This window comes from Bacillus sp. GW823-FHT06A10, assembly GCF_058795375.1.
Genome location: NZ_JBXAHT010000003.1, coordinates 402,579 through 517,921 on the forward strand (window position 1 = coordinate 402,579; position 115,343 = coordinate 517,921).

The following is a 115,343-nucleotide window of genomic DNA, read 5'->3' on the forward strand; positions in this document are numbered from 1 at the left end:
GAAATACGGGCGTACCATAAAAACAGAGATATTTACTACTTGCACGTTACCGCCGTACCGATCTTTTTAAAAGAGAAAATTTCTGGGGTTTATTTAATGATTAAAGATATTACGGAAAGCAAACAACAACAAGAACAAATTAATTTCCTAGCATACCATGATACTTTAACAGAGCTTGCAAATCGTCGTGCATTTCATCAACATTTAGAACAGGCAATTGCACGAGCAAAAGTATCGAAAAAGTCTTTTGCTGTTATGTTTCTCGACCTAGACCGTTTTAAAGTTATTAATGATACCCTCGGTCATCGAGTAGGAGACCTATTGCTTATCGCAGTAGCAAAAAGACTCGAAAGAATATCAACATCAAATATGAAACTCGCACGGCTAGCTGGGGATGAGTTCACGATCCTTATCGAAAATTACAAAAAAAAGCCAGATGTCCAAAAAATGGCTGATATGATTGTAGCGGCCATGAATGAGCCATTTGAAATCGAAAATCAACATTTACAAATCTCACCAAGTATCGGAATTGCAATATATCCTGAAGCAGGTGAAGATCCGCTATCCATTTTGCAGCATGCTGATATGGCCATGTACGAAGCAAAGAATAAAGGAAAAAACGGTAGCTCTCTTTACACGAAAGAACTATATAAAAAAATGGAACGAAAAGCTCGAATCGAAAAAGATTTGCCAATCGCTTTAGTAAACAAAGAATTTTATCTCGTTTATCAACCACAAATCGATACGACAACAAATAAAATTATCGGTGCTGAAGCTTTAATACGGTGGAAACACCCGCTATTAGGTGACATTTCACCATGTGAGTTTATTCCAATTGTAGAAGAGACGCCACAAGTAGTCCCACTTGGACATTGGGTATTACAAGAAGCTTGTCTCCAATTAAAAATATGGCATACCTTTGGCTACCAAAATTTAAAAATAAGTGTTAATTTATCTGCAAAAGAGTTCCGGCAAGATCAATTAATCGAAAACATTTCACAAATATTAAACGACGTGCAAGTCGATCCAAAATATGTAACCCTCGAGTTAACAGAAAGAATTGCAATGATTGACGAGAAAGAAACGTTATTGAGACTGAAGCAATTAAAAGAATACGGTATCCAAACTTCCATTGATGACTTCGGTACTGGGTATTCTTCTCTTGCTTATTTATCAATTTTTCCAATCGACACATTAAAAGTACCGAGAGAATTTACACAATTAGCTGATCATCGTCCTGAAGAACGAGCCATCGTTTCTACAATCCTTTCCCTCGCAAATACTTTAAATCTTTCAGTCGTTGCCGAAGGAATTGAAACCGAAAAACAGCTTAAGTTTCTGCAAAAACATAAATGTAAATATATGCAAGGTTACTATTTCAGTAAACCACTTACTAGCAATCAATTTATAAAGTTTCTACAAAAAACCCCCAGTATGAACAAATAATTCATAATGGGGGTTTTATAGTGCTAAATATTTTTCTCATAATATTCTTCTGCGATCTCTTCGTAAAAAGCCGCAGATGTTGTGTAGAAATATGGAATTAACCATAAGAATCCAATCCCTAACGTTATACAACTTAATATAAACCAACCGATAAAACTTAAACATAAAATGAAATACTCCATCTTATGTCCATCCATCATACGACGACTTTCTGTAATAGCTTGGTTCAGTGAATACTCAGGATGATCATTTATAATAAAGTATGTCATCGCATAAGAAAATGATTTAATAATACCTGGAATAACGAACAATAACGTCCATAAGAAAAGATAAAGATTTACTAATAAATATAATAAAAATGATTTTAGAAATCTCTTTCCCTCTGAAAACCAAATGAATACATTACCGATACTAGCTTGATTTTCACGAAGGATATTTAAACCAAGGTAATATCCACCTAAAGTTAACGGTCCAGTAACAAAAAATGTCAGAATATTCGTTGAAATTGAACCATTTGTTTTTTGCCAACCGAAAATTAAAGAAAATCCCCAATCAACACTAAAACTAAAAGCTGTGATAAGAATTGAAATGAGCAGTGTAGCCCCAACAGCTAATCCCCATTTCCCTTCTAATGAATCTAGTGCTTCTCCTTTTAGATCACTAATCATGCGTAGCCTCGCCTCCTATACACAATAATTCTATTAGTATAGCATGTTCCTATTGAAATTCACCTTTTGAAATGTAGCGATAAAAGTGTGCTGTCGTTGTACTCATATACGGACTAAGCCAAAGAAATCCTATTCCAAAAGTAAGAAGCGCTAAAACAACCCAGCCTATGAAGCTCAGCCATAAAAGAAACAAATCTAACTTATGACCCCTCATAAGATTCTTACTTTCCTTCATCGCCTGCGAAACACTATATTCTGGATTTTCAATCATCACATAGTACGTCAGTGCATAAGAAAAATACATCACAATCATACCAACAATTGAAATTGCTAATAGTACGAAGAAAGCTATTGTAAACGACAGATTTCCTTCTTCACCTAAGAATATGAATAAACCTGTTAACAACATCGGAATCCATGTACCTGTATATAACAAAATCGCAAGCATTGCCCACATTGTTTTCATCATTCTTTTAAAGCCACGAAATCCTTCGAATAAGTAATCTACTTTAGCATCTTCTCGTTTACTAATCTGTAAAAATACATTTGTATAACCATATGACGTAATCCCATACGATGCGTTACTCAAAATTATCATAATGCAATAAAAAATTCCAAAGGTAATACCCGCTCCAATTGACATCGTTTCCGCTTCAAATGATCCAGTCACACTTACAACTAAAAGAAATATAATAATTCCTGGAATTAATAATATAAGCATTGCAGCCATCGAAACGACATAACTTAAAATAAAATATAAAATCGTTGATCCAACACCTAGTCCCCATTTCCCCTTTAAAGAGTACAATGCTTCTCGTTTCATTTCACCGATCATTGATTCATCCCCTTCATAAAATATAAATTGCTGTACACCTCTACTTATACAAGCATCAATATAATTATACCAGTTTTGTAAAATTATCCATAAAACAAATAAAAAATCCGTAAAGGCAAGGCCCTTACGGATTTTTTTACTTCATATCAGAAACATTTAAACGGTTCACAGCACGTTGTAATGCCATTTCTGCACGTCTAAAGTCAACATGTGCTTGTTTGTCTTGCATACGTTGCTCAGCGCGACGCTTCGCTTCATTTGCACGATGGATATCGATATGGTTTGCTTCTTCAGCAGATGATGATAATACAGTTACTTTATCTGGACGAACTTCGATAAAGCCACCGCTTACTGCTACATAATCAGTGTGTCCACCATTTTTCAGACGAACTGCACTAATTTTTAATGGTGCAACAGTTGGAATGTGACCTGGTAAGATCCCCATTTCCCCACTCTCTGCTTTTACACTTACCATTTCTACTTCTTTTTCGTAAACCGGTCCATCAGGAGTTACAATACTGACTGGAAATGTCTTCATACTTCGTCCCTCCTAAGGCCTTACGCCATCATTTTCTTCGCGTTCTCAATAACTTCTTCAATACTACCAACAAGGCGGAATGCATCTTCTGGAAGGTCATCATATTTTCCTTCTAGAATTTCTTTGAAGCCACTAACTGTATTTTTTACAGGTACGTAAGAACCTTTTTGACCTGTAAACTGCTCAGCTACGTGGAAGTTTTGAGATAAGAAGAATTGAATACGACGAGCACGATGTACAACTAACTTATCTTCTTCAGATAACTCATCCATACCTAAGATAGCGATGATATCTTGAAGTTCTTTGTAACGTTGTAAAGTTTGCTGCACTTGACGTGCTACTTCATAATGCTCTTCTCCTACGATTTCTGGAGAAAGTGCACGAGATGTAGATGCTAATGGATCTACGGCTGGGTAAATACCCATTTGTGTTAAACGACGCTCTAAGTTTGTTGTTGCATCTAAGTGAGCGAATGTTGTAGCTGGTGCTGGGTCAGTATAGTCATCGGCTGGTACATATACCGCTTGGATAGACGTGATAGACCCTTTATTTGTAGATGTAATACGCTCTTGTAATTGACCCATTTCTGTTGCAAGTGTTGGTTGGTAACCTACCGCAGATGGCATACGACCAAGAAGGGCAGATACTTCAGAACCAGCTTGCGTGAAACGGAAGATGTTATCGATGAACAGAAGTACGTCTTGTCCTTGCTCATCACGGAAATGCTCAGCCATTGTTAAACCTGTTAATGCAACACGTTGACGTGCTCCAGGTGGCTCATTCATTTGTCCGAATACCATCGCAGTTTTCTTGATTACGCCAGAATCGCTCATTTCATGGTATAAGTCATTACCCTCACGAGTACGCTCACCTACACCAGCGAATACAGAGATACCACCGTGCTCTTGTGCGATGTTGTTAATTAATTCCTGAATTAATACTGTTTTACCTACGCCGGCACCACCGAATAGGCCGATCTTACCACCCTTAATGTAAGGAGCAAGTAAGTCTACTACTTTAATACCAGTTTCAAGAATTTCTACTTTAGTAGATAATTCTTCGAATGCAGGTGCTTGACGGTGAATTGGATCACGGTGTACATCCGCAGGAAGTTCACCATCTAAGTCAATTGCATCACCTAATACGTTGAATACACGACCAAGTGTTGCATCACCAACTGGTACAGAGATTGCTTTACCAGTATCTTCTACTTCTGTGCCACGAACAAGTCCATCTGTGGAAGACATCGCAACTGTACGAACTGTATCATCACCTAAATGAAGTGCAACTTCAAATGTTAAGTTCATGCTTCCGTTTTCGTTGCTTTGTTTTACCGTAAGGGCGTTGTAGATTTCTGGTAGCTTTCCGCCATCAAACTTAACGTCTACAACCGGACCCATGATTTGCGTAACGCGCCCTTTATTCATCGGGTTCCCTCCTAGCTTTCTTTTAATTAGCCAGCTTTCTAAGCGAAGTCGGCTTTTAATTTTTTATTAGTTTAGCTTACGCGACTCTTTTGAAAGAGCCGCTTCCACTTTTTATTGAATCTAGTTCTAGCGGCTAGAACAGTCGGTCATTTCGCGCCTTCCTGTGAGGCAAACTACGCCTCTTCGTCAGGAGCTCCAATGCCCTCCTGTTCTGGACGAGCCGCTTCCACTTTTTATTACTATTCTAACGCTGCTGCTCCACCAACGATTTCCGTAATTTCTTGCGTAATCGCTGCCTGACGCGCACGGTTGAATGAAAGTGTAAGTGAATCGATAACTTCCATTGCGTTGTCTGTAGCACTCTTCATTGCTGTCATACGCGCTGCGTGCTCACTTGCTTTACCATCTAGTAATGCACCGTACACTAAGCTTTCTGCGTATTGTGGCAATAATACTTTTAAAATTTCTTCTTCAGAAGGTTCAAATTCATAAGCTGTCGTCGGTTTGTCAGACGCCACATCAGTAAGCGGTAAAATTTTATTTTCCGTTACTTCTTGTGAAATTTTACTTACGTAATGGTTGTAGTAAATATACAGCTCATCATAAGCACCATCTGCGAACATCGCAATTGCTCGAGAAGCAAGATCTTTAATATCAGTAAATGATGGGTGGTCAGATAATCCAACTACTTCATCAATGATGTTAAAGCCGCGACGTTTTAAATAATCACGTCCTAGTCGTCCAAGTACAATAATTGAATATTGATTTGAATCCATATTATGACGTTCACGAATTACGTTACTTACTGTACGTAATACGTTACTGTTATAACCACCTGCTAGTCCGCGATCAGATGTAATAACGATGTATCCTGTACGCTTTACAGGACGCGCATTTAGCATTGGATGATTAATTCCTTTACTTCCTTGCGCAATGCTCGCTACTACTTCTTGAATCTTTTCCATATACGGAACGAAAGATTTAGCATTTTGCTCTGCACGGTTTAACTTAGATGCAGATACCATCTCCATCGCCTTCGTAATTTGACTCGTTTTCTTTGTCGAGGTAATCTTCGCTTTTATATCGCGTAAAGATGCCACAGGTTTTCACCACCTTTTTTCCGGAAGTTGGCACGATTAGTAAGAATCCTCTTCCTAATCTACGTTGCAAGATATTCTTGCTCATGATTGAAGGAAAAGAATAGGTGCACCTACTCTTTTCCTTTACATAACCGTCAGCAATCTCAGAGTCTGAGATGCCTTATATATTATCTAGCGTCGGCGGCTTGTACGAGCCGCTTCCGCTTTTATTAATCTAGTTCCGCCTCTTAGCCGATGAGGCTGAACAGTCGGCTTCACTTTTATTATTATTCAGAAGCTACGAATACTTTTTTAAATCCGTTAATTGCTGCTGCAAATTTGTCGTCATCCGCAAGTTTCTTAGTTGTGCGGATTTCTTCTAATAAGTCAGTCGCATTAGAATCTAACCAAGCATGGAATTCTTCTTCGAAACGAGTGATATCTACTACTGGGATATCATCTAGGAATCCACGTGTTAAAGCGTAAAGAATGATAACTTGTTTCTCTACACGTAACGGTTTGTGTAATCCTTGTTTTAATACCTCAACAGTACGAGCACCACGGTTTAATTTCGCTTGAGTTGCTTTATCAAGGTCAGAACCGAACTGAGCGAACGCTTCTAACTCACGGTAAGATGCAAGGTCAAGACGAAGTGTACCTGATACTTTACTCATTGCTTTAATCTGAGCAGATCCACCTACACGAGATACAGAAGTACCCGCATCGATCGCTGGACGTACGCCAGAGAAGAATAGGTCAGATTGTAAGAAGATTTGTCCATCCGTAATAGAAATTACGTTTGTTGGGATGTATGCTGATACGTCCCCTGCTTGTGTTTCGATGAAAGGTAGTGCAGTTAAAGAACCGCCGCCTCTTGCATCACTTAATTTTGCTGCACGCTCTAATAAGCGAGAATGTAAGTAGAATACATCCCCTGGATAAGCTTCACGACCTGGAGGACGACGTAATAGTAATGACAGCTCACGGTAAGCCGCTGCTTGTTTTGATAAGTCATCATATACTACTAATACGTGTTTACCATTGTACATGAACTCTTCACCCATTGTTACACCAGCATAAGGAGCTAAGTATAATAATGGAGCTGGTTGAGAAGCAGATGCAGTTACAACGATTGTGTACTCTAATGCACCGTGCTTACGTAGTGTTTCTACTACGTTACGTACAGTTGATTCTTTTTGTCCGATAGCTACATAGATACAAATCATATCTTCATCTTTTTGGTTAATGATTGTATCAAGTGCAACTGCCGTTTTACCAGTTTGACGGTCACCGATGATTAACTCACGTTGACCACGGCCAATTGGTACAAGAGCGTCGATCGCTTTAATACCTGTTTGAAGTGGCTCATGAACAGATTTACGATCCATTACACCTGGTGCTGGACTTTCGATTGGACGAGTGTTTGTTGTATTGATTGGGCCTAAACCATCAACTGGTTGACCTAATGGGTTTACAACACGACCAATTAGTTCTTTTCCTACTGGTACTTGCATGATGCGACCAGTACGACGAACTTCGTCACCTTCACGGATTTCTGTGTAAGGTCCTAAAATGATAATACCTACGTTGTTTTCCTCTAAGTTTTGTGCTAGTCCCATAACGCCGTTAGAGAACTCTACAAGTTCACCAGCCATAACGTTATCAAGACCATGAGCACGCGCGATACCGTCACCAACTTGGATAACTGTACCAACATCACTAACTTCGATTTCAGACTGATAGTTCTCGATTTGTTGCTTTATCAGTGCGCTAATTTCTTCAGCTCTGATGCTCATGTGCTTCACCCCTATCTATTCTTCATTAATTCACGCTGAATACGTGCTAATTTTCCTTGTAAACTTCCGTCATAAATGCGATTTCCAATGCGTACTTTAATTCCGCCTAGTAAATCTTCATCTACAACATTTTTCACGCGAATTGCATCTTTTCCCGTTCTCTTTGCAAATGCTTCTGCAATGTTAAGCTTCTCTTCTTCAGATAGAAGACGAATAGAATATACAGTTGCATCCGCTACGTTACGTTCTTCATTAGCAAGAACAACATATTCATCTGCAATTTCAGGTAAGATATCAATACGCTTGTTATCAATTAAAATATATAACGTATTTAAAATTGATTCAGAAACAGATCCGAATACGTTTGCAAGAAACGTTTTCTTCTGCTCTTTTGAAATGTTCGGTTGCGTTAAAAAGCTATGTAGTTCTCCGTTCTTTACATAAACGTTTTGTACAAGGCGTAATTCTTCTTCAAACATTTCTAATACGTGTTTTTCTTTTGCAATTTTAAAAAGAGCGACAGCATAACGTTTTGCTACAATCCCATTGCTCATCGCGCTTCTCCTACTTCTTTAATATAATCGCGAATTAACTTAACTTGATCTTCTTCTTTTAATTCTTTTTCAATTACTTTAGAAGCAATTTGAACAGATAAAGAAGCGACTTGTTCTTGTAAAGCAGCAATCGCTTGCTCTTTTTCGCGTTGAATTTCTTGTACAGCAGATGCTTTAATTGATTCTGCTTCTTCTTTCGCAGCAGCAACAATAACATCCTTTTGATCTACAGCTTGTTTTTTCGCTCTTTCGATTAACTCTTGTGCTTCAACACGTGATTGTTTTAACATTTCACGTTGTTCTTCTACTAACTTCTTCGCTTCAGCGTTACTTCTTTCTGCAGCGTCGATTTCATTAGTAACATGCTCTTCACGTTCTTTCATAATTCCCATTAAAGGACCCCACGCAAATTTGCGTAGCATTACTAATAGAATTAAGAAAATGAACAATGTATAAGCAATCGTTCCAAATGGAATGGCAGCTCCTAATAATAAAGTTGGCACAAGGATTCACTCCCTTCAAAATATCTAAATTGATCATATGAAAAAAAAAGACATACGTTTCGTTCATAAAGCAATGGCGAAGAAAGTTCGGAAAAACACTCTTCGCCATCTATGTAAGGGGAGTCTCCCTTATTTGTTCATTACGATGAATGCAATAACTACACCGATGATTGGAAGTGCCTCAACTAAAGCAACCCCGATGAACATAATTGTTTGAAGTGCGCCTTTTAATTCTGGTTGACGAGCAACACCTTCGATTGTACGTGATACGATAAGACCGTTACCAATACCTGCACCTAATGCTGATAAACCAATTGCAATTGCAGCTGCGATTACACCTAAACTCATTTAATTTGTCCTCCTTTGTATTATAAAAAAATAAATTTTTTCTTACTTAAATTATATTAATGGTCATGACTTACTTTATGAGCCATATAAACCATCGTTAACATAACGAAAATAAATGCTTGGATTGATCCAACGAATACACTGAATCCCATCCATGCTAACATTGGTACAAGCGCACCTAATGCTCCAAGGAATGATGCCCCGCCTAACTTAGCAAGTAATCCTAATAAGATCTCACCTGCATAAATGTTACCGAATAAACGAAGACCTAACGTTAATGTGTTAGCAAACTCCTCAATAACCTTTAATGGGAATAAGAATTTCATAGGTTGGAAATAACCTTTAACATACTCTTTCGTACCCTTCATCTTAATTCCATAATAATGGGTGAGGGTAACTACCATCACGGCTAATGTTAATGTAACTGCTGGATCAGACGTTGGTGACCTCCACCATGCAATATGTTCGCCAGCTTCAGTTGCTGAATACATGAATGGTAAACCAAGGAAGTTCGATACGATGATAAACATGATAAGCGTAACGCCAAGCGTTAAGAAACGTCCACCTGTTTTCCAGTCCATCGTACTATTGATAATCCCTTTCACGAAGTCAAACACCCATTCCATGAAGTTTTGCATCCCGGTTGGGCGAAGGGCTAAGCTGCGAGTTCCGATAACAGCGATTAAGAAAACAATAACTGCTGCTACAGTAACCATCATAACTGATGACAAATCGAACGTTAAACCTAGAAATTCAACTAATTTACCGTGTTCCACTAGTAATTCACCTCTCTTCCCTGCTCTTATACTCTAAATAAAGAAAATCTATGATCATGACAAGGTATCCTGTCAGCAATCCTACACCTAAGCCCCACATCGCAATTAACTCTTGATATTTGGCTGCAAATAAAATTAATAACCCAATCGTGGCGAATCTTGAATATGTACTTACAGCTGTCGCCTTAAACTTCACGTTTTCTCCATTTGTTACGCGATCTAACAGCTTGTCTGTTCTACGTGCAATGATGCGCAAACTAAGAAAACTGAAAATCGTTCCGATAATCAGCCCAAGAAATACATCCTTGTAAGAGGTAAATCCCCATCCTAGCACTAGAAGCGCAAGCAAGTAGTACATATATTTCTTTTGTCTTTGGACAAGTCCATGTACGTCTATCATCATTGCTCTCCCGAATAGTAATGTCGAATGAGTCGAATCATTGCGTATACCCCTGTTCCTAACCCGAGTAATAACCCTATAATAAGAAACAATGGAAACGTTCCAACCTTATTATCAATCCACTGCCCACCAAAGATTCCAACAAGTATAGAACCGACTAACTGAGCAAGAATTCCTGACATTAAAGCATATGCTTTTATATGGCTGCGATCGTTTTTTTGCAAGGATTCATCCCTCCAATATGTAACCCTCATTCACGATGTGTTAATAATAACTCATTTTTTTGCATAAATCCTATACAAAACAAAAAGTTTACATTTTCGTCACGGAATAGATGTAATTTTGTCACTGAAAGCCCTACCATCTATCCCCGTTGTTAGCATACAATAGGGTATTAACAGTGTCAACGAGAAATCGTAAAAAATCTAAAAATTTGAGTATTAGGCATTTCCTCCCAAAAATGAAAACGTTCCCCTTCTAAATACTGGTTACATATATGCAATTTCTAACAGTTTTCTCTTTATAATAGAAGGAAATGTTCACAAGTTTGTCACTATTATATTTTCGAGATATAACGCTTTTCTTCCATAATATAGTGTTCCTCAGACGTAAGACTTCTATATTATATGTGATGTGTATGCAACTTATGTTGTATATACGATGTATATTTATCCTCCCCCTCCCCTACTTGTTTGCAGCAAAAAAAAACGAGCAGGGGAATCTCCCCTGCTCGTCAGTTGTCTTACTTCGTTCCGAATAAACGGTCACCAGCATCACCAAGACCTGGTACTACATATCCGTGGTCATTTAATTTCTCATCTAATGCTGCTACATAAATATCAACATCAGGATGTTCTTCTTGTACTACTTTTACCCCTTCTGGAGCTGCAACGATACACATTAATTTAATTTGTTTCGCACCGCGCTTTTTCAGAGAGTTAATTGCTTCAGCCGCAGAACCACCTGTTGCTAGCATCGGATCTAGTACGATAAAGTCGCGCTCTTCTACATCCGTTGGAAGTTTCACATAGTATTCTACCGGTTGCAATGTTTTAGGGTCACGGTATAAACCAACGTGTCCTACTTTTGCTGCTGGAATTAATTTCAGAATTCCATCAACCATTCCTAAACCTGCACGTAAAATCGGAATTAAACCAAGTTTTTTACCAGCGATCACTTTTGTTGTCGCTTTGCTTACAGGCGTTTCAATTTCGATGTCCTTAAGCGGAAGGTCGCGAGTAATTTCGAAAGCCATTAAGCTTGCTACTTCGTCCACTAATTCACGAAAATCTTTCGTACCTGTATTCTTATCGCGAATATATGTAATCTTATGTTGAATTAACGGGTGATCAAATACATACAGTTTTCCCATGTGAATCTCTCCTTTAGATGATATTCATGCGTTTGCACGCTTTTTTACACTATTTACGATTGTAAAGAAAACGCTACTAATATTCAAGGGCAAATTTGGCAAAATCATGATTTTACGATGAATCTATCTAGTATCTTTACCAATTATGGGAGCTGTATCCTTCATTATATCGCCAAAATTTATTCATCATTTGTATACATACTTTAAAAATAATATATGTCCACAAAAAAGACCGCCAAAACAATTAAGTCTCGGCAGTCTTCTTCAATCTATTATAGATTTGGATACATTGGGAATTTGCTAGTTAACGCTTCTACACGCTTACGTACTTCTTCTAATGCAGCTTCATTTTCATGATTTTTTAATGTATAAGCAATAAGTGACGCAATTTCATCCATTTCTTCTAAACCGAAACCACGAGATGTTACAGCTGCTGTACCGATACGTACACCACTTGTTACAAATGGGCTTGCTGTTTCAAATGGAATTGTATTTTTGTTCACTGTAATACCAACTTCATCTAATACGTGCTCTGCTACTTTACCTGTGATTTCTAAGTTACGAACATCAATCAAGATTAAGTGATTGTCTGTTCCGCCAGAAACAAGTGTAAGTCCTTCTTTTTGAAGACCTTCAGCTAAGCGGTTCGCATTGTTAATGATATTTTGTGCATATGTTTTGAAATCATCTTGAAGTGCTTCACCAAACGCAACAGCTTTTGCAGCGATTACGTGCATAAGTGGACCACCTTGAATACCAGGGAAGATTGATTTATCAATTTGTTTTGCAAATTGCTCTTCACATAAAATCATACCACCACGCGGGCCACGTAACGTTTTATGTGTTGTCGTTGTAACGAAATGTGCATGTGGTACTGGATTTGGATGTAAACCAGCAGCTACTAAACCAGCGATATGTGCCATATCAACCATTAAATAAGCGCCCACTTCATCTGCAATCTCACGGAATCGCTTGAAATCGATAACACGAGGGTATGCACTTGCACCTGCAACGATTAATTTTGGTTTATGTTCTTTCGCTTTTGCTAATACATCATCGTAATTAATACGGTGAGAGTCAGCATCCACGCCATATTCTACGAAATTATATTGTACTCCACTGAAGTTAACAGGGCTTCCGTGTGTTAAGTGACCACCATGAGATAAATTCATACCAAGTACTGTATCGCCTTGCTCTAAAATCGTGAAGTATACTGCCATGTTCGCTTGTGCACCAGAGTGTGGTTGAACATTTACGTGCTCTGCGCCGAAAATTTCTTTCACGCGATCACGTGCGATATCTTCTACTACGTCTACGTGTTCACAGCCACCATAATAACGTTTTCCAGGATATCCTTCAGCATACTTATTCGTTAAAACAGAACCTTGCGCCTCCATTACTGCTTCACTTACGAAGTTTTCCGAAGCAATTAACTCAATCTTCGAACGCTGTCTTCCTAGTTCTGCCTCAATTGCAGCAAATACCTTTTCATCTTGACGTTTTAAATGATCCACCAAAATCCCCCTTTTCTGAACGAATTACATCAATTCCCAACAGTTTTTTCTTATTTATTCAGAAAAAACGAAAATTCAGGTTGTAATTCTTTCGAACCTTCATGTTTTCAACTACATTCTAACATGACTTTCTATATCATAAAAGAAAAAAAAGACCGAAAATCGGTCTTTTCTTTCTTCTACTATAAAGTCAGACAACATACCTTTTATCTTATGATAAACAGCTACTATATGACTTCCTAATTTCTCATATTTAACTGCAAGTGGTAGTCTCTTCCGCCACCGCGTAAACAGCACGTGCTCCACCTATTAGTTTTCCACGTGTTTTGGCCATCGTTACATGTGCACTTCCAATTGCCTTCACACTTGTACGAACCGGAACAGCTACATGTTTTAAATGCATACCAATAAACGTATCACCAATATCCATTCCTGCATCTGCTTTAATAAACTCAACTACTACCGGATCTTTCAAATTGTGATACGCATATGTCCCCAATGCACCACCTGCTGATCTAACAGGCGTAACTGTTACAATTTCAAATTGATATTTTATCGCTACTTCTCTCTCAACCACTAAAGCACGGTTTAAATGCTCACAACATTGAAACGCTAATTCAATACCTGTTTGCTCTTGAAATTGTTTTAACTCAGAAAAAATCGCCTCTGCTACTTCCATCGTTCCTGATGTTCCAATTCTTTCGCCTAGCACTTCACTCGTGCTACAACCCACTACAAAAATTTGACCGCTTTGTAATGAAGCTTGTTCTTGGAAATCAGAAAGCGACATTTGTAGCTGTTCTCTTACCTTTACGATTTCTGTCATTACGCCTCTTCCTTTCACAGGTTGGTTCACCAAATTATATTTCACACTACTGATAGTTAGAATGTATTACTTTGTTTCGTATGTTTTAATTTTTCCTACGCGGTTTTCGTGACGACCACCTTCATAGTCAGTTGTTAACCAGATTTTTGCGATATCACGCGCTAGACCAGCACCAATTACACGCTCGCCCATTGCTAGCATGTTAGTGTCATTATGCTCTCTCGTTGCTTTCGCGCTGAAAGTATCATGAACTAACGCACAACGGATACCATTTACTTTGTTTGCTGCGATTGACATACCAATGCCTGTCCCACAAACTAAAATACCACGATCCACTTCACCATTCGCTACCATTTCAGCTGCTGGAAACGCAAAGTCAGGGTAATCAACAGAACCAGCTTCACATTCACAACCTAAATCAACATATTCAATATTTAACTCTTCTAATAAATTTACAAGTTCTTTGCGGATATTCATACCGCCGTGATCAGATGCTATTACTACTTTCATTTTTACCCCTCCAAAGTTTCAATCAATTATCTTCATTTCACACTCGCTACCTCAATAGGACGAAGTGATCTCCAATATCGTATTATACACGAAACATCAACCTACCGAATGTTTTTTCAGTAAAGTTTGTACAAGTTTTTCCATCTCATCTAACGTTTCTTTATAAATAGAAAGCGAGCCTCCAAATGGATCTGAAATGTCCTTGCCTATACCTTCAGTTAATCCATATAACGTATTCAATCTCTTTTCAACACTCGGATAATGCCCAAGTACAATTTGTTTATGATTTTCTGTCATCGTTACGACAATATCAGCCCAATCAAGCAAAGTTTCGTTTACTTGCTGCGCGGTATGGTCAATTGAAATCCCTTTTTCAGCTAAAGCTTCCTTCGCATGTACCGATGCATCGCTCCCAGGATAGGCGAAAACACCGGCAGATTGTACTTCAAACCTATCTCCTCCGTGATGACGAAGCAACGCCTCAGCCATTGGACTACGACATGTATTGCCAGTACAAACAAATAATACTCGTTTCATCCAAACCCACCCCTATATTCGATTTCTTACCACTCATCATAACTTACATTAGAATAGAACAAAAGAAATGTGAATATACAAAAGGCGCATTTCTCTTATATTTTTTCTAAGAAAAATGCGCCTTATCCACATATATGTGAAACCCTATTTCCAAGTGCCCAGAGTATTTTAACATACCTACTGAATATGCAACAAAAATAAGGAATCCATTTCATACGAAACGGATTCCTCTTATACAGCAATTATTTCATTGTAACTTTCATTACTTCTGTTGAACCTTTTGTAGCTGTTACGCCTACAGTTGTCTTAATAGACTCAGCTGCATCTGTGTTTGTAATAACGATTGGAGTAATTGTGCTTTTCGCTTTTTCACGGATTAATTCTAAGTCGAATGAGATTAATTTATCTCCAGCTTTTACAGCTTGGCCTTCAGAAACGTGAGCTTCGAAACCTTCGCCTTCCATTTTTACAGTTTCTAATCCAACGTGGATTAAAATTTCTGTGCCATTTTTCGCTTTAATTCCGATAGCATGTTTTGTGTGGAATAATTGTACGATTTCACCATCAACTGGAGATACAACTACACCTTCAGTAGGATCGATTGCAACACCGTCACCCATCATACGACCAGCGAATACTGGATCTGGTACTTCTTCAATATTTTTCACTGCTCCAGTTAATGGAGCTACGATTGTTTCTTCATTTGTTTTTGAACCAAGACCGAATAATTTTTTAAACATAGGATAGTCCTCCTTATAATTTACCTAAAAGTTTATAGGGCAATCCCTAGTAAAGCTCGGGATACATGTAAGACTTCATACTTCGAATATTATACTGTAAAAACGCTTTCGAAATAAATTACGTCATTACTAATAGACTCTTATTGTAGCGCTTCACAAAATTCCAGTCAATTCTGATTGTCTGAATAACAATAAGAAGTTAACTTCTATTTATATTTTCTCTTTTTTTGCCCAACTTGTCTAGAGGTCTTTACTACATTTTATTTTTTGTTGTTAATTTGTAAAATTTAATTCAAACTTTTTTCAAAATCCACTTGACTAAAGTAAGTAACTATTTTATTATTACTTACGTAAGGTAAGTTAATAACTTTTAGGAGGTTTTTAAAAATGATGGATTTCGGTCTACTTATTATTCGTCTTATTATAGGAATTACATTCATGGGTCATGGCGCTCAAAAATTATTTGGTTGGTTCGGCGGTTACGGTTTAAAAGGAACAGGTGGCTGGATGGAGTCAATCGGTTTACGCCCTGGTGTATTTATGGCATTTATGGCTGGCGCAACTGAATTACTAGGTGGTTTCTTATTCGCATCAGGTATTTTCATTGTAGTTGGTTCATTATTTATCGTTGGAACAATGTTAATGGCTATCTTCACTGTTCACGGAAAAAATGGTTACTGGGTAACACAAAATGGATATGAATATAACTTAATGTTAATCGCTGTTGCTGTTGGTGTAGCTTTAATCGGACCTGGCGCATACGTTTTACTTTAATTTTTATCTCAGATTTGAGATTCTTGAAAAAGAACTTACTTCATTACAATTGAAGTAAGTTCTTTTTATGAAACAAAATATTATTTCCAGCAGGATTTTCTCATCGTTATCTTGTAAACAAACAATAAGTATTCATATTTAGAAAGGGGATTACAAGCATGTTATCCATTAATCCAAATGAACAAACTGAAAAAGATAATTACAAATTACTTACTGGAAGTATCATCCCTCGCCCTGTCGCATTCGTTACTTCTTTAACAAAAGACGGTGTATTAAACGGCGCACCATATAGTTATTTTAATATTGTCGCTGCTAATCCACCACTTATCTCAGTATCTGTACAACGAAAAGCCGGAGAAAGAAAGGACACTTCCCGAAACGCAATTGAAAAAGGTGAATTTGTCGTACATATTTCTGACGAATCATATGTAGCAGCAATTAATGAAACAGCAGCTAATCTCCCGCCAAATGAAAGTGAAATTGAACTAGCAAAACTAACACCAATTGAAAGTGAAGTCATCTCCGTTCCAGGTGTAAAAGAAGCAAATATTCGAATGGAATGCGTATTAGAACGTGCAATTCCACTTGGTGGAACAGAAGACTCACCAGCTTGTGATCTACTAATTGGACGCGTCGTTCGTTTCCACGTTGCCGAACATCTATATGAAAAAGGGCGCATTCACGCAGAAGGACTCAAACCAATAAGCCGCCTAGCAGGACACAACTATGCAAAATTAGGAGAACAATTTGAATTAGTTAGGCCCATCTAAAAGTGGAAGCGGCTCGCTCAGAATCGATTCCTGCCATCACTCAAACATAAAAATCCCCTGCTTTTTAGCAGGGGATTTTTATCATTGTAATTCTTCCTTCTTTTCCTCTAAAGTAGGCAGTTTTTCTTTTTTCGGTTTCCCTAGCTTCATTACGAAGAAGTATAGGGAAAGCAGTGTAATAAGAAAAACAATTAAAAACGGGTACGGAGAGTAAAAGGCACGCGCCGCCTCAGTCTTTCCTGCAACAAATTTCAATGACTCAATATCTAAAAACTCAGCAAACATTTGTACACCGAGCATACTAAACCAAAAAACAAAAAAACTAATAATAATACCGAAAACTTGCTTCAATCTCGTCATTCATCTCATCCTTTCTATATCTGTAATTTTTAGTGCAATAAATATAGTACAAACAAAATATTCACAGAAAGGAACTATCTCACCATTCACGAATTAACTTAATCCAACCTAACATCGAAATTTGCAAAATAATACCCCAAATTATAAGTCTTCTTAGCCATCGAGGAAAGAAGGTTAAAAACTTAACATACCATTCCAATAGCTTGTTCATAATTCCCTCCTACATAAAATTATATAGGAAAAAGGATATATAATCCAAATCCAACCAAAATGATGCCACCTACTATCTCGCCATATGTACCGAGCATATCTTTCGCATGTCTACCAATTAATAGACCAATCCATGCTAATAACATGCTAACAAATCCAAAAAGTAATATCGTAATGATTGTTTGTGCCCCATAAATACCAAGACTAAGCCCTACTGAGAAACTATCTATACTAACGCCAAATGCAAATACGAATAAGCTAATTCCAATAGGGGCAGTTCTAGTCTCTTCATTTTGTAAAATGGTCGAATATACGATATAAAAACCTAGTCCGATTAATAAAATAGCACCCGCAAAATGTGCAATCTCTCCATACTTCTCTGATAAAAAACGACCTAGTACCATCCCTATAAACGGCATAATAATATGAAATATCCCTATCGTCATACCAATATACAGGATTTGTCTTAACTTTAGGGGCATCATCCCCATACCAAGACTCACCGAGAACGCATCCATCCCTAAGGCGAATGCCATAATTATTAAAGGTATTAGCTGTTCAAACGTCATTCATGCCCCTCCTTGGACGTGCTACTTCACAATATGCTTATCCAAGGAGAAATATTCTGTTTGCTAATCGTACCTTATCATTCAATAATAATATGATGTCCTGCCGCTTTTGTTAAACGATTCATAATAGCATTTCCTATTCCTTCATTAGGGAACGACTCACTAAAAATAACATCCACTTCACTTGCATCAAATGTTCTAAGTACATCATATAGTTTAGTCGCAACGCTAGCTAAGTCACTTCGAACACCACAAGACAATATAACATCTGCGTTATATACATGCTGATACTCTTCCGTCGTTAATACACCTACTTTAAATCCTTCTTCCTTTTTCTCATCCACAAGATGCTGAATAAACTCACGTGAGCCCTCAACAATACTAAGTGGTGCTTTCGGCGCATAATGTGTATATTTCATTCCAGGTGATTTCGGTTTTTCCTTCTCATCCTTTAAAGCTGGATCTAAAGAAACGGTACCTATCACCGCTTCTAATTGTTCTTTCGTAATCCCACCTGGACGTAATATTGTTGGAACCGTGCTTGTACAATCAATTACTGTTGATTCAACACCTACTCCAGTTGCACCACCATCAACAATACCTGCAATCTTCCCATTCAAATCTTCATATACGTGAGAAGCTAGTGTTGGACTTGGACGCCCTGAACGATTCGCACTTGGTGCCGCAACAGGTACATTCGCCTCTTCAATAAGAGCAAGTGCAATTGGATGATCAGGCATTCTTACTCCAACCGTATTAAGTCCTGCGGTCACCTTCTCTGAAATCCCTTCTTTTCTCGGCAAAATAATTGTTAATGGCCCTGGCCAAAAATGCGCCATTAACTTCTCTGCAACTGGTGGAATTTCTTTCACAATGCCATCTAACTGAGATTTTGTACCTATGTGGACAATAAGTGGATTATCACTCGGTCTTCCTTTCGCTTCGAAAATTTTTGCGATTGCTTCATCATCCATCGCGTTTGCACCTAACCCATAGACTGTTTCCGTAGGGAAAGCAACCGCCTCATTTTCTCTTAATAATTTTGCTGCTTCTTGTAACTGTGGATAATATTTTTTTCTTTCCACAACATTATCCACAACCCACATATTTGTATGCATTTTTTTCCACGTCCTTTTCTACCCTTAAATACTTGTCTATTTTTAGTTTACTATGAGATTTATCCAAAAGACAAACAAGGTTTATCCACAAAATGTGGATAAACCTAATTAATCCGTGGATAACTTTGTGAATAGCTGACAATTTAGTATTATTGCATTCTGCTCTTTTATATTTTTACAAAAATGTTCTAACTGTTGAATTCCCTCTGGAACCTCATCCTTTTCTATAGTAAAAAAGTCAAAGAACTGAAAGATTGGTACAGATTGTGGATGGTTTGTTAGTAAGTACAATTGTTGAACACTTTTTTCTTTCATATACTGCAAAAACGTTTCAAAAAAATATAAGAAAGTCTGTTTATCCACATGAGGTGTGAATAAACAAGAACGAATAAGTACATCTTCCCCACTTTGTTCATAACCAATTACAGCTCTTATTTCTTCCGCCTCTTCCAAAATCATAAATTGTGCGTACAACTCATTTATTTTATCATCTTTTTTATTAGCTTGTCCGAAAAAAGAATGTAATCTTTCCACATCTGCTTTCGTAGCAAAATACACTTTCTTCATAATAAATCCCTCCTCATTTTTATATATGAGGAGGGATTTATCAATAGTACTATTTAGAGAATAAAGATGTAAAAGCTTCTACAATAAACAATTTAACTTCTGGTTTTTCTTCTTCCTCTTCTACTTTTACATACTCATTTTGCTTTTCTTGTTTTTTCTCCACAGGTTTCTCCACTTTTTCCACAGTTTTTGTTTCTTCTTTACTTACAGGCTGCTCTTCAACTTTTGTTTCATTTTTTACTACTTTCTTTTCAGAAGATGTTACTTTTTTTACCACTTCCTGTTTTATAACTTTCGTTTCTTTTACCTTATCCACTTTCTTCTCTTCTGTATTTACTACTTCCTCATCTAGTTGTTTCACCTGCTCCTCTTCAGGAGATTCCGCCTTCACAACGTGCTCTTCTTTTCTTACAGCTGTCCCACTCGAAAAATCTAAGAAACACATTGGTGGAAATAATACACACCACCAGTTCGCCCCTTCACCTTCTCCAATTGTGATCAATACTGCTTCATATTCTCCTGCTGGATAAATAAAATTCCCATATACCTTTGTAGGAAACTTTACATTCTTACTAAATTTCACTTGAAATGATTCTTTACTTCCTTCTCTTTTTAACGTATTTTCCACCGTTTTCTCGATTTCTGGAATATGACTTTGAATTACTTTGCGTGCCTCTTCAAATGAAGTTAAATCCGCTACCCATCCATCAATTTGTGCTTTTACTTCATCACGCACTTTACGCTTTAATGCCTGGTCTTTATCTGAATCACTATTTGCTAAAATTCGCAATCGAACGGCCTCTTTCGGAATAACTGAAGGCCCTTTCGCATCAGCTTTCATATATCCAAACTGCACAAGTAACTGTGCACCAATTAATAATATAAGAAGATAAGCAATAACTTGTTTTTTCATTTCCTCCACCGTCCCTTCTACAAACAGTGTGGACAGACTTTCATATTTCTAAACTATTAAATTCAAAATCTATATGAATTTTCCCATAAAAAAATAGAGTAAGGTGTGAACCTTACTCCATCTCTGCAAATACCATACGGTCTTTTCCGTTAATATCAAAAACAACCTCGACATGGGCATGTGGAAAAGCTTGTTGTAACAATCTTTTTACATCCTCACCTTGTCCTACTCCAATTTCAAACGCTACAATTGCTTTCTCCTGCAACACATTCGGCAATTCTTTCATAAAACGGCGATAAAAATCTAATCCGTCTTCTCCACCAACAAGTGCTCTCTTCGGCTCATGCTCTTTCACAACAGGAGAAAGACCACGCCAATCCTCTTCCGGTATATATGGAGGATTTGAAACAACAACATCTAGCTTTTGACCCGTTTTATCAAATGGTGACAATAAATCACCGTGATAGAACGTTACTTCTGCACCTAAAGCTTTTGCATTTTCTTTTGCAACTTCAATCGACTCTTGTGCAATATCTACTGTATATACGTAGAGATTTTTATTTTCTAAAGCAAGCGTAATAGAAATCGCTCCACTACCTGTGCCTATATCTGCTACATGTAGTTCCTTGTCGCCAAAATGGCGCTCAATTCTTTCTAATACTCCTACTATAAGCTCTTCTGTTTCCGGTCTTGGTATTAATACTTCTTCATTCACAAAGAACGACCGGCCATAAAACATTTCATAACCAATCATATATTGAATAGGAATACCTTCTACATGCTTGTGGATAAACTCCGTAAAGCTTTCCTCTTGTTCCTCATTTATTTCTTCACGCATATTCATAAGTAATCCTGTTCTGTTCATCTTTAATACATGACAAAGGACAATTTCTCCCGCATTTTCATCTCGTCCATTTTCCTGTAAAAAAGAAGAAGCCCATTTCAGGGCTTCATAGACACGCATTACTCAGCTGCCTCCATCCTTTGAGCCTGATCTTCCATCACTAAGGCATTGATGAAATCATCTAACTTACCTTGTAAGATTTGATCTAGCTTTTGAATCGTTAAACCGATTCGATGGTCTGTAACACGGTTTTGCGGGAAGTTATACGTACGAATACGCTCTGAACGATCACCCGTACCAACAGCTTGTTTACGGTTTTGATCATATTCAGCTTGTGCTTCTTGTCTAAACTTATCATAAACACGTGCGCGTAATACTTTCATCGCTTTTTCTTTATTCTTAATTTGTGATTTCTCATCCTGACAAGATACAACTACACCAGTCGGTAAATGCGTTAAACGTACCGCTGACATCGTTGTATTAACACTTTGTCCACCAGGACCACTAGAAGCGAATGTATCAACACGAACATCTTTCTCGTGAATGTCGATTTCTACTTCCTCTGCCTCTGGTAATACAGCTACAGTTGCTGTAGATGTATGAATACGTCCACCAGATTCCGTTTCAGGAACACGTTGTACACGGTGAGCACCATTCTCGAATTTCAGCTTCGCGAAAGCACCTTTACCGTTAATCATAAAGATAATCTCTTTATATCCACCTAACTCTGTATAGCTAGCCTCGATAATCTCCGTTTTCCAGCCCTGTACCTCAGCGTAACGGCTATACATACGGTATAAGTCACCAGCAAATAAAGCGGCCTCGTCGCCACCAGCAGCCCCACGAACCTCAACGATAACGTTCTTATCATCATTAGGGTCCTTTGGAACTAGTAAAATTTTCAGACGTTCTGATAACGTTTTTTCTTGTGATTCTAACTCAGAAACCTCTTCTTTTACCATGTCACGCATTTCTGCGTCTAACTTCTCTTCTAACATTGCTTTCGCATCTTTTAATTGCTCACGAACATCCTTATACTCACGATACACCTCTACCGTTTCCTGTATATCAGACTGTTCCTTTGAATATTCACGAAGTTTATTTGTATCGCTAATAACCTCTGGGTCACTTAACAATTCATTTAACTTCTCATAACGATTTTCTACAGCTTGCAAACGATCTAACACATCATTCACCTCTACATCCTAGTATCTAATACAAATAGTATATGGTACTTACTCAAAAAAACGCAAATTATATTTAAAAGTGGCGGTGGCTCTTTCAGCTCTGACCAGCTAAGGTTCTTTCGACCTAAAGGTGCTTTTTACCTTTTGGGCGGAAGGTTCTTAGATGCGAAGAGCTAGCCACCAGAACTAGATATATTTAAAAGCGTAAGCGGCTCACACCAACCACACTCTCTATTCTGAAAAAAACCCGCCTTGCGCAGCGAGTTTTACTTATCTTTGTTTGTAGGAACTGCATGACAATGACGACAGCGTGGCTCATACGATTCTGAAGCCCCAACTAAAATAATCGGATCATCAAATGCCGCTGGTTCTCCATCAATTAATCGTTGTGTACGACTTGCCGGAGATCCACATGCAGAACATACTGCTTGTAGCTTTGTTACATGTTCAGCAATCGCCATCAGCTGAGGAACTTGTCCAAATGGTAGACCACGGAAATCTTGGTCTAAACCAGCTACAATGACACGATAGCCACGATTTGCCAATACTTGCACCACTTCCACAATGTCCCCATCAAAGAATTGTACCTCATCGATTGCAATTACATCCATATCTTCAGTGATATGTTCAAATATATCTTTTGAAGCTGAAACAGGAACTGCTTTTACCTTTAATCCGTTATGTGATACAACGTCTTCTTCACTATAGCGATTATCAATACATGGTTTAAATACAATTGCATGTTGTTTCGCAAATTGCGTACGGCGCACACGGCGGATTAACTCTTCTGATTTACCAGAAAACATACTACCGCAAATCACTTCAATCCAGCCATTTTGATTTATTAAGTACATGAAGCTCTCCTTTCATCTACTTTTTAGTTAAAAGTAGGGTAAAGGTATAATATTTTCACAAAAAAAACAGACAAGCGAATACATACACTTGCCTGTTTTATGTTTTTATTACTTGATACCGTATTTCTTATTGAAGCGATCAACGCGTCCGTCTGCAGTAGCAAACTTCTGACGTCCAGTGTAGAATGGGTGAGAATCAGAACTGATCTCAACTTTTAGTAATGGATAAGTGTTACCATCTTCCCACTCAACAGTTTCGCTAGAGCCTTTAGTAGACCCGCTTAAGAATTTGAAGCCTGTGTTTGTGTCCATGAATACAACTTTCTTGTAATCTGGGTGAATTCCTGCTTTCATTCTTTTCATCTCCTTCCGCCCTGAATCATTTTCGAAACAGAGTTTTTCATCTTCAGCTGCATACACAACTATATTGATGAAACACATATGATGAAATTATAACAAGGCTAACTTCATTTTGCAACTACCTGTTTTTGTCTTTTGAAATTTAAAGTGTAGACGGCTCGTTTAGCTCTGACTGGCTAAGGTTCTCTCGCACAAAAGGTGCTTTTTACCTTTCGGGCGGAAGGTTCTTAGATGTGAAGAGCTAGCCACCGGAACTGGATATCACTTAAAAATCCAGGACACTTCACACCCTCTCACTTGAGGCGCTTTTTGCCTCATGGAAAGACGCGAAGCCACCTACCATTCTAGCCGCTGGAGCTAGATATCACCTTAAAGTGGAGGCGGTTCGTTCTGCTCTGACCAGCTAAGGTTCTCCCACTTATTTCTCTCTTTAATATCACCTAAAAGGCATAAAAAACTCGCTTACTATAAAATAAGCGAGTCCCAATCTTTTCCCTTTACTTAGTTGTTACATATCTTTTCGAGTCTGCAACAATGTTTTGTAAAAATTCTTCGTTTGTCTTCGTTTGACGAAGCTTACGTAAGAAACTTTCAACAAAGTCTGGTGTATCACGCATTGTTTTACGAATGCCCCATAACTTGTCTAAATGCTCTTTTGGAATTAATAGATCTTCTTTACGTGTACCAGAACGACGAATATCAATCGCTGGGAAGATACGACGTTCAGCTAACGAACGATCTAAGTGAAGTTCCATATTTCCAGTTCCTTTAAATTCCTCGTAAATAACATCGTCCATACGAGAACCTGTATCAACAAGGGCTGTTGCTAAAATCGTTAAGCTACCGCCTTCTTCAATATTACGTGCAGCTCCAAAGAAACGCTTCGGTCTATGGAAAGCCGCTGGGTCGATACCACCCGATAATGTTCTACCACTTGGCGGAATAACGAGGTTGTAAGCTCGCGCTAAACGGGTAATACTATCCATTAAAATGATAACATCTTTTTTGTGCTCTACAAGACGCATTGCACGTTCTAACACAAGTTCAGCTACTTTAATATGATTTTCTGGTACTTCATCAAAAGTAGAACTTACAACGTCGCCCTTAACAGAACGTTCAATGTCTGTTACTTCCTCTGGACGCTCATCAATTAAAAGCACAATTAATTCTGCTTCTGGATGATTTGTTGTAACACTGTGTGCAATTTCTTTTAATAGACTTGTTTTACCAGCCTTTGGAGGCGCAACAATTAAACCACGTTGTCCAAATCCAACTGGTGCGATTAAATCCATGATACGTGTCGGTAACTTTTTCGGTTCCGTTTCCAATTTCATTTGGCGATCTGGGTATAATGGTGTTAATGCAGGGAAATGCACACGCTCTTTTGCTGAATCTGGATCATCTCCGTTTACAGCTTCAACTTGTAATAACCCAAAATAGCGTTCATTTTCTTTCGGAGGTCGTACTTTACCAGAAACTTTGTCTCCATTACGTAAATCGAAACGACGAATTTGCGAAGCTGAGATATAAATATCTTCTGAGCTTGGAGAATAGTTGATAGGACGTAGGAATCCAAATCCTTCTGATTGAATAATTTCTAATACGCCTTCCATGAAAAAGAAACCTTCTTTTTCTGCTCGAGCTTTCAAAATAGAAAAGATTAACTCTTTTTTCGTTAACTTGCTATAATACGAAATCTTAAATTCTTTCGCAAGCTCGTATAACTCTTTTAATTTCATGTTTTCTAATGCTGCAATTGACAAATTCATTCAGACACCACACTTTAACGTTATTCTCTTTTTTCATGGGTAAAGGGAAAAAATACGGAAGGCAAATAATTAATAATGAAAGGCAATAAGTTCAAGTAGGGTAATATTCACTATTGTAACCCTTTTATCTAGTTTTAATCAATACGTTGGAACACAAATACAAGAAGCGAAGACAAGAAAATTTGTCTTCGCTTCTTATTTAATTTAGTTCCGGCTCCGATAGTTAAAAAGATCGACCATTTTAACCTTTCTGAACGAGCCGCTTCCACCTTTTACTTAATAACCAAGTTCGGTTTTTTATTTAAGCTATGACGACCATCTACGAAGCGAACTGTGCCTGATTTTGCACGCATAACAAGAGATTGCGTTGTTCCTACGCTACCTTTAAATTGAACACCACGTAATAGTTCACCATCTGTTACACCTGTTGCTGCAAAGATTGCATCGTCACCTTTTACTAAGTCCTCCATACGAAGGATACGATTAATGTCTTCTATGCCCATTTTTTTACAACGTGCTAATTCAGCTTCGTTTTGTGGCAATAGTTTTCCGTGAATTTCTCCACCTAAACATTTTAAAGCAACTGCTGCCAATACACCTTCAGGTGCTCCACCAGATCCAAATAGAATATCTACACCTGTACGATCAAACGCTGTATTAATTGCTCCAGCTACATCTCCATCATTAATTAATTTAATACGAGCACCAGCCTTACGAATTTCTTCGATAATTGCTTGGTGACGTGGACGGTTTAAAACTGTTGCTACAACATCTTCAATGTCTTTATTTTTCGCTTTCGCAACTGCACGTAAGTTATCAATAATAGGCGCATCAATGTCGACTGCCCCAACTGCTTCTGGGCCAACCGCGATTTTATCCATGTACATGTCAGGAGCATGTAACAAATTACCGTGGTCTGCAATTGCAATAACAGCAAGAGCATTCCAGCCACCAGCTGCTACGATGTTTGTCCCTTCTAAAGGATCAACCGCAACGTCTACACGTGGTCCATATCCTGTACCTAATTTCTCTCCGATATATAGCATTGGTGCTTCATCCATCTCACCTTCACCAATTACGACTGTACCTTTCATCGGAATTGTATCAAATACATCACGCATAGCTGATGTTGCTGCACCGTCTGCCTCATCCTTTTTCCCGCGCCCCATCCAACGCGCTGATGATAATGCTGCAGCCTCTGTTACACGTACTAACTCCATAGATAAACTTCTTTCCACAATAATCCCTCTCCTTTAAGTCTTTATATTTCTGCCGTATTTTGTGAACCGTGTTTTTCTATAAAGTGTACTTCCGCAAGTAGTGATGCTTCGCTTCCCCCTTACGGAAGTATCACTTATGCGTTCTTCATCTCTTCAATTTCTTGTTTTGTCATTTGTTCTCGCCAAATGTTTGCTCCAAGCCCTTTAAGCTTGTCCACTATATTCTCATAACCTCGATCAATATGCTCAAGTCCTGTTACTTCTGTAATTCCATCTGCCATTAACCCTGCAATAACAAGTGCTGCTCCCGCTCGTAAATCACTCGCCTTCACTTTTGCACCTTGCAGTAACACAGGACCAGTTACAATTGCCGAACGACCTTCTACTTTAATTTGAGCATTCATACGACGTAATTCATCAATGTGTTTGAAACGGGCACCGTAAATTGTATCTGTTACAACTCCCGTCCCGTGCGCCTTTGTTAAAAGCGTCGTAAACGGCTGTTGTAAATCTGTTGGAAAACCTGGATATACAAGCGTTTTGATATCAACTACTTTTAACTTTCTATTACCGTTCACTGTAATTTGATCATCATTCGTTTCAACTTGAACACCAGCTTCTCTTAGCTTAGCAGTAACTGATTCTAAATGCTGAGGAATAACGTTATCAACCGTTACTTCTCCTCCTGATGCAGCTCCTAGAATCATATACGTACCAGCTTCGATACGATCTGGGATGATAGTATGGTGACAACCATGTAAAGAGTCCACACCATCTATTCGGATTACATCTGTACCAGCACCTTTAATACGTGCTCCCATGCTTGTTAACAATGTAGCTACATCAATAATCTCGGGTTCTTTCGCTGCATTTTCAATAACAGTTCTACCTTTTGCTCGTACAGCTGCTAGCATAATATTAATCGTAGCCCCCACACTAACAACATCTAAATAAATACGTGCTCCATGTAGTTCATCTGCTCTTAAATAGATGGCACCTTGTTCATTTGTAACATGTGCACCTAGCGCTTCAAACCCTTTAATATGCTGATCAATCGGCCTCGGTCCTAAGTGACATCCACCCGGAAGCCCAATAACAGCTTTTTTAAAACGGCCAAGCATCGCACCCATTAAATAATAAGAAGCGCGCAATTTTTTCACTTTTCCATTTGGCAAAGGCATTGCAACCATGTTAGAAGGATCGACTACCATCTCTTCCTCCTGTCCATAAGTTACTTTCCCTCCAATTTCCTCTAGTAAGTCGCCTAACATTTTCACGTCCGAAATATTAGGGACACCACCAATAGTTACTGGAGTATCTGCTAAAATTGTCGCTGGAATTAATGCAACGGCACTGTTCTTTGCACCGCTTACTCGAATTGTTCCATTTAAAGCTCTTCCGCCTTCAATTAGCAATTTTTCCATATTGAGCTCCCTTCTTGTGAATGTATTTACTTTCTATCTTTTCATAGAAAGCTCCCCTTAAGAATCTCAATTACTCTTTCCATCCCAAAACTCAATAAATAGGAAACCATTATCTCCATTTCTCCTGTAGCACGAATAGATAAAGATCAACTATTCATCGAATTCACTTTATCAATTTAGATACGTTATCACATTTATTAATAGGACTATGCACATTATTTTCTATTTAAAAACCAAAAATGATAAAATCTTTCGACTTGTTCACGCTTTCATTATACAACGAAAGGAAACCGTCTAAAAGACTAGACGGTTTCCAAAACGGAATTTTATTCTTACGCTTTACCGTTAGAACCGAACTCACGCATTTTACCAGCAACAGTTGCTTTAATAGCGTCGCGGCCAGGTCCAATAAATTTACGAGGGTCGTAAACTTCTTGGTCTTTGTTTAATACTTCACGAACAGCTTTTGTAAACTCGATTTGGTTCTCAGTGTTTACGTTGATTTTTGAAGTACCTAAAGAGATAGCTTTTACGATATCAGCAGTTGGGATACCAGTACCACCGTGTAATACTAAAGGTACGCCAGTGAAGTCACGAACTTGTTCCATTTCAGCGAATCCTAAGTTAGGCTCACCTTTGTAAGGACCGTGTACAGAACCTAAAGCTGGAGCTAGGCAATCGATACCTGTTGCTTCAACAAGGTGTTTACACTCTGCAGGATCAGCGTAAATTACGCCTTCAGCGATTACGTCGTCTTCTTGTCCGCCAACTGTCCCAAGCTCAGCTTCAACAGATACGTTACGAGCGTGTGCGTATTCTACTACTTTTTTAGTAGTTTCAACGTTTTCTTCGAATGGGTGGTGAGAAGCGTCGATCATTACAGATGTGAAACCTGCATCGATTGCTTCTTTACATTTCTCAAAGCTTGAACCATGGTCAAGGTGAATCGCTACAGGAACAGTGATGTTCATTTCTTCGATTAAAGCTTTAACCATAGCTACAACTGTTTTGAAACCAGTCATATGACGAGCTGCACCCTCAGATACACCTAGGATTACAGGAGATTTTTCTTCTTCCGCAGCAGCTAAGATAGCTTGAGTCCACTCTAAGTTGTTCATGTTGAATTGACCAACTGCGTATTTTCCTTCTAGTGCTTTGTTTAGCATTTCTTTCATAGAAACTAAAGGCATGGTGAATCCTCCTAAAAAACGTTTTTTGTATCCGATAAATTCTTATCGCTGGTAGTATGACCAGGATAAGGTAAATTATGTATATTTACCTACCGGACTTTTTTCTACACTCAATAGGATAACAACTTGTACTCAAAAACTCAACTGTATTCACCTGCTCAATAGTCCATGTAAACGCTTTTTTCCATATTTTTTATAAAAAATTCATTTTTTACGCCTCTACAGCAAGTTGCTCTCTCACAGCTTGACGAATTTCATCAATATCAAATGGTTTAGCAAAATGCATTAAAGCACCTAAATCTTTTGCTTCTTGGATCATATCAAGCTCTCCATAAGCAGTCATTAAAATGACTTTAATACTCTCATCAATCTCTTTTACATGCTTTAAAATCTCTATACCATCCATGCCTGGAATTTTCATATCTAACACTACTAAATCTGGATTATCTTTTTTCACGATATCTAAAGCTTGAAATCCATTCGCTGCTTGGAATGTCTGATAACCTTCTTTTTGGAACACTTCATGTAATAACACACGAATCCCATATTGATCATCAACAATTAAAATTTTACCTTCCATAATTCCCAACCTTTCTGTGTAAGTACAAGATTTAAAGCTTCTTATATCTTAACGATTTATTTTCGCTATTCTTTGGCAAATTCCTTCCTATTCTTTCTTATTTTACCGTTTCCTATTTTGTTATGCTACCCTACGATTTCACCTTTCTAAAAAAATAAACTATAATGAAAGCCGGCAAACACGTACGAAGGGAGTAACATTATGTTAAAAATTTTTTCAACTCAATTAAGTGGTTATTTCTCCAGAGTTTCTCAAAAAGAGGAAATGAATATAGAAGATAGCGCTCGTTTACTTGCTCAAGCACTAGTTGGCGATGGTTTCATTTATTTATATGGTACAAATGAAATGGAGGGCGTTGTTGCCGAAGCACTATTCGGTGCTGAACCAATGAAGCAAGCAAAACGCTTATTTGAAAATGGTAAAGAAGCAGAAGTAACCTCTGCAGATCGTGTACTTCTTATTAGCCGTTTTTCAACAGATGAAGCGGTTGTAGAAATTGCAAAAAAACTACAAGAAGAGGGACACTCTATTGTCGGCATTTCTGCTCTTCAAGAAGGTACGGAATCACTGGAACAATATACAGACGTACATATTGATACAAAACTGTTAAAAGGTCTTATTCCAGACGATGAAGGTAATCGCTACGGGTTCCCAAGCTTAATAGTAGCTTTATTTGCTTATCACGGAATCAAATTTACAATTGATGAAATGTTAAATGAATATTAAAAAAAGCGCCTTATTTCAGGCGCTTTTTTTATTACTTGCTCTCTTTATTCGTAATAGAAGCTCTTACGAAGTCATGGAACAATGGTTGTGGACGGTTTGGACGAGAAACAAGTTCTGGGTGGAACTGTGCTGCCACGAACCAAGGGTGGTCTTTTAATTCAATGATTTCAACTAGACGGCCGTCTGGGCTTGTACCAGAGAATACAAATCCTTCTTTTTCCATATCCGGACGGAACTGATTGTTGAACTCATAACGATGACGATGACGCTCATATACAACCGGCTCATTATAAGCATTGTAAGCATTTGTTTCTTCAGCAAGCTTACATGGGTATAGACCAAGACGAAGTGTACCACCTAAGTCCTCTACATCTTTTTGTTCTGGTAATAAGTCAATGATTGCATATGGCGTATCAGGATTGATCTCAGAAGAGTTAGCACCTTCTAAACCTAATACGTTACGTGCAAATTCGATTGATGCAAGTTGCATACCTAAGCAAATTCCTAAGAATGGAACTTTGTTTTCACGAGCATATTGAATCGCAACGATTTTACCTTCTACACCACGATCGCCGAAGCCACCTGGTACAAGGATACCATCTGTATCGCCAACTAATTCTTTTACGTTTTCTGCTGTTACGTGCTCAGCATTTACCCATTTTACTTCTACATCTGTGTCGAATGAGTAACCAGCATGACGAAGTGCTTCTACAACAGAAATATATGCATCTTGAAGTTCTACATATTTACCAACAAGAGCGATTTTTGTTTTCTTAGAAAGATTACGTACTTTGTTAACTAGCGCAGTCCACTCTGTCATATCTGCAGCTGGATTGTCTAATTTTAAGTGGTCACAAACGATTTGGTCCATGTTTTGTTCTTGAAGAGATAATGGAACCGCATATAAAGTATCTGCATCGCGAGCTTCGATAACTGCTTTTGTATCGATGTCACAGAATAATGCAAGCTTGTCTTTCATATCTTGAGAAACAGGAAGTTCTGTACGAACAACGATAATGTTTGGTTGAATACCTAAGCTACGAAGTTCTTTAACGCTATGTTGCGTTGGTTTTGTTTTCATTTCACCCGCTGCTTTTAAGTACGGGATTAACGTACAGTGAATGTACATTACATTGTCACGACCGATGTCGCTCTTGATTTGACGGATTGCTTCTAAGAATGGTAGAGACTCGATATCACCAACAGTTCCACCGATTTCTGTAATAACAACATCCGCATTTGTTTCACGGCCAGAACGATATACGCGCTCTTTAATTTCGTTAGTAATGTGAGGAATAACTTGAACTGTTCCTCCTAAATATTCACCGCGACGCTCTTTTTGAAGAACTGAAGAGTAAATTTTACCTGTTGTTACGTTGCTGTATTTGTTTAAGTTAATGTCGATAAAACGCTCATAGTGACCAAGGTCTAAGTCAGTTTCTGCGCCATCATCTGTTACGAATACCTCACCGTGTTGGTATGGGCTCATAGTCCCTGGGTCTACGTTAATGTATGGATCAAACTTTTGAATCGTTACATTTAAACCACGATTTTTTAAAAGTCTTCCAAGAGATGCTGCTGTAATACCTTTCCCTAAAGACGATACTACACCGCCTGTTACAAAAATATACTTAGTCATGAAAAAGCTCCCTTCTATTTTGCTGTTATATAATCACCGTTGCAAAGCGCAACGTATGTAGATAACACTGTATCCATCTTATTGTTAGACTCTTTTTATTTTCTAAACAAAAAACAAAAAAGAAAATTGCTCCCCTCATCACATAAAGTAATAAGTAGGGAGCAATTTTCTTTTATATTTACACTTTAAAAGTATTATCGTCCTTTTTTAAAGAGCCCAAAAATGATTCTACATGGACGATAATGAAAAGTCAAGAACTACAGTTCTTCCTCTTCTTCTTCTTCAGTTTCATCATACTCAAGTTCTTCTTCAGCGAAGTCGTCGTCTTCATCCTCTTCTAAATCATCAAGATCGTCGTCATCTCCGTCTTCATCTTCAAGAACCTTGTCCAAATCTTCTACATCATCTTCTTCGTCTGCATTTCCGTCTGCATCGTCAAAGTCATCTTCATCTTCTTCAATGTAGTCGTCAAAACCGTCTTCTTCAACTTTACGTTTCTTCTTCGGTTTTGGCTGCGGTAAGATTTCTTCATCAATTTGCTCATATGGGTACCAGCTGCGTAGTCCCCAACGATTTTCTCCTAAATTAATGAAACGTCCATCGATGTTTAAGTCTGTATAAAATTGTGCGAGTTTCGCATTAACTTGCTCTTGAGATAGTCCCAGCACTTGAGCGATTTCTTGAACCAACTCGTTGAATGTCGTTGCTTGTCTTTTATCCCCTAAAACGCTATGTACAACTTCAATCATTGAACATTCTTTTAGCTCTTCTGGTGAATATTGCTTAAAATTCACTTATGCGGCACTTCCTTTCATCAAATATAACCTTATATATAACGGTCTGCCTAAAAAAATCCATACTATTCATTATAAACAAAAGTCGCACAAATATGCTACAAAAAAAACGTGAAACTTTTATATGGTAATAAAATTAATAATTTGTCTGTTCCTTATTTCGGAAGCATATGGGCACCTTGCAACACATACCTAATTTGCATTTCTGTATATTCTTCGAGCGTATACAGTTTTTGCAGTGCCCAACGTCTAAACCCCCACATTTGTCCTTGTATAAAAATATTATGTGCAAGAAGCTGTATTTCTTTTTTATTTAATATAAATGTTCCATTTTCCGTACACTGTTCTAAAATATCCTCAAACATCCCTACCATTTGAAACTCTTTTTCTAATACATATGGGAGAGATTCTTTCGGTAAAAAACGTACTTCTTGATACATAATTAATACTTCTTCTTGTAATTCGTCCATCACTTTAAAGTAATTCTTTATCGCTACCTTTAAACTTTCTATACTCCCTTTTTCTGTACACACTACTTCCTCTAATCGTTCTTTTACATGTTCATATATACTATCACAAACTAAATACAAAACATCATCTTTTGTACGAATGTACTCATAAAGTGTCCCTATACTAAATCCAGCCGCTTTTGCAATCTCTCTCGTTGTTGTACGCGGAAATCCTTTTTGTTTAAACAGTTGCACCGCACCTTTAATCATTTGTTCACGTCTTAACGCAACTAATTTTTCATCTTTCACCGATGCATGTACATTATGTTTAACCATTCCCTTCACCTCTCTCTATTATTTTTTGGAAGGAAAAAGCGTAGGAGAATACCTACGCTTTCGTTCCTACTTCGTTAACATACGAGAAATTACAAGCCTCTGAATCTCTTGTGTTCCTTCATATATTTGTGTAATCTTTGCATCTCGCATATAACGCTCTACTGGATAATCTTTCGTATAACCGTAACCACCAAATACTTGCACCGCTTCAGTCGTCACCTTCATCGCTGTATCCCCTGCAAATACTTTTGACATCGCTGATTCTTTTCCATACGGAAGCCCTTCTGATTCAAGCCAAGCCGCTTGATATGTTAAAAGGCGTGCCGCTTCTACATCTGTTGCCATATCCGCAAGTTTAAAGCCAATCCCTTGCTGCGCCGCAATTGGTTTTCCAAATTGATGGCGCTCCCTTGCATATTCTACAGAAGCATCTAAAGCCCCTTGTGCAATACCAACAGCTTGCGCCGCAATACCGTTACGACCTCCATCTAATGTTTGCATCGCAACTTTAAATCCTTGCCCCTCTTCTCCAAGTAGATTCTCTACTGGAATACGGCAATCTTCAAACATAATTTCAGTCGTTGGTGAAGAGCGAATCCCTAGCTTGCTCTCCTTCTTCCCAACTGAAAATCCCGGTGTATCACTTTCTACAATAAATGCACTCGTACCACGCTGCTTCGATTCAGGATCAGTTAGCGCAAAAACAACATAAATATCAGCAATACCGCCATTTGTAATGAAAATTTTTGATCCATTTAAAATATAATGGTCGCCATCTCTCTTTGCGATTGTCTTCATTCCACCAGCATCCGATCCAGATCCTGGCTCCGTTAAGCCGTATGCACCAATTTTCTTCCCTTCAGCCATCGGTCGTAAAAACTTTTGCTTTTGTTCTTCTGTCCCAAATTTAAAAATTGGCCATCCCGCAAGTGAAGTATGCGCAGATAGTGTTACACCTGTTGAAGCACAAACTCGAGATAATTCTTCAATCGCAATTACGTAAGCTAAGTAATCGCTTCCAATTCCGCCGTACTCTTCAGGCCATGGAATACCGGTTAAACCAAGCTCTGCCATTTGATCAAATAACTCTCGATCAAATCGCTCTTCCTCATCACGCTCAGCTGCTGTTGGTGCTACTTCATTTTTAGCAAAATCTCGAACCATTTTTCTTATCATTTCATGTTCTTCTGATAGTTTAAAATGCATCTCCGTCTCCCCCTCGCCCTTTTATAAAGCACGGCTAATAACAAGTTTCTGTATTTCACTTGTTCCTTCATATATTTGCGTGATTTTCGCATCCCGGAAAAATCGTTCTACTGGATATTCTTTCGTATAACCGTAACCACCAAATACTTGCACCGCCTCAATCGCGACTTCAACCGCTGTCTTAGAAGCAAATAATTTCGCAATAGATGCTTCTTTACCGCATGGTAATCCTTGTGCCCTAAGAGACGCCGCTCTATATACGAGTAACCTTGCCGCTTCGACACTTGTTGCCATATCTGCAAGCTTGAAGCCAATCCCTTGCTGCGCCGCAATTGGTTTCCCAAATTGTTCTCGTTCTTTTGCATAATCAATCGCACATGCAAGCGCCGCTTCAGCAATTCCTAACGCCTGTGCACCGATTCCAATTCGCCCAACATCTAAATTCGCCATCGCCACCTTGAATCCTTGTCCTTCTTCCCCAAGTAAATTCTCCGCTGGTACTTTCATATCTTCAAAAGTAAGTTGTACTGTACGAGAACCAAGGAGCCCCATCTTATGTTCATCTTTTCCGATGATTAAACCAGGTGTATCTTTCTCTACTATAAATGCAGAAATACCACTTTTTCCTGCCTCTGGATTTGTAGAAGCGAATACAATGTATGTACTTGCTTCACCACCATTTGTAATAAACACTTTCGATCCATTAATAATATAATGATCGCCTTTTTTGACAGCTCTTGATTTCAAACTCCCTGCATCTGATCCTGCATTTGGCTCTGTTAAAGCAAATGCGCCTAAATATTCCCCGGTTGCAAGTTTAGAAACATATTTTTTCTTCTGTTCTTCTGTTCCGAAATATAAAATCGGATTCATTCCAACTGACGTATGTACAGCTAAAATTACACCAACTGTTGCACTTACCTTTGAGATTTCCTCAATGGCTAGAATATAAGAAATAAAATCCATTTCTGCCCCGCCGTATTTTGCAGGCGCTGGAATACCCATTAATCCAAGCTCACCCATCTTTTGCAAAATCTCTTTCGGGAACACCCCTTGTTCCATACTAGGAACAAAGGGAGCAATTTCCTTCTGTGCAAAATCCCGAACCATTTTCCTCATCATTTGCTGCTCTGCATTAAAACGAAAGTTCATATATTCCGCCTCCATTTGCTATATATCCTTTAAATAATTTGGTAAGACCACTATTTTGTAACAAAAGGGGAATTTATTCGTAAACGTAGAATCCACGACCTGTTTTACGCCCTAACCATCCTGCATTTACATACTTACGTAATAACGGACATGGGCGATATTTACTATCTCCTAATCCTTCATGCAACACTTCCATAATGTATAAACACGTATCTAAACCGATAAAATCAGCGAGTGTCAAAGGCCCCATCGGATGGTTCATACCAAGCTTCATGACCTCATCAATTGCTTCTTTCGTCGCTACACCTTCGTATAACGTATAAATTGCTTCGTTAATCATCGGTAGCAAAATGCGGTTTGATACAAAACCTGGGAAATCATTTACTTCAACTGGCACTTTCCCAATTTTTTTCGTAATATCTTCAATTGCTTCATATACTGCATCATCTGTAGCCAAACCACGAATAATCTCAACAAGCTTCATAACTGGAACTGGATTCATAAAGTGCATGCCGATTACTTTTTCCGGACGCTTCGTTACCGCTGCAATTTCTGTAATTGGCAGAGATGACGTATTTGTCGCTAAAATTGCGTGTTCTGGAGCAATTTCATCTAGATTCGCAAAGATTTTCTTTTTAATATCCATTTTCTCAACAGCTGCTTCAATAATAAGATCCGCTTCTTTCACACAATCTAAATCAAGCGTTACTGTAAGACGATTTAATGTCGCTTCCTTCTCTTCTTCCTTCATGCGTCCTTTTTCTACTTGGCGCGCTAAGTTTTTCGTAATGATAGCCAATCCTCTATCTAATTGCTCTTGTTTTAAATCTTGTACCTTCACGTCATATCCTGCCATTGCACATACTTGTGCAATTCCTGATCCCATTTGCCCTGCACCAATTACAACAATGTTTTGTACACCCATTTTTTCTTCCCCCTTAATTGTTAATAAATTTTATACCCTCGAACTTTAATTAGTGAACTTCAATCATCACTGCGTCCCCTTGACCGCCACCGCTACAAATCGATGCAATTCCAATTCCGCCGCCGCGCTGCTTAAGTGCATGGATTAGCGTAACGATAATGCGCGCTCCGCTTGCTCCAATTGGATGGCCCATCGCTACCGCGCCGCCATTTACATTCAATTTTTCTGGATCAATTCCTGCGATTTCTGTACTTGCAATTGCTACCGCTGCAAATGCTTCATTAATCTCGAATAAATCGATGTCTTCAATTGTCTTGCCTGTTTTTTCAAGCAATGCGTTAATTGCATAACCTGGCGTTCTTGGGAAATCTTTAGATTCCACTGCAATTGCTGTATGCGCCAAAATTGTAGCTAATGGCTTTCTTCCTTCTTGCTTCGCTCTGTCTTCGCTCATTAACACAAGTGCGGCACCACCATCGTTTAGTCCTGGCGCATTACCAGCTGTCACTGCCGCTGTCTTATCAAATACAGGTTTTAACTTTGCTAACTTTTCAATCGTTGTATCTTCACGTGGCGCCTCATCCTTTGCAACAACAATAGGATCGCCTTTTCTTTGCGGGATCGTTACTGGTACGATTTCCTCTTCAAAACGTCCTTCTTTATGCGCTGAAACCGCACGCTGATGGCTACGATATGCCCATTCATCTTGCGCTTCGCGAGAAATTCCATCTTCCTTCGCAACTTCTCCGCCATAAACACCCATGTGTGTACCTGAAAATGCGCATGTTAAACCGTCAGCAACGTTTAAATCAATAACTTCGTTGTTGCCCATTCTGTATCCCCATCTTGCTCCGCGTAAAATGTAAGGACTGTTACTCATCGACTCCATACCGCCAGCTACAATCAGTGATTGATCGCCAGTACGAATAATTTGATCCGCTAACGTAACCGCACGAAGTCCTGATGCACAAACTTTATTCACTGTTTCCGTCTGCACTTCCCAAGGGATTCCAGCAGCCCTTGCAGCTTGACGCGATGGAATTTGCCCCTGTCCCCCCTGAATAACCGTTCCAAATATAACTTCTTCAACATCACTAGCCGCAACATTTGCTCTTTCAAGCGCTGCTTTAATTGCAATTCCTCCAAGTTCCGTCGCTTTTACATCTTTTAAAGATCCTCCAAATTTTCCAACTGGTGTTCTTGCAGCACTTAAAATAACTGTTTTACTCATGTTTCTTTCCCCCATTTCTTTTTTTAACACTGAGCGCTCGCTCGGTATCCCTACGTTGAGAAGAGGTGCAATCATTGCACCTCTTTCTAAAGTTGTATACATTCTTATAAACTACATCGCTTCTTTTTTCTGTCCGATAACAGATCGTTCTAAAATCTCTGTCACATCAAGAGTTTGAACTTTCTCTTCTACCTCTTTCGCTTTCGTTCCATCACTGATCATCGTTAAGCAATATGGACAACCTGTACCGATAATGGATGGCTGTACAGCTAATGCTTGTTCTGTACGAGCAACGTTAATACGAGAACCTGTTGTTTCTTCCATCCACATTAAGCCACCACCTGCGCCACAGCACATTCCAGTTTCACGGTTACGTGCCATTTCTACAAGATTCACTCCAGGAATCGCTTTCAAAATATCACGTGGCGCTTCGTACACTTCGTTGTATCTTCCTAAATAACAGGAATCATGGTACGTAACTGTTTCTTCAATAGCGTGAACAGGCTTTAAGCGTCCTTCTTTCACCCACTGAGCTAACAATTCTGTATGATGATAGACTTCTGCTTGCAAGCCAAAGTCCGGATACTCATTTTTAAATGTGTTATAAGCATGAGGATCAATCGTAACGATTTTCTTCACTCCTGCCTTTTCAAATTCTTCGATATTCTTTGTCGCCATCTCTTGGAATACAAATTCATTTCCAAGGCGGCGTGGTGTATCTCCAGAATTCTTTTCTTTATTACCGAGAATTGCGAATGAAATGCCTGCTTCGTTCATTAACTTCGCAAACGATATCGCAATCTTCTGACTACGATTGTCGTATGATCCCATTGAACCAACCCAGAATAAATACTCGAATTCCTCCCCAGCTTTTGATTTTTCTTTTACAGTTGGAACTGTTACTTCGTCATCACCTTGGCGCCATGTTTCACGCTCTTTACGGTTCAGACCCCACGGATTCCCTTGACGCTCGATATTTGTCATCGCGCGTTGTGCTTCCGCGTCCATTTTTCCTTCTGTTAAAACGAGATATCGACGTAAATCAATAATTTTGTCAACATGCTCATTCATAACTGGACATTGATCTTCACAGTTACGACACGTTGTACATGCCCAAATCTCTTCTTCTGTAATAACATCTCCGATTAAACTCGGATCGTAAGCGAGAGTTGTAGCCGCTGATTCTTGTTGTCCTTTTCCAGCCGCCATCATCGCTAACTGATTTCCTTGTGTATTATTGAAGGCAACTACTGGAACCCACGGTGCTTTTGATGTTACCGCAGCTCCTTTATCAGTTAAATGATCACGAAGTTTTAAAATTAAGTCCATCGGCGATAACATTTTTCCTGTTCCTGTTGCCGGACACATATTTGTACAACGACCACACTCTACACAAGCGTATAAGTCAATAAGTTGATTTTGTCTAAAGTCTTCAATTTTACCAACACCAAATGTTTCTTGCGTTTCATCTTCAAAATCAATCTTTTCAAGCTTCCCTGGGTTTGAAAGACGACCGAAGAATACATTAGCTGGTCCCGCAATTAAATGCGCATGTTTTGATTGTGGAACATAGACTAAAAACGTTAACAAAATTAGTAAATGCACCCACCAAGAAAAATAGAACACTGAAATTGCTACGGTTTCATTTATCCCGCTAAAAACGTAAGCGATTGCAGAAGCGATTGGTTCACTCCATGAAAGCTCCTCGCCATGCCATATAAGTCCCATACCGTTACCAAGTAGCACAGAAATCATTAAGCCACCGATAAAGATAAGAACAAGACCTGATTTGAAGTTACGTTTTAAACGAACAAGCTTTTCTACATAACGTCTATGAAAAGCCCAAAATACTGCAATTAAAATAACAAGTGTGACAATTTCCTGGAAGAATGTAAATGCAGGGTATAGTGGTCCAAGTGGAAGATGTGATCCTGGTGCGAGTCCTTTCCAAACGAAGTCAATTGCTCCAAATTGGACAAGAATAAATCCGTAAAAGAACATAACGTGAATGATGCCGCTTTTCTTATCTTTCAGCAGCTTTTTCTGACCGAAAACATTGACCTTAAGGAGATCCCAACGCTCTTTAAAACGACGGTCAAATTCAATTTTTTTTCCTAATTGTATGTAGGCCATTCTCGTCCGTATAAGATATACAAACAAATATCCTGCATAAGCAATAACAGCAATGGCAGCCAGCCAATTAATGATCAGTAAGCTATTCATTTTTATGCTACCCCTCTCTTTGTAAGCCCTCTTTCTTTTTTGAATCTTCAAAAATATATAATTTTCTGAATTATATCCCCTATCCCCATTATATAATGAGTGAGCATTCAGTCAACAGTTTTTTGTTATAGAACAACACATTTTTTCATAAAGCTGTTTATTTCGGTGAAACTATAAAGTGAAACTTTAATCAGTGCAACATACTATCCTCTAATGAAATTTATAATAACAGCCGTACTACCCATATCATTTGTAACACACTGAAGGTGAAAAGAATGCAAAGGAGGGAATTCACTGATGCTCTACTTATCTCTTTTGTTAATATCCGTTGCTCTTTGGATTACAATTGACCTTTCATACGGGCGACTTCTTCATTTAAAACGAGTAAGCTCTCGCACTTTCCCTTTACGTCAAAGTGATTTTCACCTTTATACATACGGGAAAGATTTATATGACGCTTTATTTACTGATATAAAACAAGCACAGCATCACATTCATATTTTATTCTTCATTGTAAAAAATGATAAAATCAGTCGTGAATTTTTAAAATTGCTGATTGATAAGGCTCAGGAAGGAATTGAAGTACGACTTTTACTTGATCGATTTGGCAGCCATTCTTTATCAAACGAAGCTATTCGCTCCCTGCAAAAACATGGTATATCTTTTTCATTTTGTCATAAGGTAAAATTTCCTCTGCCTTTCTTTTCTGCTAATCAAAGAAATCATAGAAAAATTACAGTGATTGATGGGAAAACCGGCTATATCGGGGGATTTAATATTGGCGAAGAGTATCTAGGGCATAATGAACACTTAGGATTATGGCGAGACTATCATTTACGTCTTACAGGAGAAGGGGTTCAAGATTTACAAAAGCAATTTTTGCATGATTGGTTTGATGATACGAAACAGAATTTATTGGATGCTTCTCTTTATTTTCCAAAACAACAACCAGGTACCATCCTGCATCAATTTATTCCGACTGATGGTGCTTATTTACAGCATACTTTTTTACATTTAATTAACGCGGCAAAAAAAGAAATCTGTATCGGTACACCATATTTCATTCCTGGAAAAAAAATTATGAATGCCTTATTAAAAGCAAGAGAAAGAGGGGTTCAAATCACAATTCTTGTTCCAGAAAAAGCTGATCACCCTCTCGTTCGGGAAGCAAAATTCCCGTACTGCCGAAAATTAATACAGGCTGGTTGCAATATTTATGCATTTCAACAAGGGTTTTTTCACGCCAAAATTATTATAGTGGACGATAATATTTGTGATATCGGAACGGCAAACTTTGATATGAGAAGTTTATATATTAATCATGAAATAAACTGCCTGTTATATAATAAACATTTCATTCAAACAGTAAAAAATAAATTCCATGAAGATCTAGAGAATGCATCCGTACTTTCCTATAGCGATGTAAACCCGCCTTCTCTTATCGATAGAGGAAAGGAATGGATTGGAACAATGTTTGCTTTCTTTTTATAGGAAAGACAATGAATAAAAGAGGTGTATCTCATATGATTATACGGTTTGGATATGTCTCACATGCAATGGCACTCTGGGACTGTTCTCCTGCCAAAACAATGACGTTTACAAGCTTTAAGAAACTTAGCAAGCAAGAACGAGAAGACAAACTGTATCATGTTATAAGGCAAAATTTAGAGCACACAATACGTATCCTACATTACAATATAGCGCATGAAATCCCACTATATCGCCTATCGTCTTCAATCGTCCCACTTGCAACACATCCCGAAGTCGAGTTTGACTATATTGAGGTATTCACACCACTTTGGCGTAAAATAGGAGCTTTAATTAAAGAACACAATTTACGAATAAGTTTTCATCCAAATCAATTTACGCTATTTACAAGCGACAAGCCACATATTACTACTAACGCTATTACGGATATGACTTATCATTATAAAGTATTAGATGCTATAGGCATTGCAGATTCCTCTTACATTAATATTCATGTAGGTGGAGCCTATGGAAATAAAGAAAAGGCAATTGAGCGCTTCCATGAAAACATAAAAAAACTTCCTGCACATATAAAAAAACAAATGACTCTTGAAAACGATGATAAAACATATACAACTTCTGAAACTTTATCAATTTGCCAAAAAGAAAATATCCCATTTGTATTTGATTATCATCATCATATGGCCAATCTTTGCGAGGAACCACTAGAAGAGTTGCTTCCTGCAATTTTTGAAACTTGGTCACATACAAATATCTCTCCTAAAGTTCACATTTCCTCTCCGAGATCGGAAAAAGAATTTAGGGCTCATGCTGAATATATCGATTTAGAGTTTATCAAGCCCTTCTTACACATTGCCAAAAAAAACAATCATAATTTCGATATTATGATTGAAAGTAAACAAAAAGACTTAGCACTATTCCAATTAATAGATGAACTTTCTGCTATAAGAGGAATTAAAAGAATAGGTGGTGCAAAGTTACAGTGGTAAATTGTAACTTTGCACCATTATTTCAAAAAAGTAATTTTTATAGTAAAAAATATTCTATTTTATATGCTATTATTTAAATTAGCATTTTCTCCCCGAGATTCAACTTTATTGAAACGGAGTCATAATATGATTAATCAAAAAAAGTATATACAATCTGTCATAATATACATATTTATATTTGCTCTTTGGATATTCCTTATACCAAATGAGTCGAATATAAAAGAAATCGGGATTCTTTTCTTATTCTGTTTCGCTGCACTTTTTTCTTGCTATTGCTTATGTAAAGCGATTAGAAAAATGACGCATGGTGATAAATTATTTTGGATTTTATTATTATGTACTTGTCTATGCGGGTTAGCTATGGAAATAACTTTATTTCTTCCTTCACTTTCTATTCATAAGCAAGTTATATTCTCATATAAAGCATTACCTTTTTTTATCATACAATATGTTTTACTCTTTGTTGGATTTGCTATAAAGTTTATAAAAATTTACTCTATTAAGGGTCTTGCTCAATTTTCATTCGATAGCATCTTTATTGTTATTATGAACATTTATTTCACTTTAACTTTTATCTTGGACCTTTCAAGCTTCCGTATGTTAACAAAGGAAACTTGGATTTTAATTGGCTATTTTATTGCACAATCATTAGTAATTTACGCCGTTATTAGTCTTTATAGAAGAGAACAATATTCTTCTAGTAGAATCGCATTAATTATCGGTTTCACTATTATACTCGTATACGGTTACATTCATCTGTTTCAATTAAATTTTGGGATGAAAACTTCTCCTGAATTTAATTATTTAATACACACTGCTTCTATTTTATTAATTGGACTTTCTTCCATACTATATATCTTGGATAAACCAATGCAACATGAAACGAAAGCAAAATATTATCGATTCGATTATGTACGTTTTATACTACCTTATTTTAGTATAATTATTACTTTTTCCTTTATTATCATTCAACCTTGGGATGATAAATTTATGTTAATTGGTCTCGTATTATCACTTATTTTGTTATTCTTGCGGCAACTTTACATGTGGAAAGATAATCAAGCACTAATCCTTACATATGAACAGTTGACTACACAACTAGAGGATGAAGTTGAAGAAGGTGCATTTGCATTATCAAAAAGTGAACAACGCTATAAGTCTTTATTCGAAGATCATCCCGATGCCGTTTTCTCTTTAAATATGAATGGCATTTTTCAACAATCTAATAAGGCATGCGAAAGCTTATTTACTGCCTATTATTGTGAAGTAGCAAGCTATTCTCTGGTACACTTCATTGATTCAAAAGACCACGAACTACTAAAGAAGGCTTTACAAATTACAAAGGAAGGTAGGCCACAAACGTTAGAAGTTCGTACAAAAGAACAAGAAGGCTATTATTATTATCTTCATATTACACTTATCCCTACTTTTATAAACAAAGAAGTGGTCGGAATGTTTGGGATAGCGCGTGATATTACAACTTTATATGAAAAACAAAAACAAGTAGAGCATTTAGCCTTTCACGATGCACTTACTGGATTACCAAATCGCCGAAAGTTCGAAAAAGATTTAAAAGCCATTTTAAATACAGCCCAAACTAACGCAAATGATGTTGCCGTCATATTCCTTGATTTAGATCGATTTAAAAAAATTAACGATAGACTTGGTCATGACGTCGGAGATTTATTATTAATTGAAGTAGCAAAAAGATTACGCGGTTGCTTGCGTTCAAAAGATATCGTCGCTCGCCAAGGTGGAGATGAGTTTACAATTCTATTACCAGAAATGTACTCAGAAAAAAGTGCAATTTTTATAGCTGAACAGATTTTAACTATTTTAAACAAACCATTCTTCATTCAAGGCGAAGAACTCTCTATTACACCAAGTATCGGAATTGCGATGTACCCTGATTATGGAACTAATGTAAATGAGTTAATGAAAAATGCTGATATGGCTATGTACCGTGCGAAAGCAAATGGAAAAAACAGATTTGTTTTCTTCTCAAAAGAAATGAGTATCGCTCAAAATGAAATTCAATTCTTAGAAGGTGAACTTTCAAAAGCATTACAACAAAATGAATTTTTCCTTGAATACCAGCCACAAGTAAGCACAAAAACAAAACAAATTATCGGTTTTGAAGCATTAATACGTTGGAAGCATCCAAAACTCGGTATCGTATCTCCTGCCCAATTTATCCCTCTAGCAGAGGAAACTGGTTTTATTATTGAACTTGGCAATTGGATTTTACGTACTGCCTGCTTAGAGGCAAAAAGATGGCATAATCAAGGTTTTTCTCACTTAAAAGTTGGTGTAAATTTATCTGTTGTTCAATTTAACCATGCAGATTTAATCCCAACTATTTCAAAGGTGTTGGAAGAAACAGAACTGAAACCAGAAGCACTAGATATTGAAATTACGGAAAGCATCGCAATTAATCAAAATCAATCTGTAGTTGCAAAACTAGAACAACTTCAAAATCTCGGTATTCAAATTTCAATCGACGACTTTGGAACTGGTTATAGTTCTTTAGCTTATTTAACAAAATACCCAATCAACACATTAAAAATCGCTCGAGAGTTTATTTGTGGAATTACAACTAGTCCTTTAGAAGAAGCAATTGTCTCTTCCATTATTACACTATCAAAAGAACTAAATTTAAAAGTGATTGCAGAAGGTGTAGAAACAGCAGAAGAATGGGAATTTTTACATAAACAAAATTGTGATCACATTCAAGGATTCTTTATTAGCAAACCTGTTTCTAGTAAAGACGTTTGGATGTTACTCCATAAAAAAACAACCGCCTAAGTAAGACGGTTGTTTTTTAATATTCAAAAGGTAAATCTTTAGCTAATTGTACCTCTTGATCGTTATGAGAAATTATATGGCTTTTCTCTAATGCCGTATCGCCTAATGAAATACCCCATGCCATCGCTAACGTTAATAAACTACCAATAAGTAATTTCTTCATATTCCATCACCCACATTTTTTATTTTAATATATCATGAAAATTTATCCCTATTATATGCAATTATGCATACCCATTTTTTAGGATATTTATCTACTGATTTTATTTACGAGCGCTTCTTTATATGCATGCATTTCTAATATATCAAAAAAGAAACTTGCCTTTTTATATGCATCTTCAACCTCTGCCTCATCGTACTCCAACCTCCCTAGGCATTCACCTCTTTGATAATATAGCTGTCCAATTAATGCCATACTATTAATTCGGCATGATATTTCAATCGCTTTATTTACTTGATAAAGTGACTCTTCATATTGATTATCTAAATATAATGCTTTTGCATGATTATATCTTACCTTCACTTCAAATTCTTCATTATCATGCAATACATCTAATTGTTTTAATATATCTTCAAATAACTCAATACTCTTCTTAAAATAGCTATTTTCAGCATAAATATTTGCAATCGCATTTTCTATATAAAGATTTTGGTATACGTCTATTCCAGCTAACTGTTGATTTAACAATTTTTTCAATTCTAAAATACAATATTCGTAATCGATTTTCTTTAATATGTAAGCTGCTACATGATATTGCCATTGAAGAAACTGCTGAAATTCAGGATGATATTCTTCCTTTTTCAGCTCATTCCATACTTTATTATAAATTTCTTTATATCTTTTTTGCTTACAAAGCATAATGATTTGATCTTTAAACTGTTTTTTTCTTTCAATATCAGAATAAATGAGTACCTCATAAAAATGAATAATGGGAACTTGTAATTTTGCTGCGATACCTTGCAATATATCCATACTTGGGTATACCGCGCCCGATTCAATTCGACTTACTTCCGATTGATGACATATGTTCTCGGATAACTGTTTCTGTGTTAATCCTCTCATCACCCTAATTTTCTTAATTTCACTTCCTAATTTTTCTGCGTGCATACTTACTCACCATCCCATTAGAACAATCTAATTTTTTGAGTTGTCATACCACTACAATAATGTGAATTCGACAATTTTTGATATGAAATAATGCATAATATATATAAAATTCGGCAAATTTTTCATACAATTCATCTCACATACAATAATAGATTAGGAGTGTTATAGATGAATTATAGAAAACTTGCTAGTGCTTTCGTTACATTCGGTCTTCTTTGCCCTTTATCAACAGAAGCTATTCATGCTCAAGAATTAGACAAAGGTGCAGTCAAAGTTGAAATTGCTCAGCCTGGTTTAACAATCGGTAAATTAACACAACCTCAAAATGATACGAAAGAAAATATTGCTAAAAAGTATTTAAAAGGTGAGGTAAATGGGGCGAAAGCTCAACAAGAACAAGTCACTACTGAAAAAAATGTAGATTTCCAACCTACAAATAAAGAAACCAAAGAAAATCAAACCGAAGTTCGCCTTGCACAAACATATAAAAACTATAAAGTATATGGCCAAGATCTCATTGTAAAAGTAGATAAAAATGGAGTAATCACAACTGTTAGTGGTAAAGTTGTTCAAAATTTGAATCAACAACCTAATCTTACTATAACAAATTTTTTGTCGAAAAATGAAGTAAAATCTAAATTACGCGATATAGTTCAAATTCCAAGTGATGCAGTTGAGACAGAATTCTCTAGCGAAACCGTTGTTTATAAGAAAAAAGATGGCTATTATACATTCGCAACTGTTATTACATTTACTTATGAAAACAATGAACAAATTATAAACGGCAATGCTATAGTTGATTTAAAAACTGGCGAAGTACTTTTCCAAGAAAAATTCATTAAAAACAAAGAGAATAAGACTATAAATCAAGTAACATCACCTAGATTATCCCCCGCAAGTGAGCAAGGAACTGGGAAAAATGCACTTCAAGAAAACATCTCTTTCAATATTGCCAAAGGAACTGATGGAAAATTTTATTTAGCCGATTTATCACGCGGAAATGGTATTTATATTTATAATGCAAACTACGCCGATTCCCTCGGGGGATATAGTCAAGCTGGTTATCCAGGGACACTAATTTCAAGTAGTACTCCTAATTTTGCAGATAAAGAAGCCGCGGGCGCTATGAAGAACATGAGTGATATTTATGATTACTTTAAGAAAGAACATAATCTAAAAAGTTACGACAATAAAGATTCAAAAGTTGTTGCTAGTGTACACGGTTTTGATTCTACTGAAGTTAGTGATGGTTTAAAAGAAGACTATGTAAATGCATTTTGGCATCCTGCTTGGAACCAAATGGTATTTGGTGATGGTTTAGACGGAAAACTAACATCAGCTCTTGATGTAACAGCTCATGAATTTGGACATGCTGTATTCAGTGGCACGACGAAAAATAAAGTCGTGAGATATCCAAGCGCTGAAACATCTGCACTAAACGAGGGATTAGCAGATTTCTGGGGTACACAAATCGAATATTACGTAAAGAAAGATAAAGGAAATTGGATTATGGGCGATACATTAGGTGGCCTAACAATTCGTGATATCCCAAGGGAAATTGGTGACGGCGGCCATAAACTATATACAAATTTACAAGATTTCTATAACGATGGTAATAATCAAGAATCACACGTAAATTCTGGTATTATCAGTCACGTATTATATCAATTAGCTGAAGGTAAAACATATAACGGTGTTGCTGTTCAAAAGCAAGGAAATGAAAAAGTAAGTAAAGTTGTTATGCGTACATTGCAAAATTATGCAACTTCCGCTGAAGACTTTGAATCACTTCAATCTCATATTGTACAAGCTGCAAAAGATTTATATGGCACTGCCGTATCAAATGAATTTGCAAAGGCATTTGAAGCACACGGTTACAAACCGTTACAAAAAATAAATAAAGTAATAGCGGTACAATAATAAAAAAAGAAGTTTACCAATCATAGGTAAACTTCTTTTCATATCCAACCCTTTTCTTCCGCAATTGTAATTGCTTCAATTCTATTTTTCGCATCGAGCTTCGTTAATACTTCAGAAATATAATTACGCACTGTACCCGGTGAAAGATAAAGTGCCTTCGCAATTTCGTTTGCCGTCTTTCCTTCTTTCGCAAGCAACAATACTTCCTTTTCGCGATCTGACAACGGATTTTGCTCCTGCCATAGGCCGAACATTAAATCTTGGGAGACCTCTCGTTTCCCCTTCATTACATTACGAATTGCTGCTGCTAAATCTTCACTTGGGCTATCCTTTAACAAATAGCCGTGCACACCAGCTTTCATTGCTCTTTCAAAATATCCCGGCCGTGCAAATGTTGTTAAAATTATTACTTTACATAATGATTTTTCTTTCTTTAACGCTTCAGCAACATCTAATCCACTTTGAATCGGCATTTCAATATCCATAATACTTATATCCGGTTTTAACGATTCAATTAATTTTAGTGCCTCTTCCCCGTTTGCCGCTTGCCCAATTACTTCGATATCATCTTCTAGATCAAGTAGGGCCCCTAATGCACCACGAAGCATCCGTTGATCTTCTGCAATAATAATTCGAATCATGCCCTCACCTCATCTTTTCCTGTTCTAATAACAACTGGAACTTTTACTGTTAACAACGTCCCTGGATTGATTGTACCTAGTTCAACAAATCCATCAATAAGAGCAATTCGTTCTTTCATGCCACGGATACCATTTCCATCATGATTTTGATCTGTTAAACCGATTCCGTTATCTTCTACTTTCAAAATCAGCTCACCTTGCGATTCTAATACAGAAACTGCGCATCGCGTTGCCTTACTATGTTTTACAACATTTGTAACAGCCTCACGTAAACACATCCCGACAATATTTTGTTCAATTGGTGATAACGAGCTCGATCTTGCTTCTTGCCTCACTTCTAATTCAATATTAGCTGCTTGTAAGATCGCTTTTATTTGCTCTAGCTCTTCTTCTACCGTAATCATACGCATATCAGAAATTAATTCTCTCAGCTGTTTTAAGGCTGTACGAGACGTTTGTGTAATTTCCTTCGCTTCCACACTTGCACGCTCCGGATTTTTCACAATTAACTTCTCTACAAGCTGGCTTTTCAAAGTAATAAGAGATAACGTATGTCCTAATGTGTCATGAAGATCTCTTGCAATCCGCTGCCGTTCTTCACGTTTTACTAAGTCTTTAATTTGCTCGTTTGCTTCATTCAGTTGGTTCTTTAACATCTTTTTCTGATTAAAATTGCGCATACCAAATGGCGTAAGAAGCATTAAAATAAACATCGGAACGATATTTACTAAACTTGTAGTTGTTAGTTGATTCATATTTACAAATAAAAATGCTCCAAGCATGATAACTAACGAACATAACAGCACTCGAAATACTTTCTTATTTGGCGCAAATCCCATCGCACTTGCTGTGAAAAAGCCAAAAAATATCATAAAAGGATTATAAAATAAAGCAAATAAAAAGATGAGTACCATTTGAATACACGCCCAAAAAACAAACGTCCTCTGAACAAAATAAAGCTGACGGTATGTGACGATAAAAATTATCAACATACCGCTTCCTATTACAAGCTTCCATCCTGATGCCTGCGCTAAGTGATAAATTGGAAATAATAGATAAACAAACCACATATACGGGAAGAATCCCATATGTTTCGGAAAAATCTCAATCCTCTTCTTCTCTATCATTTATACCGCTTCCTGTCTTTTTCTTATATATATTGATACTACAACAAATATAAGGAAATAACCTCCTAATACCGCGATATTTTCCCATCCAATTGATTTTCCAGCTACAATATCCCACGCACCGCTTCCGAAGTGGTATGTTGGTGTCCATTCACCAATTGTTCTTAATATTTTTGGGAATACTTCAATCGGCATCCATAACCCACCAACTATAGCTAAACTCATATTTAAGATATTTGCTAAGCCAGCAGCTGCGTCCGCCTTCTTAATGGAACCTATTACTGTTCCTAATGCTAAAAATGGTGTTACCCCTAACAATAACCATAACCCCGCACCAATCCATTGCCCTACCGTTAACTCAACATGATTAATCAATATCCCTGCTATAAAAATAACTAAGATTGAAAAAGCATTCACCACTGTTTGGGCAATAATTTTAGCAGTTATATACGCACCCTCTGGAAGTGGTGTGATTTTCAAAAGATGTGTCCATCCTTGCCCTCTTTCCTGAGAAAGTCTCACACCGAAACTAAAGAGTGCAGTCCCTACAATACTGAAAGTTGCCATCGAAATTAAATAGTGTGCTTTCCACGCATCTCCGTTTTGTGGTACTTGAACAACATTTGTAAAAATGTAGTAAAACATAACAGGCATTAATAATGAGAAAAAGATAAATAATTTATTGCGGAATGTACGTAAAATTTCTATTTTGCATTGCATCCATAATGCTCTCATGCGATTTCCTCCTTCTGATTTGCGACAAACTGTTCAAATGCTTCATCAAGGCTTCCACGTTCAACTGAAACATCTATTACAGGTAAATTCCTTTGATAAATGGCTTTTAAAGTTGCATCCGTATCCTCCGTTGTTAAAATGAAGCGTCCTTCGTTTGACTTTACTTCTGTTACATTTGGTAATTCCTTTAGTAACTTTGTAGGAATGCTTTCCTTCGAGTAAAATGTGATTGTTTTTCGCGAAATCGTTGCTTTCATTTCGTCTGGTGTACCATCTGCGATAATCTTTCCATTCGCAAATAATAAGATACGATTCGCTAAAGCATCTGCTTCTTCTAAATAATGCGTCGTTAAAATAATCGTTTTCCCTTCACTTGCTAACTTTCGAATCGTTTCCCAAAACGTTCTTCGAGACGTAATATCCATTCCGACTGTCGGCTCATCTAAAAATAACAAATCTGGATTTCCCGCAAGTGCAAGCGCAAAGTTTAACCTTCTTTTTTGCCCACCTGATAACTTCTCACATCTTTGCTTTCGCTCTGATTCTAAATTTGATAACTGCAGTAACGTTTCTTTCGCTATAGGATTCGTATAATAACTACGGAATAACTCAATTGCCTCTTCCACCGTAATACTATCAATGACACTTACTTCTTGCAGCATCGCACCGAGGCTATTACGAACATCTCTATGCTTTGGACTCTTTCCAAATATAAAGACCTTACCTTCTGTTGGGTCCTTTAATCCAAGCATCATCGACATCGTCGTTGTTTTCCCCGCACCATTCGGACCAAGTAACGCTACTATTTCCCCTTTATTTACATGAAATGAAACATTATTTACTGCGTTTTTATGTTTAAATGTTTTAGAAACACCATTTACTTCAATAATCTTTTCCATCTCTCCACCCCCGCTGTTTCTTATATTTACATTGTATTACTTGGAAAACTTAGGAAACAGTATGATGCGTCATGACATCGATATGACAATTGTCATGTATTCTTTATGAGAGGAATCAACCCGCATACCGCAAGCGAGTAGCAGGACGAAAATAAACATGATACAATCGGATAAGATATATATTCGAGGAAGGACAGTGGTTTTCATGATTATTCGTAATGAACAAGATTTAGAAGGCTTACGAAAAATCGGCCGCATCGTTGCGCTTGCACGTGAAGAAATGAAAAAACAAGCGAAGCCAGGTATGACAACGAAAGAGCTTGATTTGATCGGTAAAAAAGTATTAGATGAGCATGGTGCTATTTCTGCACCTGAAAAAGAATATGATTTCCCAGGTGTAACTTGCATTAGTGTAAATGAGGAAGTTGCTCATGGTATTCCAGGAGATCGCGTATTAAAAGAAGGCGACTTAGTAAACGTCGATGTATCTGCTGCACTTGATGGCTATTATGCAGATACAGGTATCTCATTTGTTCTTGGAGAAGACGAAGCAAAAGAAAAGCTTTGCCAAGCAGCAGTTGATGCATTTTGGGCAGCAATGAAAAAGGTTAGAGCTGGCTCAAAACAAAATCAAATTGGTCGTGCTGTTTCAAACTTCGCACATAAAAGTGGATACAATGTTATTCAAAACTTAACTGGTCACGGCATTGGTCTTAGCTTACATGAAGCACCAAATCACATTTTAAGTTACTATGATCCAATGGATAATGCGCTTCTAAAAGACGGTCTTGTTATCGCTGTAGAACCGTTCATCTCTATGAAAGCTGATCATATTATTGAACGTGGTGACGACGGCTGGACATTCGTTACACCTGATAAAAGTCTTGTTGCACAATGTGAACATACCGTTGTCGTAACGCGCGGCGAACCAATAATTTTAACAGAAATCTAATACCAAAAACGGCTGTTTTGTAGATTTATTCCACATAAAACAGCCGTTTTTATTTTTGGGAAAATATGTGAACTACTGTTGAACTCTTTATCATTTAAGTATATAATCTTTAGCGGAGGTTACTTAAGCTTATCTTTACTAAAAAGATATTGTAACTAAGGAGTAAAACACCTTCTTTCTTATTGTTTAAACAGTCTCAAAAATGACCGTAGTAACGTGTTAGTCGAATATTCTGTAATTCTTATATTCCTCTAACAATGTAAGAAACTATCATCTTTCAACTTCGGTCCACTAATCGCACAACTCTCTTTAGACAAAATAAATGACTATTTTCAAAGTACATATTGTCTTCATTCTGACCAAAACCAACCCTATCTAGCTTTTTATCTCCACATAACTTTAAGGCAAAAATAAGCCTTCACAAAGGGATACACTACATTGGTTAGTATGTATCGTAAAACTTACCTTTATAACCATTCTTTTTTACTAGATATACATGAAAACTATCTCACATATAAAGGTCTGATATCATTCTTTAATATCAGTATTTTTTTCGACATTTTTTGTCGAATTGTGTATATTTCCACAGAACTGTGTAAATATACATTTTGTTTTACGTTAAATAATATTACTTTGAACATAATCCTACTTGTCTGAGAACGCGTATAGAAACGGAGGGATAGCAAAAAGTAAATAGCTTATAAAAAATACTTTTTATATTCCATTTGTTCATGTGGAATAAGTCCCCAATGGACAAATGAATGTTCAGAGGAGGAAAAATGAAAAAACTTTTCAATGTATGTTTAATTGTATTCGTACTATTTTCGCAACTTGCTAGTTTTCCATACAATCAAGTAAAAGCGGAAACCTTAACAGGAGATTCCTTATTTGACACTGTTGAAATGAAAGATGCAACGAATCATATTATTGACGAAGCATTAAATCCTAAAAACTTAATAAATGCAGGATCAATCATTCACCTAGAATATGCTTGGTCAATAAAAGATCATCAAATTGCACAAGAAAAAGATGCAACAGTTCTTCAAATACCTAACGCATTAAAAGTAAAAAATGACCAACAAGGAAACTTGATGGCAGATCAACAAATTATTGGTCAATATTTTGTTACGGCAAACGATAACAAAATGAAAATAGTCTTTAACGATTCAGTAAAAGATTCAAAAGGTGTTAAGGGAAAAATTAAATTTGACACTGTATTCAATCCAGATTTAAAACCTGGCATAAAAGCCGTCCCACTCACTTTCCCTCTAGGTACAGTAGCTAAGACTATCTCAGTTCCTGTTCAAGTAGATAACCCTACTTCACCTACTATTAATAGTGATGATGCTAAGCAGACTACCGAAGAGCAAAAGAACGGTGACGCACAGAAACCTACTGAACAGCCAAAAGATGGTGAAACACAGCAGAAACCTGCGGAACAACCAAAAGACGGGAATCCTCAGCAGCCTGCGAAACATTCAAAAGATGGTGAGACACAGCAGAAACCTGCGGAACAACCAAAAGACGGGAACACTCAGCAACCTGCGGAACAGCCGAAAAACGGGAATCCTCAGCAGCCTACGGAACAGCCAAAAGATGGCGGGACACAGCAACCTACTGAGAACCCTGGTGATAACACAACAGGGCAACCTGTTGAAAATCCAGACCCATCACCTAAGCAAATTAAAGAAAATATTTTAACAAGCGTAAAATTAACAGATAAAGACGGAAAACCATTTAATGATACAGATAATCGTCCAAATCCTGATTCTGCTGCCAATATCGATTTTACATGGGAAGTTTTAGAATCATTAAAAGTAAAAAAGGGAGATTACTATATTTTCCAACTACCGGAATATTTTATCGTCCACAACACCATTACACAGCCTTTAGTTGATGGAACTGGACATGAAATTGGGACGTTCGTTGTTGACTTAAACGGAAAAGTAACTATGACTTTTAACGAGTACGTTGAAGACAATCCTAATATAGATGGTCATTTAAAAGTTGGTACGGAATTCAATAAAACAAAAATTAAAGGGACTACGGAACAAAAAATTCCTTTCCCAATTAAAGAACAAGACGTTATTATCGAGCTTGATTTCAAACCTAATGTAAAGAAATCTATGAATAAAAAAGGTATACCTGATAGACCGATTAATACGAATCAAATCAATTGGACAGTCGAAATGAACAAAACAAAAGACATTCTTACAAACGCTGTCTTCCAAGACAATATTCCAAATGGAGCCAATCTCAATGAAGATTCTATTAAGGTTTATGAGTTAGAAGTAGATATTAACGGGAAAACGACTCGTGGAGCCGAAGTTAGTAAAGAAGAATATACACTCACTTCATCCTCCGATAAATTAAATATCGCTTTTAAAAATGAAACGAAAAAAGCATATCAAATTGAATATGCGACAAAAATTACTGACGAAAGTGTTACTAGTTTCAAAAATGAAGCAAAAGTATCCAGCAAGAATCAAGGAGATGTATCCGCAAATGCAACTGTAACTGTTTCACGCGGTACACATCTAGAGAAAACTAGTAAATATAATCCAAAAACACAAACAATTGAATGGACAATTACTTTCAACGGTGACCAGAGAGAGATTAAACAATCTGATGCGCTTTTAAAAGACATCTTGGACAAATCTCATAAAGTTGATGCAAGTTCTATCGTGGTTAAAAATGCTTCTTATGATAATAACGGAAAACTTGTTACAGGTGACAACGCTACAAACTTTACTGTAAAAGAAACCGATGAGGGATTTGATTTACAATTTAATGAAGATATTAATAGTGCCTATGTGATTACTTATACATCGAAAGCCAAGAATGATGTTATACAAGATGGCGAAATCGAAAATACAATTATTGCAGATGGAAAATGGAGTAAAACAAACAAAGTTACATTACAACAACAAAACATCATAAAGAAACATAATAAAAATGCAAACGATACAGATTACAATAAGAAAACAACGAAATGGACAATTATTGTAAATGATAACAATTACGTGTTAAATGATGCTGTTATCACTGATACGTTTGACTATAGTGGACTTACATTACAAAAAGATAGTTTCAAAATTACTGATGGATCAACTGAACTGAAATTAGACTCTGATTACACACTTGATGTAACAGCTGACGGATTCAAAGTAACACTAGCTGGTATTTATAAGTCTAATATGGATAAAACTTTAACCATCACGTACACAACAGACTTTAATTACGAGACTCTATCTAAAAAGGATGATAATAAATCATTCAAAAATACAGCTGAGTTATCATGGAAAGATATAAATGGGAACGATAAAAATAGTAAATCTCATGATAGATTCAATCCTGACGGCTATACAAAAGGAAACGGATTTAAATACGGTTCTTACAATGCCCAAACGAAAGAAATCAAATGGGACATAGGGTTTAACTATAATAACAGGACTATTAAAGACCCTTCTATCGTTGACGTACTAGAAAACAATCAAAAACTTATACCAGACTCCATTGAGATTCATCATATGGAATTAACTGGTGGTGCAGACGGTTATAAATTAGGGGCACTTGTTTCCCCTGACGAATATACGGTAGAAAATGCAACGAAAGATAATAAAAATACATTAACGATTCATTTTAAAAATGAAATTAAAACAGCGTACCATATCAGCTTTAAAACTTCACTTGCAGGTGAAGAAATTAATAAGCGCTATGATAATTACGCCAAATTAAAAGATGGATCGGAAACTATCGCCAATATTCATGGTGCATTCGAGATCAAAAATGGTGGTAGCGGCGTTACGAAAAAAGCAAAACAAAATGACAAGTACATTGATTGGAGCGTTTCTATTAATGCAAGTCAATCAACGATTGAAAATGCTGTCGTAACAGACGATCCGACAGACAATCAAATTCTCGATGAAAAGTCATTCCACCTATATGGGACAACAGTAGCCGTGGATGGCACTTTAACGAAAGATACAACAAACGAATTAAAAGAAGGAAAAGACTATAAACTCAAAATAACAACAGACAACAATACGGGGAAACAACAATTTACAATTGAATTTCTTCATACTATTGATCGAGCTTATATTTTAGAATACCGTTCACTCATTAATGCAGACAATAATGAAAAGGTAAGCAATAAAGCGAAGATTACTGGTAATAGTTTGAAATTAACAGAAACTGAAAAAATTGAAGAAATAGTAGTTAAAGTATCTTCTGGATCTGGAGGCGGTTCTGCTACTAAGGGACGCGGAAACCTTCAAATTAAAAAAGTAGATAATGCAGATCCAAATAAAATTTTATCTGGCGTAGTATTTACTTTATTCGATCGCACAGGTACAACTGCTATTCGAACAATTACAACAGACGACAATGGTATCGCTCAGTTTAACAACTTAAAACGCGATGAATATCTGCTTAGAGAAATGAAAACTCTTGATGGCTATGTCATTAGTAAAGAATTAAAAGCAGGTAAACTTGTTAAGCTTGGTGCAGAAGAAACTACAACATATACTCTTAAAAACGAGAAATTTGTTGGAAAAGTAGTACTTACAAAGACCGATGCTCATAACAAAGAAAAGCTTAAAAATGCAGTTTTCTCTCTGCTTGATCAAAACCATAATGTCATTCCTGAACATAAAGAATTAATAACAAATGATAAAGGACAAATTACTGTAGATAATTTAAAACCAGGAACTTACTACTTAAAAGAAATAAAGGCTCCTGAGCATTATCAATTAGATGATCGACTTATTGAATTTAAAATCGAGGAAGATCAAACAACAGTAATTAATAAAGAGGCCCAAAACAGCTTAATTAGAGGCTCAGCTATCCTAAAAAAAGTTGATAAAGAGGGTAATACTTTAGAAGGTGCAGTATTTAGTGTACGGGACCGAAATAACAAAAAAATCCCTGGTTATACCAAATTAACGACAAATGGTAACGGACAAATCGAAGCGAAAAATTTACTTCCTGGAGAGTACCAATTTGTTGAAGAAAAAGCACCTGAACATTATGAAATAGATAAAAAACCGCTTAAATTTACAGTTGAAAAGAGCCAACAGAAAGCACTTACTGTTACAGCGACAAATCACCTCATTAAAGGTGGTGTCACTTTAACGAAAGTCGATGATGTCGATGGCACTGCCCTTGAAGGTGCTGTATTTAAAATTGTCGATGCGAATGACGAGAAACAAATAATTCGTGAAAATATAAAAACAGGTTCAGATGGAAAAGTTACCGTTAAAGATCTAGAGCCTGGTGCTTATAAATTTATCGAAACAGAAGCTCCTAAGGATTATACGTTAAGTACAAACCCTATCGAGTTTACAATTGATAAAAGCCAACAAACTCTTGCTACTGTTACGGCAAATAACAGCTTAAAAACGGGCGAGGTTGAATTATTAAAAGTTGATGAGTTTGGTGAGAAAAAACCACTAGAAGGTGCTGTATTCAAACTTGTCGATACAAATAATAATGACGTTTCCCCTCACACTAACTTAACTACTGATAAACACGGTAAAGTTAAAGTTAGTAACCTACGTCCTGGTACGTATAAATTTATTGAAATAGCTGCTCCTGAACATTACGTTTTACGAGCAGAACCTATTGAATTTACAATCGATAGAAGTCAGAAAGAAACTCTACTTGTGAAAGCTGAAAATGCTTTAAAACCAGGAGATGTTGAATTAACAAAAGTTGATGATATCGATGGTACAGCTCTTGAAGGTGCTGTATTTAAAATTGTTGATGCAAATGATGAAAAGAAAGTTATTCGCGAAAATGTAAAAACTGGTGCGGATGGTAAAGCTATCGCTACTGGCTTACGCCCTGGCGATTATAAATTTATCGAAGTAACAGCACCGAAGTATTACGACAAAAATACAAAACCAATTAAATTTACGATTACAGAAAGTCAAACAACTCAGGCTACTGTTACCGCTAAAAACAGCTTAACAAAAGGCGGTATTGAGTTAACAAAAGTGAATGCTGCAGATGAAAAGGAAACACTTGAAGGTGCAGTATTTAAAATCGTTAATAGAGATACTAATGAAGATGTTCGTACGGACCTTGTTACGAATAGTAAAGGAATTCTAGTTGTAGATGACTTACGTCCTGGTAACTATAAGCTTATCGAAACAAAGGCTCCAACTTATTACGATGTAAATGTAGAACCAATTGAATTTACAATCGAAAAAGGACAACAAAAACTCCTTCCACTTACATTTAAAAATAGTTTAACGAAAGGAAAAGTTAAACTTATTAAAGAAGATGATGTGGAAAGTAGTAAAGCTCTTGCCGGCGCTGTATTCACATTGCAAGATGCAACTGGCAAAGAAATTATGAAAGATTTAACAACAGATGATTACGGAGTATTAGTTATTCCTGATTTAGCACCAGGGGATTATCAATTTATCGAAACAAAAGCCCCTGAACATTATAAATTAGACAAAACACCTATTAAGTTCACAATTAAAAAAGGTAGTAAGGAAGATCTTCCTATCCCTGTTACTGTAAAAAATAGTTTACTTACAGGTGGCGTCACTTTAACAAAAGTTGATGATGTTGATGGCACTACTCTTGAAGGTGCAGAATTTATAATCGTTGACGCTCATGATACTAAAAAGGTAATTCGCAAAGGTTTAACAACTGATAAAAACGGTAAAATTTCTGCTTCTGATTTACGTCCTGGAGACTATCAATTTATTGAAGTAAAAGCTCCAAAAGACTATACCTTAAGCAAAGACCCTATTCCATTCACTATCGAAAAAAGTCAAAAAGAGAATATTACTGTTACTGCTACTAACAGTTTAAAGAAAGGTGCAGTAACATTAACAAAAATTGATGACATCGATCGTACGATGCTCGAAGGTGCAATCTTTAAGATTGTGGATATGAATGGTAAGGAAGTTCATACGAATCTTGTTACAGATAAAAACGGTAAAATTTCTGTTTCTGATTTACGCCCTGGAGACTATCAGTTCATTGAAACAAAAGCTCCTGAGCACTATGTATTAGATGAAACAACGATTCCATTTACAATTGAAAGAAGTCAAACGAAAGAGATCAATGTTACAGGCAAAAATGCTTTGAAAAACGGTAGCGTTGAACTAACAAAGATTGACGATATTGATATAACTACAAAACTTGCTAACGCCGTATTTAATTTATTAGATGCAGACGGAGAGCTAGTTAAAAAAGGCTTAAAAACAAATGATGAAGGTAAAATTGTTGTTGAAAACCTACGTCCTGGTACGTATCAATTCGTTGAAACAATTGCTCCTGAACATTACGATTTAGATAAAAAACCTATCGTATTTACAATTAAAAAGAGCCAAACTGAAACTCTTCATATCACTGCTACAAATGCTTTAACAAAGGGTGCAGTTAAACTTTCTAAAGTAGACGATGTTGATGGCACTGTTCTTAAAGATGCAGTATTTAAAATTGTTAATATGAACGGTGATGTAGTTCATAAAGACCTTGTTACAAATGAACAAGGAATAATCGAAATTAATGACCTACGTCCTGGTGATTACCAATTTATCGAAACGAAAGCTCCTAAGCATTACGTTTTAGATGAAACACCAATCAAATTCACTATTGAAAAAGGACAGAAGAGAGCTATTTCTTTAACTGCTACAAATAGCTTAAAACAAGGTAGTATCGAATTACTTAAAGTTGATGATTTAAACACTCAAACAAAACTTGCTGATGCGGTATTTAATTTACTGGATCAAGATGGCAAAGTACTTAAAACAGATTTAAAAACAAACAGTGAAGGTAAAATCGTTATCGAAAACTTACGTCCTGGTACGTATCAATTCGTTGAAATAACGGCTCCTGAACACTATGATTTAGACAAAAAACCAATTATATTTACAATTGAAAAAAGCCAAAAAGATATTGCTACCGTTACTATGAAAAATAGTTTAACAAAAGGCGGCGTGGAACTTTCTAAAGTGGATGACGTCGATGGCACTACTCTTGAAGGCGCAGTATTTAAAATTGTGGATATGAATGGTACTGTAATTCGCAAAAATCTTGTTACGAATCAACAAGGTAAAATTAGCGTTTCTGACCTACGTCCTGGTGATTATCAATTCATCGAGACAACGGCTCCGAAACACTACGATTTAAACAAAGAGCCAATTCCATTCACAATTACAAAGAGCCAAGCTGATCCTATCTCCGTTACAGCTACAAATAGCTTAACGAAAGGCGCTGTGGAACTTTCTAAAGTGGATGATGTAGATGGTACTGCTCTTAAAGATGCGGTATTTAAAATTACTGATCTGAATGGTAACGAGATTCGTACTGAGCTTACAACAGATGTACATGGAAAAATTTCCGTTTCTGATTTACGTCCTGGGGACTATCAGTTTGTTGAAACGAAAGCTCCTGAACACTATAAATTAGATAGTACACCTATTAAGTTTACAATTAAGAAAAGCCAAAAAGAAAAGCTCCAAGTTACTACTACAAATAGCTTAACTGAGGGTGCTGTAGAATTAATAAAAGTGGATGATATAAATCCAGATACAAAACTTTCTGATGCAGTGTTTAACATCATCGATGCGAAAGGTAAAATTGTTCGCACTGATTTAACTACTGATAAAGATGGTAAGATTACTGCTACGAACTTACGCCCAGGAGACTATCAATTCATTGAAACGAAAGCTCCTAAGCATTACGATTTAAATAAAACACCTATTAGCTTCACTATCGAAAGAAGTCAACTAACTCACGCTTCTGTTACTGCTAAGAATGGCCTAACAAAAGGTGGCGTGGAATTAACGAAAGTTGACTCTATAGATAAGAAAGAAATGCTAGAAGGTGCGGTATTTAAAATTACTGATCTGAACGGTAACGACATTCGTACGAATTTAGTTACCAATAAAGACGGAAAAATCATCGCTAAAGACTTACAACCAGGAGACTATCAATTTATTGAAACAAAAGCTCCTAAACATTACGACTTAAATGAAGAACCAATTAAGTTCACAATCGAAAGAAGTCAAACAAAGCATGTCTTCGTTACAGCTATTAATAGCTTAACGAAAGGTAGTGTTGAGTTAATTAAAGTTGATGATGCCAAGCAAAACACAACACTTGAAGGTGCAGTATTTAAAATTGTTAATAAGGATGGACACGATGTTCGTACCGATTTAACTACTGATAAAAACGGCCGTTTAGTTGTGGATGAATTACCGCCAGGAGACTATGAGTTTATCGAAACAAAAGCTCCTGAACACTATGACTTAAACAAAACACCTATTAAGTTCACAGTTAAAAAAGGCCAAAAAAAAATCGCCTCTGTTACTGCTACGAATAGCTTAACTAAAGGCGCAGTTGAATTAACTAAAGTTGATGACATCGATGGTACTACTCTTGAAGGAGCAATCTTTAAAATTGTAGATATGGACGGCAAGGATGTTCGTTCTGATTTAACTACTGATAAAGATGGGAAGATTTCTGTTTCTGATTTACGTCCGGGAGATTATCAGTTTATTGAAACGAAAGCTCCTAAGCATTATGACTTAAACCAAAATCCTATCAAGTTTACTGTTGAAAAGAGCCAAACTGCTAAAGCTTCTGTTACTGCTACTAACAGCTTAACTAAAGGCGCAGTTGAATTAACTAAAGTTGATGACATCGATGGTACTACTCTTGCAGAGGCTATCTTTAAAATTGTAGATATGAACGGTAAGGATGTTCATTCTGATTTAACTACTGATAAAGATGGGAAGATTTCTGTTTCTGATTTACGTCCAGGAGATTATCAGTTCATTGAAACGAAAGCTCCAACTGGCTATGATTTAAACATTAAACCAATTCCTTTCACAATTACGAAAGGACAATCTCAGGTTACCTCTGTTACAGCTTTAAATAGTTTAACAACAGGTTCAATTGAGTTAACTAAAGTTGATATTGATCACCATGGAACACTTGAAGGTGCCATTTTCAATATTTTAGACCAAGATGGAAAAATCATCCGAGAAGGTTTAAAAACAGACCAACACGGAAAAGTAATCGTAAATGATTTGAAACCTGGTAATTATCAATTAGTAGAAACACAGGCTCCTAAAGGCTATCAATTAGATGCATCACCAATAAACTTTACAATTGATAAAGCCCAAGCTACACCACTACAAATTACAGTTTCAAATAAAAAGATTGAATCTTCGTCAGGTGGAGATGACAAGCCAGTTACTCCTCCAAATAAAGAAGAAAACAAAGGCAATGAAACATCTGAGAAACACAAAAACGGAACTTCCGAAGAAACATCAAATGAAACAGATAACAAACAGCAAGATGATCGAAATACGGATAAACACCTTCCAAATACAGGTCATAAAAAAGACCCTACACAAACAGTAGGTATCGTCCTTCTACTAGCTGGATTATTAAGTATTTTAGCTACAAAACGCAAAAAACATTATTAATAATGTTTTTACATCCAATCAATCTCTCAATTGATTGGATGTTTTTTTATACAAAAAGGACGATACATAAAGTATCGTCCTTTTAACGGGGTGAGGCTGCCCAAAAGTACGGAAAACCTTTGAACAGCCTCTTATTTTCATATGGATGCCTTACATATATCACTGATAATAATTATGAAATGCGGAAACATAATTACCATCAACTGATTCAAACATGAGAAATGAAACCCTACAGTGGTTCCATTTCTCTACATAATCTAAAGTTTGGGTACACTAGATTCATGCAATGTAGGAGCTTTCAGAGTAGAAAGCGAACCTTCGTTTAAAATGATAGCATACATATCTTCCTCAAAAATATGCAAATATGCATATATTGTTTTTATTTCTCAATGTCAGAATATTGAAAAATAAAAGACACGAAGGTAAAATAAAGTCATTATCCGTCTTCTTTTGTCAGTCACAGAGAATAGAAGAATAGGAGAGGAAAAAATGAGAAAATCATTGAAACAAAAAATAGTAAGCTCTTTGCTTGCTGTATCACTCGCTGTTAGCTTAGCTCCAATTGGGCAAGCAAAAGCGGATTCCACGTCAGAGGTTACACAAACTCCATCTATTACAAAACAGATTGATCCAAACCGCGCAATTGAACATGTTCGTTTCTTATCTGAAACAATTGGTCCTCGACCCGGTGGAACAAAATCCGAAGAATGGGCTTCTCGTTACATTGGTATGCAGCTTAAATCGATGGGCTATGAAGTAGAATATCAGCCATTTCAGGTTCCCGATCAGTACGTTGGATTCATTGAATCACCACTGTCAATAAAACGTAATTGGCAAGCTGGTGCTGCTCCTAATTCACTAATTTCTACAGAAGCTGTTACAGCTCCCCTTATCTTTGTTCAAGGTGGGACAAAATTAGAAGATATTCCAAATGAAGTAAACGGTAAAATTGTTTTATTTGAAAGAGGAACGACAATTACAGACTATAATAAACAAGTTGAAAATGCTGTTAGCAAAGGTGCAAAAGGTGTTCTTTTATACAGTTTAATTGGCGGACGCGGAAATTATGGACAAACCTTCAATCCCCGCCTAACGAAAAAGCAATCTATCCCTGTCTTTGGTCTTGCTTATGCGCAAGGAAATGCATTTAAAGAAGAAATCGCTAAAAAAGGGACAACAATTCTTTCCCTAAAAGCGAAACATGAATCTAAATTAACATCTCTAAATGTTATCGCCAAAAAGAAACCAAAAAAGAGTACCGGTAATGAAAAAGCAGTCGTTGTAAGTTCACACTATGATAGTGTTGTCGGAGCACCTGGCGCAAATGATAATGCTTCTGGAACTGGATTAGTATTAGAACTAGCTCGTGCTTTTCAAAATGTAGAAACTGATAAGGAAATTCGTTTTATTACCTTTGGTTCTGAAGAGACTGGCTTACTTGGCTCCGATTATTACGTTAATAGTCTATCCCAAAAAGAACGCAATCGAATTTTAGGTGTCTTTAACGCAGACATGGTTGCAACAAATTATGATAAAGCAAAGAATTTATACGCTATGACACCTGATGGCTCTACAAACTTTGTAATAGATGCTGCCTTGCAAGCAGGTAAACAACTAAATAATGACCTCGTCCTACAAGGTAAATTCGGTTCTAGTGATCATGTTCCATTTGCTGAAGCTGGTATTCCTGCTGCTCTATTTATTTGGATGGGTGTCGATAGTTGGAATCCATTAATCTATCATATTGAGAAGGTATACCATACACCTCAAGATAACGTATTAGAAAATATTTCACCTGAACGAATGAAAATAGCATTAGACGTTATCGGAACAGGGGTTTATAACTCGCTTCAAAAACCTGTTACTCAAACTGAACAGAAAGCTGCTTAATCAATAAAAGACCACTGATTTTTATCAGTGGTCTTTTATTGAGAAAAAATATATATGCATAAAAGCATATTTTATCCTCCTCATTATCGTATACAATATTAACTGTAACAATATCGATTACAACTTATAAGGAGGCTTTTTCTATTATGAAAAAAATGATTTTAGCAGGTGCGTTAACTTTAGCAGGAATTACCGGCGCTACCGCGTTTATTCCTGAAACAAAAGTCGCTGCTGCCGCTCAAGAACAAAGCTTTACAAAATTTTATTCTTTGCAAACTGGAGGTAGTTCTGAACAAGAACCTGTTTTCCTTCAAAAGGGACAAGAGTTAACAATTCAACCTAACAGCAAAACTCCTAGTTACAGTGTTTATGACTCAAATCATAACCTTATTGGACGTTATTCTGATGGTTACGGCCGAATTTTCACTGCAAAAACAGATGGAAATATGTACGTTCAATTTCATGCACCTTACGTTTACTATAGTCCTGTTAGTTTTTCTGTTACTTATACAATCCAATAAAATAAAGGGCCTTTCTCAAGGGCCCTTTATTTTGCTTCCCAATTCACTTTTACAAAACCATCTTTCACCATTAAACCACTTATATTAAATACATACTTTTCATTTGCTTTTAATGTAGCTTTAAAAGTACCTTTTTTCGATTCACAGATTTCTTTTAACTCTCTTATACCTTCTCCTTTCCTTTCATATAAGCTAAAGCATAAGTTACCATGTTTTGCATCTGTTTCATAAGAAAATGTTACTTCTGTATCTTTTGCATACTCAAGTTCAATACCTTTCCCAGCAATATCCCATGATGAGAATTTTGCCTCGTAACTTGTCTCCCCTTGCTTCTCATTTTCTAAATATATATCACCAGCTCTCCACATATCATCTAGCGTTTGAACAAAAGCAAAGCCGCTAAGTAATACAAACATCGCGCTTGCAAATATGACAACTAATGTTATCTTTTGTTTTTTCATAACCTTCATCTTATGTTCTCCTTCTATTTTCTTGTTACTTCTTCGTATCATATATAACAAAACTCCAATAAAAAATGGCAATACAATCGCTATAACACTCCACCACTTACTTATTCCACGCGTTTTCGCATCTGTATACACCCATGATGCTACACATACTAAAAGTGCTATAAAAGCCAAAAACATTGTAATCCCAGCTATCTCAAATACTACAAATGGATTAGCGAACTCTATCATGTAATTTATACTCCTTCTTTAAAAATGACTGTATGACAACGTATATAGGAATGTATAGGTGCATCATAATAACTATCGTTATAATGACAGATATTTTATGATCCAAATGACTAACAAACTGCTCTAGGGTGACTGTTAATACAATCATCCAAATAGCATGAATGAAAACAACCCATCTCTTTTCTAATTTCCGAGCATTTCGCACGCTCTGTTTCGTATGATTTATCAGCTCTTCGCTAGGAATCATCTCTCCCGCTAAACTGCTCTTTATTTTCTGTTCAAATTTATCTTCCTTCATGCACGAAACCCTCCAAATGTTCTCGCATTTTCTTTTTCGCATAATTGAGACGATACTTCACCGTACCAATCGGTATATTTAATATTTCACTCATTTCCTTGTAAGAATATTGTTCATAGTAATAGAGTACGAGTACCGTTTTATATTTTTCATTTAATAACTGTATTACTTCCCATATCATTTCCGCTTCCACTTTTTGAATAAATTCTTCTGATATATTCACTTCATCTGCGAAATCTATTTCTCCACCATCTTCTTTATGAAACAAATCCAATATTCGGTCTTTCCACCTTTTTTTCTTACGATAAAAATCATAAAACGTACGAACACAAATTGTAGTGATCCACTTTTTATAATTATCCACATAAGAAAGTTGGTGCCTTGATGAAAAAACCTTTATCCACGTCTCTTGAAAAATATCTTCCGCATCTTCTTTCGTTTTCGCTAACTTATAGCATAAGGAATATATTTGCTGCTTATATATATCAATTAATTCTTCTACCTTTTCTTCCATCATAAGCCTCCTGTCATTTATATAAGACGACGCAAATTATCCTTTTGTTTGATAAAATTTTATTTTTTTATTATCTCCATACAAAAAGGCAATCACAACATCGTGTGATTGCCTTTTACTGAAAGCGAAAAATCGGCTCCGCTTTGCTAGAATACTCGGTGGCTTCGCGCCTTCCTCCGAGGCAAAGTACGCCTCTCTGTCAGGAGCTCCATCCCCCTCCTATTCTAAACGAGCCGCTTTCGCTTTTCTTAATTACATTTTTTCTGGTGCAGATACTCCTACGATTGCTAATGCATTTTGAAGTGTAGTGCGTACTGCTTTCATTAACTCGTAACGAGCTTTACTTAATTCTAAGTTATCTTGGTTCAATACTTTTTCTGCATTGTAGAAGCTGTGTAATGCTGCTGCTAATTCAAATGCATAGCTTGTAATGCGGTGTGGCAGACGTTTTTGTGCTGCATCCGCAACTACAGCTGGGAATTCACCAAGTTTTTTCAGTAACTCTACTTCTTTCTCAGAAGTAACAAGTTTGTAATTCACGTCTCCATCTGCAGCTAATCCTAACTCTTCACCTTGACGAAGGATACTGCATACACGAGCATGAGCATATTGTGCATAGTATACTGGGTTTTCATTAGATTTTGATACAGCTAAGTCCATATCGAAGTCTAAATGAGAATCACCGCTACGCATCGCGAAGAAGTATCTCATTGCGTCCACGCCTACTTCTTCCATAAGCTCACGAAGTGTAACTGCTTTACCTGTACGCTTACTCATTTTCATTTTTTCACCATTTTGGTACAGTTGTACCATTTGGATGATTTCTACTTCAAGTGTTTCTTTATCGTAACCTAGCGCTTGAATAGCAGCTTTCATACGAGGAATGTAACCGTGGTGGTCAGCACCCCAAATGTTGATTAACTTATCGAAACCACGCTCTAATTTATCACGGTGATAAGCGATATCTGGCGTTAAGTATGTGTAAGAACCATCATTTTTAATTAATACACGGTTTTTGTCGTCACCGTAAGTCATTGAACGGAACCAAGTTGCTCCGCCTTCTTCAAAGATTTCATCACGCTCTTTTAATACAGCAAGTGCAGCATCAATTTTTCCGTTTTTGTATAATGATGTTTCTGAGAACCATACATCAAATTTAACACGGAAGCTCTCTAAGTCTTTTTGAAGTTTTGCTAACTCATATTTCAAACCATATTCACGGTAGAATTCATAGCTTTCTTTTTCATCAGCTTTTGCGTAACGATCACCAAACTCTTCAGCTAAACGTTTACCGATTCCAATGATATCCGCACCATGGTAACCGTCTTCTGGCATTTCTTTCTCTAAACCTAATGCTTGCATGTAACGAGCTTCAACAGAAAGAGCTAAGTTATGAATTTGGTTACCAGCATCATTAATATAGTACTCACGAGATACATCGTATCCTGCTTTTGCTAATACGTTACATAAAGTGTCACCTACTGCCGCACCACGTGCATGTCCTAAGTGAAGGTCACCTGTTGGATTCGCAGATACGAACTCAACTTGTACTTTTTCACCTTTACCAGTGTTCGTTTCACCGTAAGCTTCACCAGCGTTTACGATTGTTGGAATTAAATCTGTTAAGTAGCTATTATCCATATAGAAGTTAATAAAACCAGGACCAGCGATTTCGATTTTTTCAATAGAAGCTTTTGCTTTATCGAAGTTTGCAACTAGTTCTTCTGCAATCATACGAGGTGCTTTTTTCGCAACGCGTGCAAGTTGCATTGCCATATTTGTAGAGAAGTCACCATTTGTTTTATCTTTTGGAGATTCTAATACAACGTTTGGAATCTGTTCTTCTGTCGCTAATTCTGCCTTTAATACAGCAGCTTGAATTTCTTCTTTAATCAATCCTTTTACCTGTTCTAAGGAATTCATTATTTTGCCTCCTTCAAATTAATTGTAATTGTATATCTGCCAGCTTCTTGTTCACTTAGAAGCAATGCGTACGTTAAGAAGAGTTGTCCTTTTTTCTTTTCATCCGACCATTTAAAAAGAACGTTATCAGTTTTCGTTTGCAGTGCAAACGTACCAAGTTCACTCGTATACGTACCCGTTGTCCATTCACCTTTCACATGCGTCTGACGCATAGAAATAGCACCTGAACGCATAATGAGAACTTGTTCATCTTGAATTTTAATAATTGTTTTCACTTCGCCTTGTTCGTTCGGCTCCTGGAATGTTACATATGTACCTTGACCTTTTACATAGTATTGACCATTTGCTTCAAAAGCAACGGTTTCCTTCCTCGCCCCTTCACGGATTTCTGTTACGAAATGAACGTGTACCGGCAAGCCTGCAAGTTGTTTCTTCACGTCTTGCACACCTTTCAAATGTTATAGATATTAAATACTACTTATAATAAATCACTTTTCCTATCATATCAAAAAAAGACGCTGTCTGTCTGCTGAAAAATCAGGAAAACTCCATTTCAAAAAATAATTCACTTCTACTTTATTTCATGTGATAAAATATTTTTTAAATCTAAATATTCTTTTAATTATAGAGGTGAATTCAGTGATACCAACAAAGTTAAAAAAGGGTGATGAAATACGCGTGATTTCACCATCCTGTAGTTTAAGTATTGTTTCAAATGAAAATAGAAAACTTGCTACAAAAAGATTAACTGACATGGGCTTTCAAGTTACATTCTCAAAATATGCCGATGAGATAGATCAATTTGCTTCCTCTTCTATTTCTTCCCGCATTCAAGACCTCCATGAAGCATTTGGAGACCCTAATGTAAAAGCTATTTTGACGACACTTGGCGGATACAACTCCAATGGTTTATTGAAACATCTCGATTATGATCTAATTCGTAAAAACCCGAAATTTTTCTGTGGTTATTCTGATATTACTGCCTTAAATAATGCAATTTACACAAAAACAGGGCTTGTTACATATTCGGGTCCCCACTTCTCTTCATTTGGAATGGAGAAAGGGCTCGAGTATACAAACGATTACTTTTTACAATGCTTAACCACTAATGAGCCTATTGAAATCATTCCGGCGGAAACGTGGAGCGATGATTCTTGGTATATGGATCAGGAAAATCGAGAATTTATAAAAAATGAAGGGTATGTTCCAATTCAAGAGGGGGAAGCGACAGGAGAAATTATCGGTGGCAATATGAGCACACTTAATTTACTACAAGGCACACCATATATGCCAAACTTAAAGGGCAAAATTTTATTCCTTGAAGAAGACAGTTTAACAGGAAAATCAACGCTTAAAACTTTTGATCGCTATCTACATTCCCTTATGCAGCAACCTGATTTTGAACATATAACAGGTATTGTAATAGGAAGAATGCAAAAAGAAGCAGAATGTACGATAGCGGACATTCAAGAAATGATTTCTTCAAAACCTGAACTTGCACATATTCCTATCATTGCAAATGCAAATTTTGGACATACAACTCCAATTTTTACTTTTCCAATTGGTGGACGTGCCAAAATCATTTCTAACAAAGAAAATACATCTATCACTATTTTAACGCACTAAAAAAGGAGCGAACGATTCGCTCCTTTTATGATTTTTCTATTTTTTGCAATGCTTTTTGCGGGATTGACTCTTTCGTTATTTCAGCCCATCCTTTTCCTTGCATACCTTTTGCATAAATTTTTATAAAAGCACCTGCATGCAATTCACGATTTACCATTCTTTTAATAATTTGTTGCTTTCCGTCCTCTGTATACCCTTTAAATGTATACAAATATTCACCGTCTTTTTTCTCACCTTTATCTACAACCGCATAATAATCTTGTATTTCTTTATTTGAAAAGAAGTTGTCTACAAAAGCATGTACACCTTCTGTTTTTGTGTTTAAATAATATGCTGTTCCCCCTAAAATGATGGCGAATACAGCTAAAACTTTAATTACCAATTTCATACATGCGCCTCCTGTTTGCACTTCTTTCTCACTAGTATTATATCTATACTTGTATTATACGGAAAAGAGCATACTATACTCTATCTAAAAGTCTTACACTTTCCTTACATTATTGTAAGGGATTTTTTCTTAAAGCAAGTTCCCAAGAAAAAATTTTTCCGTTTCATACACTTTTATATTATTATTGAATGATACGAATTTTTATTACAAAAATCAAAGGAGACAGTTTTCAAATGGCTATCTTGCAAGGTTTAGCACTATTACTTGTTGTACTTTGTCTATTTACACTTTTCAGTTACCGTGCGCCTTACGGAATGAAGGCGATGGGCGCTTTAGCTAATGCAGCAATCGCAAGTTTTCTTATTGAAGCATTTCACCGTTATATAGGTGGAGAAATGTTTCATAATGACTTTTTACAATCAGTAGGAGAAGCTTCTGGTAGTATGAGCGGTGTCGCAGCAGCGATTTTAGTCGCATTAGCAATCGGTGTTTCCCCCGTATACGCTGTTTTAATTGGTATCGCTACTAGTGGATTCGGTATTTTACCAGGATTTTTCGCCGGATACGTTTGTGCCTTCGTCGTGAAATTTCTCGAAAAGAAATTACCGGCTGGTGTGGAATTTTTAGCAATCCTATTTATCGCTGCACCAATCTCACGTGGAATGGCAATGCTTATGGATCCGCTCGTTAACGCAACACTTGGTAAAATCGGTTCTATGATATCAGTTGCAACTACAGAAAGTCCTATCATTATGGGTATTATGCTTGGTGGATTAATAACAGTTATTTCTACCTCTCCACTGAGTTCTATGGCACTAACTGCAATGCTTGGATTAACAGGTTTACCAATGGCAATTGGTAGTCTTGCCGTAGCAGCCTCAGCCCCGATGAACTTTATTTTCTTTAAGCGACTAAAAATTTGCTCAAAGAAAGACACAATCGCTGTAGCAATCGAGCCTTTAACACAAGCAGATGTTGTTTCAGCAAATCCAATTCCAATTTATGCAACAAACTTCGTTGGCGGTGCACTTGCCGGTATTATTACATCGCTATTCCAGCTTGTTAATAATGCACCAGGAACAGCATCACCAATTCCAGGTCTTCTTGTCCTATTCGGATTTAATGACGTTATAAAAGTAACGATTGCTGCTGTACTATGTGGAATCGTTACCACTATTGTCGGATACATGGGGTCTATTGTGTTCCGTAAATATCCGATCCGCTCTGCTGATGAAATTCGTGGAGTTACTTCGGAAGAGAAGGTTGCATAAGAAAAAGAGCTATTCCCATCGTTTGAGAATAGCTTTTTTTGTGTTGCGTAACGGTAAATGAAATTATATCGGCGATTTTTTAAATATATCGACTTACCGACACATAACGACAAAGCAAGAGCCCTCTAATCATATAGAGGGCTCTTACTTTATCTAGCTGCAGCGGCTAGAATGATCGGTGGCTTCGCTTCTTCCTTCGAGGCAAAAAGAGCCTCTACGTCTGAAGCTCCATCCCCCTCACATTCTGAGCGAGCCGCTTCCGCTTTTATTTCTATCCAGTTACACCTCCTAGACCCTTGCGTCTAAGAACCTTCCCTGCCAAAAGGTAAAAAGCACCTTTTGCAGGAAAGAACCTTAGTCACCGGGTCTAAACAGTCGGCTTCACTTTTATTTCACCCAACCGAGCAGCATTTCCCGCACGAATTTGCTTGCTGCGACTGGTGTTTGATCACTATGGTCGTAGACTGGGGCTACTTCTACTAAGTCTGCTCCAACTACATTTATATTTGAATTTGCAATTGCTACGATGGAATCTAATAATTCTTTAGATGTGATACCGCCAGCTTCTAACGTTCCTGTTCCTGGAGCGTGAGCTGGGTCTAATACATCAATGTCGATTGTGACATAGACTGGGCGTCCAGCAAGTTTCGGTAATACTTCTTTTAACGGTTCTAATACGTCAAATTTATATAAGTTCATACCTACTTCTTTCGCCCATTCAAATTCTTCCTTCATTCCAGAACGAATTCCGAAAGAATATACGTTTTCCGGACCAATTAAATCACACACTTTACGAATTGGTGTAGAGTGGGATAAAGGCTCCCCTTCATACGATTCACGTAAATCAGTATGAGCATCCATGTGGATGATTGCTAAATCCGGATATTTTTTTGCCATTGCCTTAAAAATTGGCCAAGACACTAGGTGCTCACCGCCGAGACCTAGTGGAAACTTATCGGCATCTAAAAGTTTTGATACATACTCTTCAATCATGTCTAAGCTGCGTTGTGCGTTTCCGAATGGTAATGGGATATCACCCGCATCAAAATATTTTACCTCTTCTAATTCACGATCTAAATACGGACTATATTCTTCAAGACCGATTGATACTTCACGAATACGTGCAGGGCCAAAACGAGATCCTGGACGGTAACTTACTGTCCAATCCATAGGCATCCCATAAATAACTACCTTTGACTCTTCAAAACTTGGATGACTTTTAATAAATACTTTACCTGAATAAGCTTCATCAAAACGCATATTCTTTTCCTCCTTATGTGGAACTTAAGGTATCCCAACCTTTCACTATTTCTCAAATTTGGAGCGAATTGCTCCTCTTTCTCGATTTACCGGGTCTTCTTTTTAACAACAAGAAGACGATTTTCTCTACAGAAGTGTAAGTAGCTAGCATGTTCAAGTCTTCTGGACAAACACCTTAAATGAGCTACTCACACTTTATTTGTTCAAGCTCGATTTTCTTACTTAATTAAATCGCCAACAAATTTCGGTAATGCGAATGCTGCGTTGTGTAATTCTTTTGTGTAGTATTTCGTTTCGATTTCGTGGAAACGCTCTTCACTTACTTCTAATGGATCATGTTTTTTAGATCCAATTGTGAACGTCCAAAGACCACTTGGGTATGTTGGAATATTAGCTGTGTATAAACGAGTAATTGGGAAAATTTCTTTTACATCTTTAAACACAGTCGTAATTAACTCTGGTGTGAACCAAGGGTTGTCCGTTTGTGCAACGAAAATACCATCTTCTTTTAACGCTTTTGAAATTCCAGCGTAGAAGCCTTTTGTAAATAGGTTTACTGCTGGTCCTACTGGCTCAGTAGAATCTACCATAATTACATCGTATTCATTTTCGCTTTCTGCGATATGTAGGAAACCGTCTCCTACTTTTACTTCTACACGCTCATTATCTAATGCGCCTGCAATTGATGGTAAGTATTGTTTAGAGTACTCAATTACTTTTCCATCGATTTCAACAAGAGTTGCTTTCTTTACACTTGGGTGTTTTAACACTTCACGAATAACACCACCATCACCGCCACCAACAACTAATACGTTTTCAGGGTTAGGATGTGTAAATAAAGGTACGTGCGCTACCATTTCATGATAAACGAACTCATCTTTTTCTGTTGTCATAACCATGCCATCTAAAATAAGCATGTTTCCGAACTCTTCCGTTTCAACCATATCAAGTTTTTGGAATTCTGTTTGCTCCGTATGTAATGTGCGGTTAATACGCGCCGTAATCCCAAAATGTTTTGTTTGTTTTTCAGTGAACCATAGTTCCATCGTACAATCACGCCTTTCAATGCAAATTTATAATAGGGACATCATTAATGTCCCCTAACAAAAATAAAACAAAACATCCAAAATGTATAGTTAAAAGTACAAAAATACCGAAAATATATTTTAGTCAGAGGGTTCTAACATATATGTATAAAGAAAACCCTTTCTTAAGAAAGGGCTTTTGTCTCTATTTCTACTGGTTTACGAATTGGAATTAGGATCATAATACAACCAACTAACACCACAATTCCACCTACTAAAAACGGGCTTTGTGGTGAAACAGTATGACCGATAATTCCTGATAAAATCGGAGCAATTGCGCCCCCTAACCAACGAACAAAGTTATAAACACCTGACGTAACAGATCTTTCATAAGGTGAAATATCCATTACATAACTTGTATATAATGCATTGTTTAAGCCAGATGCTAATCCTGATAAAACGATAAGAGTAATTTGTAACCACATAATTTTCACAAAGAATAGTGCAATTAAGAAAATCGCAAATACAAGTAAACTACCCTTCAATAATGTTTTTGGTTCATATTTCCCTTCTAGCTTATGTGCTAAAATTGCAGAACCGTAAGCTAACGCTAATCCCCATCCGCAAAATACAAAGCCTAATTGAATAGCTGATAAATGCATAATAAGTGGTGAATATGCTAACACAACGAAAAATCCGTAGTAGTATAACATTCCTGAAATCGCACCTTGCATAAACGGTTTATACTTCACCAGGTTAAGTAATTCTCCTACGCCAGCAGCCTTACGCTTCACTTTTCGCTCCGGTTCTTTTACAAAAAAGAATACTAAAATAAATGCTAAGAAAATTAAAATACTCGTCGCGAAAAATGGATAACGCCAAGAATGTCCACCTAATATTCCACCCAATAACGGCCCCCCAGCCATACCTAAGCCGATCGCTGCTTCGTATAATCCTACTGCTTCATGAACTTCTTTACTTAATGCTATTAACAGCGTCATTGCTGTAGCAAAAAACATCGCATTTCCTAATCCCCATCCAGCACGGAAAAGAGATAATTGAGCAATCGTTTGCGATATACCACATATAAACGCAAATACAGTCACAATCGCAAGACCGATTGTCATCATCCGTTTATCACCAAATCTTGATGCAAATATACCAGCTGGTAACATCATGATTGCCATCGTTAAAATATAAGCAGTAAATAACATTTCAACTTGCCAATGCGTTGCACCAATTTTCTCTGCAATAATCGGCAAAATTGGGTCGACTACTCCTATACCCGAAAAGGCAAGGAAGGTAGCCACCACTGTAATCAATCTCCCTAGTTTTTGTTTGCTCTCCATTTTGATTACTCTCCTTTTGTGCTCTCTAAAAATGTTACTGCACGATGTAAACTATCTTCAAGTTCTGCCTTTACACGTTGCATTTGCTCCATTTTTTCGTCTAACGTTTGCACTTGTTTTTCAAGCATATCTTTAATTTCTTGAATCACTTCACGATCACGAGGGTTCTCGCTATTTCTTCTTTGCTCCATTCTTTCTTTTAGTGATAAGAAATGCTGCATTTCTTGAAGTGTGATTCCTAGCACTTCTTTCGCTTCTACAATTCTTTTAATTCTGGCAATATCCTCATCCGTATACAGACGAATATTCCCCTCACTACGTTCTGGGGGATGAATTAAACCAATTTCCTCATAATAACGAAGTGTACGTTTTGTTAAACCGACTTGCTTTGTTACTTCATCAATTTTATACATGTTTATTCCTCCCTTCACTTGATTATTACATTTTACGTTAACGTTAACTTTTCTGCAACTGTTAGACTTTTGTAAATGTTTATCATATTCAATTGTATTTTCCCTAAAGCAGTTTCATAATGAAAGAAAAGAGATAATAAGGAGAATTTCACATGAGTAAACCACTTATTTTCGCTCACCGCGGAGTAAAAGGTACACATCCCGAAAATACGATGATTGCCTTCCAAGAAGCAGAACGCATTGGCGCTCACGGAATTGAACTCGATGTCCACTTATCAAAAGATGGTGAACTTGTCGTAATTCACGATGAAACCGTCGATCGTACAACAAATGGCGCTGGACTTGTTTCGGAAAAAACGGTAGAGGAACTACAATCATTGGACGCTGGTAGCTATAAAGACCCTTCTTTCCATGAAGCAAAAATCCCAACGTTGCGTGAGATTTTCATTTGGCTTTCCACAACGAACTTACAACTAAATATTGAATTAAAGACAGATGTTATTCATTACCCAAATATTGAGGAAAAAGCTGTTGCACTTGTGCGCGAATATCATCTTTCTAATCAAATTGTATTTTCATCATTTAACCATGACTCTGTTTCATTATTAGCAGAAATTGCTCCTGAAATCCCAAGAGCAATTTTATATGATACACCGATTGCTGATCCAATTGCCGAAGCAAAACAGAGAAAAGCAAGTGGATTACATCCAAACTTCCAGCTATTAACGAAAGAATTTGTGCAATTAGCACAAGAGCAAGGATATGTTTTCCGTCCATATACAATTAACGAATACAAAGATTTACAAACTATGATTGATTATGGTGTAGATGTCATCATTACCGATTGGCCAGCACGTGCCTTTGAGCTCCTTTCTTAATGGAAGGAGCTTTTTATTTTCGAAATTTCATTGTTTAAAATAAATGAAAACCCTCAATACTAATACAATAACGCTTGTATTAATGAGGGGCTGAAAAAAGATGGATCAGACTATGAATCCAAAACTTAAAAAATATAAACGTCTTTTCTTCACCGCAATGTTTTCTTGCGTCCTTTTCTTCGTTTTTTCTTTTTTTGTTATTATTATAGTCGCAAAAATTATGGGACCTCCTCCTGTTGCGGTCCCGCAAACAAGCGTCTTTTACGCAAACGATGATACTGTTATTGGACAAAGTAATGAAATTCAAAAACGTTACAATGTATCTCTCAATGAAATTTCTCCTTATGTAAAAGAGGCGACACTATCTATCGAAGACCAACGATTCTACAAACATCACGGCTTCGATGTGAAACGGATTGCGGGTGCAATTGTTGCTGATTTAAAAGCGATGGCAAAGGTACAAGGAGCTAGTACAATTACACAACAATACGCGCGTAATCTGTATTTAGATCATGATAAAACGTGGAAACGGAAATTATTAGAGGCAATGTACACTGTCCGCCTTGAAGTAAACTATAATAAAAATCATATTTTAGAAGGATATTTAAATACAATTTATTACGGACATGGCGCTTATGGAATCGAAGCTGCGTCCCGTCTATATTTCGATAAAACAGCAAAAGATTTAACATTAGCAGAAGCTAGTATGCTCGCAGGTATCCCGAAAGGGCCAAGTGTCTATTCTCCCTTTTTGAAAGAGGATCGTGCTAAAGGACGACAAGCTCTCATATTAGATGAAATGGTCGAACAAGGATATATTACGAAGCAACAAGCAGCCTTAGCGAAGAAAGAGCCACTAACTTTTGCCTCATTAGATACGAAAAAAGTAGCAGAGGTCGCACCATATTTCCAAGATGCTGTACAAGCTTCGCTTCTTCGTGATGTTGGATTAGACGAACAAGCTTTACAACGGGGTGGCTTGCGAATTTATACAACGCTAGACCCTAAACTACAAGCTGTAGCAGAGCAAGCTGTAAAAGATCATATACCTGACACAACAAACATACAAACTGCTCTCGTCTCTATGAATCCAACGACAGGTGAAGTGGCTGCTCTTGTTGGCGGAACTGATTATACTACGAGTCAATTTAACAGGGCTACACAAGCCGTTCGTCAGCCTGGTTCTACATTTAAGCCATTTCTATATTATGCAGCATTAGAACGAGGATTCACGCCTGCTACGCGCTTAAAAAGCGAATATACTGTATTTACTTTAGGTGACGGCGTTTCAAAGTATAAACCAAAAAACTATAAAGATTATTATGCAGATGATTTTGTAACGATGGCACAAGCTCTCGCAGTCTCTGATAACATATATGCTGTAAAAACGAATTTATTTTTAGGAGATGACGCACTCGCAAAAACAGCAAAACAATTTGGAATTACAAGTGCATTAAAAGATGTGCCTTCTCTAGCTCTCGGCACATCACCCGTAAAACCAATTGAAATGGTTAACGCTTATAGCATGTTCGCAAACGGTGGAAAAGAAGTAAAACCTACTTTCATTCGCCGCATTATGGATCATGAAGGAAATATATTATACGATGCTCATTTAGAGAGTAAACAAGTTCTCGACAAGAGCAAAGCGTTTGTAATGGAAGAAATGATGACCGGTATGTTTAATAAGAAACTAAGCAGTTATGCTGCTGTAACTGGCCAATCGATGTTATCAAAATTATCAAGAACATATGCCGGAAAATCCGGTTCTACTGAAACGGATAGTTGGATGATCGGATTTACTCCGCAAATCGTAACAGGTGTATGGGTCGGATATGATCAACCTAAATCTATTTCAAACGTAGCAGAACAAGGATATGCGAAGAAAATATGGACTGATACGATGGAGAAAGGCTTAGATGGACAGCCCAAAAAAGAATTTAAACAACCAGGTGACGTCGTAGCGGTTAATATCAACCCAGAGAACGGTAAAATTGCTACAAAAAATTGTCCTATTTCTGTGAAAATGTATTTCGCTAAAGGTACCGAACCGACTGAATATTGTATGGATCACGTCGATGATAAAGAAGAATTTGAAAAAACGACTGAAGAAAAGAAAAAAACAAGTTGGTGGAAAAAATATCTTCCTTGGTAAAAAAAATAGCTGACGGGCATCCGTCAGCTATTTTTTATTCACTTAATAATGCAAGGCGCAATTCTTCACTAGATTCGTTCCAAATCGCTTCATTATGTTCTTTCAAGAACGTACCAAGTACTTTTTTAGATGATTCATCCATATGGTCAACCATAATGTGACGCTTCATTGATTTATCCATTTTGTTTACGTGTTCTGGAAGTGATTTATATCCGCGACGAATTTCACGGTCTACTGTCATTTCACAAGCTGTTACACCTGCGTAATAAGCACCAGTTGCAGTTCTTTCAATCGTTACCCAAACAAGCCAAAATGGTTTTCCGTTTGGAACTTCATCTTTATTTGTTAAAAACTTAATACCTTTTTCTACTGTACTACGCGCATGCATCGCACCGATATCAACGAATGCGGTTTTCTCTAGTACATCAACAAATACAGGTGAAATGTTTTCTAGGCTTAATGCCCCAACACCAAATCCACCATGTCCATCTGTTGAATCATTTTTCACAATATTAAAACCGATTTTTTTCTTTTTCTCTGTCATATGTAAAATCCTCCTCACTTAAAAATTATAAAAGGCCAAAAATAGGCGCAATGATACTTTGTAAAAACATTAATACATGCGGAATAACTACCTGGAAAATAGGTTGAATTGTGTAATTACTAAGCGGTGTAATAACGAGAATTAATAACGCAATCGCTCCATATTTTTCATACTGTGTCATTTTCGCGCGAATATTTGCTGGTGCTAAATCTTCCACTACACGATACCCATCAAGTGGCGGGATCGGTAATAAATTAAATACAAGTAAAACAATATTTAACATAATAAAGAGCTCAAAAAACTTTCCTAATGTTTCAGCTACTGCAACTGGAACTGCATCTAACACTCCAAATACTGCTAAGCTATACAAAATAATTAAACCAATTGCACTTAAAATTAAGTTACTAATCGGCCCTGCAATTGAAACTAATATGCCTGCAAGACGCGGTCTTTTAAAGTTATATGGGTTAACAGGAACCGGTCTTGCCCAACCGAATCCAAGAATTAATACTGCAATCAAACCGATAGGGTCTAAATGAGCCATCGGTGATAACGTTAAACGCCCTTGTCTCTTTGCTGTATCGTCCCCAAATTTATATGCAACATATGCATGTGCAAATTCATGAACGGATAATGCAATAATAATCGCCATTGCTACCAACGGAATTTCGTGCAATGGATATCTAAATAACTGATCCATACTTCATCTCCTCTTCCATATGTCAAAAAAAGAAATTATTTGTTTTTTCGATTGTTCTTCCCCATAATCCGCTATAATAAGAGTGTAACTTACATAAAAGGAGCGATTGTACATGCCATACGTAACAGTGAAAATGCTAGAAGGACGCACAGAAGAACAAAAGAAAGCTCTTGCTGAGAAAGTAACAGCAGCAGTAAGCGAAACAACTGGTGCTCCTGAAGAAAACATCGTTGTTTTCATCGAAGAAATGTCTAAGAATCATTATGCAGTTGGCGGAAAACGCTTAAGCGACAAATAATTTCAAGTTTTTCATAAGAAGCAGCCACTAGCTGCTTCTTATTTCTTTCCTTCTAACAACTCAATAATTCTCTCTTTATATTTTCCTTTTCTTCCATCTTCATAGATTAAATCATGTGGATAGAATAGCTTTTGGTCCGTTCTTTTCTTACCTGTAATCGCCTCAACAATATCCGATTCACGTGAAAGCTCTCTAAGCTCTCCGTTTGGCATAAGAAGTAGGATTGGCAAACGCTCTTCTTCTTCTCCTGCACGATAAAAGTCATACGGTAAGTCTGATGTTGAATCAACTACTAAATAATACTCCGGATCAAGTCCAATCTTTTTAAATAAACTACTTAATTCCATCCAATTATCTAAACCGTGTTTATCTGTAAACTCTACATATTTAAATAGATTTCGATTCATAAAACGGCGGCATAGATCGCTTAAAATTGGATCTTCTTCTTCCTGCCATACTTGGAAGTAGTAATACATAACGTTCTCGTCTAACTTTAAATAATCCTCTACTGTTACTTCTTCTTCAAATAAAGAATAGAAATGAACAGGATGATTTTTAAATGTATAATACTTCTCGTGCAATGATTTAGCACGGTGTAAAATCTTCGTTAAAATAACTTCTGCACTTCGCGTTACCGGATGGAAATATACTTGCCAATACATTTGATAACGACTCATAATGTAATGCTCAACAGCATGCATACCACTATTTTTAATGACTACTTGATCCCCATACGGGCGCATTACACGCAGTATACGTTCCATATCGAAGTTTCCATACTTTACGCCTGTAAAATAAGCATCTCTTAATAAATAATCCATACGATCCGCATCAATTTGGCTCGAAATCATACTAATTGCTAATTTATTAGTAGACGTTTTTGCAATTACATCTGCTACCTTTTGTGGAAACTCCTTATCAACACGACTTAATACATCATTAATCTCCGTATTGCCAACAATAATCTTTTGCGTAAATTTCTCATGATCTAATGAAAATACTTTTTCAAACGAGTGAGAAAATGGGCCGTGACCGACATCATGAAGTAATGCCGCACATAAACATAACAATCTATCTTCAGCATTCCAATTTGGTCTGCCATCAAACACATCATCAATCATACGACGAATAATTTCGTATACACCTAACGAATGAGTAAAGCGACTATGCTCTGCACCGTGAAATGTAAAAAATGTCGTTCCAAGCTGCTTAATACGGCGCAAGCGTTGAAATTCTTTCGTTCCGATTAAATCCCAAATAACACGATCACGCACGTGCACATATTTATGTACTGGGTCTTTAAACACTTTTGTTTCGCTGAGTTTGTCGTTTAAATATACCACTTTCCGACATCCCCCTTTCTTTACTACATTCTTACTTTATATTATAAACGAAATGAGAAACAGAAAGAAATGAAAGACTGTATTAATTACCTTTATAAAAAGAAAAAATCACCTTTACCGAAGTAAAAGTGATTTCCTTTATACATTATTTACCTAAAACGAATTCAGCAACTTCGTCTAAGATCATATCTTTCCCTAATGGGAAGTAACCTTTGTTTAAGTCTTCATTTTTAATTGTGAATACGTGGTTGTTTTTAACAGCGTTCATGTTTTTCCAAATTGATTCTTCTTGGAATTCTTTTAAGCGCTGAGAACCGTCACCAGTTGTAAATACGAATAAGTAATCTGGGTTGTAATCGATTAAAGCTTCTTTTTGTACTTGTACTAGTGGTTTATCAGTTGGTGTACCTTTAACTGCTGGTAGTTTTAAATCATTAAAGATTACGCTACCGTAACCGTAGTCACCGTATACGCGGAAAGCATTTGGATACGCAGCCATTTTCATGAATGTTGCTTCACCAGTTTTAGCGACGATTTTGTCATGTAATTTGCTTGCTTTTTCATCATACTTTTTGAACCATTCTTTTGTTTCTTTTTCTTTACCGAAGATTTGACCTACTTCTTCGAATTTTGGACGCCATTGATCTAATGGAGTGTTTAACATAACTGTTGGTGCAATTTTAGATAATTGATCATAAATCTTTTCTTGACGATTATTTACAAGAATTAAATCTGGTTTTGCAGCAGCTACTGCTTCGATGTTAATTTTATCGCCCCAAGCAGAACCAACTGGTTTAACGTCTTTTAGTTTCTTTTCAATATGTGCATCAATTTTTTCTTGAGATGTATTAGCAGTAATAACCGGTTTCATACCGAAAATTAATAATTCTTCTGTTGAACCACTAAGGTCAGCAATTTTCTTTGGGTTTGCAGGAATTTTAATTTCCCCTTTTGCATGTTTTACAGTGCGCTCTTCAGTCTTTGCATCTGCTTTCTTTTCTTCTTCTTTGTTAGAACAAGCAGCAAATAGTACAGAAGTCACAACTAATACCATTGCTAATAGTGCCATTTTAAAATTCTTCATGTTCCCACTCCTTCTAGCTGTATTTATCTTATAAGTTGCAATGAACTATAAGAAACGAAGATAACAATTAATCAATATATTTTTATTAATTGTTGTTAATACCCCATTCTAACGGGCGTTCAACTTCCCATTCTTATATAAGAAGCTCAACGTCCATTAGAAGTCCCCCCTCTTCACGAGGGGGTTCTACTTAAGCTTTTTTACGCAATTGATTACTAATCATCGCTAAATCATATGTTAAGCAAATTGGCTTACAGTTTACTGGACATGGAACGATTTGAGCTTCAATCTCAAATACGTTACGAAGTGTTTCACTTGTCATAACTTCATCTGGTGTTCCTTGTTTCATTAACTTACCTGCTTTTAATGCAATCATATGATCTGAGAAACGAGAAGCGTGGTTTAAGTCATGGATAACCATAACAATCGTTCTACCTTCTTCTTCATTTAACTTTTTCAATAAGTTTAATACTTCTAATTGATGAGCCATATCTAAGTACGTTGTTGGTTCATCCAATACAAGTAATTCTGTTCCTTGTGCAAGAGCCATTGCAATCCAAACACGTTGACGTTGACCACCAGATAGCGCTTCTGCTGGACGATTCGCAAATTCTTTCATTCCTGTCACTTCAAGTGCCCAGTTAATGTAGCGATAATCCTCTTCTTTCAACGTGCCAAACCCTTTTTGATGAGGGAATCTTCCGTATGACACAAGCTCAAATACAGTAAGACCCGTTGGTACTTCTGCAGTTTGTGGTAAAATCGCCATTTTCTTTGCAATCTCTTTCGTTGGCTGTTTCTCAATTGCTTTTCCGTCAAGATAAACAGTACCTTGTTTTGCCTTCAAAATACGAGACGCCGTTTTTAATAATGTGGACTTCCCACAACCATTTGGCCCAATAATTGTTGTAATTTTCCCTTCCGGAATTTCAACTGTTAATCCATCAATAATTAAACCTTCATTATAGCCAACAGATACCGCATCAACCGCTAAAGTTGCCATACGAAAAGCCTCCCTTTATTTTGTCCTCATAAGTAAATAAATGAAATACGGTGCACCAATTACAGAAATAACAAGACCGACTGGTATTTCTGAAGTTGTTAGTACACTTCTTGAAATTACGTCTGCGAATAAAAGTAAAAACGTTCCTATTAGCGCAGCTGTGGGCAACATGATTTGATGTTTGCCACCAACAAGGCGCCTTGCTAAATGCGGGGCCATTAAACCGATAAAGCCAATTCCACCGGCAACAGCAACAGATGCACCCGCTAAACAAACTGCAATAAATAATAATTTACGTCTTTCTTTTTCTACATTTACACCAAGGCCAACTGCTGTAGAATCGCCTAGGTTCATTACATTTAATATGTGTGCTTTACTTATAGCAAGCGGTAAGAAAATAACCATCCATGGAAGTACACTTAATACAAATTTCCAATCTGTACCCCATAGACTTCCCGCCAGCCAAATCGTAGCAAAACGAAAATCGTTAGATGTCATCTTCATAGAGAAAATTAAACTAACAGCTCCAAATCCAGCTGCAACGGCAATACCGACTAGTATTAATCGAGTCGATGAAACGCCGTCTTTCCATGCTAATAAATAAATAATTACCGCTGCTAATATCGCTCCAACTAGTGCGAAAAATGGAAGAATGAATACAGATAAAAATGTACCAGTCCCTACTTTCCCGAAGAAGAAGTAGACGAATATAACAACTGTTAATCCCGCTCCAGCATTAATCCCTATAATACCTGGATCAGCAAGTGGATTTCGTGATAAACCTTGCAAAATCGCACCTGACATAGCTAAAGCAGATCCGACTAGTATAGCAATTACCATACGCGGCATACGGAATTCAAATAAAATAACAGACTGATCTTCAGCCCCTAGTCCAACCAATGACTTTAATACGTCCATTGGGGGTATTTTAAAAGTTCCTGTATTTAAACTAATAAGAAATATAGAAACGATTAGTCCTACTAAAATCGTTAATATAGAAATGTTCTTTTTTGTTAAGACACTCGTCCTCACATCTTTCCTCTCCCTTCATTACGTGCTAAGTAGAGGAAGAATGGAACCCCAATTAGCGCTGTAATTGCTCCAATTGGCGTTTCAAATGGCGGGTTAATAACGCGAGATAACATATCTGCACATTCAATTAACAGCCCGCCTAAGACCGCAGAACATGGAATAACCCATCTATAGTCCGAGCCTACAAGGAAACGAGTCATATGCGGGATTACAAGACCAACAAACCCTACTGATCCTGCCATGGAAACTGCGGAACCCGTTAAAACAAGAACAAGTACTGTTCCGATAAATTTAATTAATGTCGTATTTTGACCAAGTCCAATTGCAATTTCTTCACCGAAGCTCAAAATTGTAATATATCTCGACATCATAATTGCGATAAAAAGACAAACAAGGCCAATTGGCACTAACATATTAATACTTTGCCATTTCACTCCAGCAACTCCGCCTGCATTCCACATGCTCACCTCTTGGGCAAGATTAAAATACAATGCGATTCCAGATGAAATTGCCCCTAATAAAGCACTAATAGCTGCACCTGCTAAAGCTAATTTCACAGGTGTTAATCCACCTGGTGAAGAAGACCCAATTCCATATACAATGCTTGCACCAAACGCAGCTCCAATAAAAGATGCGATAACAAACATTAAATAAGGTGAATTAGGGAAAAATGCATACATAATTGCAATTCCAAATACAGCCCCATCTGTAATTCCCATTAACGATGGTGAAGCAAGTGGATTTCGCGTCATGCCTTGCATAATTGCTCCTGATACCGCTAAAAAGGCACCTGCAACTACGCCCCCTATTGCTCTAGGCATGCGAAGCTCTTGAATTACGTTATGATGCGTAATAGATCCATCAAACTGAAATACAGCTTGCCATACAGTCTTTAAACTAATATCTGCAGCCCCAAAAGAAATAGAAACTGCCATGCTTAAAGCTAACAAAACTGTACCCGCTACTAAAATAATAGAAGCGATGAGCGGTCTGCTCTTAATCTCTTTAACATTCTCTTCTTGCTGTTCTATACTGCTTGCGCTCGCTTCCATCCCTCAACCATCCTAACCAACAACATATATTTATTAAAATGAAATTTATTCTCAAATAGTAATAAAAAAATTAGGTGAATTGTTATTTTCCTGATAATGATTCTCAGAATCAGACACTTCTATTCTACCTATCGCTTTAAAAGACTGTCAACCATTATTTTGAAATATAAATTTATATAAATTGGAACTTTAATACAAAAGTTATATCCATCCTTTAGAAAACGTTCGTCCACACAAGAGTACTTTCGCAGAATAAATCTTTCCTCTTATGGGCATAAAAAAAGAAGAGTAATCTTTTCACTCTTCTTTTTCTTACTTATTTAACTTTGCTTCAATTTTTACGATTAACTCATCTTCTGTTGGAGCCGCAACTGGACGGTTATTTACAAATGCGAATGATTTTTTACGACCAGGACCACAGTAAGACTGACATCCAACTTCAATCGTTGCACATGAATCTACTTTTTTTAACTTCGGAACTAACGTTTTAACGTTCGTTGCCTGACAGTCATCGCACACGCGAAATTCGTTTCCCATTATATAACACTTCCTCTATTTTAAACTTTTCTCAAGTTCGTTTAAAAATAAACACTAAATGGTATTTTACCGCTCTTTGAAGCTCGTTGCAAGTTTCCCTACAAAGCCTATTCTCTACATAATGCTACATATTTATATGCTCTCCTACAGAAGCGCTCACCATTCATGGGAAAATTTTTACCTTTCATCGAAATCTACCATATTTTTAAAAGCTTTGTATAAAAGTTTATTTTTTTGCCCATTATAAAAATAGGAAGTTCATAAAAAGAAAGGGAGTTGAATCTATGAAAGTAAGACAAGATGCTTGGACAGATGAGGATGATTTATTACTTGCTGAAACGGTACTTCGTCATGTTCGAGAAGGAAGTACGCAATTAAATGCATTTGAGGAAGTAGGAGATCAGTTAAATCGTACATCTGCTGCTTGTGGTTTCCGCTGGAATGCTGTCGTTCGCTATAGCTATGAACAAGCTCTTCAACTAGCAAAAAAACATCGTAAAGATAAAATGCGTGCTGCAAGCGGTGAACAAGCGAAAAAACGTTTACTTTATACACCACCAGCTTCAGATTCGATAACTGATTATGAAGAATTAGTACAAGAGGAATCAATCGTACAATATAAAGAAGCTATTCCATATCAAGAATCTACTGCTCCTGCTGCAAGAAGCTCTATGACAATGCAAGATGTTATTTATTTTTTACAAACAGTCGGATCTTCAAATATAAAAGTGACAGCTCTTGAAAACGAGAATACGAGATTGAAACAAGAAATTAAAGCACAAATCCTTCGGAATGAGGAACTAGAGAAGAAACTAGAAAAGTTAGAAAAGCAATCTCATACTGTACAAGAAGATTACGAAACACTTATGAACATTATGAACCGAGCTCGTAAATTGGCAGTCATGGATGACGAAGAACGTTCTCAAACATCTTTCCGAATGGACCGAAACGGTAATTTAGAAAAAATTGCAGAATAAAAAGGATGCATGTAATGCATCCTTTTTATTATTTCACCTTTAAGCTCCTCCTTTATATGTGAGAAAACTCCATTCTTCATTTTTTGCTATAATAGAGATTGTCATTTTAAAGATAAGGGGTTAGTTATATGAGCAATTCCCGTTCCATTTTATCTCAGCCAGAGTGGCGCATTGTAGATCAGTCTAGTTTGGGACCAACATTCCATGCACTTCAGTCATTCGCAATGGATGACACATTATGCACAAGCATTGGAAATGGCAAGTCAGCCGCAACAATGCGTTCTTGGGTTCATCACAATACAATTGTCCTTGGCATTCAAGATTCACGCCTTCCGCATTTAGAAGAAGGTATTTCTTTTTTAAAACAACACAACTTCAATGTTATTGTTCGTAATTCTGGCGGGCTTGCAGTCGTGCTTGATGAAGGTGTTTTAAACGTATCACTTTTATTCCAAGAAACAGAAAAAGGTATCGATATTGATCTTGGATACGATACGATGTGGCATTTAATTAAGGAGATGTTAAAGGATTACAACGTTACTATCGAGGCAAAAGAAATTGTTGGCTCTTACTGTCCTGGTAGTTATGACTTAAGTATTTGCGATCAAAAATTCGCTGGTATTTCACAACGTCGTATTCGCGGCGGTGTCGCTGTCCAAATTTATCTCTGTGCTACCGGAAGTGGCTCTGAGCGTGCCGCACTCGTTCATGATTTCTACAACCTAGCAATTCAAGGAAAAGAAACACGCTTTACGTACCCTGAAATTGTACCAAGTACGATGGCCTCACTCTCAGAATTACTTGGCGAAACCATTACAGTACAAGATTTAATGATGCGTCTTTTAAAAACATTGCAGCAATTCGCTCCAAAGTTAACACCATCTCAATTAACAATAGATGAGATTCCTTTATATGAGACGAATTTACAACGTATTATTGATCGTAATAATAAAGCACTTGGCTTAGAAAAATAAAAATGACCACCCTAAGGGTGGTCATTTTCCATACCAATTCATTTTAGAATTAAAGTGCTTGAGCTGCTGTAATTAAAGCTAACTTGTACACTTCTTCTTCGTTACATCCACGAGACAGGTCATTTACAGGCATGTTTAAACCTTGTAAGATTGGTCCTACTGCTTCGAAGTTACCTAAACGTTGAGCGATTTTGTAGCCGATATTACCAGCTTCTAAGCTTGGGAATACGAATACGTTAGCATCACCTTTAATTGTAGAACCTGGAGCTTTTTTCTCAGCTACAGATGGTACGAATGCAGCATCGAATTGGAATTCTCCATCTAAAGTTAACTCAGGAGCCATTTCTTTTGCAATGCGAGTTGCTTCTACAACTTTTTCTGTTTCTGGAGATTTCGCAGAACCTTTTGTAGAGAAGCTTAACATAGCAACGCGTGGATCAATGCCGAATAACTCAGCAGTTTTCGCACTTTCGATACCGATTTCAGCTAAATCTTGGCTGTTTGGTGCAATGTTAATTGCGCAATCAGCGAATACATATTTCTCTTCTTCACGTACCATGATGAATACGCCAGAAGTTTTTGTAACGCCTGGTTTTGTTTTAATAATTTGAAGTGCCGGACGAACTGTATCAGCTGTAGAGTGAGCTGCACCACTTACTAAACCGTGTGCTTTGCCCATGTATACAAGCATTGTACCGAAGTAGTTTTCGTCTTTAAGGATTTTGCGAGCGTCTTCTTCAGTTGCTTTACCTTTACGGCGTTCAACGAAAGATGCTACCATTGCATCCATTTCTTCGTATGTAGCTGGGTCGTAAATATCAACGCCTGCTAATGTTAAATTCATGCTAGCAGCTTTTGCGCTAATTTCTTCCTTATTACCAACTAAGATTGGTTTTACTAACTCTTCTTTTGCTAAACGCTCTGCAGCGCCTAAAATTCTTTCATCAGTTCCTTCAGGAAGTACGATAGAAATGCCTTTTCCTTGAACTTTTTCTTTTACTGTTGTAAATAAGTTGCTCACGAATAAACCCTCCTACATATGTTAAAAAACTCTATCTTTAAGAATACTGCTTTTCTTCTATATTTTAAACTTATAGCTCCCAAAAAATAGATAAAATAAAAATGATTATATTTTCATAAAATTCAGCCGTTAAATTCACCTCGCTTAAACACTTAAATGTGACAATTTTATGCGCCAAGGTTTTATATAGATGATTTTAAAACTATATATGCTATAGTTAACGTGTAAAACTATCATTAACTGAGGTGAATAGAATGAGTGAAGCAACAACAACGTTAGATGGCTGGTATTGTTTACATGATTTACGTTCTATTGATTGGGCTGCATGGAAAACATTATCTAGCGACGAACGCGGACAAGCAGTGTCTGAATTTTTAAATGTCGTTGAAAAATGGAACGAAGTAGCTACTGCGAAAAAAGGTAGTCACGCAATGTATACAGTTGTTGGTCAAAAAGCTGATATTATGCTTATGATTTTACGCCCAACAATGGAAGAGTTAAATGAAATTGAGACAGAATTGAATAAAACAACATTAGCTGAATATATGGTTCCTGCATATTCTTACGTATCTGTTGTTGAACTAAGCAACTACCTTCCAGCTGATGAGGATCCATATCAAAATCCACAAATTTTAGCTCGCTTATATCCTGAATTACCGAAAGCAAATCATATTTGCTTCTATCCAATGGATAAGCGTCGCCAAGGTGATGACAACTGGTACATGCTTCCTATGGAAGAGCGTAAAAAAATGATGTACAGTCACAGCAAGATTGGTCGCCAATACGCAGGGAAAGTACGCCAAGTTATTTCAGGATCTGTTGGATTCGATGATTTCGAGTGGGGCGTAACATTATTCGCTGACGATGTTCTTCAATTTAAGAAACTTATATATGAAATGCGATTTGATGAAGTAAGTGCTCGTTATGGTGAATTCGGAACATTCTTCGTTGGAAACATCTTACCAGACGAAAAAGTAGAGAAATTTTTACACATATAATATTGAAAAAGGGACGAAATTCGTTCCTTTTTTTATTTCCCTCTATATTTCTCCTCAAAAAACTCCTTTTTCCCGCAAATTCGAACAAAAACCGACAAATTCCTTACAAAATTGTAACTTTTCTATATCCAAATTCATGCTAAAATGGTACGAGCTATATGCTAATAACGATGCGAAGGTGATAATTTATATGAAGAAAATCTTGTCTATTTTACTAGCGCTTCTATTGTCAATTTCTTCCTTAGGAGTAACAACATCCCATGCGGAAGAAAAAATACAAATAGAAGCTGCTGCTGCACTTCTATTTGATGCAGATACAGGGAAAATACTGCATGAACAAAACCCAGACGAACTGCTAGCTATTGCTAGTATGTCAAAATTAATTGTTGTTTACGCTGTTTTAGAAGCAATTAAAGAAGGGAAAATTACTTGGGATACGAAAGTAAATATTTCCGATTACGCTTATGAAGTCTCACGTAATAATGAATTCTCTAACGTACCATTTGAGAAAGGACGTCAATATACTGTAAAAGAATTATATCATTCTATTGTTATCTTCTCTGCAAACGGGTCTAGTATTGCTTTAGCAGAGCTACTTGCAGGAAGTGAGAAAAACTTCTTAAATCTTGCAAATGAACATGCAAAAAAACTAGGGTTAAAGAAATATAAATTTGTAAACGCTACTGGTTTAAATAACGCTGACTTAAAAGGGAAACATCCCGAGGGTACTGATCCAAATGCAGAAAACTCTATGTCAGCTCGCGATATGGGTATACTTTCAAAAGCAATGATTACAAAGTATCCAGAAATGCTAGAGGATACAAAACAAAGATTTAGAAACTTCCCAGACAATCATCCAAAACCAATTCGTATGGAAAACTGGAACTGGATGTTACCAGGAGCTGCCTTCGCTTATGAAGGTACTGATGGTTTAAAAACAGGAAGTTCTGATACAGCTGGATATGGATTTACTATTACTGCGAAACGCGGTGATTTACGTCTTATCTCGGTTATTATTAAAACGAAATCAATGGACGAGCGCTTCACAGAATCTCGTGAATTAATCGAATATGGATTTAATAACTTCGAAAAACAAAAGCTCAAGGTTGATAAAAATAACACAATCTCTGTAGTAAAAGGGAAAGAAGATCAAGTAACGGTTGCACCTGAAAAAGAAATAACAGTAATTGCGAAAAAAGGTAGCAAAGATCCTTATAAAATTGGGACTGAATTAGATAAATCTCTTGCTGAAGATGGACATTTAGTTGCTCCTGTTAAGAAAGATGCTAAAGTAGGCTCAATTACTTTAGCATCAACTGATAAATATGGTTTCTTAGACGGTAGTAAAAGTATGAAAGTTACTGCAAAAACAACAGAGGAAGTTGAAAAAGCAAATTGGTTTGTGCTAACAATGCGCTCTATTGGAGATTTCTTCTCAAACTTATGGTCTAAAGTATTTTAATGATGAAAAGCTAGCTCACGCTAGCTTTTTTTATTTTCCTCTCTCAATGTAAAACTTCGTTTGGTTGTCATATCTGAGTCCTTTTTCTCATACGTATGAACTAGTAATTGTTCCACACTTCATCTAGAAATAAACCTCTTTCCAAAAGGTATTACAAAAAGAGAGGTGACACATAATGGGTGTTATTGCTTATAACGAAGCAGATGTAAAGTTGTTAGCTAGACTGATGCGTGCTGAAGCCGAAGGAGAAGGGCAACAAGGAATGTTAATGGTCGGAAACGTTGGGGTAAATCGTGTCCGCGGAAATTGTTTAGACTTTAAAAGTATTCGTAATTTACGTCAAATGGTGTATCAAAATCCTGGTGGTTTTGAGGCAACACAAAAAGGATATTTTTATCAAAGAGCCCGTGAACAAGATATCGCCTTAGCAAGGCGAACTATTCAAGGACAACGTTTTTGGCCCGCTAACTTTGCCTTATGGTTCTTTAGACCTGAAGGTCCTTGTCCACCAACTTGGTATAACCAACAAAACTCTGGTCGCTTCAAAAAGCACTGCTTCTTCCAACCATCTGGTGAAGACTGTCCTAGCGTATATTAAGAGATGAAAATGAGGAGGGATTTTTGAATGGCACAGCAACAAAATCCGTACTATGGAACAGGTTTTTATCAACCATCTGGAACTTATGTCCAACCACAACAAATGACTCAACAACAACAGCAAGCAATGCAACAACAAACAGCTCAAGCTGCGCAAGCTCAATATGCAATTTCTCAAGGCATGTTACCTCTAGAGCAATCCTATATTGAAAATATCCTTCGTTTAAACAAAGGTAAGCAAGCTACAGTTGTAATGACTTATGAACGTGGCAGTTCCCTTGGTACACAATCTTATACAGGTATTATTGAAGCAGCCGGCCGTGACCATATCGTTATTAGTGAACCGCAATCAGGAAAACGCTATTTACTATTAATGATCTACTTAGATTACGTAGAATTTCCAGAAGAAATTACGTATTTACCTAGTCAACAAGCAACTTATACTCCAAGACCATAAAAAAAGCTGGCAAATGCCAGCTTTTGTTTTTTATAATCCTTTTACAACTGCAGTCCCTACTAGAATCCACGCCACAATAAACGCTACACCACCAAGAGGTGTAATTGGGCCAAAGAACTTAATGCCTGTCGTACTTAATGCATACAAACTACCTGAGAACATAATAATCCCAGCTACCATTAGCCAACCAGCAGTAGTTAAAAGTGATGATTGAACCTTATCCATCAATAAAGCAACTACGAATAATCCACCTGCATGAAACATCTGATATGTAACGCCTGTTTTCCAAACTTCTAACATTTTCGCAGAAATTTTATTTTCTAAACCGTGTGCTCCAAAGGCCCCTAACGCAACAGATAGCCCCGCTGCAATACAACCTAGTAAAAAGAAAATTTTCATCTTAATTCCCCTTTTTTACCTTTATCATAAGCAATTTTTTCATATAAGCCAAACGATTTAATTCTTAAAAATCAAATAAAGAATTACCATTTGCACCTTCTTCTTTTATATACACAGGTTCTCCAGAAACTGGTATAACTGGTTGAACTGTTGTTATAGGCTGTGATCCAATTACTTGCGATTGAATTTGCGGCTCCCTATACGTAGAAGATTCAACCTGTTCATCTAATAGTAAATCGCATAAAGCACGCACAACTAATAAATGTTCTTTTGACTTTTGTCCTTCGCTACTTTTTGCCTTCGCAATTTCATTCGCCATTTTATTTAAAATCTTGTCACTAGATATTTGCATTCCTTATCACCTCGTACTTTGTAATTCTTTCTCAAATTGTCCCAGTTTCTCTACTGAACCAAATACTATTATCATATCATGTTCTTGTAGTTTTTCCTGCCCTGTTGGATTATGTATAATATTACCATTTCTTAAAATCGCTAATATCGTTACATCAAACTGATTCCTTACATTACTCTCTAGTAACGATTTACCGACTAGTATTGAATCTTTGCCAACTAGAATTTCTTCAATGACAAATGACTGTTCTACTCCATACAACACTGTATCAATATAATGAACGGTTAATGGATTTGCAATACCTTTTGCTATATGAATACCTGCCATACTAGATGGATTAATAACCTTATTTGCACCAGCACGCCTTAATTTCTCTTCAGTTTCTGGCTTTTCAGATCTCGCCACAATTTTAATTGTATCGTTTAATCCTCTTGCTGTTAATGTAATAAATACATTTTCGGCATCATTTGCAACAATAGCAACTAAACCAGCTGCTTTTAAAATTCCGGCATTATGTAATACTTGATCTTCCGTTGCATCTCCATGTACAAATAAAAGCTTTTCCTGCTCCAATATACTTTCATCTTTATCAACAACGACAAATGGAATGTTCTTTTCTTGCAATTCATGTACAACTTGAAGCCCCACTCTACCGCAACCACATACTATAATATGATTTTTCAACTGCGCTATTTGTTTATTCATCTTCTTCCTCCGTACTGCATGAAATAAATTCCCTTCAATAATCATAGCTGCCACTACCCCAATTGCATACGTAACAATACCTACACCAACAGGAATAATAAGGAGCGCAAATACTTTCCCTGCTTGCGTTACAGGAACAGCATCTCCGTATCCAACAGTCAATACAGTAATCATCGTCATCCAAAATGCTTGAAACAAACTAATCTCTTCAATTGTCATAAATCCTATCGTTCCTAGAATTACAACAAAAGTCATACATATAACTGCTATCCATAATTGCTTACGTGCATTCATACCGTGTTTCAACTCTTTTCTCTATCTACAATCTTTGCCAGTGGAAATAAAATACGTATATACTAGATACGGAATCTATGAAAGAGGTTGATATAATGAAGACATTTCTTTCCGCCTTACAATGGGCACTATTTATTTTAGCTGGAAGCCTTATTGTACCAATTAGTGTCGCAACTAGTTATGGTCTTGATGGCGCTGAAGCCATTGCATTCGTACAAAGAACATTATTTGTTCTAGGCTTTGCTGGTCTCTTGCAAGCTATATTTGGGCATAAACTTCCTATTCAAGAAGGCCCTGCTGGCCTTTGGTGGGGAATTTTCTCCCTTTACGCAAGTTTAGGCGTCGTATTATTTGGATCAAGCAATGAGACACTTAAAGTTCTTCAATATGCTTTCTTATTAAGCGGTATTATTTGTATTATTCTTAGCGTTTTTGGACTTATTGATAAACTCGTTCGCTATTTTACACCGACAGTCATTGGAACGTATTTATTTCTTCTTGTCGCGCAACTCAGTGGCTCCTTCTTAAAGGGAATGTTTGGCCTTGATGGAAAACATACAGAAGTACAACCTAACGTATTTATTCTTTCACTCATTGTTATTTTACTATCCTTTTTCATCATGAAGCTACCTATTATTGGACAATATTCCGTTCTTTTCAGTATCATATGCGGCTGGATATTATTCGCATGCTTCGGATTATCTAATCCAATAACACCAGTGACAGACATAATCCGTTTTCCGTCCTTATTTGTTTTCGGCATGCCTCGTGTTGAATGGAATATGGTAATTACGGTCATATTTGTTACACTCTTACTTCTAACAAATATGTTAGCAAGTATTCGCGTTGTACAAAAGGTTATCTCTAAATATGAAGAAAATGCTGCATCAGATCGTTTTAAACAAGCCGGCATTATAACAGGAATCAACCAATTGCTAGGTGGCCTGTTTTCAGCTATTGGGCCTGTCGCTATTTCTGGATCAGCAGGTTTTATTGCAACGACTAATATTTATAAACGTCTCCCTTTTATATTAGGGTCAAGCTTTATTATTGTCGTTAGTATATTCCCAAAGATTACTTCCTTCTTTGCAGCAATCCCTGTTGCAGTTGGTTATGCCGCTATTTATCCTGTATTCGCAAGCATGATTGGCCTCGCCTTTCGAGAATACGAAACTGTCCAGGATAAAGAACAATTATTTAAAGTAGCCGGTCTTTCAATCTTCACAGGAGTCGGAGTTATGTTTGTTCCAGCAGGAGCATATTCCACACTTCCACCATTTCTAGCATCGTTTTTAAGTAACGGTCTCGTTCTTGGATCTGTAATGGCCATTTTGCTAGAAATACTATTTTCTCGTTCCACAGCAAAACAAATATCGTAAATTGGAAAACTTCCATTATTGCACTCTACCTTTAGAGTTGTTACGATAAAATCAAACTTGAATCATTGGGGTTTTATCCATCCCCAATGATTATTAACCGATATTATGAGCAACACACTCATAATGATTTATCTACTTCTTTTCAAAGAGGTTTGATGTCTTACTATTATTCCTCAACATCTTCATGAACATGTATTTTGATTTCAATTAAAGAAAGGAATTTTCTATATGACTTATAAAATGATTGTTTTAGATTTAGATGATACTTTATTACGTGATGACCATACTATTTCACCTCGTACGAAAGAAGCGTTAATGACTGCACAAGAGCAAGGGGTAAAGGTTGTACTTGCTTCTGGACGTCCAACGTTTGGTATGCGCAATGTAGCCAAAGAACTTCGCTTAGAAGAATACGGCAGTTTCATTCTATCTTTTAATGGCGCAAAAATTATTAACTGTAAAACAAACGAAGAAATCTTTAGTAGTACACTATCTCCTGAAATCGTTCACAACCTATTTGAAATTAGTAAAACTGAAGATGTATGGATTCATACTTATATGGGCGATGATATCGTAACGGAAGAAAATAATCCTTATACTGAAATTGAGGGCGATATTACTGGTATGCCAATTGTTGTAGTAGATGACTTTAAAGCCGCAGTTAAAGAGCCTGTAGTAAAAGTATTAATGAATAAAGAAGCTGAACGCCTTGTTGAAGTTGAAAAGAAACTTCAACAACAACTAGAAGGCCAATTAAGCGTGATGCGTTCGAAACCATTCTTCTTAGAATTTACTGAAGCCGGTGTTACAAAAGGAACGAGCTTAAACAAACTGATTCAAAAGCTTGGCATTAAGCGTGAAGAAGTTATCGCAATGGGCGATAGCTATAACGACCAAGCAATGATTGAATTTGCTGGTCTTGGTGTTGCAATGGGCAATGCACCTGATGATATTAAAGAAATTGCAAACTACGTAACAGATACAAATATGAATGATGGTGTCGCAAAAGTTGTAGAGAAATTCGTTTTAAAAACGGATGTACTTGTTTAATATTTTCATTCACAAAACCTATTTGAAGTCAAATACTTCAAATAGGTTTTTATTTAAATTCTCATGCTTTTGTGACTATATTTTGAACTTTGCACTATTCTCGTAGTGTAAACTTTCTTTTTGTATATAATGAAACAAAATAGACTATTTTATTTTGAAAAAGAATACAAATTTACTATATACAAGCATACGTTAAAGGAGGCTACTTTATGTTATCTACACCAATCGGACGATTAAGAGCAATTGGACTAGTTGAGGGTATTTCTTTCCTATTACTATTATTTGTAGCAATGCCATTGAAATATTTCGCAGGATTTGCAACAGCTGTTAAAATTACAGGCATGGCTCATGGTGTTCTGTTTATTCTATTCATCTTTGCAGTAATTCAAGTAACAATCGTACACCGTAAATCAATTTTATGGGCACTTGGAGCATTTGTTTCATCAGTTATCCCATTTGGTACTTTTGTACTAGATGCAAAATTAAAGAACGAACAACAATAATAAAAAGGTAGTTAACGACTGTTAACTACCTTTTCTATTTATAAATTTGGAATTTCCCAATCAATTTCTCTTTCTCCCATATTAGCTAAAATCGTATTTACTTTAGAGTATGGCTTACTACCAAAGAAACCACGTCTTGCCGATAATGGGCTTGGATGTACAGATTCGATAATATGATGATTCGGATTCGTAATTAACTTCTTCTTCGCCTGCGCATGGCGCCCCCACAATATGAAAACAACTGGCTTTGCACGTTCGTTCAACAGTTCAATCACACGATCTGTGAAGTGCTCCCATCCTTTTCCCTTATGAGAATTTGCTTCGCCTTGACGAACTGTTAATACGGTATTTAGTAGTAATACTCCTTGTTCCGCCCATTTTACTAAATAACCGTTATTCGGGATTTCATAACCATATTCATCTCGAAGTTCTTTATACATATTTAACAATGATGGTGGTGTTTTAACATCAGGTTGTACAGAAAAACTTAAACCATGCGCTTGATTCGGTCCATGATATGGATCTTGTCCTAAAATAACAACCTTTGTATTTTCATAACTTGTATACTGAAGAGCGTTAAAAATATCTTCTACCTTCGGATAAACAACATGCGTGCTGTACTCTTCTGTCAAAAAACTGGATAGAGTACGATAATACTCTTTCTCAAATTCTGGTGCCAATAATGGTCCCCAATCATTCTTTAAAACATTTTCCATACTGTCACTTCCTGTCTAATTAATTCAACATATCCTGTTTTATAAATACTAAGAACGAAATAATAAGGGAAACAACTGCCCAAACAGTTAAATTCATCAAAGAAAATCCCATTGATAAGCCTTGTAATGCAGGTAATTTTCCTGATAAATAATCCGTTAATGATAAATTCACGCTAAAAATATATTTCGCACCTTCCCAAGATGTTGCGAATGAGCTTAAGATACCGCCTGCAATTAATGCAGCTAGCATAACGCCCATACCAGCTGGTGTATTACGAATTAAAACAGAGACCATAAATGATATAGTTCCGACAACGATAGCAACAAACCAGGCTAGTCCATACGCCATTAAGATGTATTGCCACTGCGGAATAAGATGCACAAAGTTCGTATTTAACGTTTCCTTATCAATGACGAATCCTGTTAAAACAGGTAAATTCCATCCCGAGTATCCAAATACAAGCCCTGATAATATGTAAGCAAACAAACCTACAAGAAACAGTATGAGCGAAATGAAAAATAATATCGTCACGTATTTACTAAGGAGTATTTTCCAGCGCCGAATCGGCCGCGTAAGTAACATCTTCATTGTCCCATCACTTCGTTCTCCTGAAACGATATCAATAGCGACAATCATTACGAGAAGCGGAATAAACAATGTAATTCCTTGTTCAATAAATGCTCTGACAAAAGTCGGTGCACCCGGTGCCATCGGGTTAATATCATGATCTAAATAATATTGTTGTTGCTCAACTCTTACCTTTAACCAATCACGCCATTCTTCTGGCAACCTAGAATTGTTCAACCGGTTCTGAGAATCAACAATTTGCTGTTGCAATGAAACCTTCCAATCAGTTGTACCGAGTCTTTTTTGTGTCGTTTCTATTTCACGATACTGCGCGTACACAAAAAGCGGGATCAAGATTGCTAAAATAAGCATGACAACAAAAATACGTTTCTTACGGTAAATCTTTTCTGATTCATTTAAAACTAGATTCGCAAATTCACGCATGCTGCTCACCCCTTGTGAGTTCAATAAATAAATCTTCTAGCGTAAATACAAGCTCCTTAACGCTATGTACATCTATTTCATTTTCTACAAATTTTTTATTCCAACTACTTATAGATGCAATATCCATGCGGCATAGTAATCGCTCGCCTTTTACACTCACTTCTCTTATTTCCTCGGCCGCTTCTAGCATATCTTTCGCCTTAGAAATTGGTGTAACAATCCATTCTACACGATCACTTGCTGTTTTAATTAATTCTTCAACCTTGGCAACTGTTATCATCTTTCCTTTATGAATAATAGCAACGCGATCGCATATCATTTGCACTTCACTTAGCAAGTGACTTGAAATAAACACGCTCATATTTTCTTCTTTCACAAGCTTATGTATAAATTCCCTAAGTTCTCTAATCCCTGCTGGATCTAAACCATTCGTTGGCTCATCTAATATAAGCAATTTAGGATTCCCAAGGAGCGCCTGTGCAATTCCAAGGCGTTGTTTCATACCAAGTGAGTACGTTTTTACCTTGTCATGAATTCTTTCATCTAAATGAACCATTTCAGCAATTTCAATAATACGTTCATCTGATATATCACCTAACATACGAGCAAATTGCTTTAAATTTTCCCATCCTGTTAAATATGTATACAACTCTGGGTTTTCAACGATACTCCCAATTTGACGCATCGCTTCTCTGAAATTTTCCTTAATCGAATAACCACCGATAGAAATCTTACCTTCTGTCGCCTTAATCAATCCGACTAACATTCGAATAGTAGTCGTCTTTCCAGCACCGTTTGGTCCTAGGAACCCGAACACTTCTCCTTGCTTTACATCAAAGGAAATATTCTCTACAAGAGTCTTGTTTCCAATTACCTTCTTCAAGTCTCGTACGGAAAGTATCGTCGTCATTTTACCCCTCCTTGTTCTAGTTTTAATTTACTTACAACATTTTGAACTAAACGTTCTGCCATATACGTATAACCTACTTCATTCGGATGAAAATGATCAGAGTATAATAAATCTTTCCCGCGGTTTTGGAATAAATCAAATGTCGGTGTAATATACACATTTTTATCGTTTAGCGCTAACTTCTCTAAAGATGCATTCCAGTCCACAACAATGTTTGAAGACCCTTTTAAATCTTCTACATCTTCAAAAGGATTGTATAAACCAAGCCAAAAAATCGGACTATCTGTATTTAATTTACGAATTTCTTCTATAATTTTCTTTGCTTCATTTTGAAACGTTTCTGTGTCAGGACGATACGTCTCTAAATCTATTTTCCCAAGCGATTCCCAGCCTGGGAACAAATCATTCCCACCAATCGTTAACACGATTACATCTGCTTTCTTAATTGAATATTGAGCGCCACTACTTTCAATTTGTTTTAATAAATCGGGCATTTTTGCACCACTAACTGCTAAATTTGTTAATGCAATTTTTTGCTTATAATCTTTTTGTAAATCCTCTTTCATTCGCCCAACATAGCCAATTCCTTCTTTATCACCAACGCCACGCGTTAATGAATCACCTAAACTAACGATTTGTAACGTTCCCGTTTTCTTTTTCTCTTTTGCCACTACATCGGTCTTTTTAATTAAATTTGAAGCTTTCGGATTTAATACATCATTTACACCTGAAACAAAGCCATATGCAAATAAACAGAAAGATGCAATTGTAATGAGTAGAATTACTTTTACTACTTTTGATCTCATATCAAAACCCCTTTTAGCCCTCATAGATTGTCCATAATTATACCAAACGAAATTTTGAAAAGCGATTTTCACACCTTCTCAATTATGTCGTTTCTCTATCTACTAACTCTGGTAATAACTCTATATGCTTCACATCTAATTTCTCTTCATTAATCTTTTCATATAATAATTCAAACGCTTTCACTCCAACGTTTTTACTAGAATGCGAAATCGTCGTTATACCCAATATATCTGCCACCTCTTGATCATCACACCCGATAATCGTAATATCCTCTGGAATACGAACTCCTTGTTTTTTTGCTTCTGTAACCATCCCCGCTGCAATATGGTTACAAGATACAAGGAACGCCGTCGGTTTTACTGACATATGAGCCCATTCTCTAATTACATTGCGTCCATCTTCCACTGTAAAACATCCCTCAAATTTCCAGGTCTCTAACGATGTTACGATACTCTGTTGAAGCGAATCTTCGTACGCCTTCTTTCGTCTTTGGCTATTAACGCTATTACTTCTTCCAATACAATATCCAATACGTGTATGACCGGCATCTATTAAGCTTTTCATCCCACGTGAAAATACTTTGTAGTAATCGATATGGACACTTGAAATATACTTCGAATCTATTTCTTCACACATAACAATTGGGCCGAATTTCGTATATTTTTCAAGCTTCTCCTTACTATTTGTCCGAGAACAAATAATAACCCCATCAAGCTTTTTCATTTTTAACATATTTAAAATTTCTAGTTCTCTTTCTTCGCTATAATTTGTCTGGCAAAGCATCATATTATAATTATTCTTTGCTGTTTCTTTTGATATCCCCTCGATAATAGCACTATAATATTGATCATTTACGTGTGGCAATAAAACGCCAATTACATTCGTTTTTCCTTTCACTAAATGAATTGCATTCACGTTTTGCGTGTAATTTAATTCTTCTATAATTGCTAAAATTTCTTTTCGTTTCTGTTCATTTACGTACGGATGATTATTTAGTACACGTGAAACAGTTGAAACAGATACTCCAGCAAGTTCAGCAATCTTTCTTATATTTGTCATCTCATTTTCCCCTTCTCACAAAAATTCTCCCTTGACCTGGTAAGCTTTCCACAATATATCCTTTCCTAGCAAATACATTTAGAAAGGATATACAACTATGCTTCGATTCAAATTAGAATATATATTTTTCATTGGCGGTTTACTCATTCTTGCCATCGGTATTAATATGATGACAACAATTACTTCCTTTGGACTTAGTCCTTATGATTCCTTCTTTATTGCACTATATCAAAATTTTGGGATAAGTATTGGTTTTTGGATTTTCATGATTAACTTTGCCTTTACACTTATCGTACTCTTTTGGAATAAAAAACAAATTACAATCGGTACAATTGTAACGATGGTTCTTATTTCTCTTTTTGTTGATTGGATTGGTTCCATTACAACTATTATGGACGCTATCCGCTCTCTTCCAAAATATATAACACTTATTTGCGGAAATCTATTCGTTGGAGCTGGAATTGGTCTTTACGTCTCTACAAACCTTTGCGCAGCGCCTCAAGAAGCTTTCGTTTTAACGGTTGCTGAAAAGAAAAAATGGACGTTTAGAAGAACAGAGATTTCATTAGCCTTTTTATTTTTAACGTTAAGCTTTTTATTAGATGGACCTATCTATTTTGGAACAATCATCTTATCCTTTACAACAGGCTGGATTATCCAAGCATTTATTCAAGTTGGTACGCAGATTTTAAATAGAAAAGAGCCTATTAAGCAAGCTGCTTAATAGGCTCTTTCTGTTTTATGGTAAGAGATACTACTTAGCATCCCCTTCAATTCGATAGTTCGCTTTCAAACAATCGATTTCTTCATACCCTTGCAACGTATGTAGAATATAATCATAATCAGCAAGAGACGCACGATGCGTTACAATTACAATTTCAGCCTTTCCTTTCTCTTCAAGCGGCATTTGAATAATCTTTTCAAAGCTAACGCCACGCTCAGAGAACAGTGAAGTAATTTTTGCAAATACACCAATTTCGTCTTTTACATGAAGTCTTAAAAACTTTTTCACGACAATTTCGTCTGGATCTTTTAATACTTTTTGATATTGTGGGACTACTGCACTATTTCCTGTTACCCCTAATCTAATATTTTGCATTACAGCAACTAAATCTGAAACAACAGCTGTCGCTGTCGGTAAACTTCCTGCGCCTGGTCCATAAAACATCGTTTCTCCAACTGCTTCACCGTACACATACACAGCGTTATATTCATTTTGTACTGCCGCAAGAGGATGTGTATTTGGAAGTAAAGTTGGTTCAACTGTAACCTCCAATTTTTCACCATCTCGTTTTGCAAGACCGATTAATTTAATTGTATAACCTAAGCTCTTACTGTATTCAATATCTTCCTCTGTAATAGAGGTAATCCCTTTTACTTTCACATCTCCAAGCTCTACATTTGTAGAGAAACCGAGAGTAGCTAAAATCGTCATTTTTCTTGCTGCATCTAAACCTTCTACGTCTGATGTTGGATCTGCTTCTGCAAATCCAAGTTGTTGGGCTTCTTTTAACACGTCGTTATATGCTCTCCCTTCGTCTGACATTTTCGTCAAAATAAAATTTGTCGTTCCATTTACAATTCCCATTACTTTCGTAATAAGATCTGAAGAAAGTCCTTCTACGATACTGCGTAAAATTGGAATTCCTCCTGCCACACTCGCCTCATAGAATAAATCAGCCTTATTATCTTTTGCTGTCGCTAATAATTCAGCTCCATGTAATGCCATTAAGTCTTTATTTGCAGTTACAACATGCTTTCCGCTTTTTAAAGCTTGTAAAATATATGATTTTGCATCATCAATGCCACCCATCACTTCGATGACAACATCAATATTTGGATTATCTAAAATTTCATTTGCATCTCGTGTTAATAGAGTAGAAGGTACCTCTACCTCTCTCTCTTTCTCAATGTTTTGCACTAATACTTTCGTTACCTTAACTGGACAACCTACTTGGTGTATGAGTCGTTCTTGATGATCCGTAATAATACGAACCACACCACTGCCAACTGTCCCAAGACCTAATAACCCAACTTGAATTTCTTTCATAGTACTGTCCACCCCTCAAAAATTGTGTTTAGATGAAATTATATGAGTAAAAAATCTGAAAAACAATGTATTTTGAACATTCGGAAAAATATAAGTTAATCTTTACAAGGAAAACGTTGCCACGTGTTACACAATCTTTCTTTACAATATATAAGGGGTTTCTTGATACACGTAATAATTCAACCAATTAGAAAACAATAAATTACCATGACTCCTCCACCTAACAAGCGGCTTTTCATCTGGATTATTATGTTTAAAATAGTTTTTTGGCACATCAATATTTAATCCCTTGTCACGATCTCGTTCGTATTCTTGTTTTAACGTCTCACAACTATATTCGCTATGTCCAAGGGCAAAAACTTGCCTTCCTTCTGGTCCAATAACAAGGTGAATACCTGCTTCTTCAGAGTTTGCTAACAATGTTAATTCTTTCACTTCTCTAATATCATTCTCTCGTACTTCTGTATGACGAGAATGCGGAGCAAAAAACAATTCATCAAATCCTTGTAACAATTTCACATGTTGCTCGCAAACCTCATGTTCAAATACACCGAACATTTTTTCCTTAAGGGGATACTTTGGAACACCATAATGATAGTACAAACCAGCCTGTGCCCCCCAGCAAATATGGAGCGTAGATGTTACATTCGTTTTTGAATACTCCATAATACGTTTAAGCTCTTCCCAATAATCTACTTCTTCAAAAGAAAGAGTTTCAACTGGTGCTCCTGTAATAATGAGCCCATCAAATTTTTCATTTTCAATATCACGAAACGTTTTATAAAAGCTCGTTAAATGGTTCTGCGCTACATTACGAGACAGATGTGATTCCATATGAAGTAAATGAACATCTAATTGCAACGGTGTGTTTCCAATTAAGCGAAGTAATTGTGCCTCTGTATCTTGCTTCGTTGGCATTAAATTTAATATAGCAATTTTCAAAGCGCGTATATCTTGTGTTTCTGCTCGCTCCTTCGTCATTACAAAAATATTTTCTTTTTGCAACACTTTGCGAGCCGGTAAATCTTTATCAATTATGATCGGCATGTGTTTTGCCTCCAACTAGAGCTGCTTCCAAATCTGCAATAATATCAGAAACATCTTCTATACCAACCGATAAACGAATTAAATCAGATGTAACACCAGCTAAACGCTGATCTTCAGCATTTAATTGTCTATGCGTCGTACTAGCGGGATGTATAACGCAAGTTCGTGCATCAGCTACGTGCGTTACAAGAGTTGCTAGTTTTACATTTGCGATAAATTCTTTTGCTGCTTCTAATCCCCCTTTAATACCAAATGTTAAAACCCCACTAGCACCTTTTTTCAAATACTTTTGTGCTAACGAGTAATTTTTATTACTATCTAATCCCGGATAATTCACCCATTCAATACGTTCATGATTAGCAAGCCACTTAGCAACTGCCAGAGCATTTTCGCTATGACGCTCCATTCGTAAATGCAAAGTCTCTAAGCCAATATTGCTAATATATGCATTGAATGGGCTCATACAATTTCCATAATCTCTTAATAGTTGAACACGTGCTTTCACAATATATGCTGCTGCACCAAAGTTTTGAACGTAACTTACACCGTGATAACTTGGATCTGGTTCAACAAGCTCAGGATATTTTCCATTTGTCCAATCAAAGTTTCCACCGTCAATTACAATACCGCCTAAAGAGCTCGCATGCCCATCGATATATTTAGTCGTAGAATGAACAATAATATTTGCCCCATATTCAAACGCTTGGCATAAATAAGGAGTTGCTAATGTATTATCAACGATAAAAGGTACCTCTAATTCTTTAGCGGCAGCTGAAAATTCTTTGAAATTTAAAACATTCATCGCTGGATTTCCTAATGATTCTGCATAGATAAGTTTCGTCTTATCGTTAGCAAGTGCCGTAATTTCATCTGCCGTTAAATTTGGATTAAAGAACGTAACATCAATGCCAAGCTTACGTAAACTCACCCCAAATAAATTAAACGTTCCCCCGTAAACAGTTGAAGAGCAAAGTAAATGATCCCCACTACTACAAATATTTAAAACTGCGAGCATAATAGCTGCTTGCCCAGAAGCCGTTGCAACAGCTCCTACACCGCCTTCTAAATCTGATAACTTCTGCTCAAATGCGGCTAGAGTAGGGTTTCCAATACGCGTATAAATATATCCTTCTGCCTCTAAGTTAAATAGAGCTGCTAAATCATCCGAAGTATCGTATTTATACGTTGTGCTTTGATAAAGTGGTAAAACACGTGGTTCACCATTCTTTGGCGTATAGCCACCTTGCACACAAATCGTTCCTTTTCCCCATGATTCTCCCATCTCTCATTCTCCTTTCTTTTATACAAAATAAAAAACTGCCCCTTTCCTGAAAACAAGAAAGGAGCAGTTTGAAAACACGCTCTAAAGGCTCTTTCTTATCTCTCAGGATTACTACCTGCAGGATTTGGCACAATTCCGTTATACGGCTGTTGCCAAGGTTTCATCGGGCCTGTCCCTCCACCTTTTCTTGATAAGACTATGCAATTACCGTTGATTTTATAGCAATAATTTCCTAATGTCAAACAGTTTTTCTGAATGTTCTAAAATAAATGTTAACAGTTTCATATAAAGCAACAAAAGAAATATATTCTAGTCTATTTCAAAAAAGACCTTTAAAAAACTCAAATCAGTCTATAAAATTAAATAAGTAATTTAACCTATAAATTCAAATTCTCTAAAATTCAGCCTATATGTTGAATAGGCGGTCCTCTCAAAAAGATACTATATATATTCAATCCATCTTCCACTAGTATATTTCACTTTTTCCCTACTGAGATTTACATAACGGAGGTATAACATGACAAATAAAAAAGATATGCAGTACATACTTGCTCTATATGGCATTCTTCTAGGATCTATAGTAGGAGCTACAGTCTGGTTATTTTTAGTCACAATAAATATTGGAATCCACTTTATTTGGAGATACTTGCCTGAAGTTCTCTCTTATCCCTCTTATTACACCCTTTGCGTAACAATAATTGGCGGGGTCCTCGTTGGTCTATCACAAAAATATTTCGGTATATATCCACGCCTTATGCCTGAAGTGATGACTGAATATAAAAAAACTGGTCGAATCGAATATCGCTTTGTCCATCAGGCTACTTTAACAGCGATTATTGTTTTAATTTTCGGAGCTAGTCTTGGTCCAGAAGCCGCACTAGTTGGAATTATAGGCGGACTGTGCACATGGGTAGGGGATCGCTTTAAATTTGCCTTAAAGGGTATGAATGAGCTAACCGAGATTGGAATTGGCGCTACTTTAAGTGTCATTTTTAACGCACCATTATTCGGTTATTTAGCACCGAATGAAAATGAGGGGGAACAAATTGCTGCTTTTTCTAAAGGAAAAAAGGCAATTGTATACTTAACTACTACTTTCGCAGGTTTTTCTGTTTATTTACTACTGAGTAAACTCGATAATCGTGGATCCTTTATTGTTGATTTCGGGGAAGGTGCACTTTCTTTCAATGAATGGATCGCATTTCTTCCACTTGCTAGTATCGGTGCTATAGTTGGTTTCTTTTATTTCAAGTTAGAATTCACATTAGAGAAGTTAATTCACCCTTTTAGGGAATACAAGCTGACACTCGGAATTATCGGTGGCATTTTATTAGGAATTGCAGGAACTTTTCTTCCGTACACATTATTTTCAGGGGAACATCAATTAAAAGAGTTAGTTGTTGAATGGAGCCATTTATCTTTTTGGATACTACTTCTTTCAGGGATTTTAAAGTTGTGTATTACTGCCGTTTGTTTGAACACAGGGTGGCGGGGTGGACATATATTCCCAATTATATTTTCCGGATCAAGTATTGGATACGCTATAGCATCTATTCTTCCTATAGATCCAGTAGCATCCGTTGCTATCGTAACGACAGCAATTTCGAGCTATGCGTTACGAAAGCCAATAGCTATAACATTACTATTACTTATGTTTTTCCCGCTTAATTTACTATTGCCAATGCTTGGTGCAGCTGCTATCGGGAATGCCTTTCCACTCCCAAAACATAACGAAAATACAAATTAACAAAAATAGACATTGGAGACGAAAGCTCCACTGTCTATTTTTTTATTACACATGCTGCTTTAATAACGCTTCTAACTCCTCAAAATTATGCACTTCATATGTCGGTATAATCCCACTATCATTTAACTTCCTTTCTGGATTAAACCAACAAGTATCAATTCCCGCTACATATCCACCTTTAATATCCGCGCTTAATGAATCCCCAATAATCAGCCCTTCTTCAGGTGCAAAGTTAGGAATCCGTTCAAAAACATAATCAAAATACTCTTTCATCGGCTTTTGAAAACCTGTATCTTCCGAAACAAAAACATCTTTAAACAATGAATGTAACCCTGCATTACGCAAACGTTTATCTTGCGTCTTAGAAACACCATTTGTCACTATATACAACTCATACTCCCCTTGAATTTGATTTATAAATTCAAACGCACCTTGCATGAGTTGATTTCCTTCTTCTAAGTAGTTACGGTAATTATTTTCGAATAATATTCCATCTACTTCTTCTCCATACTCTTTAAACAACAGAGAGAATCGTGTATTTACAACTTCATTGCGTGATAGTTCCCCTTTTTCAAAAGCATCCCAAAGACCTTTATTTATTTTTTTATAACGAGCCTCTATCTCGTCTGTTAAAGGGATTCCCTTCTCTTCAAAAAGCACCCGTAAAGCCACTTTTTCAGCCTTTTGGAAATCTAATAATGTATCATCTACATCAAATAGCAATGTTTTATATTTTTTCATAAACTCATCACACTCTCTTTTCTACAAAAACAAATTTACATAAATCGTATCATTCCTTCTTGTAAAGATAATAGGAGATATCTCATACTATAAATAGGGGTGAAAATATGAAAATCAGCAAAAATGAGGAAGAAATTTATCAATACATGCAAATCCATCAATTCCATACCCTATTTTCATTTCATGTCTTGCCATATGTAGAGCTACATTCTTTTCAAACGAAAGAGATGATATGTAGCGAAGGAAATACTCTCCCTTATCTCTATTACTTAATTTCTGGGAAGGCAAAAATATATATGAGTCATAAAAACGGGAAGGTTTCATTAATTAATTTTATTCAAGCACCATCTTTTATCGGGGAATTAGGATTAATAGGAGTAGAAAATATTACTAAGTCCGTTGAAGTACTAGAAGATTGTGTTTGTTTGGCACTTCCTCTTAAAGATTGTCAGCAACTTTTATTACAAGATGCAACGTTTTTACAGCACTTATGCAAATTTATTGGAGAAAAGACAATTACTCGCACTGAAAATTACGCAAAAAACTATAGTTATCCTTTTGAAAATCGATTAGCTGCTTTTATTTTATTAACAGAACAAAATAATTGTTATATAGAAAAGCATACTGAGGCCTCGGAATATTTAAATGTCAGCTACCGTCATCTTTTATATGTATTAAATCAGTTTTGCCAACAAAATTACTTAAAAAAAGACGGAAGAACCTATTACATACGAGATCGAATTCAATTAAAAAAACTTGCTGATGAACTAAAAATATAAAAAAAGCAGCATTAACGTTTACATGTTAATGCTGCTTTTTCGAGTGACGATTATAATTTTAATTAAAATTTACTTGCTACTTTAGCTGCTTCTTCAAGACCTGTAGCAATGATTTCTTCTGCTTTATCTGGGAATTGGTTATGTCCTTCAATAATTACTGTTTCCATGTTTGTTGCGCCGAAGAAGCCCATCATACTTGCTACATATTTAACAGCCATTTCTACCTCAGCTGCTGGACCTTCTGAATATACGCCGCCTCGTGCATTTAATAATGCAATCTTCTTATCACCGATTAGGCCAACTGGACCCTCTGGCGTGTATTTGAACGTTTTACCAGCACGGTTTAAATAATCAATATACGTGTGTAGCACTGCTGGAATCGTTAAGTTCCATAATGGGAAGCCGAAAACAACTTTATCAGCTTCTAGGAATTGATTTAAATACTTATCAGCAACTGCTACTGCTTTTGCCTCTTCTTCTGTTAAATCAAATCCTTTACCTGCCTTGAATGTACCATTGATCATGTCTACACCTACATATGGTAATTCTTCTTTATATAAATCCAGTTCTACTACTGTATCATTTGGGTGTGCTTCTTTATAGTTTGCTAAAAATGCCTCATATAATTTTACACTAACTGCTTGTTCCACTGGACGGTTGTTTGCTTTAACGAATAAAACTGTTGCCATTATTTCTTCCTCCTAATACTCACTCTTATGTTGTTATATGCTTTCAAAAAAGGTATCCCTTGTAATTGTTGTTTTGTTGCTTACAAACATATTTTATCTTTATATCAAGACAATTTCGTCCTCACATAGACGTATTTTTCCATAAAAAAAGTCCACCTTCTAAAGGCGAACTAAGTCTTACGACTTTTGTCTTATAAAATTCCATTTTTCACTGCATATAACGCCGCTTGCGTACGATCGGATAAATTTAATTTACTCAAAATGCTACTTACATGCGCCTTAACCGTCTTTTCTGTAATAACTAAAACAGATGCAATTTCCTTATTGCTCATCCCTTTTGCTAATAGTTGCAACACCTCATTTTCTCTCGCTGTTAGCACATCCACTTGAATAGAATGTTCTTCTTCCTTTTCTTCTACAGGTAATGTTTGAGAGAGAAGAGCATTTGCTATATCCGGATGTAATTGAATATTACCTTTATATGCACTTCGAATAGCCTCAACAAGCTGATCCGGTTCTACATCTTTTAAAATATACCCACTTGCTCCAGCCCTTAATGCAGGTAACACATGCGCCTGATCAGAAAAGCTAGTTAATACAATTACTTTCACATTTGGATACTCTTTTTTAATATATGCCGTCGCCTCAACACCATCCATTTCAGGCATATATAAATCCATTAATATAACATCAGGATTTGTTTCTCCTACTTTCACTAACGCTTCTTTCCCATTATTCGCTTCTCCAACTAACTCTAAATCTTCCTGTGTACTTAAGAAAAATGCTAATCCTTTTAAAACGACTGTATGATCATCAACTAACAATACTTTTATTTTCACAAACTTCCCTCATTTTCACATCATAATGGTACATTTACTTTTACGCTCGTTCGTTTATTACTACTTACAATTTTAATTGTTCCACCAACTAATTCTACTCTTTCACGCATCGTAGTCATACCTAGTGATTTCTTTTCTTTTATATTCTTTTCCACAAAGCCCTTTCCTTGATCAACTATTTCTAATGATACATTTTTCTCATTCACTGTAAAATAAATCGTCGCTTCTTTTACACCTGCATGCTTACTTACATTGTTCAGTGCTTCTTGGCCAATGCGCCATAAAGCTTCTTCTACTACACGAGGTAAATCACGAACACCCGTAACTTGCTCCCTAATTTTCAGTCCCAAATTTTCACCGTACTGCTTTAGAGCTGGCAATAATCCTTTTTCTAATCCTGCTGGACGAAGCTGCCAAATTAATGTCCTCATTTCTTTCAAAGCTCCTTGTGCAAGTTCACGCATCTCATGCAAAGATTGATCTACCTTTTCATTTTTACCTTTTAAAACTGCCTCGGCGCCTTTTGTCATGAAGGTTAATGAAAATAATTTTTGCGAAACAGAATCATGTAAATCTCTTGCTAATCGGTTTCTTTCTTCCATTCGTACAAGTTCACGGCGCTGCTCGTTTAACCTCAAATTCTCTATTATTAACGAAACATGGTTCGATAATGCTTGAATTACGTCTATTGTATTAGCATCAAACTCTCCATTATTCAGGCTAACACATAAAACACCAAATATATGGTTTTGAATATGTATTGGTGTAGCAATAACAGCTCGATTTAGATGTACATTATGTCCTATTTGATGTTTTATTAGAACTGGTTCATCTTGTTCTAACGCCCTCTTGGCCGCCTCTTTTATATCCTCTTTTAACTCTTCCTGAACGTAAGACGCTCGCAGAGATAATTCTTTTTCCTCCCTAATAAAAAGCGCTACTTGATTCCATTGAAATACTTCACCTACGTGATTTACCACTTTTTCAGGTAGTACATTAAACTTATGAATCGTTTTTAAATCTTGAATGAAACGCTCTAATTTCACATAATAATGTGCTCTTCTCTTTTCATTTTCATATAATTTTGTTCGCTTTAAAGCCGTACCAATTTGGAAGGCAACCGATTGGAGTAATACTAATTCTTCTTCTGAAAAATGTGTTTTACCCGGACTTGCAACATTTAACAACCCAAATTTTTCTCCCCCAGCTTTTAAAGGAACCGTAGCATGATGAAGAATGCCCTCCGTATCCCCCCAATTATATTCAATTGCATTATTAATTCTTTTACATTCAATAATATTAACGGCTCTCTCTAATTTTCCATCTACAAAACCTCGTAAACACCAACATTCACCTTCGCACATCGGGCGTTTATTTTCATATGTAAGTGCCTCTGGTAATTGGTAATCAATCAACTTCGTATACTTCCCATTTTCATCCGCAAGAAAAATCCATCCTGTCGTTAAACCTGTTACACTTAGTAATTTCTCTAGGACAGCTTGTAATACATGATATGTATCATTTGATGTATTTAATGTTTCTGCAATTTCTTTTAATATAACTAATTCATTTGTACGATTATCTCGAAACATACTCAGTCTCCTGCATACAAGATTTTAAATAGCTCTTAAAATAAATCATCTACTTTTCACTTTGTACTTATTCGTAACATTGATATAATGGTGAGAACATAGTTTTCATTATATCACTCGAGGGGGCTTTCATAATGACATTAAATAAAGCACTTACTATCGCTGGTTCTGACACAAGTGGCGGTGCTGGTATACAAGCAGATTTAAAAACATTCCAAGAACTGGGCGTATACGGAATGACATCTCTTACAACAATCGTAACGATGGATCCACATAACGGTTGGGCACATAACGTATTTCCAATCCCAGCTTCTACATTAAAACCACAATTAGAAACAACAATTGAAGGTGTTGGCGTAGACGCTTTAAAAACAGGTATGCTTGGATCAGTAGAAATTATTGAAATGGTTGCAGAAACAATCGAAAAGCACAATTTCAAAAATGTAGTAGTTGACCCTGTTATGGTATGTAAAGGTGCTGATGAAGCATTACATCCTGAAACTAATGATTGCTTACGTGACGTTCTTGTTCCAAAGGCATTAGTTGTAACACCAAACTTATTTGAAGCTTACCAATTAAGTGGCGTAAAGATTAATTCTCTTGAAGACATGAAAGAAGCAGCGAAAAAGATCCATGCTTTAGGTGCGAAATACGTCCTAATTAAAGGCGGTAGCAAACTTGGTACGGAAACTGCAATCGACGTCCTATATGATGGAGAAACAT

Annotated in this window: 112 protein-coding genes and 1 riboswitch (2 of these 113 cut by a window edge); of the genes, 30 read left to right on the forward strand and 82 right to left on the reverse strand. The window is 36.7% G+C overall.

Annotation, left to right across the window (positions count from 1 at the left end):
• Positions 1-1,446, forward strand: partial view of a putative bifunctional diguanylate cyclase/phosphodiesterase gene (locus tag AC1Q8M_RS22830; protein WP_098855723.1) — the 3' portion only. The gene continues 1,284 nt to the left of window position 1, outside the view; the window shows 1,446 of its 2,730 coding nt (coding positions 1,285-2,730); its start codon lies off the left edge, out of view; it ends in the stop codon at positions 1,444-1,446.
• Positions 1,447-1,469: 23 nt separating this feature from the next.
• On the opposite strand, the gene AC1Q8M_RS22835 is transcribed toward AC1Q8M_RS22830, so the two are convergent.
• From AC1Q8M_RS22835 to AC1Q8M_RS22925, 19 genes are all read right to left on the reverse strand, one after another.
• On the reverse strand, positions 1,470-2,114 hold the full coding sequence (locus AC1Q8M_RS22835) for a DUF975 family protein (protein ID WP_098365866.1): 645 nt from the start codon (positions 2,112-2,114) through the stop codon (positions 1,470-1,472).
• A 49-nt stretch (positions 2,115-2,163) separates the two neighbouring features.
• The gene (locus tag AC1Q8M_RS22840; RefSeq protein ID WP_000578826.1) at positions 2,164-2,949 is read right to left on the reverse strand and encodes a DUF975 family protein; all 786 of its coding nucleotides are present in this window, start codon (positions 2,947-2,949) and stop codon (positions 2,164-2,166) included.
• Positions 2,950-3,085: 136 nt separating this feature from the next.
• A complete protein-coding gene (atpC, locus tag AC1Q8M_RS22845) occupies positions 3,086-3,487 on the reverse strand; it encodes a F0F1 ATP synthase subunit epsilon (RefSeq protein ID WP_000847215.1) in 402 nt (133 codons plus the stop codon).
• A 20-nt stretch (positions 3,488-3,507) separates the two neighbouring features.
• A complete protein-coding gene (gene atpD / locus AC1Q8M_RS22850; protein ID WP_001032596.1) occupies positions 3,508-4,914 on the reverse strand; it encodes a F0F1 ATP synthase subunit beta in 1,407 nt (468 codons plus the stop codon).
• A gap of 239 nt (positions 4,915-5,153) precedes the next feature.
• The gene (atpG, locus tag AC1Q8M_RS22855; protein WP_000157703.1) at positions 5,154-6,014 is read right to left on the reverse strand and encodes a F0F1 ATP synthase subunit gamma; all 861 of its coding nucleotides are present in this window, start codon (positions 6,012-6,014) and stop codon (positions 5,154-5,156) included.
• 266 nt (positions 6,015-6,280) lie between these two features.
• Entirely contained in the window at positions 6,281-7,789 is a 1,509-nt protein-coding gene (gene atpA / locus AC1Q8M_RS22860; protein WP_000027521.1) for a F0F1 ATP synthase subunit alpha, read from the reverse strand.
• 11 nt (positions 7,790-7,800) lie between these two features.
• A complete protein-coding gene (atpH, locus tag AC1Q8M_RS22865; RefSeq protein WP_000064682.1) occupies positions 7,801-8,343 on the reverse strand; it encodes a F0F1 ATP synthase subunit delta in 543 nt (180 codons plus the stop codon).
• Positions 8,340-8,846 carry a F0F1 ATP synthase subunit B gene (gene atpF, locus AC1Q8M_RS22870; RefSeq protein WP_001142615.1) on the reverse strand — a complete coding sequence of 169 codons (507 nt, stop codon included), beginning with the start codon at positions 8,844-8,846 and terminating at the stop codon, positions 8,340-8,342. Before atpF ends, atpH begins: the two co-directional genes overlap by 4 nt.
• Positions 8,847-8,975: 129 nt before the next feature.
• Positions 8,976-9,194, reverse strand: a complete 219-nt coding sequence (atpE, locus tag AC1Q8M_RS22875) for a F0F1 ATP synthase subunit C (protein ID WP_000052064.1) — start codon at positions 9,192-9,194, stop codon at positions 8,976-8,978.
• A gap of 56 nt (positions 9,195-9,250) precedes the next feature.
• Positions 9,251-9,970, reverse strand: a complete 720-nt coding sequence (gene atpB / locus AC1Q8M_RS22880; protein ID WP_000399870.1) for a F0F1 ATP synthase subunit A — start codon at positions 9,968-9,970, stop codon at positions 9,251-9,253.
• A 7-nt stretch (positions 9,971-9,977) separates the two neighbouring features.
• The gene (locus tag AC1Q8M_RS22885) at positions 9,978-10,370 is read right to left on the reverse strand and encodes an ATP synthase subunit I (protein WP_000567600.1); all 393 of its coding nucleotides are present in this window, start codon (positions 10,368-10,370) and stop codon (positions 9,978-9,980) included.
• On the reverse strand, positions 10,370-10,594 hold the full coding sequence (locus AC1Q8M_RS22890; RefSeq protein WP_001171223.1) for an AtpZ/AtpI family protein: 225 nt from the start codon (positions 10,592-10,594) through the stop codon (positions 10,370-10,372). Before AC1Q8M_RS22890 ends, AC1Q8M_RS22885 begins: the two co-directional genes overlap by 1 nt.
• A gap of 26 nt (positions 10,595-10,620) precedes the next feature.
• The gene (locus AC1Q8M_RS22895) at positions 10,621-10,734 is read right to left on the reverse strand and encodes a DUF4024 domain-containing protein (protein ID WP_000232962.1); all 114 of its coding nucleotides are present in this window, start codon (positions 10,732-10,734) and stop codon (positions 10,621-10,623) included.
• Between the two features lie 378 nt (positions 10,735-11,112).
• Positions 11,113-11,742, reverse strand: a complete 630-nt coding sequence (gene upp / locus AC1Q8M_RS22900; protein WP_000517539.1) for a uracil phosphoribosyltransferase — start codon at positions 11,740-11,742, stop codon at positions 11,113-11,115.
• Positions 11,743-12,014: 272 nt separating this feature from the next.
• Positions 12,015-13,256, reverse strand: coding sequence for a serine hydroxymethyltransferase (glyA, locus tag AC1Q8M_RS22905; RefSeq protein WP_000349806.1), 1,242 nt, complete (start codon positions 13,254-13,256; stop codon positions 12,015-12,017).
• A 253-nt stretch (positions 13,257-13,509) separates the two neighbouring features.
• Positions 13,510-14,082 (reverse strand): TIGR01440 family protein, encoded by a 573-nt coding sequence (locus AC1Q8M_RS22910; protein WP_000136377.1) that lies wholly within the window; start codon positions 14,080-14,082, stop codon positions 13,510-13,512.
• A 66-nt stretch (positions 14,083-14,148) separates the two neighbouring features.
• Positions 14,149-14,592 carry a ribose 5-phosphate isomerase B gene (gene rpiB, locus AC1Q8M_RS22915; protein WP_000869539.1) on the reverse strand — a complete coding sequence of 148 codons (444 nt, stop codon included), beginning with the start codon at positions 14,590-14,592 and terminating at the stop codon, positions 14,149-14,151.
• Between the two features lie 96 nt (positions 14,593-14,688).
• A complete protein-coding gene (locus AC1Q8M_RS22920) occupies positions 14,689-15,129 on the reverse strand; it encodes a low molecular weight protein arginine phosphatase (protein ID WP_098855725.1) in 441 nt (146 codons plus the stop codon).
• Positions 15,130-15,371: 242 nt separating this feature from the next.
• On the reverse strand, positions 15,372-15,869 hold the full coding sequence (locus tag AC1Q8M_RS22925; RefSeq protein ID WP_000473666.1) for a PTS sugar transporter subunit IIA: 498 nt from the start codon (positions 15,867-15,869) through the stop codon (positions 15,372-15,374).
• 387 nt (positions 15,870-16,256) lie between these two features.
• Between AC1Q8M_RS22925 and AC1Q8M_RS22930 the strand changes: the two genes are divergently transcribed.
• Both AC1Q8M_RS22930 and AC1Q8M_RS22935 read left to right on the forward strand, forming a co-directional pair.
• A complete protein-coding gene (locus tag AC1Q8M_RS22930) occupies positions 16,257-16,643 on the forward strand; it encodes a DoxX family protein (protein ID WP_000968616.1) in 387 nt (128 codons plus the stop codon).
• Positions 16,644-16,801: 158 nt separating this feature from the next.
• The gene (locus AC1Q8M_RS22935; protein ID WP_000949045.1) at positions 16,802-17,413 is read left to right on the forward strand and encodes a flavin reductase family protein; all 612 of its coding nucleotides are present in this window, start codon (positions 16,802-16,804) and stop codon (positions 17,411-17,413) included.
• Between the two features lie 81 nt (positions 17,414-17,494).
• Here the strand turns inward: AC1Q8M_RS22935 and AC1Q8M_RS22940 are convergent, their stop codons facing one another.
• The 15 genes from AC1Q8M_RS22940 to spo0F form a co-directional block, all read right to left on the reverse strand.
• Positions 17,495-17,773, reverse strand: a complete 279-nt coding sequence (locus AC1Q8M_RS22940) for a DUF3935 domain-containing protein (RefSeq protein ID WP_000197475.1) — start codon at positions 17,771-17,773, stop codon at positions 17,495-17,497.
• A 79-nt stretch (positions 17,774-17,852) separates the two neighbouring features.
• A complete protein-coding gene (locus AC1Q8M_RS22945; RefSeq protein WP_001037634.1) occupies positions 17,853-17,984 on the reverse strand; it encodes a hypothetical protein in 132 nt (43 codons plus the stop codon).
• 19 nt (positions 17,985-18,003) lie between these two features.
• Positions 18,004-18,552, reverse strand: a complete 549-nt coding sequence (locus AC1Q8M_RS22950; protein WP_000142477.1) for a manganese efflux pump MntP — start codon at positions 18,550-18,552, stop codon at positions 18,004-18,006.
• A gap of 77 nt (positions 18,553-18,629) precedes the next feature.
• The gene (locus tag AC1Q8M_RS22955; RefSeq protein ID WP_098360947.1) at positions 18,630-19,670 is read right to left on the reverse strand and encodes an L-threonylcarbamoyladenylate synthase; all 1,041 of its coding nucleotides are present in this window, start codon (positions 19,668-19,670) and stop codon (positions 18,630-18,632) included.
• Between the two features lie 108 nt (positions 19,671-19,778).
• A complete protein-coding gene (locus tag AC1Q8M_RS22960; RefSeq protein WP_097877280.1) occupies positions 19,779-20,237 on the reverse strand; it encodes a GNAT family N-acetyltransferase in 459 nt (152 codons plus the stop codon).
• A 49-nt stretch (positions 20,238-20,286) separates the two neighbouring features.
• Positions 20,287-21,150, reverse strand: coding sequence for a stage II sporulation protein R (spoIIR, locus tag AC1Q8M_RS22965; protein ID WP_043924870.1), 864 nt, complete (start codon positions 21,148-21,150; stop codon positions 20,287-20,289).
• 112 nt (positions 21,151-21,262) lie between these two features.
• Positions 21,263-22,114, reverse strand: a complete 852-nt coding sequence (prmC, locus tag AC1Q8M_RS22970; protein ID WP_098855727.1) for a peptide chain release factor N(5)-glutamine methyltransferase — start codon at positions 22,112-22,114, stop codon at positions 21,263-21,265.
• Positions 22,114-23,181: a peptide chain release factor 1 gene (prfA, locus tag AC1Q8M_RS22975; protein ID WP_000887066.1), complete on the reverse strand. Its 1,068-nt coding sequence runs from the start codon at positions 23,179-23,181 to the stop codon at positions 22,114-22,116. Before prfA ends, prmC begins: the two co-directional genes overlap by 1 nt.
• 266 nt (positions 23,182-23,447) lie before the next feature.
• Entirely contained in the window at positions 23,448-24,035 is a 588-nt protein-coding gene (locus AC1Q8M_RS22980) for a thymidine kinase (protein ID WP_000280851.1), read from the reverse strand.
• A gap of 108 nt (positions 24,036-24,143) precedes the next feature.
• Positions 24,144-24,389, reverse strand: coding sequence for a type B 50S ribosomal protein L31 (locus AC1Q8M_RS22985; RefSeq protein ID WP_000643435.1), 246 nt, complete (start codon positions 24,387-24,389; stop codon positions 24,144-24,146).
• Positions 24,390-24,892: 503 nt separating this feature from the next.
• Positions 24,893-26,164, reverse strand: a complete 1,272-nt coding sequence (rho, locus tag AC1Q8M_RS22990; RefSeq protein WP_001053903.1) for a transcription termination factor Rho — start codon at positions 26,162-26,164, stop codon at positions 24,893-24,895.
• A gap of 272 nt (positions 26,165-26,436) precedes the next feature.
• Positions 26,437-27,402 carry a class II fructose-bisphosphatase gene (gene glpX / locus AC1Q8M_RS22995; RefSeq protein WP_000442336.1) on the reverse strand — a complete coding sequence of 322 codons (966 nt, stop codon included), beginning with the start codon at positions 27,400-27,402 and terminating at the stop codon, positions 26,437-26,439.
• 116 nt (positions 27,403-27,518) lie between these two features.
• Positions 27,519-28,808 carry a UDP-N-acetylglucosamine 1-carboxyvinyltransferase gene (murA, locus tag AC1Q8M_RS23000; RefSeq protein WP_000413248.1) on the reverse strand — a complete coding sequence of 430 codons (1,290 nt, stop codon included), beginning with the start codon at positions 28,806-28,808 and terminating at the stop codon, positions 27,519-27,521.
• A gap of 332 nt (positions 28,809-29,140) precedes the next feature.
• Entirely contained in the window at positions 29,141-29,998 is an 858-nt protein-coding gene (locus AC1Q8M_RS23005; RefSeq protein ID WP_001131852.1) for a class II fructose-bisphosphate aldolase, read from the reverse strand.
• A 211-nt stretch (positions 29,999-30,209) separates the two neighbouring features.
• On the reverse strand, positions 30,210-30,578 hold the full coding sequence (spo0F, locus tag AC1Q8M_RS23010; protein ID WP_000398593.1) for a sporulation initiation phosphotransferase Spo0F: 369 nt from the start codon (positions 30,576-30,578) through the stop codon (positions 30,210-30,212).
• Between the two features lie 201 nt (positions 30,579-30,779).
• On the opposite strand from spo0F, the gene AC1Q8M_RS23015 reads away from it, so the two are divergent.
• On the forward strand, positions 30,780-31,304 hold the full coding sequence (locus tag AC1Q8M_RS23015; RefSeq protein WP_000912413.1) for a DUF2529 domain-containing protein: 525 nt from the start codon (positions 30,780-30,782) through the stop codon (positions 31,302-31,304).
• A 31-nt stretch (positions 31,305-31,335) separates the two neighbouring features.
• Here AC1Q8M_RS23015 and pyrG read toward each other — a convergent pair whose 3' ends face one another.
• The 8 genes from pyrG to AC1Q8M_RS23055 all read right to left on the reverse strand — a co-directional run bounded on the left by pyrG (position 31,336) and on the right by AC1Q8M_RS23055 (position 41,259).
• On the reverse strand, positions 31,336-32,943 hold the full coding sequence (gene pyrG, locus AC1Q8M_RS23020; RefSeq protein WP_000170447.1) for a CTP synthase: 1,608 nt from the start codon (positions 32,941-32,943) through the stop codon (positions 31,336-31,338).
• Between the two features lie 257 nt (positions 32,944-33,200).
• Complete coding sequence (gene rpoE / locus AC1Q8M_RS23025; protein ID WP_001009771.1) at positions 33,201-33,737, reverse strand: DNA-directed RNA polymerase subunit delta; 537 nt, start codon at positions 33,735-33,737, stop codon at positions 33,201-33,203.
• A gap of 155 nt (positions 33,738-33,892) precedes the next feature.
• Positions 33,893-34,522 (reverse strand): TetR/AcrR family transcriptional regulator, encoded by a 630-nt coding sequence (locus AC1Q8M_RS23030; protein WP_000238600.1) that lies wholly within the window; start codon positions 34,520-34,522, stop codon positions 33,893-33,895.
• A 66-nt stretch (positions 34,523-34,588) separates the two neighbouring features.
• Entirely contained in the window at positions 34,589-35,728 is a 1,140-nt protein-coding gene (acdA, locus tag AC1Q8M_RS23035) for an acyl-CoA dehydrogenase AcdA (RefSeq protein WP_000545543.1), read from the reverse strand.
• Between the two features lie 21 nt (positions 35,729-35,749).
• Positions 35,750-36,880: an acyl-CoA dehydrogenase gene (locus AC1Q8M_RS23040; protein WP_098360949.1), complete on the reverse strand. Its 1,131-nt coding sequence runs from the start codon at positions 36,878-36,880 to the stop codon at positions 35,750-35,752.
• A gap of 73 nt (positions 36,881-36,953) precedes the next feature.
• Positions 36,954-37,805 carry a 3-hydroxybutyryl-CoA dehydrogenase gene (locus AC1Q8M_RS23045; protein ID WP_000538874.1) on the reverse strand — a complete coding sequence of 284 codons (852 nt, stop codon included), beginning with the start codon at positions 37,803-37,805 and terminating at the stop codon, positions 36,954-36,956.
• 49 nt (positions 37,806-37,854) lie between these two features.
• Positions 37,855-39,138, reverse strand: coding sequence for an acetyl-CoA C-acetyltransferase (locus tag AC1Q8M_RS23050; protein WP_141505369.1), 1,284 nt, complete (start codon positions 39,136-39,138; stop codon positions 37,855-37,857).
• 9 nt (positions 39,139-39,147) lie between these two features.
• A complete protein-coding gene (locus tag AC1Q8M_RS23055; RefSeq protein WP_001086772.1) occupies positions 39,148-41,259 on the reverse strand; it encodes a (Fe-S)-binding protein in 2,112 nt (703 codons plus the stop codon).
• A 297-nt stretch (positions 41,260-41,556) separates the two neighbouring features.
• Here AC1Q8M_RS23055 and cls point away from each other — a divergent pair, with 297 nt between their 5' ends.
• From cls to AC1Q8M_RS23070, 3 genes are all read left to right on the forward strand, one after another.
• Positions 41,557-42,750 carry a cardiolipin synthase gene (gene cls, locus AC1Q8M_RS23060; RefSeq protein WP_000966415.1) on the forward strand — a complete coding sequence of 398 codons (1,194 nt, stop codon included), beginning with the start codon at positions 41,557-41,559 and terminating at the stop codon, positions 42,748-42,750.
• A gap of 32 nt (positions 42,751-42,782) precedes the next feature.
• Positions 42,783-43,736 carry a UV DNA damage repair endonuclease UvsE gene (gene uvsE, locus AC1Q8M_RS23065; protein WP_098855738.1) on the forward strand — a complete coding sequence of 318 codons (954 nt, stop codon included), beginning with the start codon at positions 42,783-42,785 and terminating at the stop codon, positions 43,734-43,736.
• A 126-nt stretch (positions 43,737-43,862) separates the two neighbouring features.
• Positions 43,863-46,541 (forward strand): DUF4084 domain-containing protein, encoded by a 2,679-nt coding sequence (locus tag AC1Q8M_RS23070; protein WP_016513272.1) that lies wholly within the window; start codon positions 43,863-43,865, stop codon positions 46,539-46,541.
• A 16-nt stretch (positions 46,542-46,557) separates the two neighbouring features.
• Here the strand turns inward: AC1Q8M_RS23070 and AC1Q8M_RS23075 are convergent, their stop codons facing one another.
• Both AC1Q8M_RS23075 and plcR read right to left on the reverse strand, forming a co-directional pair.
• Positions 46,558-46,704 (reverse strand): quorum-sensing peptide PapR, encoded by a 147-nt coding sequence (locus AC1Q8M_RS23075; RefSeq protein WP_000734730.1) that lies wholly within the window; start codon positions 46,702-46,704, stop codon positions 46,558-46,560.
• Between the two features lie 87 nt (positions 46,705-46,791).
• On the reverse strand, positions 46,792-47,649 hold the full coding sequence (gene plcR, locus AC1Q8M_RS23080; RefSeq protein ID WP_098365859.1) for a transcriptional regulator PlcR: 858 nt from the start codon (positions 47,647-47,649) through the stop codon (positions 46,792-46,794).
• Positions 47,650-47,817: 168 nt separating this feature from the next.
• On the opposite strand from plcR, the gene AC1Q8M_RS23085 reads away from it, so the two are divergent.
• The gene (locus tag AC1Q8M_RS23085; RefSeq protein WP_098365858.1) at positions 47,818-49,569 is read left to right on the forward strand and encodes a M4 family metallopeptidase; all 1,752 of its coding nucleotides are present in this window, start codon (positions 47,818-47,820) and stop codon (positions 49,567-49,569) included.
• Positions 49,570-49,607: 38 nt separating this feature from the next.
• Here AC1Q8M_RS23085 and AC1Q8M_RS23090 read toward each other — a convergent pair whose 3' ends face one another.
• Genes AC1Q8M_RS23090 through AC1Q8M_RS23105 form a run of 4 tightly spaced genes read right to left on the reverse strand, consistent with a single transcriptional unit; the run spans position 49,608 to position 52,971 of the window.
• A complete protein-coding gene (locus AC1Q8M_RS23090) occupies positions 49,608-50,210 on the reverse strand; it encodes a response regulator transcription factor (RefSeq protein WP_063549173.1) in 603 nt (200 codons plus the stop codon).
• Positions 50,207-51,337, reverse strand: a complete 1,131-nt coding sequence (locus tag AC1Q8M_RS23095; protein WP_061661111.1) for a sensor histidine kinase — start codon at positions 51,335-51,337, stop codon at positions 50,207-50,209. The genes AC1Q8M_RS23090 and AC1Q8M_RS23095 overlap by 4 nt, the downstream gene beginning before the upstream one ends.
• Positions 51,338-52,072: an ABC transporter permease gene (locus AC1Q8M_RS23100; protein WP_001202428.1), complete on the reverse strand. Its 735-nt coding sequence runs from the start codon at positions 52,070-52,072 to the stop codon at positions 51,338-51,340.
• Positions 52,069-52,971 (reverse strand): ABC transporter ATP-binding protein, encoded by a 903-nt coding sequence (locus AC1Q8M_RS23105; protein WP_016513273.1) that lies wholly within the window; start codon positions 52,969-52,971, stop codon positions 52,069-52,071. Before AC1Q8M_RS23105 ends, AC1Q8M_RS23100 begins: the two co-directional genes overlap by 4 nt.
• 157 nt (positions 52,972-53,128) lie before the next feature.
• Here AC1Q8M_RS23105 and map point away from each other — a divergent pair, with 157 nt between their 5' ends.
• From map to AC1Q8M_RS23125, 4 genes are all read left to right on the forward strand, one after another.
• Positions 53,129-53,923, forward strand: a complete 795-nt coding sequence (gene map / locus AC1Q8M_RS23110) for a type I methionyl aminopeptidase (RefSeq protein WP_003313889.1) — start codon at positions 53,129-53,131, stop codon at positions 53,921-53,923.
• 779 nt (positions 53,924-54,702) lie between these two features.
• Positions 54,703-64,383 carry a SpaA isopeptide-forming pilin-related protein gene (locus AC1Q8M_RS23115; RefSeq protein WP_492334197.1) on the forward strand — a complete coding sequence of 3,227 codons (9,681 nt, stop codon included), beginning with the start codon at positions 54,703-54,705 and terminating at the stop codon, positions 64,381-64,383.
• A gap of 489 nt (positions 64,384-64,872) precedes the next feature.
• Positions 64,873-66,273, forward strand: a complete 1,401-nt coding sequence (locus AC1Q8M_RS23120) for a M28 family metallopeptidase (RefSeq protein WP_098400809.1) — start codon at positions 64,873-64,875, stop codon at positions 66,271-66,273.
• 146 nt (positions 66,274-66,419) lie between these two features.
• Positions 66,420-66,794, forward strand: coding sequence for a hypothetical protein (locus AC1Q8M_RS23125; RefSeq protein WP_000738223.1), 375 nt, complete (start codon positions 66,420-66,422; stop codon positions 66,792-66,794).
• A gap of 26 nt (positions 66,795-66,820) precedes the next feature.
• On the opposite strand, the gene AC1Q8M_RS23130 is transcribed toward AC1Q8M_RS23125, so the two are convergent.
• The 5 genes from AC1Q8M_RS23130 to AC1Q8M_RS23150 all read right to left on the reverse strand — a co-directional run bounded on the left by AC1Q8M_RS23130 (position 66,821) and on the right by AC1Q8M_RS23150 (position 70,664).
• The gene (locus AC1Q8M_RS23130) at positions 66,821-67,492 is read right to left on the reverse strand and encodes an ABA4-like family protein (protein ID WP_098683895.1); all 672 of its coding nucleotides are present in this window, start codon (positions 67,490-67,492) and stop codon (positions 66,821-66,823) included.
• Positions 67,476-67,790: a hypothetical protein gene (locus AC1Q8M_RS23135; RefSeq protein ID WP_000656690.1), complete on the reverse strand. Its 315-nt coding sequence runs from the start codon at positions 67,788-67,790 to the stop codon at positions 67,476-67,478. The genes AC1Q8M_RS23130 and AC1Q8M_RS23135 overlap by 17 nt, the downstream gene beginning before the upstream one ends.
• A complete protein-coding gene (locus AC1Q8M_RS23140) occupies positions 67,777-68,304 on the reverse strand; it encodes an RNA polymerase sigma factor (protein WP_141532522.1) in 528 nt (175 codons plus the stop codon). The genes AC1Q8M_RS23135 and AC1Q8M_RS23140 overlap by 14 nt, the downstream gene beginning before the upstream one ends.
• 252 nt (positions 68,305-68,556) lie before the next feature.
• Positions 68,557-70,227: an arginine--tRNA ligase gene (gene argS, locus AC1Q8M_RS23145; protein ID WP_001086464.1), complete on the reverse strand. Its 1,671-nt coding sequence runs from the start codon at positions 70,225-70,227 to the stop codon at positions 68,557-68,559.
• Positions 70,227-70,664, reverse strand: a complete 438-nt coding sequence (locus AC1Q8M_RS23150; RefSeq protein WP_000744343.1) for a YwiB family protein — start codon at positions 70,662-70,664, stop codon at positions 70,227-70,229. The genes argS and AC1Q8M_RS23150 overlap by 1 nt, the downstream gene beginning before the upstream one ends.
• 202 nt (positions 70,665-70,866) lie before the next feature.
• On the opposite strand from AC1Q8M_RS23150, the gene AC1Q8M_RS23155 reads away from it, so the two are divergent.
• Positions 70,867-71,853 carry a S66 family peptidase gene (locus tag AC1Q8M_RS23155; protein WP_097924447.1) on the forward strand — a complete coding sequence of 329 codons (987 nt, stop codon included), beginning with the start codon at positions 70,867-70,869 and terminating at the stop codon, positions 71,851-71,853.
• A 25-nt stretch (positions 71,854-71,878) separates the two neighbouring features.
• Here AC1Q8M_RS23155 and AC1Q8M_RS23160 read toward each other — a convergent pair whose 3' ends face one another.
• Complete coding sequence (locus AC1Q8M_RS23160) at positions 71,879-72,241, reverse strand: YxeA family protein (protein WP_000779932.1); 363 nt, start codon at positions 72,239-72,241, stop codon at positions 71,879-71,881.
• A 233-nt stretch (positions 72,242-72,474) separates the two neighbouring features.
• Here AC1Q8M_RS23160 and AC1Q8M_RS23165 point away from each other — a divergent pair, with 233 nt between their 5' ends.
• Complete coding sequence (locus AC1Q8M_RS23165; RefSeq protein WP_098360955.1) at positions 72,475-73,512, forward strand: PTS sugar transporter subunit IIC; 1,038 nt, start codon at positions 72,475-72,477, stop codon at positions 73,510-73,512.
• A gap of 387 nt (positions 73,513-73,899) precedes the next feature.
• Here AC1Q8M_RS23165 and speB read toward each other — a convergent pair whose 3' ends face one another.
• From speB to AC1Q8M_RS23185, 4 genes are all read right to left on the reverse strand, one after another.
• Positions 73,900-74,772, reverse strand: a complete 873-nt coding sequence (gene speB, locus AC1Q8M_RS23170; RefSeq protein WP_001209831.1) for an agmatinase — start codon at positions 74,770-74,772, stop codon at positions 73,900-73,902.
• A 218-nt stretch (positions 74,773-74,990) separates the two neighbouring features.
• Positions 74,991-75,818 carry a polyamine aminopropyltransferase gene (speE, locus tag AC1Q8M_RS23175; RefSeq protein ID WP_000424696.1) on the reverse strand — a complete coding sequence of 276 codons (828 nt, stop codon included), beginning with the start codon at positions 75,816-75,818 and terminating at the stop codon, positions 74,991-74,993.
• Between the two features lie 164 nt (positions 75,819-75,982).
• Complete coding sequence (locus AC1Q8M_RS23180; protein WP_000444233.1) at positions 75,983-77,146, reverse strand: MFS transporter; 1,164 nt, start codon at positions 77,144-77,146, stop codon at positions 75,983-75,985.
• Positions 77,147-77,151: 5 nt separating this feature from the next.
• Positions 77,152-77,559: a MerR family transcriptional regulator gene (locus tag AC1Q8M_RS23185; protein WP_000276560.1), complete on the reverse strand. Its 408-nt coding sequence runs from the start codon at positions 77,557-77,559 to the stop codon at positions 77,152-77,154.
• Between the two features lie 152 nt (positions 77,560-77,711).
• Between AC1Q8M_RS23185 and AC1Q8M_RS23190 the strand changes: the two genes are divergently transcribed.
• The gene (locus tag AC1Q8M_RS23190; protein WP_098360956.1) at positions 77,712-78,437 is read left to right on the forward strand and encodes a glycerophosphodiester phosphodiesterase; all 726 of its coding nucleotides are present in this window, start codon (positions 77,712-77,714) and stop codon (positions 78,435-78,437) included.
• Between the two features lie 100 nt (positions 78,438-78,537).
• Positions 78,538-80,589: a transglycosylase domain-containing protein gene (locus tag AC1Q8M_RS23195; RefSeq protein WP_000372960.1), complete on the forward strand. Its 2,052-nt coding sequence runs from the start codon at positions 78,538-78,540 to the stop codon at positions 80,587-80,589.
• A gap of 34 nt (positions 80,590-80,623) precedes the next feature.
• On the opposite strand, the gene AC1Q8M_RS23200 is transcribed toward AC1Q8M_RS23195, so the two are convergent.
• Together AC1Q8M_RS23200 and AC1Q8M_RS23205 are read right to left on the reverse strand one after the other, a co-directional pair.
• Positions 80,624-81,133 (reverse strand): YwhD family protein, encoded by a 510-nt coding sequence (locus tag AC1Q8M_RS23200; RefSeq protein ID WP_000136682.1) that lies wholly within the window; start codon positions 81,131-81,133, stop codon positions 80,624-80,626.
• Between the two features lie 25 nt (positions 81,134-81,158).
• Complete coding sequence (locus tag AC1Q8M_RS23205; RefSeq protein WP_000372443.1) at positions 81,159-81,833, reverse strand: site-2 protease family protein; 675 nt, start codon at positions 81,831-81,833, stop codon at positions 81,159-81,161.
• Between the two features lie 112 nt (positions 81,834-81,945).
• Here AC1Q8M_RS23205 and thmT point away from each other — a divergent pair, with 112 nt between their 5' ends.
• On the forward strand, positions 81,946-82,131 hold the full coding sequence (gene thmT, locus AC1Q8M_RS23210; RefSeq protein ID WP_001147171.1) for a 2-hydroxymuconate tautomerase: 186 nt from the start codon (positions 81,946-81,948) through the stop codon (positions 82,129-82,131).
• 38 nt (positions 82,132-82,169) lie between these two features.
• Here the strand turns inward: thmT and AC1Q8M_RS23215 are convergent, their stop codons facing one another.
• From AC1Q8M_RS23215 to AC1Q8M_RS23240, 6 genes are all read right to left on the reverse strand, one after another.
• On the reverse strand, positions 82,170-83,474 hold the full coding sequence (locus tag AC1Q8M_RS23215) for an HD domain-containing protein (RefSeq protein WP_000262741.1): 1,305 nt from the start codon (positions 83,472-83,474) through the stop codon (positions 82,170-82,172).
• Positions 83,475-83,619: 145 nt separating this feature from the next.
• Positions 83,620-84,558 (reverse strand): ABC transporter substrate-binding protein, encoded by a 939-nt coding sequence (locus tag AC1Q8M_RS23220; RefSeq protein WP_000787724.1) that lies wholly within the window; start codon positions 84,556-84,558, stop codon positions 83,620-83,622.
• 190 nt (positions 84,559-84,748) lie between these two features.
• The gene (locus AC1Q8M_RS23225) at positions 84,749-85,561 is read right to left on the reverse strand and encodes an ABC transporter ATP-binding protein (RefSeq protein ID WP_000212068.1); all 813 of its coding nucleotides are present in this window, start codon (positions 85,559-85,561) and stop codon (positions 84,749-84,751) included.
• A gap of 15 nt (positions 85,562-85,576) precedes the next feature.
• Positions 85,577-86,593, reverse strand: coding sequence for a FecCD family ABC transporter permease (locus AC1Q8M_RS23230; RefSeq protein WP_001260757.1), 1,017 nt, complete (start codon positions 86,591-86,593; stop codon positions 85,577-85,579).
• Positions 86,590-87,645, reverse strand: a complete 1,056-nt coding sequence (locus AC1Q8M_RS23235; RefSeq protein ID WP_000388296.1) for a FecCD family ABC transporter permease — start codon at positions 87,643-87,645, stop codon at positions 86,590-86,592. The genes AC1Q8M_RS23230 and AC1Q8M_RS23235 overlap by 4 nt, the downstream gene beginning before the upstream one ends.
• A gap of 312 nt (positions 87,646-87,957) precedes the next feature.
• Entirely contained in the window at positions 87,958-88,182 is a 225-nt protein-coding gene (locus AC1Q8M_RS23240) for a YuzB family protein (RefSeq protein WP_000526079.1), read from the reverse strand.
• A 284-nt stretch (positions 88,183-88,466) separates the two neighbouring features.
• On the opposite strand from AC1Q8M_RS23240, the gene AC1Q8M_RS23245 reads away from it, so the two are divergent.
• Entirely contained in the window at positions 88,467-89,159 is a 693-nt protein-coding gene (locus AC1Q8M_RS23245; protein WP_000868358.1) for an RsfA family transcriptional regulator, read from the forward strand.
• A 128-nt stretch (positions 89,160-89,287) separates the two neighbouring features.
• Complete coding sequence (gene lipL, locus AC1Q8M_RS23250) at positions 89,288-90,133, forward strand: octanoyl-[GcvH]:protein N-octanoyltransferase (protein ID WP_098855730.1); 846 nt, start codon at positions 89,288-89,290, stop codon at positions 90,131-90,133.
• Positions 90,134-90,182: 49 nt separating this feature from the next.
• Here the strand turns inward: lipL and pta are convergent, their stop codons facing one another.
• Positions 90,183-91,154, reverse strand: a complete 972-nt coding sequence (pta, locus tag AC1Q8M_RS23255) for a phosphate acetyltransferase (protein ID WP_000067215.1) — start codon at positions 91,152-91,154, stop codon at positions 90,183-90,185.
• Between the two features lie 254 nt (positions 91,155-91,408).
• Between pta and hemQ the strand changes: the two genes are divergently transcribed.
• The 4 genes from hemQ (at position 91,409) to gerQ (ending at position 94,668) form a co-directional block, all read left to right on the forward strand.
• Positions 91,409-92,152 carry a hydrogen peroxide-dependent heme synthase gene (gene hemQ, locus AC1Q8M_RS23260; RefSeq protein ID WP_001287595.1) on the forward strand — a complete coding sequence of 248 codons (744 nt, stop codon included), beginning with the start codon at positions 91,409-91,411 and terminating at the stop codon, positions 92,150-92,152.
• Positions 92,153-92,342: 190 nt separating this feature from the next.
• Positions 92,343-93,614, forward strand: coding sequence for a serine hydrolase (locus AC1Q8M_RS23265; protein ID WP_098360957.1), 1,272 nt, complete (start codon positions 92,343-92,345; stop codon positions 93,612-93,614).
• Between the two features lie 175 nt (positions 93,615-93,789).
• Entirely contained in the window at positions 93,790-94,212 is a 423-nt protein-coding gene (gene cwlJ, locus AC1Q8M_RS23270; protein WP_000538155.1) for a cell wall hydrolase CwlJ, read from the forward strand.
• 27 nt (positions 94,213-94,239) lie between these two features.
• The gene (gene gerQ, locus AC1Q8M_RS23275; protein ID WP_000068652.1) at positions 94,240-94,668 is read left to right on the forward strand and encodes a spore coat protein GerQ; all 429 of its coding nucleotides are present in this window, start codon (positions 94,240-94,242) and stop codon (positions 94,666-94,668) included.
• A 30-nt stretch (positions 94,669-94,698) separates the two neighbouring features.
• Here the strand turns inward: gerQ and AC1Q8M_RS23280 are convergent, their stop codons facing one another.
• The 3 genes from AC1Q8M_RS23280 to AC1Q8M_RS23290 form a co-directional block, all read right to left on the reverse strand.
• Positions 94,699-95,067 carry a DUF423 domain-containing protein gene (locus AC1Q8M_RS23280; RefSeq protein WP_000688315.1) on the reverse strand — a complete coding sequence of 123 codons (369 nt, stop codon included), beginning with the start codon at positions 95,065-95,067 and terminating at the stop codon, positions 94,699-94,701.
• Positions 95,068-95,131: 64 nt separating this feature from the next.
• On the reverse strand, positions 95,132-95,419 hold the full coding sequence (locus AC1Q8M_RS23285; protein WP_001167346.1) for a YwdI family protein: 288 nt from the start codon (positions 95,417-95,419) through the stop codon (positions 95,132-95,134).
• Between the two features lie 6 nt (positions 95,420-95,425).
• Positions 95,426-96,418 (reverse strand): potassium channel family protein, encoded by a 993-nt coding sequence (locus AC1Q8M_RS23290; protein WP_141549525.1) that lies wholly within the window; start codon positions 96,416-96,418, stop codon positions 95,426-95,428.
• A 95-nt stretch (positions 96,419-96,513) separates the two neighbouring features.
• Between AC1Q8M_RS23290 and AC1Q8M_RS23295 the strand changes: the two genes are divergently transcribed.
• The 3 genes from AC1Q8M_RS23295 to AC1Q8M_RS23305 all read left to right on the forward strand — a co-directional run bounded on the left by AC1Q8M_RS23295 (position 96,514) and on the right by AC1Q8M_RS23305 (position 99,350).
• On the forward strand, positions 96,514-97,797 hold the full coding sequence (locus AC1Q8M_RS23295) for a purine/pyrimidine permease (protein ID WP_141533055.1): 1,284 nt from the start codon (positions 96,514-96,516) through the stop codon (positions 97,795-97,797).
• 228 nt (positions 97,798-98,025) lie between these two features.
• Positions 98,026-98,847, forward strand: a complete 822-nt coding sequence (locus AC1Q8M_RS23300; protein WP_000221387.1) for a Cof-type HAD-IIB family hydrolase — start codon at positions 98,026-98,028, stop codon at positions 98,845-98,847.
• 209 nt (positions 98,848-99,056) lie between these two features.
• Positions 99,057-99,350 carry a DUF3817 domain-containing protein gene (locus AC1Q8M_RS23305; protein WP_000953396.1) on the forward strand — a complete coding sequence of 98 codons (294 nt, stop codon included), beginning with the start codon at positions 99,057-99,059 and terminating at the stop codon, positions 99,348-99,350.
• A 38-nt stretch (positions 99,351-99,388) separates the two neighbouring features.
• Here the strand turns inward: AC1Q8M_RS23305 and AC1Q8M_RS23310 are convergent, their stop codons facing one another.
• Genes AC1Q8M_RS23310 through AC1Q8M_RS23330 form a run of 5 tightly spaced genes read right to left on the reverse strand, consistent with a single transcriptional unit; the run spans position 99,389 to position 103,854 of the window.
• The gene (locus AC1Q8M_RS23310; RefSeq protein ID WP_000432541.1) at positions 99,389-100,066 is read right to left on the reverse strand and encodes a uracil-DNA glycosylase; all 678 of its coding nucleotides are present in this window, start codon (positions 100,064-100,066) and stop codon (positions 99,389-99,391) included.
• 19 nt (positions 100,067-100,085) lie between these two features.
• Positions 100,086-101,078: a DUF2705 family protein gene (locus AC1Q8M_RS23315; protein ID WP_098855736.1), complete on the reverse strand. Its 993-nt coding sequence runs from the start codon at positions 101,076-101,078 to the stop codon at positions 100,086-100,088.
• The gene (locus AC1Q8M_RS23320; RefSeq protein WP_000207730.1) at positions 101,071-101,988 is read right to left on the reverse strand and encodes an ABC transporter ATP-binding protein; all 918 of its coding nucleotides are present in this window, start codon (positions 101,986-101,988) and stop codon (positions 101,071-101,073) included. Before AC1Q8M_RS23320 ends, AC1Q8M_RS23315 begins: the two co-directional genes overlap by 8 nt.
• The gene (locus AC1Q8M_RS23325) at positions 101,985-102,866 is read right to left on the reverse strand and encodes an SGNH/GDSL hydrolase family protein (RefSeq protein WP_141532521.1); all 882 of its coding nucleotides are present in this window, start codon (positions 102,864-102,866) and stop codon (positions 101,985-101,987) included. Before AC1Q8M_RS23325 ends, AC1Q8M_RS23320 begins: the two co-directional genes overlap by 4 nt.
• A 10-nt stretch (positions 102,867-102,876) precedes the next feature.
• Positions 102,877-103,854, reverse strand: coding sequence for a LacI family DNA-binding transcriptional regulator (locus tag AC1Q8M_RS23330; protein WP_098360960.1), 978 nt, complete (start codon positions 103,852-103,854; stop codon positions 102,877-102,879).
• A gap of 97 nt (positions 103,855-103,951) precedes the next feature.
• On the opposite strand from AC1Q8M_RS23330, the gene AC1Q8M_RS23335 reads away from it, so the two are divergent.
• On the forward strand, positions 103,952-104,578 hold the full coding sequence (locus AC1Q8M_RS23335) for a YczE/YyaS/YitT family protein (protein ID WP_000943411.1): 627 nt from the start codon (positions 103,952-103,954) through the stop codon (positions 104,576-104,578).
• Positions 104,579-104,608: 30 nt separating this feature from the next.
• Here the strand turns inward: AC1Q8M_RS23335 and AC1Q8M_RS23340 are convergent, their stop codons facing one another.
• The 3 genes from AC1Q8M_RS23340 to AC1Q8M_RS23350 all read right to left on the reverse strand — a co-directional run bounded on the left by AC1Q8M_RS23340 (position 104,609) and on the right by AC1Q8M_RS23350 (position 108,233).
• Positions 104,609-105,904, reverse strand: coding sequence for a homoserine dehydrogenase (locus tag AC1Q8M_RS23340; protein WP_098365852.1), 1,296 nt, complete (start codon positions 105,902-105,904; stop codon positions 104,609-104,611).
• Between the two features lie 141 nt (positions 105,905-106,045).
• On the reverse strand, positions 106,046-106,951 hold the full coding sequence (metA, locus tag AC1Q8M_RS23345) for a homoserine O-acetyltransferase MetA (RefSeq protein ID WP_098360962.1): 906 nt from the start codon (positions 106,949-106,951) through the stop codon (positions 106,046-106,048).
• The gene (locus AC1Q8M_RS23350) at positions 106,935-108,233 is read right to left on the reverse strand and encodes a bifunctional O-acetylhomoserine aminocarboxypropyltransferase/cysteine synthase (RefSeq protein ID WP_098365851.1); all 1,299 of its coding nucleotides are present in this window, start codon (positions 108,231-108,233) and stop codon (positions 106,935-106,937) included. The genes metA and AC1Q8M_RS23350 overlap by 17 nt, the downstream gene beginning before the upstream one ends.
• Positions 108,234-108,325: 92 nt before the next feature.
• Positions 108,326-108,430: riboswitch (SAM riboswitch) on the reverse strand.
• A gap of 320 nt (positions 108,431-108,750) precedes the next feature.
• Here AC1Q8M_RS23350 and AC1Q8M_RS23355 point away from each other — a divergent pair.
• Complete coding sequence (locus AC1Q8M_RS23355) at positions 108,751-109,980, forward strand: chloride channel protein (protein WP_098360963.1); 1,230 nt, start codon at positions 108,751-108,753, stop codon at positions 109,978-109,980.
• 45 nt (positions 109,981-110,025) lie between these two features.
• Here AC1Q8M_RS23355 and AC1Q8M_RS23360 read toward each other — a convergent pair whose 3' ends face one another.
• Positions 110,026-110,721 carry a YjjG family noncanonical pyrimidine nucleotidase gene (locus AC1Q8M_RS23360; protein ID WP_000760188.1) on the reverse strand — a complete coding sequence of 232 codons (696 nt, stop codon included), beginning with the start codon at positions 110,719-110,721 and terminating at the stop codon, positions 110,026-110,028.
• 107 nt (positions 110,722-110,828) lie between these two features.
• Between AC1Q8M_RS23360 and AC1Q8M_RS23365 the strand changes: the two genes are divergently transcribed.
• Positions 110,829-111,500, forward strand: coding sequence for a transcriptional regulator YeiL (locus tag AC1Q8M_RS23365; RefSeq protein WP_000703310.1), 672 nt, complete (start codon positions 110,829-110,831; stop codon positions 111,498-111,500).
• Between the two features lie 62 nt (positions 111,501-111,562).
• Here AC1Q8M_RS23365 and AC1Q8M_RS23370 read toward each other — a convergent pair whose 3' ends face one another.
• The 3 genes from AC1Q8M_RS23370 to AC1Q8M_RS23380 all read right to left on the reverse strand — a co-directional run bounded on the left by AC1Q8M_RS23370 (position 111,563) and on the right by AC1Q8M_RS23380 (position 114,620).
• Positions 111,563-112,189: an FMN-dependent NADH-azoreductase gene (locus AC1Q8M_RS23370; RefSeq protein ID WP_098365850.1), complete on the reverse strand. Its 627-nt coding sequence runs from the start codon at positions 112,187-112,189 to the stop codon at positions 111,563-111,565.
• Positions 112,190-112,380: 191 nt separating this feature from the next.
• Positions 112,381-113,028, reverse strand: a complete 648-nt coding sequence (locus tag AC1Q8M_RS23375) for a response regulator (RefSeq protein WP_000695797.1) — start codon at positions 113,026-113,028, stop codon at positions 112,381-112,383.
• A gap of 20 nt (positions 113,029-113,048) precedes the next feature.
• Complete coding sequence (locus AC1Q8M_RS23380) at positions 113,049-114,620, reverse strand: GAF domain-containing sensor histidine kinase (protein WP_058840338.1); 1,572 nt, start codon at positions 114,618-114,620, stop codon at positions 113,049-113,051.
• A gap of 134 nt (positions 114,621-114,754) precedes the next feature.
• On the opposite strand from AC1Q8M_RS23380, the gene pdxK reads away from it, so the two are divergent.
• Positions 114,755-115,343: the 5' portion of a pyridoxine/pyridoxal/pyridoxamine kinase gene (gene pdxK / locus AC1Q8M_RS23385; protein ID WP_000174252.1), read on the forward strand. Its footprint extends 236 nt past the window's final position; 589 of the gene's 825 nt are visible here — the first part of the coding sequence; the start codon lies at positions 114,755-114,757; its stop codon lies off the right edge, out of view.

Coding starts and splice junctions, on each gene's coding strand:
- AC1Q8M_RS22835 (WP_098365866.1), bottom strand. CDS start 2,114: ATGATTAGTGATCTAAAAGGAGAAGCACTAGATTCATTAGAAGGGAAA.
- AC1Q8M_RS22840 (WP_000578826.1), bottom strand. CDS start 2,949: ATGATCGGTGAAATGAAACGAGAAGCATTGTACTCTTTAAAGGGGAAA.
- atpC (WP_000847215.1), bottom strand. CDS start 3,487: ATGAAGACATTTCCAGTCAGTATTGTAACTCCTGATGGACCGGTTTAC.
- atpD (WP_001032596.1), bottom strand. CDS start 4,914: ATGAATAAAGGGCGCGTTACGCAAATCATGGGTCCGGTTGTAGACGTT.
- atpA (WP_000027521.1), bottom strand. CDS start 7,789: ATGAGCATCAGAGCTGAAGAAATTAGCGCACTGATAAAGCAACAAATC.
- atpH (WP_000064682.1), bottom strand. CDS start 8,343: ATGAGCAATGGGATTGTAGCAAAACGTTATGCTGTCGCTCTTTTTAAA.
- atpE (WP_000052064.1), bottom strand. CDS start 9,194: ATGAGTTTAGGTGTAATCGCAGCTGCAATTGCAATTGGTTTATCAGCA.
- AC1Q8M_RS22885 (WP_000567600.1), bottom strand. CDS start 10,370: ATGATAGACGTACATGGACTTGTCCAAAGACAAAAGAAATATATGTAC.
- AC1Q8M_RS22895 (WP_000232962.1), bottom strand. CDS start 10,734: ATGGTAGGGCTTTCAGTGACAAAATTACATCTATTCCGTGACGAAAAT.
- upp (WP_000517539.1), bottom strand. CDS start 11,742: ATGGGAAAACTGTATGTATTTGATCACCCGTTAATTCAACATAAGATT.
- AC1Q8M_RS22910 (WP_000136377.1), bottom strand. CDS start 14,082: ATGACAGAAATCGTAAAGGTAAGAGAACAGCTACAAATGTCGCTTTCT.
- rpiB (WP_000869539.1), bottom strand. CDS start 14,592: ATGAAAGTAGTAATAGCATCTGATCACGGCGGTATGAATATCCGCAAA.
- AC1Q8M_RS22920 (WP_098855725.1), bottom strand. CDS start 15,129: ATGAAACGAGTATTATTTGTTTGTACTGGCAATACATGTCGTAGTCCA.
- AC1Q8M_RS22925 (WP_000473666.1), bottom strand. CDS start 15,869: ATGTTTAAAAAATTATTCGGTCTTGGTTCAAAAACAAATGAAGAAACA.
- AC1Q8M_RS22930 (WP_000968616.1), top strand. CDS start 16,257: ATGATGGATTTCGGTCTACTTATTATTCGTCTTATTATAGGAATTACA.
- AC1Q8M_RS22935 (WP_000949045.1), top strand. CDS start 16,802: ATGTTATCCATTAATCCAAATGAACAAACTGAAAAAGATAATTACAAA.
- AC1Q8M_RS22940 (WP_000197475.1), bottom strand. CDS start 17,773: ATGACGAGATTGAAGCAAGTTTTCGGTATTATTATTAGTTTTTTTGTT.
- AC1Q8M_RS22945 (WP_001037634.1), bottom strand. CDS start 17,984: ATGAACAAGCTATTGGAATGGTATGTTAAGTTTTTAACCTTCTTTCCT.
- AC1Q8M_RS22950 (WP_000142477.1), bottom strand. CDS start 18,552: ATGACGTTTGAACAGCTAATACCTTTAATAATTATGGCATTCGCCTTA.
- AC1Q8M_RS22955 (WP_098360947.1), bottom strand. CDS start 19,670: ATGCATACAAATATGTGGGTTGTGGATAATGTTGTGGAAAGAAAAAAA.
- AC1Q8M_RS22960 (WP_097877280.1), bottom strand. CDS start 20,237: ATGAAGAAAGTGTATTTTGCTACGAAAGCAGATGTGGAAAGATTACAT.
- spoIIR (WP_043924870.1), bottom strand. CDS start 21,150: ATGAAAAAACAAGTTATTGCTTATCTTCTTATATTATTAATTGGTGCA.
- prmC (WP_098855727.1), bottom strand. CDS start 22,114: ATGCGTGTCTATGAAGCCCTGAAATGGGCTTCTTCTTTTTTACAGGAA.
- AC1Q8M_RS22980 (WP_000280851.1), bottom strand. CDS start 24,035: ATGTACTTAATAAATCAAAATGGCTGGATTGAAGTGATTTGCGGTAGT.
- AC1Q8M_RS22985 (WP_000643435.1), bottom strand. CDS start 24,389: ATGAAAGCAGGAATTCACCCAGATTACAAGAAAGTTGTATTCATGGAC.
- rho (WP_001053903.1), bottom strand. CDS start 26,164: ATGAATTTGTCAATTGCAGCATTAGAAAACATGAAATTAAAAGAGTTA.
- murA (WP_000413248.1), bottom strand. CDS start 28,808: ATGGAAAAATTGCTAATTGAAGGCGGAAGAGCTTTAAATGGAACAATT.
- AC1Q8M_RS23005 (WP_001131852.1), bottom strand. CDS start 29,998: ATGCCTTTAGTTTCTATGAAAGAAATGCTAAACAAAGCACTAGAAGGA.
- spo0F (WP_000398593.1), bottom strand. CDS start 30,578: ATGGAAGGTAAAATTTTAATTGTTGATGATCAATATGGGATTCGTGTG.
- AC1Q8M_RS23015 (WP_000912413.1), top strand. CDS start 30,780: ATGTTAAAAATTTTTTCAACTCAATTAAGTGGTTATTTCTCCAGAGTT.
- pyrG (WP_000170447.1), bottom strand. CDS start 32,943: ATGACTAAGTATATTTTTGTAACAGGCGGTGTAGTATCGTCTTTAGGG.
- AC1Q8M_RS23030 (WP_000238600.1), bottom strand. CDS start 34,522: ATGGTTAAACATAATGTACATGCATCGGTGAAAGATGAAAAATTAGTT.
- acdA (WP_000545543.1), bottom strand. CDS start 35,728: ATGCATTTTAAACTATCAGAAGAACATGAAATGATAAGAAAAATGGTT.
- AC1Q8M_RS23040 (WP_098360949.1), bottom strand. CDS start 36,880: ATGAACTTTCGTTTTAATGCAGAGCAGCAAATGATGAGGAAAATGGTT.
- AC1Q8M_RS23045 (WP_000538874.1), bottom strand. CDS start 37,805: ATGGGTGTACAAAACATTGTTGTAATTGGTGCAGGGCAAATGGGATCA.
- AC1Q8M_RS23050 (WP_141505369.1), bottom strand. CDS start 39,138: ATGTATACAACTTTAGAAAGAGGTGCAATGATTGCACCTCTTCTCAAC.
- AC1Q8M_RS23055 (WP_001086772.1), bottom strand. CDS start 41,259: ATGAATAGCTTACTGATCATTAATTGGCTGGCTGCCATTGCTGTTATT.
- cls (WP_000966415.1), top strand. CDS start 41,557: ATGCTCTACTTATCTCTTTTGTTAATATCCGTTGCTCTTTGGATTACA.
- uvsE (WP_098855738.1), top strand. CDS start 42,783: ATGATTATACGGTTTGGATATGTCTCACATGCAATGGCACTCTGGGAC.
- AC1Q8M_RS23070 (WP_016513272.1), top strand. CDS start 43,863: ATGATTAATCAAAAAAAGTATATACAATCTGTCATAATATACATATTT.
- AC1Q8M_RS23075 (WP_000734730.1), bottom strand. CDS start 46,704: ATGAAGAAATTACTTATTGGTAGTTTATTAACGTTAGCGATGGCATGG.
- plcR (WP_098365859.1), bottom strand. CDS start 47,649: ATGCACGCAGAAAAATTAGGAAGTGAAATTAAGAAAATTAGGGTGATG.
- AC1Q8M_RS23085 (WP_098365858.1), top strand. CDS start 47,818: ATGAATTATAGAAAACTTGCTAGTGCTTTCGTTACATTCGGTCTTCTT.
- AC1Q8M_RS23090 (WP_063549173.1), bottom strand. CDS start 50,210: ATGATTCGAATTATTATTGCAGAAGATCAACGGATGCTTCGTGGTGCA.
- AC1Q8M_RS23095 (WP_061661111.1), bottom strand. CDS start 51,337: ATGATAGAGAAGAAGAGGATTGAGATTTTTCCGAAACATATGGGATTC.
- AC1Q8M_RS23100 (WP_001202428.1), bottom strand. CDS start 52,072: ATGAGAGCATTATGGATGCAATGCAAAATAGAAATTTTACGTACATTC.
- AC1Q8M_RS23105 (WP_016513273.1), bottom strand. CDS start 52,971: ATGGAAAAGATTATTGAAGTAAATGGTGTTTCTAAAACATTTAAACAT.
- map (WP_003313889.1), top strand. CDS start 53,129: ATGATACAATCGGATAAGATATATATTCGAGGAAGGACAGTGGTTTTC.
- AC1Q8M_RS23115 (WP_492334197.1), top strand. CDS start 54,703: ATGAAAAAACTTTTCAATGTATGTTTAATTGTATTCGTACTATTTTCG.
- AC1Q8M_RS23120 (WP_098400809.1), top strand. CDS start 64,873: ATGAGAAAATCATTGAAACAAAAAATAGTAAGCTCTTTGCTTGCTGTA.
- AC1Q8M_RS23125 (WP_000738223.1), top strand. CDS start 66,420: ATGAAAAAAATGATTTTAGCAGGTGCGTTAACTTTAGCAGGAATTACC.
- AC1Q8M_RS23130 (WP_098683895.1), bottom strand. CDS start 67,492: ATGATAGAGTTCGCTAATCCATTTGTAGTATTTGAGATAGCTGGGATT.
- AC1Q8M_RS23135 (WP_000656690.1), bottom strand. CDS start 67,790: ATGAAGGAAGATAAATTTGAACAGAAAATAAAGAGCAGTTTAGCGGGA.
- AC1Q8M_RS23140 (WP_141532522.1), bottom strand. CDS start 68,304: ATGGAAGAAAAGGTAGAAGAATTAATTGATATATATAAGCAGCAAATA.
- argS (WP_001086464.1), bottom strand. CDS start 70,227: ATGAATTCCTTAGAACAGGTAAAAGGATTGATTAAAGAAGAAATTCAA.
- AC1Q8M_RS23160 (WP_000779932.1), bottom strand. CDS start 72,241: ATGAAATTGGTAATTAAAGTTTTAGCTGTATTCGCCATCATTTTAGGG.
- AC1Q8M_RS23165 (WP_098360955.1), top strand. CDS start 72,475: ATGGCTATCTTGCAAGGTTTAGCACTATTACTTGTTGTACTTTGTCTA.
- speB (WP_001209831.1), bottom strand. CDS start 74,772: ATGCGTTTTGATGAAGCTTATTCAGGTAAAGTATTTATTAAAAGTCAT.
- speE (WP_000424696.1), bottom strand. CDS start 75,818: ATGGAACTATGGTTCACTGAAAAACAAACAAAACATTTTGGGATTACG.
- AC1Q8M_RS23180 (WP_000444233.1), bottom strand. CDS start 77,146: ATGGAGAGCAAACAAAAACTAGGGAGATTGATTACAGTGGTGGCTACC.
- AC1Q8M_RS23185 (WP_000276560.1), bottom strand. CDS start 77,559: ATGTATAAAATTGATGAAGTAACAAAGCAAGTCGGTTTAACAAAACGT.
- AC1Q8M_RS23190 (WP_098360956.1), top strand. CDS start 77,712: ATGAGTAAACCACTTATTTTCGCTCACCGCGGAGTAAAAGGTACACAT.
- AC1Q8M_RS23195 (WP_000372960.1), top strand. CDS start 78,538: ATGGATCAGACTATGAATCCAAAACTTAAAAAATATAAACGTCTTTTC.
- AC1Q8M_RS23200 (WP_000136682.1), bottom strand. CDS start 81,133: ATGACAGAGAAAAAGAAAAAAATCGGTTTTAATATTGTGAAAAATGAT.
- AC1Q8M_RS23205 (WP_000372443.1), bottom strand. CDS start 81,833: ATGGATCAGTTATTTAGATATCCATTGCACGAAATTCCGTTGGTAGCA.
- thmT (WP_001147171.1), top strand. CDS start 81,946: ATGCCATACGTAACAGTGAAAATGCTAGAAGGACGCACAGAAGAACAA.
- AC1Q8M_RS23220 (WP_000787724.1), bottom strand. CDS start 84,558: ATGAAGAATTTTAAAATGGCACTATTAGCAATGGTATTAGTTGTGACT.
- AC1Q8M_RS23225 (WP_000212068.1), bottom strand. CDS start 85,561: ATGGCAACTTTAGCGGTTGATGCGGTATCTGTTGGCTATAATGAAGGT.
- AC1Q8M_RS23235 (WP_000388296.1), bottom strand. CDS start 87,645: ATGGAAGCGAGCGCAAGCAGTATAGAACAGCAAGAAGAGAATGTTAAA.
- AC1Q8M_RS23240 (WP_000526079.1), bottom strand. CDS start 88,182: ATGGGAAACGAATTTCGCGTGTGCGATGACTGTCAGGCAACGAACGTT.
- AC1Q8M_RS23245 (WP_000868358.1), top strand. CDS start 88,467: ATGAAAGTAAGACAAGATGCTTGGACAGATGAGGATGATTTATTACTT.
- lipL (WP_098855730.1), top strand. CDS start 89,288: ATGAGCAATTCCCGTTCCATTTTATCTCAGCCAGAGTGGCGCATTGTA.
- hemQ (WP_001287595.1), top strand. CDS start 91,409: ATGAGTGAAGCAACAACAACGTTAGATGGCTGGTATTGTTTACATGAT.
- AC1Q8M_RS23265 (WP_098360957.1), top strand. CDS start 92,343: ATGAAGAAAATCTTGTCTATTTTACTAGCGCTTCTATTGTCAATTTCT.
- cwlJ (WP_000538155.1), top strand. CDS start 93,790: ATGGGTGTTATTGCTTATAACGAAGCAGATGTAAAGTTGTTAGCTAGA.
- gerQ (WP_000068652.1), top strand. CDS start 94,240: ATGGCACAGCAACAAAATCCGTACTATGGAACAGGTTTTTATCAACCA.
- AC1Q8M_RS23280 (WP_000688315.1), bottom strand. CDS start 95,067: ATGAAAATTTTCTTTTTACTAGGTTGTATTGCAGCGGGGCTATCTGTT.
- AC1Q8M_RS23285 (WP_001167346.1), bottom strand. CDS start 95,419: ATGCAAATATCTAGTGACAAGATTTTAAATAAAATGGCGAATGAAATT.
- AC1Q8M_RS23290 (WP_141549525.1), bottom strand. CDS start 96,418: ATGAATGCACGTAAGCAATTATGGATAGCAGTTATATGTATGACTTTT.
- AC1Q8M_RS23295 (WP_141533055.1), top strand. CDS start 96,514: ATGAAGACATTTCTTTCCGCCTTACAATGGGCACTATTTATTTTAGCT.
- AC1Q8M_RS23300 (WP_000221387.1), top strand. CDS start 98,026: ATGACTTATAAAATGATTGTTTTAGATTTAGATGATACTTTATTACGT.
- AC1Q8M_RS23305 (WP_000953396.1), top strand. CDS start 99,057: ATGTTATCTACACCAATCGGACGATTAAGAGCAATTGGACTAGTTGAG.
- AC1Q8M_RS23310 (WP_000432541.1), bottom strand. CDS start 100,066: ATGGAAAATGTTTTAAAGAATGATTGGGGACCATTATTGGCACCAGAA.
- AC1Q8M_RS23315 (WP_098855736.1), bottom strand. CDS start 101,078: ATGCGTGAATTTGCGAATCTAGTTTTAAATGAATCAGAAAAGATTTAC.
- AC1Q8M_RS23320 (WP_000207730.1), bottom strand. CDS start 101,988: ATGACGACGATACTTTCCGTACGAGACTTGAAGAAGGTAATTGGAAAC.
- AC1Q8M_RS23330 (WP_098360960.1), bottom strand. CDS start 103,854: ATGACAAATATAAGAAAGATTGCTGAACTTGCTGGAGTATCTGTTTCA.
- AC1Q8M_RS23335 (WP_000943411.1), top strand. CDS start 103,952: ATGCTTCGATTCAAATTAGAATATATATTTTTCATTGGCGGTTTACTC.
- AC1Q8M_RS23340 (WP_098365852.1), bottom strand. CDS start 105,904: ATGAAAGAAATTCAAGTTGGGTTATTAGGTCTTGGGACAGTTGGCAGT.
- metA (WP_098360962.1), bottom strand. CDS start 106,951: ATGCCGATCATAATTGATAAAGATTTACCGGCTCGCAAAGTGTTGCAA.
- AC1Q8M_RS23350 (WP_098365851.1), bottom strand. CDS start 108,233: ATGGGAGAATCATGGGGAAAAGGAACGATTTGTGTGCAAGGTGGCTAT.
- AC1Q8M_RS23355 (WP_098360963.1), top strand. CDS start 108,751: ATGACAAATAAAAAAGATATGCAGTACATACTTGCTCTATATGGCATT.
- AC1Q8M_RS23360 (WP_000760188.1), bottom strand. CDS start 110,721: ATGAAAAAATATAAAACATTGCTATTTGATGTAGATGATACATTATTA.
- AC1Q8M_RS23365 (WP_000703310.1), top strand. CDS start 110,829: ATGAAAATCAGCAAAAATGAGGAAGAAATTTATCAATACATGCAAATC.
- AC1Q8M_RS23370 (WP_098365850.1), bottom strand. CDS start 112,189: ATGGCAACAGTTTTATTCGTTAAAGCAAACAACCGTCCAGTGGAACAA.
- AC1Q8M_RS23380 (WP_058840338.1), bottom strand. CDS start 114,620: ATGTTTCGAGATAATCGTACAAATGAATTAGTTATATTAAAAGAAATT.